Source organism: Acinetobacter haemolyticus CIP 64.3 = MTCC 9819, assembly GCF_000369065.1.
GTDB classification, from domain to species: Bacteria; Pseudomonadota; Gammaproteobacteria; order Pseudomonadales; family Moraxellaceae; genus Acinetobacter; species Acinetobacter haemolyticus.
The window spans coordinates 198,934-314,276 of the sequence record NZ_KB849802.1; the positions used below are offsets into that span (position 1 = coordinate 198,934).

Below are 115,343 nucleotides of genomic sequence, written 5' to 3' on the forward strand. Positions count from 1 at the left end.
TACTCAGCTAATTTCTCTGCTACTTTTGCAATTTCAGACTTAAATTGTGGCTTGATGTCTGATTTGTTTGTATCAAAGAATACACGAAGTTCCATGTTAAGATCTTCAATTAACTCTTGTGGTTGTGGCGCAACTGGTGTTGGTTCAACTGGAGCAACTTCTACTACTGGAGTAGCTGGCTTCAAGTGACCACCAAGAACAACGTTTAAACCAGCAAGTGCTGTGTAGTTCCAGAACTTTTCATCAAAATGATATGTACCACGAGCTTCGGTACGAAGAGATAAAGCATCATTTAAGCGCCAGAATACACCACCACCTGCATTTGCTAATGTACCTTCCTGCTTACCGCCGTATATATCATCACCTTCATATTTGTAATGACCAGCACCCGCCAATACATATGGCTTGATTTTGCTGTCATAATTTTTAGTGATCAAATCAGAAGTAGCGTAGAAGTTACCAGCAATATTACGCCCCTTATAGTCGTTACTTGTACTTGTGTCACCTTTGATTTGGCTATATTCAACTTCAGCACCTAACCAAGGTGTTACTTCAACACCAATAGCTGCACCAACGAATAAATCATCTTTAAGCTCTGGACTTGGGGTCAATTGACCTTTATCACCACGGTTATTATGTTCAGTATCAAACATTGTATAACCAAGCATTAATGGAGTGATTGTTACGCCTGCATTAGCAGCAGCGAAAGGAGCAGCAACAAGCATAGCAAGTGCAATACGACTCAATTTCATGAATATCTTCCTAAAAACAAAATGTTTGCCCTGTAAACTTTAATAGTTTTGAATACAAGAAATAGCTTTATTAAATCTTTTTCAGCCACTCAATTTATGTTGAATCTTACAAAATACCTGATTCATTTTACAAGTATTCAATCAACAATTTTCTGAAAGGTCTATTTCTCGTTGCAAAAGCTACCAAACTCTAATTCGACAATCGTTATTAAAGCTGCGAGAGTTTATCACTTTTTAATCAAAAACTTAACAAAATCCCGAAATACCATCAATAGAACTAAATAATTCACACGATTTATTCAATATAAACACATAATTATTCTAATCATTCACTTTTATTGTAATCAGATCAATTTGAGACAAATGTAATTGAGATAAAAAAAGCGACTCATATTGAGTCGCTTTTTTCAGATCATTTCAATAACTTGAAATTATTGACCTGGTTGTACTAAAACAGTACGGCTACCAGAAATCGCAGCGAATACGCGACGGTTCATAGCACGACCTTCTTTAGTTTTGTTGTCAGCAATCGGTTGATCCCAAGCGAAACCTTGAGTAGACAAACGAGATGCATCAACATTGTATTCGTTTACAAGCGCTGATTTAACAGAGTTTGCACGAGCTAAAGATAAACGTTCGTTCAATGCACGTGGACCAGTGTTATCAGTGTGACCTTCGATACGAGCAGTCGCATTCGGGTACTCAGCTAATTTCTCTGCTACTTTTGCAATTTCAGACTTGTACTGTGGCTTGATGTCTGATTTGTTTGTATCAAAGAATACACGAAGTTCCATGTTAAGGTCTTCAGTTAACTCTTGTGGCTGTGGCGCAACTGGTGTTGGTTCAACTGGAGCAACTTCTACTACTGGAGCAGCTGGCTTCAAGTGACCACCAAGAACAACGTTTAAACCAGCAAGTGCTGTGTAGTTCCAGAAGTCTTCGTCGATATTATAAGTACCACGAGCTTCAGTACGAAGAGATAAAGCATCGTTTAAGCGCCAGAAAGCACCGATACCAGCATTACCTAGAGTACCTTCTTCTTTCAAACCACGACCAGTACGACCTAACTGAACATCAGTAGCGTCAGTGAACGAGTATTTGTAATGACCAGCACCTAACAATACATAAGGCTTGATTTTGCTGTCATAGTTTTTAGTGATCAAATCAGAAGTAACATAGAAGTTACCGTTGATTTGTTGTTGCTTATATTCAGAGTTAGCAGCAAGGCTGTCAACATCACCTTTAACTTGGTTATATTCAACTTCGAAACCTAACCAAGGTGTTAATTCAACACCAATAGCAGCACCAACGAATAAATCGTCTTGTAGTTCGCCACCGTTAGTTAAGTGCTTATCACCATTGTTGTGTTTAGTGTCTTGGAATGTGTAACCAAGCAATAATGGAGTGATTGTTACGCCCGCGTTAGCAGCAGCTAAAGGAGCAGCAACAAGCATAGCAAGTGCAATACGACTCAATTTCATGGATATCCTCCAGAGATAACAATTGTTTGTTGTTCAAGCTTAGCCTATGATTTTTGGCCACTGCGAACAGGGTCTGCCCTACAGTATTTTTTTTAAGCTATTCACTTCACTTTGAATCATACAAACACTTGATGAAATTTCCAAGTGCTTGATAACTTTAACCTCGCAAATTATTGACAAATTTTCTTACAATTTCCGTTGTAGTTCAGTAAATTTTAATTCGGCGTAAAAGAATGAATAGCTTATTGTACACTTTCTTCGATTTTAGCAGCATTTGATGAAGGAAGTAATCATTAGTTTGTCTAGATATTAAACTTAATTTAATAAATATGATCTTTACTTAACACTTTGTTAATAAAAAAATTACAGAAACATTATATAGGTAAAAAAATGTTTAAGAATTTAGGATTCACAATCAGTGAATTGATCACTTGTGTCGCGATTTTGGCAATTTTAGTTACTTTTGGTATCCCTCATTTAAGGGAGCTTATAATCTCAAATGAAGCAAAACAACTCAAAAGAACACTCACAATTCACATACAAAAATCCAAATCTGACGCACAAATCTATCAAAAAAATGTGACTCTGTGCGCAAGTCATGATTTACAAACTTGTGGGAATAACTGGAATCAAGGCATCATCAGTTTCATCGATACAAATAACAATCGACAACGCGATCCTTCGGAAACGTTATTGTATGCCCTGCCATTAAATTACAAACATGGCACATTAGAGTGGAGAGGTACCCTACGAATTAATTCAGTCACATTTCAGGGCAATACTGGTTTACCTCGGGGTTCTAATGGCAGTTTTTTCTATTGCTCAAACTCTCCGCAGTACCATACACGGATAAAATTAAGCCAAATGGGACATCTTACCCCCGAACGCTTAACAAGTTGCTAAGAACTGTTCAGTCTAGCTTAAGCGATGTAAAACACTTTCTTCACTGTTTTTTTTTACTATACTGCATAGGTTTTGAACATTTCTCTGCAAATTATAAGTCTGGAGACACATAATGACTGACATCGTAATTGTCAACGGCGCTCGTACAGCAATGGGCGGCTTCCAAGGCGCATTATCTAGCGCTACAGCACCTGAATTAGGTGCAATCACGATTAAAGAAGCAATTGCTCGCTCAGGTTTACAACCAACTGACGTAGAAGAAGTTATCATGGGTTGCGTATTACCTGCTGGCCTAAAACAAGGCCCTGCGCGTCAAGCAATGCGCAAAGCAGGTTTACCAGACTCAACAGGTGCGGTCACCATCAATAAACTATGCGGTTCAGGCATGAAAGCCGTCATGCAGGCGACTGACATGATCAAAGCAGGCAGCGCAGAAATTGTGGTTGCAGGTGGCATGGAGTCGATGACTAACGCTCCTTATATATTACCAAAAGCACGTGCTGGTTATCGGATGGGCCATGGTGAAATCAAAGATCACATGTTCTTTGACGGTTTAGAAGATGCAGAAACTGGTCGTTTAATGGGTTCATTTGCACAAGATATGGCAAATACGCGTGGCTATACCCGTGAACAAATGGATGATTTTGCGATCCGCTCATTACAACGTGCCCAAAAAGCCATTACTGAAGGTTATTTTAAAGATGAAATTGTTCCTGTAACTGTTTCAACTCGCAAAGGTGATGTTGTTGTCGATCAAGATGAACAACCTTTGAATGCTAAAATTGATAAAATTCCAAGCCTAAAACCAGCATTTGCAAAAGATGGGACAATTACCGCTGCCAATGCCAGTTCGATTTCAGATGGCGCTTCTGCACTTGTACTCACTTCAAGTGATGTTGCAGCTCAACGAGGCTTACAACCTTTAGCAAAAATCGTTGCAACAGCATCTAACTCACAACACCCTTCAGAATTTACCATTGCACCAGTTGGCGCAATTGAAAAAGTGTTGAAAAAATCGGGCTGGGATGCACAAGACGTAGATTTATGGGAAATCAACGAAGCTTTTGCAATGGTAACCATGTGTCCAATTGACGACTTCAAACTTGATGCTGAAAAAGTAAATATTAATGGTGGTGCATGTGCCCTCGGTCACCCAGTGGGCTCTACAGGTTCACGTATCATTCTTACATTAATCCATGCACTTAAACGTACAGGTGGTAAAAAAGGCGTTGCAGCGCTGTGTATTGGTGGTGGTGAAGCAACCGCAGTTGCTGTTGAATTGATTTAAACCTCAAATCTACAGCTAAGAATCCTGCTTTTTGCAGGATTCTTTTTTAGAATTACAAAAAATAATGCACCATTCGTTAAAAATATCGATAATTTATATTGTGTAAAAAAAGAACAAGGACCTTCTCATGCAATTAAATCATTATTTAAATTTTCAAGGACAAGCTGAACAAGCATTCAACTTTTACAAATCTGTATTTGGTGGTGAGTTTTCAATGTTAAGTCGTTATGGAGACTTACCTCCAGAAGAAGGCGTAACATTTACAGAAGCGGAGAACAATTATGTGCTTCACGTTTCTTTGCCAATTAATGAATCTACAATACTCATGGCATCGGATGTGAATGATCAATTTTGCGCTCCAAATAGTGTGTTTACCCAAGGCAACAATCATTATATTTCGATTAATTTAGATGCAAGTGAAATAGATGAAGCCAAACGTTTATTTGATGCGCTTTCACACAATGGGCAAATAGAGATGCCATTAGAACAAACATTTTGGGGTGCGCTGTACGGGGCATTTACCGATCAGTTTGGTATTAAATGGATGATCAACTGCCAACTTGCACCAGAAGCATAAAAAAGCTGAACATTTAAATGTTCAGCTTTTTTTCAGACAGGACTTAAGCCCCTGTCTGATAACTTGCTTGTGGTACAGCAGTAGAAGCCTGATAAGGATTGGTAAAATCTTGAAGCCCTGCCGCAGCTTCATGGATATCTTTCCCTTCTTTCACCACAAAAGTATCAAAGCCAGAACGTTTTAAATAATTTAAAACATCTTTGAAGATATCACCCACGGCACGTAATTCACCTTGATAACCTTGGCGACGTAACAGCGCAGCAAATGAATACCCACGACCATCATTAAATCCAGCAAACTCAATGAAAATCGCATCCAAGTCATTTAATGGAAACGCATGCGTTTCAGGTGAATCATTCACAGTGATATACAGCGCTTTTTTACCTTGTATATTTGCTAATTGATCTAATTGAGCAGTTGTAACAACAACATCACCGTGTGGAATCACACCATCTTCAGCAATGACTTGATAGGTATTATCAGCAATTGTACCGTCTTTAAAAAGCACTTGTAGCGAAGTATTAAGCATAAGCTCGCTCCTTAAATGGTTGAATACCAACACGGCGATATGTGTCAATGAAACGCTCACCTTCTGTACGTAGATCGAGGTAAGTATTCAAAATTTCTTCAATAACATCGGGCACTGCGTCCGCCGCAAAAGATGGTCCTAAAATGTCACCAATTGAAGCGTCATGATCTGCATTACCGCCCAATGTGATTTGATAGAACTCAGCACCTTTTTTATCTACACCGAGAATACCAATATTTCCGACATGGTGATGACCACATGCATTCATACAACCCGAGATATTTAAATCTAGCTCACCTAAGTTATAGATGGTATCCAAGTCCTCAAAACGACGTGTGATCGCCTCTGAAATTGGAATAGATTTGGCATTTGCCAATGAGCAGAAATCTCCGCCAGGACAGCAAATAATATCCGTGATAAAACCGATATGTGCACGAGCCATATCGTTTTGTTCAAGTGTTTGCCACAACTCAAACAAATCTTTTTGAGGCACATCCACTAACGAAATATTCTGTTCGTGTGTGGTGCGGAATTCGCCAAAGGTATATTTATCAGCTAAGTCTGCAATTAAGTTCATTTCCTCTGACGTCATATCGCCCGGTGCAATACCCGCACGCTTCAAGGAAATCGTCACGATACGATAGCCCTTGACTTTATGTGCATTGGTATTGACATTGAACCATTGCTTAAATTTAGGATATTCAGCAAATAATGCCGTAAAATCTTGATCTTCTAAATCTTGATAATCAAATGGGGTAAATTCTTCATCTAACTTTTTCAAGATTTCAGGCTGAATCTTCAAAGCTTCACGTGTGTGTTCAAATTCAGCTTCAACCTTTTGTGCGAATACTTCAGGCGTTAATGCTTTTACGAGAATTTTAATACGTGCTTTATATTTGTTATCACGGCGACCATGCAAATTATAAACACGCAAAGTCGCTTCAAGATAAGCAATTAAATCTTCACGCGGTAAGAAATCACGAATGACACTACCAATGATTGGGGTACGACCCAAGCCCCCACCAGCCATGATTTTATAGCCTATTTCACCCGCCTCGTTACGCACGATATACACGCCAATATCATGGAATGCTGTAGCGGCACGGTCTGTTTCAGCCAGTGCAGAAACTGCAATTTTGAATTTACGTGGTAAGAATGCAAATTCTGGATGGAATGTACTCCATTGACGAATCAATTCGCATGTTGGACGTGGATCAGCAATCTCACCCGCAACAACGCCAGCAAACTGATCTGTTGTCGTATTACGAATACAGTTACCAGATGTTTGAACTGCGTGCATTTGAACTGTTGCCAATTCCTCAAGAATATCTGGCACATCTTCCAACGCAGGCCAATTCAACTGGATGTTTTGACGAGTCGATACGTGTGCATATCCACGATCATACTCAGTCGCAATCTCAGCAATTTTTCGAAGTTGTTTTGTATTCATCAAGCCATACGGCACGGCAATACGCAACATAGGTGCGTAACGTTGCACATATAAACCATTTTGCAAACGTAAAGGACGGTACTCGTCTTCAGTCAATTTTCCCGCTAAATAGCGTTCTGTTTGATCACGGAACTGAGCAACACGTTGATTAATCAGTTGTTGATCGAAATCAGTATATAAATACATGGCGTACGGCTAGTAAATTCATGATAAAGGCAGTTAGCATAGCGAGCTTTTTATCATCAATAAAATGCTTTTTTTGCATATTTAATAACGGTTTTATTGATAAGCTTGATGGGGCTCAGTAACAGATGACATCAATAAAAAAGAGAACTTTAAAATTGTATCGTTCTCCTCTCTACCTAACCAAAAATATCAATACTTATTGATAATACGCTTATCTAACAACTTTATACGAAGTCACTAGATAATAGTTTAAAAGACGATCTGTTAGTTCTTCTTCTCTCCAAAAAAGATTTAGGTGGAAACTTTCACTTAAGAAGTTTTTCATTCATCTGCTTTTTGCAACTTACTTCAACAAAATTCATTGTCTCCGAATCCAGTTCATATTGTTTTTCTTCAAAATAATTTCCATCAAGATCAATTTTATTTGTACAAATCTTCCGAGTGCTTAATGAAAAATCATCTTGGATTACAAAATCTTGTTTACACTCTCCATGATATGGAACATCTAAAATATTTCTAAAGTCAATCTCCTCCATTTCGGAATCATAGCCAATTGATTCTGAAAAATTAAATCGATGAGTACCTACATAGTACCCCCTATCGATACTCTTATGCATTCCATCTTCTATATACACCTTAAGTAAGGTCATCGTTTGTGCCAAGCCATCCCCTTCCATATCCATATTTTGTAACAACAACATATATACATAATGTTGGCTAACAGGAAAATAACCTATAACCCTTGCAAAAGAATGTGACTTTGGAGCTAAATGTTCGTTATTATCAATAAAAAATTTTAAATTATCTAAATCATACCAACCGTTCTTAAGCTTAGATAAGCTTGAGAAGTCCTGACTTGAAATTGGTAATTTTAAACAAGGTATATTTTCGAGATCTTTTTTATCTTCAGAAAAATTTATTTTACATACATCTTTCGTTTGATTAAATACTTCACTTCCACTACAACCATGTATAAAAACAAAGCTAACCATCACCAAAATAAATTTTAACATTTCATATATCCTCTATTTTTGGAGAAAAGCCCTGTAAATGAACATGATGATGATGATTTATAACAGAACTCGAATATGGAAGCATTTGACCATTTTTAATAGAAACAGGTCTTGATAAAAATTGTTTATATCCAAACCTATGTAGCGTTTCAATGAATCTAACATTAGTATCCCAATCAAAATTATTATACGTGGTATGCACTGTTGCAACCATATGGCTATTATTTGTCCCCAAATATCTAAAATCACCGTTAATACCATTAATATGAGTTTTACTCTCTACACCTGAGCTACCATCTTTTGTACTAAATCCTGAACCATGATATTCACCATATCCTATACTACACATTGCACCTAGTATACTTGCTAGAGATAACCCACTTAAATAATATCTACCCTCATTACTAACTATAACCCAAGAGTAACCAATATTATTTTTACGATATGAACTATGTAATCTCTGATCAATCAGATATGTCTTACCTGCTATTACCCTATTACCTGTCAATTTACCATTTTTATAAACCAACTCATATTTCTTACCGACAATAAATCTGGACTTACCCAAATTATGAGCATTGCCTTGCTGATCATAATAAATAAACTCTGCATATCCTGTAGCAGCTTTATTCTCTCTTTTAATTTTTCCATTATGATAAATATGATAACGAGTTGTATCACTGGTTACAGGTGCTTGACGACTCACTATGGTGATTGGTCGACCGCCATTCTGAGTATAGCCATTATTTTGTCGTGCTTGATTATTTTTATCAGCTTCAGTTTTAGCTTTTTTTCTTTCCTCCTCAGCTTCTTTTTCTTTCTTCTCAGCAGCTTCTTTTTGCTGTTGTTGTAATTTCGCTGTTTCTGCTTCTTGTTGTCGTTTCCGTTGCTCGTCCGCTGTTTCATTTAGTTTTGATGCTTTTACTGCACTTGCATTCACAATAAAGCCTTTGATTGCAGCAGATTTTTCAACACGACTTAATACCAAACTTTTACCTTTGACTCCAAAGCCAAAAACAAAGCCTGTGAGCATTTTTACAGTAATAATTCCTGATGCATTTGTTCTTTTCGGAATCTCCCGTCCTCTATAAAAAATACTAAACAATGTATTTGCTACACGTTGACCGTTTTGAGTGACTCTTATGCTAAAGCTATGTACAGGTAACCTTACTTTTAAGGTTTGATTATTGAGTGCTGCATCCACTTTGAAATGATGAATCACTTGTTTATGACCATCTCCTTCCACTGATAGTTCAATATCTTGCCCTTCTTCAGCAATTACTCCTTTTCTAGTCCCCGTACCATCCGCAGTATGTTTTTTTATATTCCCCTTATATGTCAGAAAAAAGGTCATATTAGGAATAGGACGACCAGAATCTCCTTCCACAATCTGAATATTAAATGGGATATCTCTTAATATTCTAGAATGCTCAACTGGTGTGGATGGCATTGTTTGAGATTGTTCACTTCTCAATTCTTGAGGAGTTTTGTTCGTTTGTGGTTTTGGTTGAGGTGTACTTTCTGTTTCTAAAGTTGCAGCGTAACTAGAAATTGGAAAGTCGCTTAAAGTTGCTCTCTGCTTTTCATTGGCTTTCTGTACAATACTATTCGACTCTTTTCCATCTGCTAAAATTTTTATTTCAGTATTTGGATGGCGCACAATCACTGGGAGATTTCCCTGCTCATCACTCTTTAACTTAACTCTTGTTTCACCAGATACATATTTTCCATCATATCGAGAAACAACAATAACCTCTTTATTTGCTAAAGCATTTTTTTCAGCATCCGTCAAACCAATATAAATTTTTCTTTGGCAGCAATTTTCCAAATCAAAATGGTTAAACATCTCGATATATTTACTGATATGTGTGCCATTTCCATCTATTTGCTTTGATCCTTGAAACTTAGGAATTCCTAAAAAAGCTCCGAGCCCTCCGATACCAACTAAATGCATACCAGCTATAGCACCAGATTCTGTTACCTCAACGCCTTGTATTGTTTTCCCAAAATACTCATTGAGATTATTATTCCGAATTTGCCGACATAAGTGGCTAATCCACTCTTTAATTATTTCATATTGAATAGCTGGATTATTCAAAAAGTCTGACTTTGAATTTATTCCTCTTTTACCAGACCACCTACCAACCCAGTTGTGAGAGTCAAATTGACTCTGCCATCTTTTACTTAATTCTGAATTTTTATCAACACCTGCAAGATCTTTATACGATATTCCATAATCCCCTAGATAGTATCCTAAGTCATACAGCGCTTCTTCTCCCCACTGGAATAACCCCATATACCCTGAACCATTTATATTTTTTGCAGCAATTATATTATCAGTATGATTTAAAGGAAGAGATAAATTGGAAGAAGATTCTTTAAAACTTACTGCTTCAATAAACCCTGCCAAATCAGTTTCAAATGTTTTTGTTGCATATTTGAATTTTATTGTTTTTTTCATTTGTAATTCTCATGATTCCAATCATTAATACGATAAATCTCCATACTTACCGATGTATTTTTCTTTAAATAACTATTGAGAGCATGCCTGGATTTCTCATTTTTTCCTATACTTGCACAACTTAAAACAACACCTGGACTAGTTCCTTCCTCCAATGGAGCAACTATTTTTCTAAAGTAAGAAAAAGCATTTTTATTATCATATGCAATCCATATCTCATCTCTATCTTCCTTATAATATGCTCGATAAATATTATACTTTTTACTACCATACAAGACTTGTTTACAGTTACCGGTAGACATCCATTGACCATTTTTCCGTTTTAAATTTAATTGATCCAGTAATTTTAGGCGATTCTGAGTAGCACTATTCTGGCCAAACTCCCAAACATGTTCACACTCAACGTCTCCTAAAACCTGAATTTCCTCAACAGGCTCATTCCAATATTTCAAACATTGTTTAGCACTCTCGGCATATAAGCTCACACTTTGGAATAAAACCAGTGAACCTATCAATACTTGCGCTATTCTCATTTCTTATTCCCCACATCCAAAATGCTTAAAATCATGTTCTAAATCTGACTCATCCGTTATCTCTACTTGAGAGTATTCAGAATCGTCATGGTGGTGCTCATCACCGCCACAACATGCTTCTTCCGAAGACCCACCATCAGTTCTAGTTTCCTCCACTAACAAAAGCTTATCGGCACTTTCTTTATTTTTTCCTAACAGAACAACTTCAATTTGATCTGGGTTATCACTAAAAACTCGCTCAGTCCTTGCGTCTTCATCCAAAACACCAACATATTCAGTTTTTTTGGCTCGATTAATTACTTTGTACAGAAAACCCTCTTGTAATAATTCAGGTGACACCAAACCACTAAAATCAAAACGTCGACTGTAAACACCATTCTTCGGTAAGCTCGGTAACTCTGCATTGACGGTTGCACCACTTTCAAATACATGCTGCCCTGCTTTCACTTTAAAGTATCCACCCGTATTTATAAAAACCCCTTCTTTATTTATCTTGAGTTGTGAACCACCAGCTTTTAGGTCAATCTCAACAGGACTAGTGATCTCTATTTTTTCTTCGGTCGATATAATCTTTATGACACGACGGGCAATTGCTTCGATCATGTCATCTTGTGCTTGTAATTCAACTTTTCCTTTTGCAGCAAAGGCTTTAAGTCCTTTCGTGGCAGCAAATAAACTCACTTTATCTTGCGCATGACCAATAATATTTTTCTGAGCACTCAAATTAATCGAACCGCTAGCACTTTCCGCGATGTCTTGTGAGGCTTGAAGAATAATATTTTCAGGTGTGGTCAATGCAATCCCATTCGGTGATGCTAGGAGCATTAAAGCTTGTCGAAATATTTTTCCTTGTTCTTGTTGTTTGGCATCACTGCTACTTTCTAAGTTTTGTGTATATCCTTCCATGAAACCTTGTAAGGAATTCAGCGCTTGTAAGGGACTGACATTGAGTTGATTACCTTTTTTGAAAGTGCCACAGGTACTCATCAAATCAAAATCTTTGATATCTACGTTTGCCAGCACTTGTCCAACTTCTTGAAGGCTCTCAAATGGATTCTGTTTAATTTTATCTTTTAAACTTGCCAGTTGCCCTTTAACAATATCTGCCCCGTGTGCTTCAACATTTTCGATGAAATCTTTTAAGTTATTGATTGCATCTTTGCTATCGGCAAAGAATTGATTAAATTCATCAATAATTGTTTTTGTGTCTCCACCAAAGCCACTGATATCCTTAATAAAACCTCCACAGTCTTTCAAGGCATGTAATGGATCGTCTTTCAATTCATTCTTAAACAGATTTACGGTCTTATTCAGTGCTTGAGTTTTGCTATTAAGCTCTAACGACTGAATAAATTTAGGCAGTCGCTGGATGACATTTAATGCATCCGCTTGCTGTTTTTCAGCAATATGACTGAGCATTTTCATGCTTTCATAGCCTTGATTGAGTAAAGACTGCGCTTGTGCTGCTTCTAAGTGATCTGCAATCGCTTGCTCTTGCGCATAGGTACTGATCAGCATGCCTTTGCCTGCTCGGACAGCGCCCCAAGCATCCGTTCTCAACTCAAAACCTTCTCCACGTCCAGCACTATGTTCTTGGACTTTGGGATGACTTAAATGACCTAAATTTAATTGTGTTGCTGCATGACTACTTTGTAATTGCGTGCTGATTTGTCCCGACGTATCGTCAAATCGTAGTTGGTTAAATCCTTGCCCACCAATCTCCTGACTACGAATACCACTCAGTCGTCTGGTATCAGGTAATTGTCCTTTAATATCAAAGCGGGTCGGTGAACGCTGTGCTTCATGGATACGCCCCATCACAAACGGACGATCAATATTACCGTCAAAGAAGTCAATCACCACGATTTCACCGATTCGTGGTAGGAACCGTGCACCATAGCCCTCGCCCGCCCAAGGTGTCAGGACATCAATCCATGCAGAGTCGCTATCATTATTATTAGAGCCAGCACCTCCATCATGCTGATGATCTTCACTCCTTGTGAACAGAAATCGGACTTTAATCCGCCCCCATTCATCGACATAAATGCTCTCACCTTCAGGTCCGACCACTCTTGCTCGTTGAGGATATGCAATCGGACGATGCCTGATCGGGTCATATTCAGGGACAATTGGAACATGGTAACGCTGTAAGGTAAGTTGGTTGGCTTGGCGTTCATTGTTGTTATTAAAATCTCTAACCTGCCATTGGCTATTTTGTAAGAGTTGTCTAACTTGTAAATTTAGCTCTTTGGGTAGATTGTTATGATGATAAAAATGCTTTGCTGTAATTAAAAAATTTCGGTCTTGGGCAGTATGTAAATCAATCTCAGGATGTTCTCTCAGTTCAAACCAATAACCGACATAGGCATCACGAACCGTTGTATGCGCAATAAAGTGTTTAGCGGCAGCATTATAGTATTGATTACGGTGCTCATTTAGACGTTCAATTTGTTGACTACCTGATGCTGTGACACCATCATCACCTTTTAAATCCTGAATCCATGCAGGTGTAAAATGCCAAGCATCCTCCAATCCTAGACTGAGATTGTCATGATGTTCACTATGAGAATGTGTACTTTGAACGCTGCCCGCGCCATCTTCTTGATCCAATGCATCAGCTTGCCATCTTTGAATATGTACCGTTGTGGGTTGTAATCTCCGTTGAGCAACCAAACTGGTCATACTGTCATATTGTTCTGCTGCACTGCTCCGATGATACCGAATGTTTCGACGTTCGAGTGCCTGATATTGTTGATTATCATCAATCAGACGTAATTTTTGTGCTTGGATTGGCGCAGTATTGTGAGGAACAATATGCTGTGCTTCATCGATCAAACTATTTATAGATTCTGAAGCCAGTAATCTCTGAATAAAATCAGCGTCTAGCTCATTGTGTTGCATCGTAAAAGGACGTATATCATAGTCTTTACTTAGCCCACTCAGATCTAATGTCAAACTTGCAGCAAATAATGGGCTACGTGTTTGCCATTCCTTGAATAAGGTTTGAATAATTTCAACCACGGATTGATTCATAAATACGCGGCTATTACGACGCTTTGTCCAAAGCGCTGTGGCATCTTGTAGCGTCAGTCGATAAAGACTTAAAGCACCATCACTTTGTCCCTGTGCTGCGGCAGTGATGATTCCTGTTGTGCGGGTCAAGTGCCCTGTATCTGTGATCTGATCTACAGCAACTTGGCACCCTATAAACGCTTTTAATGGAATAGCGGCATTCGTTGACAGACAGATCAGCTCAGCCGTTAACCCCTGATTCAGTTGATGATTTCCATCAATCGATTGCAAAAATACTTGCGCATTGAGCATCGGATGTGAAAATTGAACTTGTATTGCACGTTTTTGCGCATTTAACCCCAGTTTTTCAAGTACATGGAATATATTTAAAAGCATTTTCTTATCGTATTCCTTTTTTATTAGGTCGAAATTTTATACAAGCCAGATCGATCTGTCTATTTTTGTTTAAAAGTGACGTATTTCATCACTAAATCAATCAAAAAAAATGCCCACCGAAGTGAGCATTTTGAATCTAAAAGGAATTAATCTGGTAAAGCATATGCAACTAAATAATCACCCATTTTGGTGCCAAAAGAACCATGTCCTCCAGCCATAATGACCACATATTGTTTGCCATTGATTTCATAGGTCATTGGTGTTGCCTGTCCACCTGCTGGCAGACGCGCTTCCCACAATTTATCACCATTCGACACATTAAATGCTCGAATATAATTGTCTTGTGTTGCAGCAACAAACATTACATTACCAGCCGTTGATATCGGTCCACCTAAGCCTGGCACACCAATTTTCACAGGTGGTAATTGGAACAGATTTGGTAAACTGTCACGAATCGTACCAATACGTTTTTTCCATACAACATCGTGAGTTTTCAAATCCACACCAGCAACAAAGCCCCACGCAGGTTGTTTACATGGCAAACCAAATGGTGACAAGAATGGACTGATATCAACCCCATAAGGCGTACCATACATTGGTTGCATGCCGTGCTCAGTACCCGCACCACGCGCAACAGCTTGACGATTTGGATCTGCTGGAATCAAACGACTTACAAAAGGTAATCCAATTGGATTCATCACAGCGACTTGACGATCAGCATTCACTGACATCCCGCCCCATTCGAACACACCCAAGTTACCAGGGAAAACTAAAGTTCCATTCTCAGAAGGCGGTGTGTAAATGCCATCGTAATTGAGACGTTTGAATTGCACACGGCACATTAACTGATCCAACATGGTGGCACCCCACATGTCTTTATCGGTTAATTTATCTTTTGGTGCTAAATTGAAATCAGAAAATGGTTGTGTTGGTGAATAAAACTCACCCTTGGTCTGTGGTCCCCATTTTACTGTTTGTGGAACTGGCTTTTCTGTAATCGGTACAACAGTCTCACCTGTTCTCCGATCCAACACAAATACGTTACCTGTTTTTGTTAGTACATAAATCGCAGGAACCGTCTGACCAGATTTATCTTGAATATCAGCTAAAGATGGTTGTGATGGTACATCCATATCCCACAAATCATGGTGTGTGGTTTGGAAATGCCAAACAAGCTTACCTGTGGTTGCATTGATGGCAAGCATTGAGTTTGCGTAACGCTCTTTCAACTCGGTACGATCACCGCCCCAGATATCAGGTGTACCCACACCAGTTGGGACATAAACAATATCAAGTTTCGCATCATAAGCAAGTGGTGCCCATGCATTTGGAGAGTTATGAACGAATGTTCCACCTTCACCCGGTAAAGCATTTGGATCTTCAGCACCTGTATCAAATGCCCATAGCAATTTACCAGTATTCACATCATAGCCACGAATCACACCTGATGGCTCTTGGCTCGAATGGTTATCTGTTACTGAACCTGCAATGACTACAGTCGTCCCAGTCACAATACCAGGAGAAGTCGGATTGTAGCCGCCCGGATAAGCATATGGCATGAATTCTTGTAAATTCACCTCGCCATTTTCACCAAAATCTGAACATGCTTTGCCCGTATCTGCATTTACAGCAACTAAACGACCATCATTGACAGGAACAAAGACTTTTCTTGGACACTCGGTTGAACTCGACTTTTTAGCCTGTAAACTGGTTGCAAACTTAGTCGTATTATCCGCATCGTAGTACATCACACCACGGCAGGTTAAGTGTTGGAAAGTTTTATCCGATTTCAGCTTTGGATCAAAACGCCACTTTTCTTCACCTGTTGCAGGATCAATTGCTATTAAATGCTGATGTGGAGTACACATAAACAGATTATTGCCAATTTTAATTGGAGTCACCTGATTCGTTGTTTCACCTGAATCGTGCTCAGTTCTAAAGTCACCGGTACGGAAAGTCCAAGCCACTTTCAGACCTTTAACGTTTTTATCATTGATCTGTGTGAGTGGTGAATAACGCTCACCGCCCTGACTGCGACCATATGCAGGCCAATCTTCAGGTGCGATCCCCTCTAATGCTTTCGCTTGCTCAGGCTGTGGCGTTTCAATAACGCCATTAATTTCTTGTGGATCATTAAATATCGAATACACCATCACCACAATCGCAATAGCCAAAGTCGATGACAAAGCCACTTTACTTGAGGTTAAGTTATCTATACCACGTGTAACCGCTGGTACTAACAACCACAAGCCTAAAACACCTAACACATCAAGGCGTGGTGCAAGTGCCCAGAAGTCTGTACCCACTTCCCAAACACCCCAAATTACACTCCCTAGCATTAGAGCCGCATAGACCCATAATGGACCAGAAGCACGTTTATAAAGTTGAACTGCGACAATAAGTAACAGCACACCTGCAATTATATAATAAAAAGACCCGCCTATTGCTGCGAGCCAGATACCGCCAACGAGCAAGAACAATGCAATGAGGGCAATGATAATTACCGTCAATGTTCTAAGCCCAGATTTTGAAGCAGATTGATTCATACGATCACCCTTGCATCTTTAGTATTTTAGATACGATGAAGCAAATCACTTCACCTCATCGTCAAATTCAAATCACAATGAAAACTTGCAGATGTAATCCATTGAAATGAACTAAATCTGCAAAATTATTCAAATCAAAAATTAGAAGACTGTTTGGAACTTAATTCCACCAACCCAAGTTTTGTCACCATTTTTAAGTGCACCGACGTGATGTACGTATTGGATATTTGGACGAATCGTCAACCAATTCGTAGCGTGAATGCTGTAATACAACTCAGTGTTATATTCTTCATCCAATAAACTATTATTTTTATCATTGGCATGAATACGCGCTACACCAAGCGCCAACTCATCTTGTGGGCGCTGATCCAATAGACCTTTATAAATCAAACCAATATTTTGCATATCTTTGACTGCATTGGTTTTTGAGTCATGAACCGTCACATTCACAAAGCCAGTCAAACCACGATCAGACTGACCGTCGTGACTAGTCAATTGTTGCTTTGCAGTAAACCAACCACCTTGTTTATGTGAGGTTTTCGCTGGGTTGGCAATTTCCACAGCATCGGCGGTACTGTAGTAATAGCCAAAACGATATTCGCCAGAAAGTGACTGTGCACCGAGTTTCGGTGTCCAAACCAATTCTGTTGGAATAATGGCACCATGTGATCCATCAGTACTTAGATTGAAGCCTTTGCCACGTTGCAAATTTTCAGGGTTATATTCATACGCTCCAATCTGCGCATACAAGTCAGGTTGCAAATTGTATTTGACGCGCAATGCCCACTGACTGACTGGCCAGTTGTACCATTGATCACCGACCCAGTTGCCCACTTGTGAACCGCATAATGCTAAATTTTGAAAATCACAGTCAAAACTATTAAAGTCAGCACCTTCGCCAAATCGACCAACTTTAATATCTAGTGCTTGATCCAAAAATTTCTTTTTGACCCAAAGCTCTGTTAAACGCCATGTTTGCCCCCGCCCCCAAACTTCTTGTACCGAACTTAAATGTCCTTGTAGACCATCTGCCGTTTGAGAAAGAGATTGGCCATCACGATAAGTTAAAGTGATTTGAGCCTCTGTATCTTGCCAACCTAAAATTTTATTTAGATCAAAGTGAGTACCTAATGCCAGTTGACCTGTGTATTCATTTCCACGACTAGAATACTGTTTAGAATCTAAAACCCCTGCAAATTCGCCTGTGTAATTCGCAGAAAAGTTATAACCCTGTTCTTGTAACGCTGTGCGTTGACCGTTCCAATCACCAAACAACCATTGACCATTTGGATCAAATGCGGGAGATGCTGCTTGAGTATGGTGTGTGAAAAGACTCAATGATAGAACGGATAAACAAGAAACAATCATAGATTTAGAGATTGTCATGTTTACGTAACCTTTTATGTTATTGTGTATAAAAGGTTACTCTTATTTTTAAATTACAATTTATTCAAAATGTTAACGATCTGTACAATATTTTAACATTCAGTGATCATATGCGCATATTTTCTACCATTTCCCTTCTCCCAAAGCTTGCCCTATAAAGGTATATACCATTTGTGATCGAGAAAACTTAATCGGACAAGCTAACTGAGGTTCTGTTTGAGATGCATTTTCCGATAATGGTACATCAACGACCCACCCCCGTTGCTGTGCCATTGGTGAAACTAATGCTTCGTCTAAACTGATCACTGGCTCCACACAAATATCTAAACTCTGGAATACATGTTGCCATTCGGCAAAGTCTTGGGTTTTAAATTTATCTTGTAAAGCCTGTTTGACTGCTTGGCGATCGTCTGGATTAAAAGAAGCACCTTTTGCCAAAAGTATCGGTAAATCTAGAGCAGTAGCTAATCCAGTCATAAATTGTGGCTCTAAGCTCCCCACTGAAAAATAACGACCATCTTTTGTTTCATAATAGTCATAAAAACTCGCACCATTGAGCATGCCTTGTTCAGGACCTTGTGGCGTTTGTCCTGCCAAGCTCGCTGAAGCAGCCATACTATTTAAACTCGCCACACAATCGGTCATCGAAATATCAATATATTGCCCGATACCACTACGTTGACGTTCAATCACTGCTGCGAGAATACCAATCACTGCATGTAATGAACCACCAGCAACATCTGCGATCTGAATTCCAAGTGGTGGAGGTCCACCATCTTGACGCCCACAATGACCCGAAACACCAGCAAGCGCTAAATAATTAATATCATGCCCCGCACGATCTTTATAGCTTCCTGTTTGACCATACCCCGTAATAGAACAGTAAATTAAACGGGGATTGATTTCTGCTAAGGTTTCATAATCCAAACCCAGACGGCGCATCACATCAGGACGAAATTGTTCCAACACAATATCAAAATCCGAGATTTTATTTTTAATGAGCTCAATACTCGCTGGATTTTTAAGATCCAATGCAATCGACTGCTTATTTCGATTCAGATAACTATGTGCAGTGGCCTGACCGTTCGCATAAGGTGGCATAATCCTTACTAAGTCTGGACGAGTCGGTGATTCAATATGGATAACTTCTGCACCCATGTCTGCAAGATACATACTTGCGAATGGACCAGGTAACAAAGTAGAAAAATCTAGAACTTTCAATCCTTTTAATGCAGATGGCATGATAATTTTTACTCATTTTGTTTAAATTTTCTTTTATACTAGGTAGGGATAAACATAAAAACAATGTCATGTTCAGCCATTTACCTTGATAGTTTCGGCAATTTAACATGTACGCATTGAGCAATTATTTTTTCTTGTCAATTGCCCAATTTGATATTTTAGACGGTTATTTAGGTCAATTATCGTGAATAGTAAAGAAACTGAAGGATTCAATATGAGCCGTGATACGATCAGCATCCACTTCGTGAATGCGGCTTTAACAGGTGTGAAACGCCTAGGCATGGACGTTGAAACATTACTTTCACATGTCGGTATAGAAGCAGAATTATTGCGGCAACCTAAAGCTCGAATCTCCCCAGAGCAATATACTCGCTTTGTTAAAATGTTATGGATGGTGACCCAAGACGAACATGTCGGTTTTGATATCCAACCTCGTCGCTTAGGTACATTCGCAATCATGTGCCAATTGATTATTCATTCAAAAACACTCGGTCAGGCACTTGAGCTTTCATCACAATTCTACAAACTGTTTGGTGACGAATGGTCTGTAAGTTTAGAGCGTGACAAACATGAAGCGCGCTTAGTTCCTCACATCCCAAAATCACTCGATCCAGATCATTTTATTACTGAAAGTATGCTGATGATTTGGCATGGTCTTGCATCTTGGTTGATTGAACGTCGTTTGCCCTTAGAACGCGTACATTTTGGTTATGAGCGCCCAAGCCATGCCGATGAATATGATGCATTGTTCTTTGCACCTGTCATGCAGTTCGATGCACCGCGTACAGAGATTACGTTTGCGGCAGATTATCTTGATTTACCAATTCGCCAAGATGAAAATACTTTAGAAGAGTTCTTAAAAGCAGCGCCAGCGCAGCTTCTAGTGAAATTCAAAAATACCAACTCGCTCACTTCTCGTATCCGCGATGTATTGAAGAGTCAAATTGGTGAAGAAATGCCGACACTCAATGATGTAGCGTCGATGTTGTATTTATCCCCTCAAACCTTACGTCGTCGTTTAGCTGCCGAAGGTAAGAGCTATCAAGGTGTCAAAGATGCTCTGCGTCGTGATGCTGCAATTCACTTATTGTTAACACCGAATCTCACACTTGAAGATGTGGCTCAACAAGTGGGCTTCAGTGAAACCAGCACCTTCCACCGCGCCTTTAAAAAATGGACAGGTGTTACCCCTGGTTTATATCGTCAGTTGCATGGGCATCATTCATAAAAATCAGTACATGGATCGTTTAAGAATATTTAGGCGATCCATTCATTGAATTAAGAAATTCTGCTGCTTCTCTTGGAGAAGTCAGATGAATAAATCGAATATGCTGGTATTTTGGATCCTGCATCATCGTCAAATATCTTTGTTTATTTTGTGGATATTTCTGAAACATCCAAAGAAAAATTGATTTTTTTGAGAACATCATCCTCCAACTTTCTCTATTATTCGAGTTTTTCCATAGTGGCTTCCTACTGAGAGCACGCCATACAGTTCGTTTGGTTAAACGATATAAATTTACAGAAAATGCATAATCGAGCCAAATAACAGTATCAACCTCAGACCAAATCATTTCGATACTGCGCGTATACAGGTTATCAATCACCCTAACCAGTTGAAGCATCATCCATTGCTATTTTAAGTTTCATAAATAAGGCCTCGTTTGAAGATTCCTGCCAATCATCTAACCAAAGCAAATCATCCAATTCTATATATTGTAGTTGTCGTTTGTATGCCAACTTGCGAGCAAGTGTAGACTTACCCGAGCCTGTTGTACAAATGATATTAATAAATTTCATTAAGATAATTTTGTTGAATTATGACCGTATATTTTACTAAATATTTCATCTTTTCAACAGTCAACTGAATTGGCGAAAAACATCAAACTTGCCAATGTTTATCATCATTGCACTGACACTTAAATTGAGTACACTCGAAGCACAATGATTTTAATTTAAGGCAATACAAGGAACAGCTATGAGCGAGGCCTATATTATTGATGCCATTCGCACACCACGCGGAAAAGGAAAAAAAGACGGCTCATTACATGAAGTAAAACCAATTACTTTACTCACAACATTATTGAATGAATTACAACAACGCCATCAACTCGACACATCTAAAGTCGATGATATCGTTCTCGGTTGTGTGACACCAATTGGTGATCAAGGTGGGGATATTGCCAAAACTGCTGCGATTGCTGCAGGTTGGAATGATGATGTCGCAGGCGTACAAATCAACCGTTTCTGTGCTTCTGGTTTAGAAGCGGTGAACTTGGCAGCACAAAAAGTTCGTTCAGGTTGGGAAGATGTTGTGGTTGCTGGCGGTGTGGAGTCAATGTCACGCATTCCAATGGGTTCAGATGGTGGTCCATGGGCGCTTGATCCTGAAACCAATTTGAAATCGTCTTTTGTTCCACAAGGTGTAGGCGCAGACTTGATTGCAACTTTAGATGGTTATAGCCGTGCAGATGTAGATGCATTTGCGGTCGGTTCGCAACAAAAGGCTGCTGCCGCTCAGGCAAATGGTTATTTCGATAAATCAGTTGTGCCTGTGAAAGATCATGCAGGTGTAACAATCTTAGAAAAAGACGAATTTATCAAAGGAAATACCACAGTTGAAGGTTTAGCAAAACTGAATGCTAGCTTTGAAATGATGGGTCAAATGGGCTTCGATGCTGTTGCTTTACAGAAGTATCCTGAAGCTCAAAAAATTAATCACGTTCATCATGCAGGTAACTCATCAGGTATCGTAGATGGTGCTGCGGTGGTGTTATTGGCTTCTGAAAAAGCAGTCAAAGTGCAAGGTTTAAAACCTCGTGCCAAGGTGCTTGCAACTGCATTAGTCGGTACAGATCCAACCATTATGCTGACTGGTCCTGCCCCTGCCGCACGTAAAGCATTAGAAAAAGCAGGCTTGAGCATCGACGATATTGATTTATTTGAAGTGAATGAAGCTTTTGCAGCGGTGGTGATGCGTTTTATTACAGAACTGAAAGTTCCTGCTGAGAAAGTCAACGTCAATGGTGGTGCGATTGCGATGGGACATCCATTGGGTGCAACGGGTGCCATGATTCTAGGAACTTTGCTAGATGAATTAGAGCGTCAAGGTAAAAAACGTGGTCTAGCAACATTATGTGTCGGTGGTGGTATGGGTATCGCTACCATTATCGAGTTGGTGTAAGGAGAGCAACATGAGCGCTATTAAATACGAAAAAAACGCTGACAATATTGTAATTCTTACGCTTGACTCATCTGGTCAATCTGCAAACACCATGAATGCAGAGTTCCGTGATGCTTTAGATGAGGTCAGTCAAAAACTCAAAGCTGAAACTGATCTGAAAGGTATTATTTTCCGTTCTGCTAAGAAAACTTTCTTTGCTGGTGGTGACTTAGATGAGCTGATTCAGGTACAACCTGAACACGCCACTGAATTTTTCAAGATGATTGAAAAACTCAAAGGTGACTTACGCACGATCGAAACTTTAGGTGTGCCTGTTGTTGCTGCGTTAAACGGTACTGCCCTTGGCGGTGGCTGGGAAATCGCTTTAGGTTGTCACTACCGTATTGCCATCAATGATCCAAAAACCAAATTTGGTTTACCTGAAGTAACTTTAGGTTTACTTCCAGGTGGTGGTGGTATCGTCCGTATGGTGCGCCTACTTGGTTTACAAAATGCGTTCCCGTTCTTGATGGAAGGTAAGCAATTTGGTGTCGATAAAGCAAAATCATTAGGTCTCGTACATGACACGGCTGAGAATGAACAAGAGCTGTTAGAAAAAGCGATTGCTTGGGTGAAAGCCAATCCGCCTTCTACAAAAGCTGCACAGCAACCATTTGATGTGAAAGGCTACAAAATCCCTGGTGGCGATCCTAAAACGCCTGCGGTTGCGCAAGTGCTTGCAATTGCCCCTGCTATGTTACGAGACAAAACCAAAGGCTGTTATCCAGCTCCAGAAGCGATCATGGCGGCTGCAGTTGAAGGTGCACAAGTCGATGTCGATACCGCACTTCGTATTGAATCACGTTACTTTACACAACTGACTATCGGTCAAGTGTCGAAGAACATGATCGGTACGTTTTGGCATGGTCTAAATGCAATTAAATCAGGTGCGAGTCGTCCTGCTGAAGTTGCTAAATGGCAAGCGAAGAAAGTCGGTGTTTTAGGTGCAGGTATGATGGGTGCAGGGATTGCTTACTCAACCGCAATCAAAGGCATTCCTGTCGTACTCAAAGATGTGTCTGTAGAAAATGCAGAGAAAGGCAAAGCTTACTCGCAAAAGTTACTTGATAAACGTGTTTCACAAGGTCGTATGACAGCAGAAAAACGTGATCAAGTGTTAGCGCTTATTACTGCTACCGCTGATGCAGCTGATCTACAAGGCTGTGATTTAATCATTGAAGCAGTATTTGAGAATCAAGAACTCAAAGCCAAGGTGACTCAAGAAGCTGAACAGTATTTAGCTGAAGGTGGAATCTTTGCATCGAACACGTCTACCTTACCAATCACAGGTTTAGCAACCGCAAGCAAAGATGCCAAAAACTTTATTGGCTTACATTTCTTTAGCCCTGTAGACAAAATGCAATTGGTCGAAATCATCAAAGGTAAAGAAACTTCAGCTGAAACATTAGCGAAAGCCTATGACTTTGTTCAACAAATTGCTAAAACACCAATCGTAGTGAATGATAGTCGTGGTTTCTTTACCAGCCGTGTCTTTGGTACCTTTATTCAAGAAGGTATGCGTCTACTTGCTGAGGGCGTACATCCAGCGAAAATCGAAATGGCAGCACTCAAAGCTGGTATGCCTGTTGGTCCTCTTGCGATTCAGGATGAAGTTTCTTTAACTCTGACTGAGCATGTAGCAAGCGAAACGCGTAAAGCATTGCAAGCTGAAGGGAAAGACTTACCGAAAACGCCTGTAGATGAAGTGGTTCACACCATGATTCACGAGCTGAATCGTAAAGGTAAAGCTGCTGGTGCAGGCTTCTATGAATATCCAGAAAATGGCAAAAAACATTTGTGGGATGGACTCAGCCGCTGGACAAAAGAAAATGATATTTCTGAACAAGATATGATTGATCGTTTCTTGTTTGTTCAAGCACTGGATACCTTACGCTGCTATGAGGAAGGTGTTCTAGAGTCAGTGATTGATGCCAATGTCGGTTCAATTTTCGGAATCGGTTTTGCACCTTGGACTGGCGGTGCGATTCAATTCTTAAATCAAAACGGGATTGAAAAATCATTACAACGTTCAGAAGAATTGGCTACTCAATATGGTGAACGTTTCACTCCACCGCAACTGCTGAAAGACAAAGCGCAAAAGAAGGAAATTATTCAATAATTCATTTCTTTTTATAAGCTTAAAGCTCATGTCAGTATTGATTACCGATATGAGCTTTTTACTATTCGACAAAATCACTGCAAAACTTCTGCCTAATTCATCACAAATTGTGCTATAAATCTCCCTAATTCTGCTTTCTTTTTTGTCCTTTGGAAATTTGTCTTATGTCTGAGAAATTATGCCCAGAAACTTCACCTTGGGGGTGGAAAGCGCTGATCATCACGATCATTCTAAGCTTTATTTTTATGGTGATTTTTTACTTAGCCATCACCAATGAACCTGATTATATGCCAAGCCAAAAGCAAACTAGCAGCCAACAACATGCTTTTAAAACAGCACCTGCAATGTCGCCAGAAGCATTAGAGGCAGCTAAAAGCAATACAGCAACAGCAACTACAGCTGCCCAAGCAGAATCTCATCAACACTAAAGTGCTATTGTCGAACATGATAAATCCGTGTTAAACAGGGGTTTATCATGGTATTCGAGATTTTCAATGCTTCAACAAAATCGTCAGGCACTGGTCGTTGAAGGTGGTGGAATGCGCGGCGCATTTACCAGCGGTGTCTTAGATGCATTTTTACAGCAACAATTTAATCCTTTTGATCTCTGTGTTGGTGTCTCCTCAGGCTCAACTAATGTTGCAAATTACTTAGCTGCTCAACAGGGTCGAACACTACAAATTTATTTAGATCATTCTCTTCGTTCAGAATTCATTCATTATGGACGCTTTTTTAAAGGCGGTGATTTACTTGATCTAAAATGGATGTGGGATGTGGTTGAGAAAGAAAATCCACTCAATCAAACCCAACTATTTGCCAATCATCCTGAATTTTATATGGTGCTTACTCACGCTATTTCTGGTGAGGCGACTTATATCAAAGCATCTAGAGATAATATTTTGGATGGCTTAAGGGCATCGAGTTCGATTCCTGTATTGACACGTCAAGCGGTTGAAGTGTTTGGTGAACCTTATTTCGATGGTGGCGTTGCTGATGCCCTTCCAGTCCATTGGGCAGCACAACAAAATCATGTTTCTAAACTCATGGTATTACGTACTCGCCCTAAAAAATACTATAAAGCGAGTAATAGAGGCGATCAGTTCCTCGCGAAATATTTGTTTAAACAACAACACGGTTTTGCACGTAGTCTTTTAACACGAACCCAACGCTATAATGATTCAGTTCAGTTTGTTCGAACACCATCAGGACAAAAAATCTTGGAAGTATGCCCCCCAGATTTAAAAAATATGGCAGGTCGACTCACCAAGAACAAATCTAAAATCCGCTATAGCTATGATGTTGGTATCGAAACTGGCCTAAAGGCGATAGAAGATTGGCACAAGCTATAACTTCGAAATCAATGTAATACCTTTTAATGTAATGGCGAGATGACGCTGCTTTCAGCCGCTCGCCAAATTGAACAACTCAATAACATATCTCTCCCTATTGAAGCACATAGAAGAACTCCATATAGATACTTGGCAAGCGAGCTAAAAAAGGCGCAAAATTACGTTTTCTTTATTTTTTGGATTTTTTCATGAGCAATCAACCATCTCCACAAAAAGACTCAAATGAAACAGTATTGGGATGGAAATTTGTCATTATTGTTGGGGTACTCAGCACCATTTTTTTAAGTTTTTTCTATTTAGCGATGACCCAAGAACCTGATTATATGCCTGGCGCGCAACGTAAAGCACAGCAACAGCAAGAGCTTTCTCAAGAAGTTGCTCCTGCAAGCTCCGAAGTGGCTGCACAACCTAAACAATAGTCAGATCGATAAATGCCAATCTTATAGGTTATACCTTTCCTGTGATCGGCATGATCATTTCAATATGTGGAATGCCACACTCATCATATTCATCGCCTTGTGCCACGAAACCTAATTTTTCATAAAATGAAGTAGCGTGCGTTTGTGCAGAAAGCTGTAAAAATGGACGGTTTTGGGATTTAGCATAAGCAATCATTTCCAACATGATCAATTGTCCAATGCCCTGACCTCGATATTCCTGCAATACGGCAACACGCCCTAAATGATGATCAGGTAACAATCGAGCGGTGGCAATCGCTTGATCTTGTGCATAGACGACAAAATGTTCCGACACTTGGTCTTGATCGTCCCATTCATCTTGCTCAGGAATGTTTTGCTCATTGATAAACACAAACTCACGAATGCGCTTGGCATCCTGCTGTAGTTGCAATTGATCCCATTGACCATGTTTCACAACAAAACGATTCATCTCTTGTCCCATTAACACTTACAACCTACATTTTCGATAGGCATTTGATCCTGCAATAACAACTCTAAACTTTGCTTTTGAATGCCATACATCGTTTTTAATGCTTGTATTTGCTGCAAAATTTTAGCATCAGGCTGCTGAATATCTTTGCGCTTGGTCGCCAAAATCATTTTGTTCTTACTGGTATGTTCTAATGAGACAAACTCGAAGACTTTAGTTTCATAGCCATAGGCCTTTAGCAATAAAGCCCGCAAAGTATCTGTGAGCATTTCAGCCTGCTGCCCAGCATGAATACCGAATTGCAGCATCGGTTGTAACACTTCTGGACTCTTGAGTTGCGGTCTTAATTCTTTATGACAGCATGGGGCGCACATGATCATCGAGGCATTGAGACGAATCCCAGTATGAATCGCAAAATCAGTTGCAATATCACAGGCATGCAGGGCAATCATGACATCCAACTTTTCAGGTTGATAGCTCCGCACATCCCCTTCGAAAAAATCAAGATGATTAAACCCGACGTCATCTGCAACTTTCTGGCAAAACTCAACTAAATTCGAGCGTAATTCCACACCTGTAATCAGGGGCGTTTTTTGTTGGGCTTGTAAATAGTCATATAAAGCAAAGGTTAAATAGCCTTTACCAGAACCAAAGTCAACGATATTCAGTTCTTGTTGAGAAGCATCAATTTGAGCATAAGCATTGGAAAATATCTCAATGAATTTATTGATCTGTTTCCACTTTCGCGCCATGCTTGGAATGACTTGCCCTTTTTCATCTGTGATACCTAGATGTTTTAGGAATGGGCTTTGCTGCTCTACATAACGATGCTTTTCTCGATTATGCTGACGTTGCTCTATTTCCATCGACAAGGGTTGTCTTTTTTGCACATTGAGCATTGCTTTCTTTTTATTTTTCTTGAGTTGGGCTTCTTGATCAAGCGCGAATAAATTAGCCTGTTTAGATTGTGCCAATAGTTCAGCAATTTTCTCAATCCCTTCATTCATCGAATAGTTTTTAGTAATGTCTTGGGTTTTATGATGATATAAACAAGATAAAGTGGCTTGCCCCTGCAACTCAATAATCCGAAATGTCATTTTTTCTAAATCTGTCATTTCGCCTTTGTACTGACTCAAAATCAGACGATCAAAGCTTTTATTTTCAATCGATTGCTGGATATCCAAGAAAAATTGTTGTTCTTGTTCAAAAGAAAATTTCGGCGCAAACATAATGAAAACCTGACAAATAGAAACTAAATTCTAAAGCGTCTTACTTTAAAAGGGAAATTGCATTACGATACAGTTGTATTTTTATGCAAAGCTTATTGCGATGAACATGAACTCAATATTGAATTATGATCCAAAAGAAGAACGACTCAATGCATATAGTCATGGTATCGGTGCAATATTAGCTTTAATTGCCTCGGTATTTTTAATTATTAAAGGGAGCTATCTTCCCTTGGGCCAATGGATCAGTCTATGGGTCTATGGCTTTAGTTTAGTATTGCTACTCAGCAGTTCAATGCTTTATCACTTCGCACAAGATGAAACCAGACGATATTGGTATAAGAAACTAGATCATACCGCGATTTACTATCTGATCGCGGGCACCTATACCCCCTTTCTCAGTATTGCCATTCCAACAGCCAAGGCGCACTATCTTCTAATTGCGCTTTGGGTGATTGCATTTATTGGCACCCTATTTAAATTGGTGTTTATTCATCGCTTTCAAAAACTGTCATTAGTAGCTTATCTGGTGATGGGTTGGTTAGCTGTATTATTGATGGATGACATGCAACGTTATTTATCCAAAGATGCTCTACAACTGCTGATTGCAGGTGGATTGGCTTATACCATCGGTACATTGTTTTATGCCTTAAAAAAGGTAAGATATACCCACGCAATATGGCATATCTTTGTGCTACTAGGAGCAGGTTTACATTTTCTAGCGATCTATTGGTATGTGCTGTAAGCAAGCATTTTGCTGGCATTCATTACATTCAATTCCGAAGTAAGCCCCGCATTTTATAAGGAACATCTAAGGCGAACACTTCGTATTTTGTCTTAGATCATTAGAATTAAGGTCATCTATGTCGTCAAACTCTATGGCTGCCACTGGTGAGGTGGCAAGCAATTCAAAAACACGTGTACTGTTTGCAAGTCTCGTTGGTACCACAATTGAGTTTTTTGACTTTTATATTTATGCCACTGCCGCAGTCATTATTTTTCCACATCTGTTCTTTCCAGCAAGTAGTGGAAGCGCAGCCTTACTCCAGTCATTAGCCACCTTTGCAATCGCATTTATTGCCCGCCCCGTCGGCGCTGCACTTTTTGGTCATTTAGGCGATCGGATCGGACGTAAAGCCACCTTGGTTGCAGCACTATTGACCATGGGTGTTTCAACTGTCTGTATTGGCTTGTTGCCTACTTATGCTCAAATCGGCATTGCTGCTCCCCTATTATTAGCCTTATGTCGTTTGGGACAAGGACTGGGCTTAGGCGGTGAATGGAGTGGTGCGGTGTTACTCGCGACTGAGAATGCGCCAGAAGGTAAACGCGCATGGTATGGCATGTTCCCTCAATTAGGGGCACCTATTGGATTTATCCTTGCAACAGGTTCATTCCTCTTGCTTGGTGCATTCATGACGGAACAAGCATTTATGACTTGGGGATGGCGTATTCCTTTTATCGCGAGTGCTGTTTTAGTTTTAGTCGGTCTATACATTCGCTTGAAATTACATGAAACACCAGCTTTTCAAAAAGTTCTGGATAAACAAAAAGAAGTAAATGTTCCATTTAAAGAAGTCATGACCAAGCACTTGTCTAAATTGATTCTTGGAACGATTGCTGCAATTTGTACATTTGTGGTGTTCTATCTCACCACTGTTTTTGCACTGACTTGGGGAACTACACAGCTTGGCTATACCCGTACTGAATTTTTGCAATTACAGCTTATAGCGACTTTATGTTTTGCTGGCTTTATTCCTTTATCAGCGATTTTAGCGGAGAAAATCGGTCGTCGAACCACGTCGATTGCTGTCTGTATTTTAGCTGCATTGTTTGGTTTAGTCTTCGCAAGCTTGCTTGATTCTGGTAGTCCTGTATTGGTGTTTTTATTCTTGTGTATCGGGTTATCGATTATGGGACTGACTTATGGTCCGATTGGCACAATCTTGTCTGAACTGTTCCCAACGTCTGTACGTTACACGGGTTCGGCACTGACCTTTAATCTAGCAGGCATCTTTGGTGCCTCTTTTGCACCCTACATTGCCACTAAACTTGCTGAAAACTTTGGTTTACAAGCAGTCGGTTATTATCTCAGTGCCGCGGCATTATTATCTCTGATAGCTTTTTTATTGATCCGAGAAACTAAAAATATCGATGTAAATAACCAAATCTAATCACACATAAAACATCAGGTGAGCATCAAGCGATGCTCGCCTGAGTGACCTTTTATCGTACAATTAAAGACCTTTCCAACTTGTATCTATAACCATACTCGTCCAAATATATTTTGTGCTAAACTAACCGCCTCCCATTTTTAGACTATTGTGCTTATGTACGCAGTGATTATCATTGCCGTATTTTTGGTTAGTTTCTTATATACTTATTTTCGTGGTAAAGAACGATTAAAAATATCTCGGCAACTATTTGACCATTCTACATTTTTAGCGCCTGTAAACATGTTTATGACTGGTTTTTCTAAACTCCCAAACCAGCCATTTTTTGATGTGGCGCAATTCCCTGAACTCAAACCATTACAAGATAATTGGGAGGTGATTCGGGAAGAAGCCATTCAACTACAAAATCAAATCAAAGCATCCGAAAAAAATAATGATGCAGGCTTTAATACTTTTTTTAAGCGTGGCTGGAAACGTTTTTATTTGAAATGGTATCAAGATAGCCATCCATCAGCACAACAACTTTGCCCAAAGACTGTAGCATTACTTGAAAGTATTCCATCGGTTAAAGCAGCAATGTTTACTGAGTTGCCATCTGGAAGTTACTTGGGTAAACACCGTGATCCTTATGCAGGTTCGGTACGTTATCACTTGGGTTTAGTCACCCCCAATAGTGATGACTGTTTTATCGAAGTTGATCAAGAGCGTTATAGCTGGAGAGATGGTGAAGCAACCGTTTTTGATGAAACCTATGTACATTGGGCACATAATCAAACGGATCAAACTCGTATCATCTTATTCTGTGATATTGAGCGCCCAATGAAATGGGGCTGGGCGCAAAAATTCAATCATTGGTTTGGTCGTAATGTGATGTCAGCAGCCAGTTCACCCAACGATGATCAGGATAAAACAGGATTTATTAACCGTATCTTCAAATATGGTTATGCTATTCACCACTATGGTCGTGGCTTGAAAGCGCGTAATCGCCCACTCTACTATGCTTTGAAATGGTTAATGTTTGCGATCATTATTGGTTTGGTCTTACTGCCAAGTTTTTTATAAGATAAGCACGCAATAAAAAAGAGATGCGAATGCATCTCTTTTTTTGCATAACAATCAATTAATTGCTTGTTGCTGCTTGAGCACTAGCTGTTTGCGGTGCTTGGGCATTGGCTGTTTGTGCAGCAGCTGCATTTGCAGCTTGTACAGCTGCTTCACCAATTAAAGCAATCTTGGCTTTTTCTTGGCTTTTTTCAGACAAGGCAGGATTTGATGCCACAATACGATTAATATTTGCTGAGTTTGCTGGTGCAATCGCAGCAGTTTGCAAGACGATTGGACGGTTGCCCGTATCACCTAAGGTATAGCGAATCCCAGTACGAGGACTAATCACTGTCGTCACATCGTGCTTTACTTGTGCCTGAGCAGAAGTCTCACCTTTTGCAGCCTGTACTTTTTCCACTGTTGTGGTTTGAGGCGCATCTTTTGCAAATGCAAAACTTGATACTGCTGCACTTGCCAAAATTAAAAGTTGTAATGGTTTTTTCATTGTCTTCCCGCTTTTAATATCAATTCAATCAAGAACTGTAAGTTCGATAATCAAACTACAAAGCTTGACTCGACTCAAGTAGTTTATCGTAAAAAAAGCAGAGCCTATGCTCTGCTTTTTAATGAAGGCAACTCCAAATTAGAGTTTACCGTGACATTGTTTGTATTTTAAACCAGAGCCACATGGACAAGGTGCATTACGACTTTCAGGTACTGGGAATGCTGTATTGTTTGCCAGTTCTGTTTCTTCAGAAGCAGTCACTTCACCCGTTAAACCATCGACCTCATCATGCTCAAAAGAAAGACGCATCGATTCAGCTTGGCGTTGCTGCTGTGCTTCCATTTCTGCTAGCTCTTCAGCTGTTGGAACATGTACACGAGATAAATCAGTTACCACATCCGACTTAATCACACCCAACATATTCACAAACAAATTAAAGGCTTCTTTCTTATATTCTTGTTCAGGATTTTTCTGTGCATAACCACGTAAATGAATCCCTTGACGCAAATAATCCATCGCTGCCAAATGATCTTTCCAATGGCGATCCAGTGAATTTAGCATAAAGTGGCGTTCTAACATCACTGCAGATTCAGCGCCCATTTGTTCACGGCGTTGACGATAGCGGTTTACAACCTCATCTGAAATACGAGAAATCAAACCTTCTTCGTCTAAACGGCGATCTTGGTTTAACCATTGCTGTACAGGTAATTCAATGCCGAGATCCACTTTTAAAGCATTCTCTAAACCTTCGATATCCCACTGATCATGAACTGACTCTGGTGGAATAAAGTTAGCAATCACCCCTTTAATAACTTCACGATGCATTTCTTCGATGTAATCTTGCAAAGTACTTTCAGCGAGAACTTCATCGCGTTGTGAGTAAATAATCTTACGCTGTTCGTTGTTAACATCGTCGTACTTCAATAAGTTTTTACGAATATCAAAGTTACGCGCTTCAACTTTACGTTGTGCATTTTCAATCGAGCGACTCACCATCTTATGTTCAATGGCTTCATTTTCTTGCAAGCCCATTGCGCGCATCATGGCAACAACACGATCACCTGCGAAAATACGCATCAAATCATCTTCAAGCGACAAATAGAAGCGAGAAACACCAGGGTCACCCTGACGACCTGCACGACCACGCAACTGGTTATCAATACGACGTGATTCGTGGCGTTCAGAACCAATGATATGTAGACCACCAGATGCTAATACATCTTCATGGTCTTTTTCCCATTGTGCTTGCAAGCGTGCTTCATCTTCAGATGTTGGATTTTCAATTTTAGCCAGCTTAGCCTTCCAGTTACCACCAAGCAAAATATCTGTACCACGACCTGCCATATTGGTTGCAATGGTTACCGCATTTGGGCTACCCGCTTGCGCAATAATATCTGCCTCACGCTCATGCTGCTTCGCATTAAGCACTTCGTGATGAATACCTGCTTGTAGTAATTTTGAAGACAGGATCTCGCTTGCTTCAATCGTTGCAGTACCAATCAGAATAGGTGCTACACCCTTTTGACGAATATTGGTAATTTCTTCAATAATGGCATTGTATTTACCATTGCGATTTAAATAGATTAAATCATTATGGTCGATACGCACCATTGGTCTATGCGTTGGAATGATCACCACATCCAAACCATAAATTTCTTTCATTTCCGCTGCTTCAGTATCAGCAGTACCTGTCATGCCTGAAAGCTTTTTATACAGACGGAAATAGTTCTGGAATGTCGTCGTTGCAAGCGTTTGGTTTTCTGGTTGAATTTCCATGTTTTCTTTGGCTTCAACCGCTTGGTGCAAACCTTCTGACCAACGGCGACCTGGCATGGTACGACCAGTACTTTCATCCACAATAATCACTTCTTCTTTTTGTGTTTGTGGATTGATGCCAATGATGTAGTGCACGTTCTTTTGATAAAGATAATGTGCACGAATCGCTGCCGTTACATGATGAACTAAATTCAGATTTGTTGCAGAGTAGAGACTTTCACCTTCCGCTAACAAACCCATCTGAATCAATTCTTGTTCAACAGTTTCATAGCCAATTTCAGTCATTTCAACTGAACGTTGCTTTTCATCAACCCAGAAGTGTCCTCCATCCGCAACTTTCTCTTCCTTCTGAGGTTTTAATTTTGGAGGAATACTATTGATTAGCTGATATAAATGAGAGGAATCTTCACTCTGTCCTGAAATAATCAATGGTGTACGTGCTTCATCGATCAAGATTGAGTCAACTTCATCAATGATCGCATAGCTCAGACCACGCTGCTTTTTCTCTTGTAAAGAAAAAACCATGTTGTCACGGAGATAGTCAAAACCAAATTCGTTATTGGTACCGTAAGTAATGTCTGCAATATAAGCTTGCGCTTTCTCATCAGGCATTTGCATAGAGTAAATTACACCAATACTCAAACCTAAAAATTCGAATAATGGACGGTTTAACTCCGCATCACGTTGTGCCAAGTAGTCATTCACGGTAATGACGTGAACGCCTTGACCACTCAACGCATTGAGATAACAGGCCAAGGTACCCATCAAGGTTTTACCTTCACCTGTACGCATTTCAGCAATTTTACCTTCATGCAAGGTAATCCCACCGATTAACTGCACATCATAATGACGCATACCCATGACACGTTTAGCAGCCTCTCGACAGACCGCAAAAGCTTCAGGCAGTAATTTATCTAGACTTTCACCGTTTTGGAAACGTTGTTTGAATTCTGGAGTTTTTGCAGAGAGGTCTGCATCGTTAAGAGTAGATATCGTCGGTTCAAGCGCATTGATTTGTTCAACAATTTTACGCATGCGTTTGAGCTCACGCTCATTTTTAGTACCGAAGATACCTCCGATCAGACTTGCCAACATGAATAAACTCTCTAATCCTGTTTGTTATAAGGTTTGGAAATATCAACAAACCTTAGGTCGGTTAATTTTTTCTTAGCTGTTATTATGGAGTCAGAAATAAGAACTACAAGTGCTTTACGTTCAAACAGCAAAAAAAACTGCAAAATGATTCTGACATCATGCAACCAAAGATCGTTAATGTAGCAAATTTACCTTTCCGTTACATCGATTTAAATGTGAATTTCTGATGATTTTTATACCATAGCGCCTACATTCATATATTAAAAAATGATAATAAAATGAAAAAACAATAATTTTGTTTATAAGCAAAATACTGCATATTGGGTTATCGCATTATTAAATAACATAGAGTTAAGGAGTAGTCATGACATTACGTTTAGGTGATATCGCGCCAAATTTTCAACAAGCATCAAGTGAAGGCACGATTGATTTTTACGAATTTTTAGAGGATGGCTGGGCAGTTTTATTTTCACATCCAGCTGATTTTACTCCTGTCTGCACCACCGAACTGGGTTTTACAGCAAAACTCAAAGATGAATTTAATAAGCGTGGTGTTAAAGCAATTGCTCTTTCAGTCGATGACGTAGACTCACACCAGCGTTGGATTGAAGATATTAATGAGACACAAAATACGACAGTGAATTTTCCAATCATTGCAGATAAAGACCGTAAAGTATCCGAGCTCTATGGCTTTATCCATCCCAATGCCAGCGAAACCTTAACCGTTCGCTCGTTGGTAATTATTGATCCAAATAGAAAAGTTCGTCTAATCATTACCTACCCAGCCTCTACAGGACGAAACTTTCACGAAGTATTACGTGTCATAGACTCGCTGCAATTGACAGATCATCATAAGGTCGCAACGCCAGCCAATTGGCAACAAGGTGAAGATGTGGTGATTATCCCTTCGCTTAAAGATGAAGAAGAAATCAAACAACGGTTCCCTAAAGGTTATAAGGCGGTGAAACCTTATTTAAGATTGACTGCTCAACCAGAATAATAAAAAACAGCAAAGATTTATGATGCAACCAGCCCTTTAACTCACTTGTTAAAAGGGCTTTTTTTGTCTATCCATGATTGATAATAAGCATGGACTACAACAACCTATTTTTCTAGATATTCTTCTCTACCGCTTTTTATCGTTACAATTTCTCGCTCAACTTCTATTTATTATTCAGTTACTTTGTGCACACAACTTTTCCATATCCAATCATGACCTTTACAATGAAAAAATTATTGATCAGCACCATTCTCATTAGTACGCTCAGCATGAATGGTTGTATGAAATATCCCGGCCTAAGTGATGAACAACGCCCAAACAATTGGGGTACGTTGATTTCTAACACACATAATTTCTATCAAATTAGTCAAGATGTCTATCGAAGTGAGCAACCTGACGCTGAGCTGATTGCCAGTTTAAAACAACATCAAATCCACACTGTGATCAATCTCAGAGCACGTAATAAAGATGCGAATGTGTTTAAAGATCAAGATTTTAATCTGGTACATATCCCCATCTATACGTGGGCAATCAATCGTGATGATCTCTTAACCGCAATGCGAGCAATCCAAACTGCAAAACAACAAAATCAGAAGGTTTTAGTTCATTGTTATCATGGCTCTGATCGTACGGGAGCAACCATAGCGATGTATCGAATTATTTTTGAGAATTGGTCAATTGAAGATGCCGTCAAAGAAATGAAGCAAGGGGGCTATGGCTACCATGTCATCTGGAAAAACATTGAACATTTATTCACTACAGACAATGTAAAATGGATTCAACAACAATTGTCGAATCCATCATAACTTAGAAAAAACAGGGGCGAAAAGCCCCAGTTTTATTTTAGCGCTGATCAAGTGGAACCCAATCAATCACCCATGCTGATTTCATATTTAAACTTTCATCCGCTGCGATCTTTTTACGGGCTGCATCAGCAGTTTCTCTATCTTTAGATGGACCAACCATGATGCGTATTCCTTTCGAGGTCGGACTGGTCGTGACTTTATAACCTTTAGCTCTCAGTTTGGATACCACGGCATCTGCATTGGCCTGATTTGCAGCCAAGGCCACTTGAACCATCCAATTTTTATCGCCATTTTCCATGAGTTCACGTGCTTTTTCTGCTTCAGCTTTTTTCTTTGCTTCTTCTTCAGCCTTTCGCTTGTCTTCCGCAGCCTTCTTCTCAGCATCAGCTTTACGTTTCTCTTCAGCAGCTTTCTTTTCTGCCTCAGCCTTACGTTTATCTTCTGCTGCTTTCTTCTCTGCTTCAGCCTTACGTTTATCTTCAGCAGCCTTTTTCTCTGCTTCGGCTTTACGCTTATCTTCCGCTGCCTTCTTCTCAGCTTCAGCCTTACGTTTCTCTTCGGCAGCTTTTTGGTCTGTCTCTGCTTTACGCTTATCTTCAGCAGCTTTTTTCTCTGCCTCAGCCTTGCGCTTCTCTTCTAATTTACGTTTTTCTTCAGCCAATCGCTGAGCTTTCGCAGCATCATCCTCAATTAATTCAGGCGGTATATTGTCTGAGCTTTGTTGTGCTGCCATACGTCTTGCATTAATTGCCGCGTACTCTTCTGCGGCTTTACGCGCAGCTGCTGCCTCGGCTTCTTGTTGCATTTTCAAAAATTCGGCAGCGCGAGCTTCCTGTTCCGCAACCGCTTTTTCACGAGCATGTCGCTGTTCTTCGAGTAGACGTTTTTCTGTTTCAACATCGATTGCCAAAGGTTGCAACGATACCATTTCGCTATCTTGTGCTGGTTGTGCCAACTTAGGCTTAGATTCTGTTTGAGCAGTTTGTTGTGCAGTTCTTGCTTGAGCTTTATCTTGCTCTATTTCATCATTACCTTTAAGAAGTAATGCTGCCAATAAAACACCACCTCCAAGTAGAACAACGCCACCCATCCAGCGTTGTTTGTTATTCATTGACATTGTTCTAAATACTCCCAGACCGCTTCCAAGGTATGAAACGAACCACAGACTAAAATCAGCTGATTGTTATTACATTTCTTCAGCGTAGTTTCAAATGCTTGTTGGATACTGCCAAACTCACATACCTGTTGACCTTGCAATGCATCTTGTAACTGTTGCATTGGCGCGGCTCTAGGCACATCTAAAGTAGCAATAAACCAATTTTTTACTGTTGTTTTTAGTAAATTCGTGACCGATAAGATGTCTTTATCTGCCAACATTGAAAATACTGCAACAACTTCTGTGTACTGTTTATTGTATTTTAGAAAATTTCGCAACTGCTTCAATAAAAATTCAACGCCATGTGCATTATGCCCAGCATCAAAAACAACCGTTTGACCTTGAATCTGACGGATCTCAAATCGTCCTTGCAACGCTGCTCGCTGAATACCCGTAGCAATTGAATCTTGAGAAATGGTAATCCCGCTCGCCAATATCGCTGCCACGGCGGTAGAGATATTTTCAAGTGCCAACTGACCGTTTGGAAGTTTTAACGTTGTTCCTGAAGAGGCAAATGACCATGTCTCACCATCTTCATTTGGCTGATAAAAATAATCTCGATTTAATACATACAGCTGAGCTTGTGTTTCAGAAGCTTTATCTTGAATCGCTTGTGGAAGCTGTTGATGCCCCGCAAAAATAACGGGAATATTAGGACGAATAATGCCCGCTTTCTCGAAAGCAATTTTTTCAATGGTATCGCCTAACCAATCGGTATGATCCAGCCCAATATTGGTAATCACTGCAATATCTGGATCAATGACATTCACCACATCTAGACGGCCACCAAGACCAACCTCAAGTACCCAGACATCACACTGTTGATGCTTAAAGATCACAAAAGCAGCTAAAGTCGTTGCTTCAAAGAAAGATAGACTTAAACCACAATCACGACGTGCTTGATCCACAGCAACAAAAGCATCAACCAAGCTTTGATCATCAACCTCAATACCCGCTAATTTTACTCGCTCATTAAAACGATAAATATGGGGTGATTGATACAAACCAACTTTATAACCTTGTGCATTTAAAATTGCAGCCAAAGTGGTCGTCGTTGAACCTTTGCCATTGGTACCAGCAACTGTAAATACCTTTGCGTTAGGTCGCATTACTCCTAATTTTTCAGCAACAGGAATAACGCGCTCTAAACCTAAATCAATGCCTGTAACATGAACATGGCTCCAATAATCGAGCCATGTTGTTAACGTATCCGTAGAGCGTGGAGCGTGTGGTTTCAAGGTAGATTCATCAGCTTTGCAACAAGTCGATATACAGTATCACGTAATGCGTGACGATGAACAATTTGATCGACTACACCATGATCAAGCAAATACTCAGCGCGCTGGAACGGCTCTTCTAACTTTTCACGCACGGTCTGTTCGATCACACGCTTACCAGCAAAACCAATCATGGCTTTTGGTTCAGCAATATGAACATCGCCTAGCATTGCCAATGATGCAGTGACACCACCATAAACAGGGTGAGTCAATACCACTAGATAAGGAACACGTGCCTCTTTCATTTTTTGAATCGCAGCTGCGGTACGCGCCATTTGCATTAAAGACAACATACCTTCTTGCATACGCGCACCACCAGATGCAGCAAAACAAATCATTGGTTGATGTAATTCAATTGCTCGTTCAGCCGCTTGTACAAAACGATCACCCACGACCGTACCCATTGAACCGCCCATAAAGTCGAAATCAAAGGCGCATGCGATTAAATCTAGTCCTTTGAGTGAACCTTGCATCACTACAAGCGCTTCCGTCTCACCTGTTTTATCTTGCGCTTCACGCATACGATCAGGATAAGCTTTACTATCCACAAATTTTAACGGGTCTTTAGCACTGAATTCTTGACCGAGTTCTGCGTCCACTTGGTCAAAAAACCAATTCAAGCGATCACGTGCACGCATACGTAAATGCTCATCGCATTGCGGACAGACATAGGCATTAAATGACATAGCTGTACGTGTCACCAAAGCATGACATTCTGGACATTCAATCGTAGGCTCAGTAAAAGTCGCCTTGAAGATCTGCTGCTCATTTGCAACCTGAATACCTGGAACTTGACGCTCAGTCCAAGGCGTTGACGGGTTTAGAACCGTCCCTGCTGTTAATTCTTGACTCATACTAACTCATCGAGCGCAGCCCGAAGCTCCTTCACTTTATTCACCGTCTGTTGCACAGCCTCATCAGCTGGCAATGTCGCAAAAGATTTAACGAAAGCACTTCCTACAATCACCGCATCAGCGACTTGACCCATTGCTTTTGCAGACGCTGCATCACTAATACCAAAACCAACTCCCACAGGAACATTGGTTTTGGTTTTAATTTTCGCAATACGTGCTGCAGCTTCAGAAGTATCTAATGTCGCTGCACCAGTCACACCTTTGAGGGAGACGTAATACACAAAGCCACTTGCTTGATCAACCACATGTTGAATACGGTGATCTGTTGAAGTTGGTGCAAGCAAGAAAATTTGATCCATCTCATTTTGTTTTAAGACTTCACCAAATTGCTTTGATTCTTCTGGGGGTAAATCCACCAAAAGAACACCATCTACACCGCAGGCTTTCGCATAGGCAACAAACTTTTCATAACCAATCACTTCAACAGGATTTAAATAACCCATCAAAACGACTGGTGTTGTCTGATCTTGCTCACGAAAGGCTTTCACCATATCCAATGCATCAAGTGTATTGGTTCCACCAGCCAAAGCGCGCTCAGCAGCCAAAGCAATCACAGGACCATCAGCCATAGGATCGGAGAATGGTAGACCAAGCTCAATCACATCAATACCGGCTTCAACCATTTGATGAAGCAATGGAACAGTTACCTGTGGATGCGGATCACCTGCCATAACATAAGAAACAAGCGCTTTACGTTGCTGAGATTTAAGCTGTTCAAAACGAGTGGCAAGACGTGACATAGGATTATGCTTTCCTTGATTTATATTGGGGCCTGCTTGACATTTTACAGATGCACTTTGCAGCCCCCTAAGTTGAGGAGTTGTTTGTAGTTAGACAAAAACACTGCATTGTAACGCTATTTTTTGCTCATTGAACAGAGTTTGACGTGATTGCAGTGCTGATTGTCATCACTAACAACAGCCCCTACACATTTATCTATATTTTCGTTATTTTCTCAATGATCAAAGCTTCCTAATTTCAAGCCAATCTTTCTACATTTTAGAAATGAGCCAAGCTCCTTTATACTATGTCCACTTTTTAAATTTTCTTTTGATTTTATGTCTGCCCACACTCAGGAAAAAGTACAAAGCAATGCACTTGCTTTGCTACCGCTATTGGTATTTTTGATCATCTTTCTCGGGAGTGGTATCTATCATTCAATCATCGGGACTGAATTTGCCTTTTATCAAATTAAAGCACCGATTGCAGCCATACCCGCAATCATCTTAGCTTTACTGCTCTACAAGCAAAAACTTAATACAGCTATTGAGGAGTTTCTCCAAGGCGCAAGTCATCCCAATCTGATTCTGATGTTCATGGTATTTATGTTGGCAGGCGCATTTGCCAGTGTCTCAGGGGCTATCGGGAGTGTCGATGCAACGGTTCAACTTGGACTTTCATTGATTTCAGCACAATTTGTGTTGCCTATGCTGTTCATCATCGCTGCCTTTATCGCAACCGCCATGGGAACCTCAATGGGGACCATTGCTGCATGTGCACCTATTGCCTTTGGCTTTTCCCAAGCAACGGACATTACGCCCCTCTATGCAATTGGTGCAGTGGTTGGTGGTGCCATGTTTGGAGACAACTTATCGATGATCTCCGACACGACCATTGCCGCTACACGCAGTCAAAACGTTGAATTAAGAGATAAGTTTAAGGTCAATGTTTGGATTGCATTACCTGCCGCAATTATAACTTTAATTGTTTATTTTTCTCTCAGTCACCAGTCTGAGGCTATACAGACCAAACCTTATGATATTTGGTTAATATTACCTTATTTGACAGTTTTCTTTCTGGCCTTTACCCGATTGCATGTACTGGCTGTGCTGATGATTGGCGTGGTGTTGTCAGGCATAATGGGCTTACTCAATAAACCTGATTTCCATTTACTGCAACTCAATGACTCGATCTACAACGGCTTCGTCGGAATGTTTGAAGTTGCATTGTTGTCCATGCTATTGGGAGGCTTATCGGCATTAATGCAAAAAGCTGGCGGATTACAATGGTTGATCCAGCGCATTTATGCCATTACACGTTTATTTAAATTTGGAACCCAACGTGCAGGCGAATTTGGAATCAGCTTTTTGGTAATATTTTCAAATTTATTTGTTGCCAATAATACCGTGGCGATTATTTTATCAGGTGATATGGCGCGTGAAGTTGCGAAAGAATATGGGATTGATCCTAAACGTAGTGCTGCCCTGCTCGATATTTTTTCCTGTGTAACTCAAGGGATCATTCCTTATGGCGCACAATTATTATTGGCTTGTTCAATTGCCAAGATCTCGCCAATTGAACTGATTGGGCATATTTACTACTGTTGGGTATTAGCGATTTTTGCAATTCTCGCAATTGTCTTTCATTACCCGCGCTTAAAAACATCGTAAAATTCATATGAGACTCTTTAGGGCTTAAGACTAAAGAGTCTTTAAAAACTGTTTCGGAGTAACACCGGTCCAACGCTTAAATGCTCGTCCAAATGCACTTTGGTCTGCGTAATTTAAACGCTCTGCAATCTCAGAAAATGACTTGCCTTGCTGCAAATAAAGCTTACTTTGCTCCAACCGATATTGATCTAAAATATCTTGAAAATTCAAATGATATGCTTTGAGCTGGCGTTGTAAGGTCCGTTCAGAACAATGCAAATGTTTTGCCACATAACTCGATAAAACTTCTTCTTGTTGTAATAATCCTTGCTCAATAAAGCTTTGTATTTTTTGTCTCAACTGCTGCTGTTGAATCTCGAAAGAAGTGACATGATTTAACGATTGCTGCGCCTGCGTTGATAGCACTTGATTCAATTGCTGATCAGCAGCGATACTTTTCGCTTTCAAAATCTGATTTGAAAAACGTATTGCATATTGCCCTGATTGAACTTGGATTGGACAGCCGTAAAATTTCTCAAAATGAAACAAAGCAGTATGTGGTGTATAGCCAAATTGAATCATTTGTGGTGGATGTAAAGTATCTTGAACAATGGATTGCGCTATCTTAAAAAGCAATGCCAAATTCAGCTCATACATTTCACGATAATCTGGATATGAAGCACTCCAAACAATTTGAATGTAGTCAGAAAACTGCTGGACATTGAGTTGCTCTAAATTGGTCTGCTTAAAAATCAGAGAATAATAGCGCTGTAAAAGTTGTAATGCTTGTTGTAAGTCCAAACTGGTTGATGCTAGATATCCCATTAAGCCCAGATCTTGCAAATTGGCACGCTCTGCTAGAACTAAGGTAATTGGGCGTGAGAAATAGGGTTGAGCCGCCTGTAATAATTGAGCATAACGTTCGACATCAAAATCTTGTTGGTCAGGATTTTCAAGGCACGAATAGAAGTCTTGCCAAAGTTCAGGCACAGCAACTTTGGACAAATCAATATGTTCCTGTTGTAAAACACGATTTAACAATCGCAAATACCCAATGATAATTTTAACTGACATATGTCAATCTCACCCTGATCTGTCGTTATTTGTATAAAACTTGGCTGAAACTGTCAAAACTTTTCGTCGGACTTTTCCCATACTGAATCTATGAAAAAGGCAAGGAATCGTACAAATGAATGCACATGTTTCCTATCAGGTTGATCCAGTCGTTAGAACAAAATTAGATTTCCATCTAGACCAAGCTCCTCGCTTTTGGTTTGGTGGCGATCCATTTCGTACCCGTATGTTTGATGCATTGAGCCTCACTTTTCCAGATGGTGAGCGCTATTTTATTGAATGTGTTCGTCTATTCCGTGACAAGATTACAGATCCAAACTTACAAGAACGTGTCGCTGATTTTATCCGTCAAGAAGCTCAACACGGTATCGCTCATGACAAAATGAATCAGATCATGAAACAACAAGGTATGCCTGTTGAGCAGTTCACTGATCGTTTAAAGAAAATTTTTAAGTTTGAATTAAAGTATCGCTCCCCTCAATACAACATCGCCATGACTGCCGCTGCAGAGCATTTAACTGCACTGATGGCAGAAACGTTCTATAGCAAAAAAGAAACTTTGGCAGAGGCGGATCCTTTCGTAAGAGCACTTTTTGCTTGGCATGCGATTGAAGAAATGGAACATCGAGATGTTGCTTTTGATGTGATGCGTGAAGTTGGTGAAGTGCCTGAAGCAACTCGTCGTTTTGCTTTAGTATTTACCACTGTACTCATGTTTGGTTTTACACTCTATCGTACTGATGTAATGTTGAAAAAAGATGGTTTTAATCTAAGGCAACGTATTGATTTAGCGCGTAAAGGTTTGCCATGGTTCTTTGGTCGTAACGGCATTTTAACGGCAAAAAGAGCACAATATAGCGATTGGTTTAAAAAAGACTTCCATCCAAATCAACACCCTGTGATTCGTCAATACGATGTCTGGATTGATACTTTGGCTAAGACCAATGATCCAATTGCTGCGGGTGAAGCTTTTTGGCAAGCAGGCCTTTAATTTATCCTTTATCGAAAAATCCCCTTTAAGTTAGGGGATTTTTATTTCTTTTTACCACTTCGCATAATGCTGTTCTAACAAGCCATATTGCTGATCCAACTGCACCAATTCAATTTGTTCACGTTCTATCGTACCACTGACTTTGGCTTGCCATTGATTAAACTGACTGCCGATTAAACGTAGATTAATATTTTCAAAACGACACCAACCTGTTTCGATGACTAAGTTTAAACAGCCACCCAAAGAACGAATCGACCACGTTTTTTCATTCTGCTGTTCAAATAAAACATCTGTGAGTGGATATAAACGTCCATCCACCCATAACGCATTTTCATTGCCAAAACTTTCATTGACACCTGATGCAAGATTAAGCCCAATCCGACGCCCTTGAGCATCACGAAATTGACAGGACAACCAAAACCAAGCCGTTTCTGGTCGTAAAAAACCGCAAGTATCATCTAAAGCAGCCAGACTTTGGGCATCGAACTCTATCCGTTGCTGATCAGGACTAATAAAAAATCCCTCGACCGCCAGCGTTGTTTGCTTTTGGGTGTACGTCCAACCATTAATGCCTGTCGGACTACATAAACTCAGTGCATCTGTTCCAGCACAAAAAATACGCGCTTTCAGTTGTATCTCGCCATATTTCGTGACTTGAATATAGCGCACACCATTGGCATGTTGCATGTCAAACTGATAAGACGATTTTTTAAAATGACTTTGGCTAAATAGTGGTTGTTCATCAAGTTGTGTATTGATCGCCAAAGGTTGAATTGCATTCCACTCGATGACTTTGCCCGATAGATGGTCGTAAACATAGAAAAAACCATGGCCAGCCCACGATAAATCAACGATCGCAATTCCAATACTAAAATGCGCATGTTGCAAACCACAGAATTTGAATTTTTTATACTTAAGGTGCTTACGCCACCCTTTCAGCACCTGACCATAAGGTGTTTTATAAATATAGTCGTCGATATTAATTCGTGATGGTACTTGATCGAAACGCCCATAACGCGGCTGACCATTGGCTTGTATCAAATCCATTTTTCGTTCCTTGATTTTGCAGCTTCGTGTTGCTTAATCACATCCAAGCCAATAATAGACGGTAAATTGTACAATTGACTATCATTTTTGCATCAATATTAATTCCTTGGATGTAACCCCCAAATCGATGTACTACCTACGCACAGCCATCATCGCTCACTATTTCATCAAAGGTTCATACTGATCTTTTATCTTTAAAAACAATCTTATACCACTTGATCAAAAAATCATGAAAACACGTACTATTTTTAAGGTAAATGCATTGTGCGTCATGTTATTGGCACTCACTGCTTGTAATGACAATGATGATAAACAGTCACCCAAAGTTGAACGTAAAAATCAAACGATTAACGTGCTTGCTTTCAACGACTTCCATGGAAATTTAGAGCCACCGAAGCGGTTTATTGAAGCTGAAGATCCACATGATCATAGTCAAACAGTACGCATTCCCGTTGGTGGTGTCAGTTATTTTGCCGATGCAATTAAGAAACTTCGTGCCCAATATCCAAATAATGCGGTCGTTTCTGCTGGCGATTTGATTAGTGCCTCACCATTAATTTCATCACTATTTTTAGATGAACCTACCATTGAAGCAATGAATGATATTCAAATTGATTTCAATGCCGTTGGAAACCATGAGTTTGATCGTGGGACAGATGAACTTCGCCGCTTACAAAATGGTGGTTGCCAACAGTACACCACCACAAAACCTTGTCAAATTAATCCAAACTTCTCAGGAGCAAAGTTTGAATTTTTGGCAGCCAATGTTTCGATGAAAGCTGATCCCCAAAAGACGTTGTTCCCAGCTTATAAAGTCAAAACGTATGGCGGTATTCCAGTCGCCTTCATTGGTTTAACACTCGAAGCGACGCCAAGTATTGTTTCTGCGGCAGGTATTACCGATGTAAATTTCCATGACGAAGCAGATACCGTCAATGCGTTGATTCCAGAATTAAAAAAACAAGGTATTGAAGCAATTGTGATGGTGGTACACGAAGGAGTGGCTCCAAGTACCAAGTTTAATCAAAAAACATGTGAAGGTCTGAGTGGGCCACTGATCGACGTGCTTGAACGTCTCGATCCAGCCGTAGATGTCGTTGTTTCTGGTCACACCCATCAATCCTATATATGTGATTATGCAACCAAAAATCCAGCCAAACCTTTTCTACTCACCTCAGCAGGTCAATACGGCACGATCATTACCAATATCCAACTTGAACTCGATGGAAAAACTGGTGATGTCATCAAAAAAGATGCTTCTCAAGTTCCTGTACAAAGTGAAAGCTATACCTCTGGTACAACGACAGTCAACCTCACAGATCTTTATCAAAAATTTAGCAAAACACCGAGCATTGAAGCAATTTTAGATAAATATCGCCCTGCGGTAGCGACCATTTCTGCACGTGTGGTCGGCTCAGCAACCAGTGTAATTGATCGCAATCGTACTGAGAGCGGCGAAACTGCGTTGGGTAATTTGATTGCAGATGCGCAACAAGCAGCAGCGCTTGCAGCCAGCAACCAAGGATCAGATTTTACCTTGATGAATCCGGGCGGCGTCCGCGCAGATCTATTGATAAATAGCAATAATCAAATCACCTTTGGGGATGTGTTCAGTGTCCAACCCTTTGGAAATTCGTTGGTCACACTCAGCTTAACAGGCAAACAAATCCGTGAACTATTAGAACAACAATGGTCTGGGGCAAATGCAGGCACTCCTCGAATACTACAACCATCGAAAGAATTGAGTTATTCCTATAAACAAGATGCTTCAGTATCACCTCGTGCTAGCAATATTATGATTGCTGGACAAGCATTGGTCGATACCCAGACTTATCGCGTTACTGTGAACAGCTTTATTGCCGATGGTGGTGATAACTTCACGGTTTTAAAACAGGGTAAAAATCCTATTGGGGGAGGTCAAGATATTGACGTGTTAGAGCGTTATATCAGCCAGAACTCTCCACTGACCGCACCAAAGACAGATCGAATCAAACTAATCCCATAGCTCTACAAAAAATAGGGAGGCAAATGCCTCCCTATTTTTTCAGTGAGATTTACATCTCAACCATTTCAACACCATCAATACGTGCAACCGTCATCAAGTCTTTATCACCACGGCCTGAAACCGTTGCAATAATGATCTGATCCTTTGACATGGTTGGCGCAAGTTTGGTGACATAAGCCATCGCATGTGAGCTTTCTAGCGCAGGAATAATCCCTTCAATCTTAGTCAAATCACGGAAACCTTGTAAGGCCTCATCATCATTAATTGGCACATATTCCACACGGTTCATATCTTTGAGGAAACTATGCTCAGGACCTACGCCTGGATAATCCAGACCCGCAGAAATACTGTGTGTTTCAATGATCTGACCTTGCGCATCTGACATCAAATAAGTACGGTTACCATGTAAAACACCCACATGACCAGCATTCAATGGCGCAGAGTGTTTACCCGTTTCAATGCCATAACCTGCGGCTTCAACACCATACATTTTCACATCTTGATCATTCAAGAATGGATAGAACAAGCCCATCGCATTTGAACCACCACCCACACAAGCGACCAAAGCATCAGGTAAACGCCCTGCTTGCTCTTGGATTTGACGGCGCGCTTCACGACCAATAATCGACTGGAAATCACGTACAAGTTGCGGATATGGATGTGGCCCTGCAACCGTTCCAATCACATAATAGGTGCTATCAACATTGGTTACCCAGTCACGCATCGCTTCATTCATGGCATCTTTCAATGTTTTTGAACCACTTTGCACTGGAACTACGGTCGCACCCAACAAACGCATACGGTATACATTCATGGCTTGACGTTTTACGTCTTCAGCGCCCATATACACCACACATTCCATGCCCAACCGTGCGGCGATTGTAGCTGTCGCCACACCGTGTTGACCTGCACCTGTTTCCGCGATGATACGCTTCTTGCCTGACAACTTTGCCAATAACGCTTGACCAATGGTGTTGTTCACTTTGTGCGAACCTGTATGATTCAGGTCTTCACGTTTCAGGTAAATTTGCGCACCACCGAGGTGCTGGGACCATCGCTCAGCATAATAAAGAGGACTAGGACGACCAACATAAAACGCAAGATCACGATCAAACTCTGCTAGAAACTGAGCATCATTTTTCATACGACCATAAAGACTTTCTAAGTCTTCAAGTGCAGCCATAAGCGTTTCTGACACAAAACGCCCACCATGAATACCAAAATGCCCTTGAGCATCTGGAAACTGGGTGTAGTCAATCGCCTGATTTTGTTGACTAAGGTTTTGCTGATCCACGTTGGACTCCTTGCATAAATTTTTCAATGAGTTGTTGGTCTTTTATACCTTTTGCGGACTCGACGCCTCCGCTGACATCTACAGCAAAAGCCGCTGTAGTATCAATAGCTTCACTCACATTTTCAGGGGTTAAGCCCCCTGCCAAGATTAGTGGAATTTCAATTTGAGGGAATTTATTCCAATCAAAGCAATGACCAGTGCCACCTTTTAATTCAGGATGCCATGCATCCAAGAGAACAGCACTAGCTCCGACAGCTTGATAACGTTGAATTTCGGTCAAAATATCTAAATCAGGTTTAACCTGAATCGCTTTGTACCAACGACGTTTACATTGCTGAGCAATCTGTTGGCACTGTTCAGGAGTTTCATCTCCATGCAGTTGTAATACATCCAAAGGAACTGAATCAAGCACTGTTTGTATTTCTTCTACGCTTGCATTTACAAATAAACCAACCAACTGAACATAAGCGGGTACTGCATTTGCCAATACCTTTGCTTGTTCAATACTGACATGACGAGGGCTTGGCGGAAAAAATACAAAACCGATTGCATCCGCCCCTGCTTGTACTACAGCTTGAACATCTTGTAGTCGAGTAATACCACAAATTTTGGCGCGAGTTCGCAGTTGATGTTGGCGCATGCTCTGTCCAATTTTAATTTGAATATTTTAAAACTTTCGCATTGTAAAGCAATTTGACCCAGTTGGGGGAAAGTTGATTTCGAAATGCAATTGTTTAAAAAACGTTAACACTTTATACTTTGCGTAATCTTGCAACAAGTCTAAAGCAAATTCTTTTGCTTATAGGGAAGTTGGTGGAATTCCAACACTGCCCTCGCAACGGTAACACCGTATTATTAATCTTAGCTAAACGCCAAATCACTGCATCTGAATGATGTGGGAAGATGATTAATAGCATCATTCTTGTGATGATATAGTGAAGTCCGGAGACCTGCTTGTTGTTTATTTCCACATTATCATTCACGACGGGTGAATGTCTGGAGTACGCATGTCTACTGTCTTTCAACCAACTCGCCTCGTTGGTGCTATCGCTATTGCGATGGGGTTTTCTTCACCTGCTTTTGCTCAAGAGCAATCAACAAATAAAACTGCAACGTTAGATACAATTGTTGTAACTGCTTCTCGTAGTGAACAAAAAATTAGCGAAGTTCCAGCGCGCATCAATATTATTGAACCGAAGATTCTTGAGCAATCTCCTATTGCTTCTTTACCGCAATTATTACAAACAGATGCTTCGATCAATATGGTACAAAGCGGTGGCTATGGGCAATATACGGAAATTTTCTTACGCGGCACTAAAACAAATCAAACCCTATTATTAAGAGATGGGGTCCGTCTTAACTCAAATACATCTGGCGCAGCATCATTACCATTTATCGATACGACTGATATTAAACAAATTGAAGTGTTAAAAGGTCCAGCATCTGTTCTATATGGTGCAGATGCGATAGGTGGTGTAATTCAGTTGATCTCAAAAACTCCAGAAAAAAACTCAGCATTTGTTACTGGTGAAATTGGCGAGAACAAAACGTATAAATCAGTCATTGGTGCAGATCTTGCTGAAAATGGTTTTTATGCTCAAATTCGTGGGCAACGCTTAGAAACTGATGGCACTCCAGTGACTGATGCAAAAGACAATAAAAAAGCGAGCTTTGATCAAAAAGGCTATAGTGCAAAATTTGGTGTTGAAAAAGAGCAATTTGCAGCGTCTGTCGACTATAGTGAAAACGAAGGCTATAGTGACTATGACAACTATGGCAACTTAGTTTCTCAAGACTTCAAAAATGAAGTGATTAACATAAAAGGTCGTGTAAATATTCTTGATAATGTAGCTATTCACGCTCGCTTATCTCAGTTCAAAGATGATTTGAACCAAAATAACTCACCAGACTACGTTTACAGCACTACACAAGAAGCTGAACTTTATACGAAATTGCAAATGACCCCTACTCAAAATATTTTAGTGGGTTCAACATACAAAGATATTAAAGGTGATGTGTACTCAAAAAATCTTTGGGGTGGAGAAGACGTTAAATACAAAGAATCTGTAGATACCGTCGGTTATTTTCTCCAGCATCAATATCAACAAAATGGTATAGAAACTCAAGTTGGTGTTCGTGTTGAAGATAACGAAAAGTTTGGCTCACATACCGTAGGTCAAGGTGCGATCAGATACCAAATATTACCACTTACAAGTGTTTATGCGAATATTGGTTCTGCATTCCGTGCTCCAACCACAAATGATTTATATGCAATGTCTTGGGGTGCTAATCCTGACCTAAAACCAGAAGAAAGTTTTTCTTATGAAATTGGTGTGGATCAAAAACTAAACTACGGTATTGATTTAGGTTTATCTGTTTACCGTAATAAAGTTGATAATTTAATTAGCCTCCAAGCAGGTAAGCTAATCAATGTTAACAAGGCAACGTTCACAGGTGGCGAAGCGTCATTTAAATGGCAACAGGATGAATTGTTTTTAAATACAACATATGCCTACGTTCAAGCCAAAGATGACGAAACAAATAAAGAGTTAAATCGCCGCCCGAAACAAAGTTTGACTTTAACCACTGGTTGGGATGATGGAATCTACGGTATTTCAGCATCTATCGTTGCTAAATCTAAATCTAAAGATTTTGCAGACTGGCCTTCCACAACCCCAACCACAACACCAGGTTATGTTACGACTAACGTAAATGCATATTGGCAGCCGACACAAATGATAAAAATCTTTACTAATATCGAAAATATCGGTGATGTAAACTACAAAACTGCTTATAACGGCAATGGTGTGTATTACATCAATGGCGGCCGTCAAGCTTCAGCAGGAGTCACCTTCCGTTATTAATCGTGCGCTAAAATAATAAAAACATTTTCTTCACTCCAGTTTCGGGGTAATGTTCTGACCGACATTATCCCCTTTTTATTTTCAGGATCAGAGAAACAAAACTATGGGACATCGTTTAAGTAAAATCTATACACGTACAGGTGACTCAGGTACCACAGGTCTGGGAGATGGTTCCCGCGTTGCAAAAGATGATTTACGCATTGCTGCGCTCGGTGATGTCGATGAACTCAATGCAACTATTGGTGTACTTCGCGCACAAATCAGTGCCAGCCAAATTGAAAATAAAGCGCATTGGGATAAAAGTTTAAGCTTGATTCAACATTGGTTATTTGATTTAGGCGGTGAAGTCTGCATTCCAAACTATCATTTACTTCAACCCGTATGTATCGATTTTCTGGAACAAGAAATTGATCACATGAATGAGTCTTTACCGATGTTAAAAGACTTCATTTTACCATCAGGAAGTTTGGCATGTAGCTATGCACATCAAGCCCGTGCAGTATGTCGTCGTGCTGAACGTGCTTTATTGTCGGTACACAATCGTGACCAAAATATCCAAGCCACAGCCTTACAATTACTGAATCGTTTATCCGACTGGTTGTTTGTTGCCTCACGTGCCTTGCAACGTGCCGAAGGTGGTAACGAAGTGCTGTGGCAAAAAAACATTAATGACAGTATCGATCCAGCATAACTATTTCCAAGGTGAATAAAGATGCGAATTATTGGTCATCGTGGTGCGCGTGGTGAAGCGCCTGAAAATACCTTAGGTGGATTCCGCTATCTGCATGGGCTTGGCATTCGTGCAGTCGAGTTTGACGTTCGTCAGCTTAAAGATGACCAACTCATCGTAATTCATGATGATGATTTTGTTCGTACTGCCGGTCGCTTACAACATGTAGAAAGTTGTAATCTGCTAGAAGCCCAACAATTTGATCATCGCCATCAGTGGCAAGACTGGAAAACTGAGGAATTTACGCCGAGTTTAAAGCAGGTTATGGATTGTTTAATCGACTTTGAGCATATCGAAGTTGAAGTAAAATCAGTCGTTGATGAGGCTGCGGCTGAACGGCTGATTATAAAACTACAGCAAGAACTACAAGGTTTTGAAAAAACAGCAACCATTACCAGCTTTGATATAAAAATTTTAGATGCATTACAACAACATCAAAGTCTTTTTAAACGAGGACTCTTGGTCGAAGTTCCAATCGGTGAATATGCAATCGAACTTGCACATCAATATCAATGTCATCAAATCGGTTGGAAAGATCAGCTCGCAACAGATGAAATCATTCAACTCACCCAACAAGCACGATTAGATATTAGTGTTTGGACAGTAAATGATGTTGAACGTGCAATTCATTTACAACAACTTGATATTCAAGGTTTGATTACGGATACTCCCCAAACAATGTTGCAGCATTTTTCACAATAAAATGGTGGAGACCACTCCACCATTTTTTATCATTTCTTACGTTGTGCTTGTATTAAGCGTTGCCCTCTAGCATCCAATAGATAGAGGTTGGTTCCATCATATTGAAAACGCTCGACTCGCTGAATCGCATCCATCAACTCTGCTTCTTGTGCCAAAGACTTATTACAACTGTAATGCCCTGCTCTCACATCGAAATCAAGTTTACGTTGAGCAAAATCATAGCTATAACGCCCATAAATATTATTACATCCAGTATGCCCAGATACACTTTTGCTCACAGAGTTTAAAGTAAAACTTGGATATTGGTTAAAGAATAACGCCCGCTTGTTTTGGATGGTGGTAATTTGCCAGTCTACATCTTGAACTCCATCACTACTCTTACGAACCTGCATCGGTGGAAGTGTATGTGACGGTTTAGGTTGTAAAGTATTTTTTTGCACTTTTGAAGGTTGGCTCTGGCAAGCAGCCACCATCAAAACACTAGAAAATATTAAAGTTTTGTGAACAAATGCCTTTATAGAGAAAATAGGATTTTTCACGATAATTTGCTCAGACATTGATTTATTTCACCTTTTAATAAATTAGCCTGTTCGGCAAACGAATTCTGTTACTGTTCTTTCGATACAACTGTAGAATAATACTAGTGCTTATTGATTTGAGCATGCTAATATCAGGACTAAAATAGCAATATATCGTAAAGATTGGTCTTGCTATCTCGTTTAGTTTTATTATCTTGTGCAAACAAGGTTGTTAGGAGCGCTGCCGGATATGAATTCCGCCCCACTCAAAAAAGCACCCATTAACTGGACTGCTAGCATTACCTTAATTGGAACCCCAATTCTTGCTGCTATTTTAATTCCTTTATACGCTTATTATTATGATTTTAGTGTAAGCGCATGGGTAAGTTTATTCTTCCTCTTAGCATTGAGTAGTTTAGGCATCACAGCGGGTTACCATCGCTTATGGGCACATCGTGCTTATGAAGCATCTTTACCCTTAAAAATTCTATTGATGATTGGTGGAACTTTTGCCGTTCAAAACAGTATTCTGTTCTGGGCTTCTGGACACCGTACCCATCACCGTCATGTCGATGATGTAGATCAAGACCCATACTCGATCAAACGTGGTTTTTGGTATGCACATTTAGGTTGGATGATCCGCGATCATTCACCGTCTCAACCTGATTTCAAAAACTCACCAGATTTGCTCAATGACAAACTTGTGATGTTCCAACACAAGTACTATGTCCCGATGGTCATTGCGGTTCATGTTGGTTTATTGGGTGGTATTGGCTGGGCTGTTGGTGATATTTGGGGCGTAGTTCTACTAGGTGGTCTGCTGCGCTTGATTATCAGTCATCATGTTACCTTCTTTATTAACTCCCTCTGTCATATGTGGGGCAAACGTCCTTATACTGATGAAAATACGGCACGAGACAACTTCGTCTTAGCGATTTTCACTTGGGGTGAGGGTTATCACAATTACCATCATATTTTCCAATACGACTATCGCAATGGTGTGAAATGGTGGCAATATGACCCAACAAAATGGTTAATTTGGACCAGCTCTAAATTAGGTCTAGCTAAAAATTTACGTCGTATTCCGAGCTTTAATATTCAAAAAGCTGAGTTAGCGATGAAATTTAAATATGCTGAACAAGACTTGGCCATTTATGGACATGATGTAAACACAGATATCGTGCAAATGAAGCAACGTATTGCTCAAGAATACGAAGCATTTACCCATACATTAAATGATTGGGCAAAGCTTAAAGAGCAAGAGCTACAAGCTAAGAAAGCAGCGATGGCAGAAAAGATTCATCAAATCGACCATAAATTAAAAGTTGATTTCCAATTACTTGAGCATCGTCTTGCTCATCATCGTGAGTGCTTAGAAACTTTAATGCGTAATATCAAAAAAGCACCTGTTTCTGAGTAAACATAAATGATAAAAAATGGTCTCTTTAAAGAGGCCATTTTTTATATCTATCAGGTGCAAATCCGCCCCTGCTTCTCATCGCTGCTGAGCTGAAAATTTGCTATAGTCATTCTTCGCTCATACTTTTGATGCTTCTCTTATGCAGTTTAATCCACGCTACTCTTCTCTCGATACAAAGCTTTTTCATCAACAGCAACCAAGCCCATTACGCGGTGCTAAAGCAGGTCATTTCAATGAAGCCTTAGCCGATGAATTACAATGGAGTGCAGAGGATAAAGCCAACTGGGTTGAGATTTGTAGTGGACAAAAAACCTTTGCTGAGTTTCCTCCTTTAGCTATGGTTTATGCAGGGCATCAATTCGGACAGTGGGCAGGTCAATTGGGTGATGGGCGAGGATTGCTGATCGGACAAATCCTAGATCAGCATGGACAAACCATAGACCTTCATCTAAAAGGAGCAGGCTCTACGCCCTACTCTCGTATGGGTGATGGAAGAGCTGTATTACGTTCCGTGATTCGTGAATATCTTGCTGGACATGCGTTAAATGCACTTGGTGTCGCATCGAGTCATGCTGTAGGCTTCACCACCTCATCCCAAGGCGTACAACGTGAAACCTTAGAACTCGGTGCAATGCTATTGCGTACATCTGACTGCCATATTCGTTTCGGTCATTTCGAGTGGATTAACCAATACGCACCAGCACTTTTAGCTAATTTCACGCAGAAGTGTATCGAATGGCACTATCCAGAATGCTTAGATGCAGATAATCCAATTCTTGCTTTTGCCCAGAAAGTGATTGAGCATACCGCTATCATGATCGCAAAATGGCAACTGGTTGGTTTTGCGCATGGGGTGATGAATACCGATAATTTAAATATTACAGGTTCAACTTTGGATTTTGGTCCTTATGGATTTATGGAACGCTTCCGTCCAAACTGGATCAATAACCATTCAGACTATCAAGGTCGATACACCTATCAAAATCAGCCAAGCATTGGCCATTGGAATCTTTGGACTTGGTTAAATAATCTAATTCCTCTCGCAACATCTGAAAATAAAGAACAGTTCAAACTGGATTTAGCAAAATGTCTGGAACAATTTGAGCCTATTTTCTTGGAGCATTACGGCCAAGGTTTATGTCAAAAGATGGGATTGCCTCATTTCCACAAAGATAGTCTGGATTGTAGTTTTGCATTCTTGAGAATTCTTCAAACAGAACAACTCGACTACACTCAAAGTTTTATTCGCTTACAAAATCAGGAATATAAAATACTACGCGATGATTGTTTGGATTTACGTCAATTTGATGCCTTCCTCCAACAATATCAAGAGATACGTAAACATCAGGATATCGACGCATTAGATCACGCTATGCAACAAGCAAATCCACACTATGTATTACGCAATCATATGGCGCAAAAAGCCATCGAGCTTGCAGAGCGTGGAGATTTTAGCGAAGTTGATCGTTTGTTTAAGCTACTGAATCTACCTTATAGCAAACAACCTGATCTAGAAACGGCTGAAGATATTGCTCCTTTGCCGAGTGACGTCCCTGAGATTTCTGTGAGTTGTTCGTCCTAAAGGATCAATATACAAAAGGAATAAAAACAATGAAACCTTGGATAGCGATATGTGCCAGTATCATTATTTTGCTGATTGGGATAGGGCTATATGTTTACAGAGCCTATATTCCAAGCACAATGATGCCGACAGGCTCTGTCATGCCACAATCATTATCCGACGAGGAAATCATATACATTAGAGACAACACCCCGATTACCAAGATTGAAGTGTTTAAGCATCAACGGATCTTACAACTCAAGCATCACAACGAGATTATTCGTGAGTATCCAATGCGCTTAGGGTTTAATCCTTTGGGTCATAAACAATTCGAGGGGGATGGAAAAACACCTGAAGGGACATATAGCATCGACTGGCGCAATCCCAATAGTGCCTATTATAAATCGTTGCATATTTCCTATCCAAATGAACATGATACAGCTTATGCAAAACAACAAGGACGATCTGCAGGTGGAGATATTATGATTCATGGTAGTGTGCCAAAGGAATATCTTAATTTACCAACCAGTATGACTTATTTTCCTCAGGGAGATTGGACACTTGGTTGTATTGCGGTTAGAAATATTGATATGGATGAAATCTGGCAATTGGTGGATAACAATACTCAAATCGTAATCCACCCATAATGCTCTAAATGCCCCCAAATAACTGTAGATATAAGCAGCACAAAGCTCAGAAAAATATCCACATTTTCTGTGGATAAACTTGTGGTTATCCACAGGATAAGACCATTAGAATAAATGAGCACTATTTAGATACTCAAAACAAATTAAGATAGTTATCCATCCTCTCTTTTAGGAAATGAGTAGCTATGACAAAATAAGCAAAATATAAATGAGATCTTAAAAATGTATCGGACAATATTAATAAAAACAATTTTTGCGTGTGTCTTTTTAAGTTTTAGTTGTTCTTCATTCGCCGCCCCATTGTCAATCTCAAATGAAGATACCCAAGTAATTTCGAGATCCGCTCTAGGCGCTTGGGTACTAAAACAAGACTTAAAACAACCTCGCATGAACTGTGCGATTCGATTTATACCCTTACAGGATTCAGAGACTAGTTTTTCCATTTTCGGGCCAACCAAACAATCGTCGAGTGCGACCATTTTGTTTCAAGGAAAAAATATCCCAACAGCCCGCTCCCCTCAAGATGCACGTGTTGAACTGGTACAAAAAAAATTAGCCTCAACGCCACTTAAAGCTCAAATTTTACCGAGTCAAAATACAGGAATACTTGCAGTCAGTACCGGAGACATTCATCAAACCCTAAAATCCATGCGTGATGCTGAACACGATCTACAATTGCGCCTCAATCATGCAACCATTTTCAGCTTAGATTATGACGGTCTTGCTCTAGCGCGTAATGCCATGCTGGATTGTATTGCAGGTAAAACAGTCAAAACCAAAACATTGAAACAGGCTACAGCTGAAATTCGACCATTGGGTAACTCAACTATTACTGGACAAGCTTTTTACAAAGGTGCAATTCTTGCGAAAAAGCAATACCCGCCAAAAGGAAGTCAAGCAGTTGGATTAATCTGGATGACAGATGAGTTTAAAGCATGGTACGAACAAATTAAGCGCAACCAAAAGATTCCTGAGCAAATTCCTGAGAACATTCTTAAACATTTTATGTCTACACGTATTTTAGATGATCAAGGACATTTTAAATTCACTAATCTACCCGCAGGTGAATACATCCTCGTTGCAAATTTTTCTTATGAAAAAAGTGTTAGCCGTACTGAAGTTGTAGGAAGAACCGATGTCTATGTAGGCAATCAACATATTGGTTCAAATGATCAGATTGCTCACTGGAGCTATGTGATTAAAGAAGGTACTTCCTTTGAAAAACCCGTAACCATTCCAAAAGATGGTGATAGTGTAAATATAATTTTAGACAAATCCCAAATCATGTGTTTCTTGGTTTGTTTCTAAGTTTATATGTTGATTAAGCTTGCCTTATTAAGACTCTAAGGCAAGCTTTTAGATTATTCAGGATATTCAAAACGATAACCTACACCATACACCGCTTGAATCCATTCATGGCGATTGCCTGTGTCCGCCGCTTCTGAGATCTTACGACGCAGGTTTTTTATATGACTATCAATCACGCGATCTGCCACATCAAAACTGTCAGGATTAATATGATCTAATAATTGTGCACGCGAATAGACCTGCCCTAAGTGCTCTAAGAATAACTCAAGTAAACGAAACTCTGTTGGTGTCAAAGTCAGTGCTTTTTGTTGGTACCAAATACGTTGCTGAGCCTTATCGATACGGAATAAATCATTTTGCTCTGGTTCGGCCTTACGCTCTAAACGACGGAGTACCGCTTGTACTCTCGCAACTAATTCTTTTGGGCTAAATGGCTTACAGATATAGTCGTCAGCACCCATGTTCAAACCCAAAACACGATCAATTTCTTCAGTTCGTGCGGTTACCATAATAATCGGTAAATCTGACTGCTCGCGCACTTTACGGCAAATAGTCAAACCATCCATACGTGGCACCATGAGATCCAAGATCATCAAACTTGGTTTGCGTTGCTGAAATTGGGTATAAGCATCTTGACCATCATGAAACATGCTCACTTCAAAACCAGCAGCTTCTAAATAGTCACGAACGAGCTGAGCCAGTTCAACCTCATCTTCCACCAACATTATATGTTTCATGATTTTCATCCTATTTTACGATCCTCAAACCGAGGACTACGACGTTATTTAATTTGTTTTGGGAACGTGAGTACACAGCGTAATCCACCTAATGGGGAATGCTCGAACGTCAGTGCACCACCTAATGCTTGTGCGAGTTTAGTCGAGAGTGCCAAGCCTAAACCTGTACCGCCTGTACTGCGTGTACGTGAATCATCAACCCGATAGAATCGCTCACCAAGACGTGCCAATTGCTCATCACTCACCCCCAAAGGACTATCATCCACATACAATATCCATTGTTGTTGATCTTGTTGAGTGTGAATCTGTATTTTTCCGCCTTTTTCGGTATAACGCACACAGTTTCCTAATAAATTCACGATAATCTGTTTAAAACGATCACGATCTAAGGACAACAATGCCCCCTCACCTAATAATTCAACTTCGAGCTGATGTTGCTCAAAAGTCGATTTAAAATTTTCCACTTCTTGTAGTACGACATCCCAAGGATTGACTTCAGCAAAATAACATTTCAGTTGTTGTGCTTCCGCCTGCGCTAAATCTGCTAGGTCCTGAGTTAGTTTCTTTAAACTGGATACTTGACGCATCATTGCCTCAAGATGTTCTGGTGTCGCTTTTCGAATTCCATCCTGCATCGCTTCAATCTGTGCTTGCAATACGGCCAATGGTGTTTTTAACTCATGTGAAGTATCAGCCACCCACTGACGGCGAGATTGTTCATGTTGATGCAGAATATCAGCCAAATGGTTCAACTGATTTGATAAATCCCCTAACTCATCATTTCGTTTAATCATCACCTGATGCTGATAATTACCTCTGGTCAACTCTAAAGTTGCCTTAAGCAAGCGCTGAATTGGCTTTTTAAAATAGGTTGCCATTAACAATGCAGCCACCAGACTCGATAATACAGTCAGCACATAAACCAAAAATAAATAACGCTTTTGGTTACTAAAGAAATTGATACTAGAAGCATCATCCTGATCTAAAACAGGTTTCAGACCGAGATAACCCACTACCTTTTCATCTACAATGATAGGACGATACGACAACTGATCCGATGATGGTTCACCCACAATGAATTGTTGATTTTCATTGTATAACGATAGACGAGAGCTTAATCCTAAACGATCAGGTATTGATACAAAACGCTTTTTCGTTTGCGTATTTACATTAGCACTGTTGGTTTTGTTTTCTTGTTCGTCCTCCGAGCCTTCTTTTTTCAAACGAAATTGGCTTGGACTGAGTGGAAAACGCAACCCCTCAAAAGGTTGATATTCTGATGGTAAATTCTGTTTTAAAACCTGTAATTCTTCTTCATTAAAGATCTGACGACTTCTGATCTCGGCATTATTTTGCGTCAACGTTGGTGAAAGGTTTAACAATGTGTGTTCATTAAAATAACGTTGTTGTAAAGCAATATCATATTGTCTACGCAACCACCACTGTGAAAGACGATCATAATCATCAGGTGCGGCGGTTCCTTCAATTTGTAAAATTTGTGCCTGAATCGCATTGCCCCAGTCATGATATATTCTATAAACGTTACCAAGATTGGCAATCAAACGATCCAACTTCTGCATTTCCACGTCAGCAACATAACGTGCAAAGTTTTTTTGCATCGTCCAATGCAACACGCCTAAGCTAATCGTTGCGATCAGCAAGGTCGTGAGTAACACTGTGAGAAATAAGCGCAAAGCGATCGGAACACGACGAACATTCAAAATTTAAGTCTCAATATTGTTCTACTTATGAATTGTACCCAACATGCTTCAAAAAAACTCTCCATTGTTTCTTCATCTTTATTATCTAATCTTTATCCATCAAATCACAATCAATGATATAGGATATAGCGATGAACAAAACTAGACTCGTTATGATGACGGCACTACTTGGTTCTGCGATGGGTTTAGCAGCTTGCCAATCAACAACAGCACAAAAACCGTCAATAGAAGCAGAGCAGCGTCATGCTCACCAAAAACGTGAACTTACACCAGAACAACGTGCTGAGTGGCAAGCCAAACGTGAACAACGCTTAGAACATCGTGAACAAATGCGAGCGAAACACAAAGCGGAACGAGCAAAAGTAGAACAAGCTTGCCAAGGGAAAAAAATTGGTGAGCGTGTCAATGTTCAGTTGAATAATCGTCTAATCGAAGGAACATGTGAAGTACGCTTTACGCCTGATAAATCACAATTTAAACGACAAAGTAATGCAACAACTTAATTCAAATCACCGTTGATACAGGCGCATTGAAGCGCCTTTTTTAGTGGTGGAATTTAGTATAAAAATCACATTTTTACTGCTTTACACAGCTGCTTACGATTTTAGCGATCGAATTTGAGTAAAAACCTCAAAAAACACATACAATCTCAGTGCTTAAACAGGCTACATAACAATCTTTGACTTAGCAGTCACTAAGAAATGACCTGTAATAGCTTGTACCGAACTATAACTTGCTGCACGATTAGCGGTACAAAATGGTGCCATTAATTGGGCACATTTATCATTGACTAAGATTATAACTCTGGTTTAACCAGTATTGAGGAAAATGCTATGCCACAATACAAAGCACCCTTACGTGATATGCAGTTCGTATTGCACGAATTATTAAATGCTGAAGCACATTACGCAAAACTGCCTGCATTTCAGGGCACCGTAAGCCGTGAATTGGTTGATCAATATTTAGAAGCAGCGGCAGATTTCTGTGAGAATGAACTTTCTCCTATCAACCAATCAGGCGACCGTGAAGGTTGTACTTGGAATGACGGTGTTGTCACTACGCCTACTGGTTTTAAAGAAGCGTATCAAAAATATATCGAACTTGGCTTCCCATCTTTATCTGCTGATGAAGAATTCGGTGGTCAAGCGTTACCAAACTCTTTAGGGATTGCCATCTCTGAAATGGTCGGTACAGCGAACTGGTCTTGGGGTATGTACCCAGGTCTTTCTCATGGTGCTGTTCGTACAATTGAACACCATGGTTCTGATGAACAAAAAGCGACGTATATGCCAAACCTTGTATCAGGTGTTTGGACAGGTACAATGTGCTTAACTGAATCTCATGCAGGTTCAGACTTAGGTATTATTCGTACCAAAGCAGAACCAAATGATGATGGTAGCTATGCAATTTCTGGCGAGAAAATCTTTATCTCTGCTGGTGAACATGACATGGCTGACAACATCGTTCACATCGTTCTTGCACGTTTACCTGGAGCACCTAAAGGCACTAAAGGTATTTCGCTGTTCATCGTACCGAAATTCCTTGTAAATGCTGATGGTTCAGTTGGCGAGCGTAACGCTGTACGTTGTGCTTCAATCGAACACAAAATGGGTATCCATGGTAACGCAACTTGTGTGATCAACTTTGATAAAGCAAAAGGTTACTTGATCGGACCAGAAAACCGCGGCCTAAACTGCATGTTCACATTCATGAACACTGCACGTATTGGTACAGCCGTTCAAGGTCTTGCTGCATCTGAAGGTTCTTTCCAAGGTGCTTTAGCATATGCGAAAGATCGTTTAGCAATGCGTGCACTTTCAGGTCCTAAAGCGCCTGAAAAAGAAGCAGATCCAATTATTGTTCACCCTGCTGTTCGTAATATGCTTTTAACTCAAAAAGCATTTGCTGAAGGTGGTCGTGCACTTGTTTACTTATTGGCTCAGTATGCAGATATCGTTGAAAAAGGCGAAACTGAAGAAGAGCGTAAATTTGCTGACAACATCTTGTCTCTGTTAACACCAATCGCTAAAGCATTCTTAACTGAAACTGGTTCTGAATCTGCAAAACATGGTGTTCAGGTATTTGGTGGTCACGGATTTATTTCTGAATACGGTATGGAGCAAATTGTACGTGATACACGTATTGCTTGCATATACGAAGGAACAACTGAAATTCAAGCACTTGATCTTTTAGGTCGTAAAGTATTGCAAACTCAAGGTGCAATGTTGAAAGACTTCACCAAGATCATCCATAAATTTGTTGAAGCAAACAAAGACAATGCTGCAATGCAAGAATTCCTTGCACCATTGGCTGCTGCAAACAAAGAATGGGGCGATATCACCATGCAAATCGGTATGCGTGCAATGCAAAACCCTGATGAAGTTGGTGCAGCTGCGGTTGACTACATGTACTTCTCTGGTTATGTCACACTTGCTTACCTATGGGCACGTATGGCACTTGTTGCTCAGGAGAAACTGGCTGAAGGCTCAACTGATGTTGACTTCTACAATGCGAAAGTAGCGACTGCTCGCTTCTACTTCAAGAAGATCCTGCCACGTGTTCGCTCGCATGTAGATGTACTTTCAACTGGTGTTGCGCCATTGTTTGAACTTGATGCGGAACACTTCGCGTTCTAATCATAGATTAGAGTGAGATGCAACGTTCATCACAAAAAAAGGACTGGTCAGTTTTGACCGTCCTTTTTTTGTTTAATCAATGCTAAATTTAGATTATTCATTTATTTGTTCGTTTTATTTGATCACTTTGCACATGACCTGTGCGTAGAAGGGAACGATTATGCCAATTTACAATGCTCCTTTAGCAGACATGAAATTCATCTTAAATGATGTATTTAACGCAGAACAATTTTGGCAAGCTAATGAGAATCTTGCTCATGTAGATGCGGCAACCGCTGAAGCAATTTTAGAAGAAATGGCTAAATTTGCGCAGAATGTAACTCATCCTCTTAACCGTACAGGTGATGAAGAAGGCGCGCGTTGGGAAAATGGTGATGTATTTACACCTGCTGGTTTTAAAGAAGCTTTCCGTCAATACGCTGAAGGCGGTTGGATCGGCTTAGGTGCGGATGAAGAATGGGGCGGTCAGGCAATGCCTAAAATGCTGACTGTACTTTCTGATGAAATGTTATTTGCAACCAACCCATCATTCATGCTCTACCCGCTTCTTTCTGTGGGTGCTGGTATGGCATTAAATAGCTATGCATCACAAGAGCAAAAAGAAACTTATTTACCTAAAATCTACTCTGGTGAATGGTCAGGTACCATGTGCTTAACTGAGCCACATGCAGGCACAGATTTAGGGATTATCAAAACTAAAGCTGAGCGCAACGAAGACGGTACTTATAATATTACTGGTACAAAAATCTTCATCACTGGCGGTGACAACGACCTAGCTGAAAACATCATTCACTTGGTACTTGCAAAAACCCCTGATGCGCCAGCTGGCTCTCGCGGTATTTCTTTATTCATCGTACCGAAGTACCTTGTAAATGAAGATGGTTCTTTAGGTGAACGCAATCCAGTAGGTCCTGGTTCAATCGAACACAAAATGGGCATCAAAGCCTCTGCAACTTGTGTCATGAACTTTGATGGTGCAAAAGGCTACCTCGTTGGTAAAGAAAACGAAGGTCTTGCAGCGATGTTCGTGATGATGAACTATGAACGTTTATCGATGGGTATCCAAGGTCTTGGTGCTTCTGAATTTGCTTACCAAAATGCAGCACAGTATGCAACTGATCGTCTACAAGGTCGCAGCGCTGCTGGGGTTCAATCACCAAACAAACCGGCTGACAGCATCTTAGTTCACGGTGATGTACGTCGTATGTTGCTCAATGTTCGTGCCAACAATGAAGCATCTCGTGCATTTGCAGTTTACGTAGGTCAACAACTCGACATCACTAAATTCTCAACTGATCCAGAAGCAGTGAAAAAAGCTAATGACCGCGTTGCGTTGTTAACCCCAATTGCAAAAGCGTACCTCACAGATACTGCATTCCAAGCAACCTTAGATGCACAAATGGTATTTGGTGGTCACGGTTATATCCGTGAATGGGGCATGGAACAATGTATTCGTGATCTTCGTATTGCTCAAATCTACGAAGGCACCAACGGTGTTCAGTCTCAGGATTTAATTGGTCGTAAAGTGATTAAAAATGGCGGTGCATTTATCGCTGAATACATCACTGAAATCCGTGACTTTGCCAATACATTAGACGCAGATTTGAACTTCATCAAAGATGCAACTTTAGATGCGGCGACAGAAATTGAAGCAGTCACTCAGTTTATCATTGAACAAGCTGCGGAAAATGTAGAGTTCCCGAACTCAGCTGCGGTTGATTATTTACATGCGGTTGGCTTACTCAGCTTTGCCTATATGTTCGCAAAAATCGCTGCTGCTGCGAAAGACAAGTCTGGTGATTTCTACCAAAGCAAGCTTGCTTTAGCTCAATATTTCGTAACACGTATTTTACCTGAACTAGAATCACGTATTAAGAAAGTTGAAGCTGGTTCTGACTTAATCATGAGCTTTAGTGAAGATTACTTCACGAATCAAGCCTAATTAAAGCAAACTAAAAACGCCTGAAAATTCAGGCGTTTTTTTTATCAAATTTTATAAAACAGCATAGAAATTGCATAACAGACTTATCATCGCGCTGAGAGTCACTATTGCAATGCCTACTCAAAAAGATAAAAAACTGGAAAATTTACAACGCTTGTCTGATCGTTTTGGTCATTATGCGGTTGAGGCTTTTCATTATATTGCCTTGTTCATCATTGGCTGCATGATCGCATGGTCAGCCGTGCATACTGTGATTGAGATGCTCACCGTCAAACAATATGCAAGCATCGATGACATTCTTCTACTATTTATTTATCTTGAACTGGGGGCAATGGTTGGCATTTACTTCAAAACCAATCATATGCCTGTCCGCTTTTTAATTTATATTGCCATTACCGCTCTGACTCGCTTATTGATTGCCGACATTCAGCACCATCATAAGGCATCCATGGATCTTGTGATTATTACTGGTTCGATTCTAATCCTAGCTTTTGCAATTCTCGTAGTTCGTTTTGCATCATGGCACTACCCATCAGTACTTCGCGGTAAAGATCAAGAACATACTGTGTCCGCCAATAAAATCCCGAAACCCCAAGATGACGAATTAGCATAAAAAAAGCAGGCCACAGCCTGCTTGAATTTTGTCTCTAGTTTATGCGACACGATACACGCGGTATTTAGAATCAACTAAGATATAACGACCTTGTATCTTCATCCATTGATAACCACGTGGTGGCTGATACAAACGATGTTGACGATAATTAGAGATCACATAACGGCTATTCCGGAACTGAGAAGGTACACGTTCACCACGTTTAAATGTAATACGTTGTCCATAATGATTCCCACGATCCGCATTTGACCAATGTGGTGGCTTACGTTGGTCTTTACGATGGTCATAACGGTCGTAACGATGGTCATAACGATCTCTATGATCATGTTTCCATTGGTTTGACGGCTCTGCCACAGCACATGCAGACATACCTAGCATTATTGTTGAAACTAGTAGTGCTAATGTCTTTTTCATTCTTTGATCTGAAGTCAGATTAAAAGAAACTCTGGGAGAAACCATGAACAAAAGCTTGGACATTGCAAAACTTTGTAATCATTTCCAAGAAATTATGGAGACTGATTGAAGCTGTCCATTATTGGTACACTGAGCATATCAACGGATAATTTCAATGGTGTAATTATCATCCGTCACCAAAAAGTAACGACCATCGACCACAACCCAATGGCGGCCTCGTGGTGGTTCACGTAATGAATAATATCCCCAATCCCGCACCACATAACGTTCATTTCTAAACTCAGCAGGTAATGCATTTCCAACAACAAAGGATTCACGGCGATAGCGATATTCTGTTTGTGTATCAGGATAATATTCTATTCGTACTCGAGGTTGTGGATAGCGCGGATATGGATGGCTATTTTGATAAGGTTGATAGTAATAGCCTTTAGGTGGAGCAGTTGGCGTATAGCGCTGATTAGAAAATGCAAAAGGATCTTGCGCAGGTTGCTGATAAGAAGGTGTAGTTTGATGATAAGACCGACGTTCTACACCACTATAACCACCCCATGCATTATCAGCATAAGTCATCGCTGAAAAGCAGCTCAGCAAACCGATCATACCATGTCGATAATATTTTGATTGCAGCATTGCCCGATCCTCATAAGGACTATCATTACAATATTTTAGAACAAAAAATCTACAGAGACTGTTACATTGTTTGCCATTTCAATTTGATTTAGGATGAAATAAGGAGACACTTTTTAGCTGACTTTTAGAATGTGCTAGAATCTACTTTTGAGTTTTGAGTCAATAGCTGTGTCGGAAATGAACTTTGATCGTCTCTATCAATTTTTTTGTAAAGTTCCTAGCGTTCAAGAATCACGTATTGTTGCGCATGGCTCAGATGGTCAACATGCATGGTGGTTTAAATTCAATATCGATGTAGAACATCCACTCGCATGGCAAACCGTTCAGGAACTCGGACATGTATTGAACTATTTATCGACCAATGAACGTTTACCTACACAGTTTTTCCCAGTTTCTCCCCCACCGTATATGAATGGCGAGCCAAAAGACTTTTTGGCTTGGGTAATTCAATGCAATCATCCTGAGTTTAATCCAGACGTGATTTGTGATTGGTTAGAAGCACGTTTACCCAATCCAGTTGATGATGAAAGTCAGTGGAAAATTCAAACAGACCTAAGCGAATTAGAGCAACTTGCAGATAAAGATTTGGATCAGTTGATCCCGCCGAGTGCCTAAAGAAATATCACCCCCTCTTATCAAAAGAGGGGTTATAAGCATTAAAAAGTCGATAAACCTGACCACTCCATAAAGCGATACAACCAGTATTTTCCTTTCGATTCATCCGCATACTTTACATAATCAACCGTGATTTGACGTGCATTCTGATTCTCCCACGAAGAATCAAAATACTGCTGAGCATCTTTAAACACTGGCGCTTGTGTAGAACCAAGCACTCGCATATTGGTTTCTAGATTATAATTTTTTAGATTACGTGCGGTTAAGTTAGCAGAACCCAAAATCAACTCGGCATGTTGTTTATCGTATTTTAATAACATTTTACTATGACACTGCTCGCCACGGGTATCACACCAACGTATTGGAATGCCTGCAGCATTCAATTCAGAAGCGACTTGTCGATTAGGTATGCCATTCTTCTGACGTCCGAAAGCATCTTTATTGGGATCAAGAATAATCCTAATCTTTGCGCCCCGTTGTTGTGCCTGTTTCAACGCATTGATAATTTTTCTTTCAGACAGATAAAACATTGCAACATCTAAATATTCATCTTTCTCAGTACCTTCAATCATTTTCAGAACAGCTGTGTAAATTGCTTTTTCAGTCAGTACTTGAACTTGAGGGAGACTTTGATCTTCAATTAGGCCGCCCATAATCACGATCGGGCTTCCCCCTTGTGACATCTGTGCAACCGTTTGCTCTGTTTGCAGCATATCTATTGCTGTTGCGCCTTCTACGACCAATGCAACATTACTATGTCGAGAACTACCATCATGTGGATTTGCCGAAGTGACCAAGCTTTTCCAACCTGAATCTGTATCCACAACCAAGGTTTTACGATGATTGGCCTTAAAATTAAACAGCGATAAATAACTACGCAAAGTTATTTTTTGCTCACCGAATGGATTGTTTAACCATCCTCGATTTGGGTTATTCCCTAAGTCCTGACAACAGATATACCAAAATCCAGACCACAATGGATTTGAAGCACGTAAAGGCTTCAAGTCTGTTTCAATGACTTGAATACCTGCTTGGCGTAATTGAGCATAATGTGTTGGAGCAATCCCACCATAAACCGAGTTAATTGGATCCGTGATCAGCACCACCTGTATTTGTGGGTTTTCTTGACGTTTGGCCACCAACGCATCTGTTAATTGTTGCATTAATGGGCGCTGCTGGACTTTTGACTTTCCGACTTCCTGATTAAAAAGAAACATATCCAGCACAATGGTGGTTTTAGCCTCGTTAATCAGTTGCAACATTTCATCAAAAATGTGTTGATCAACCTGTTGCTGTCCCTGCGTATCTAGATAGGTTTGATCCGCTAAAAATTTCACATTGGCATGGCGAAGTGGTCCAGTAAAATCCAATCCTTTCGGAAGTGGTTTTACTGTGTGGTAAATTGCAGAAGCAAGATACCCAATCACCAAAATACTTAATATGACTGCCATGTAACGTCGACCTGACCAGTTTAATTTTTGATGGATTCGTTGGAAGATACGCATATAAACAGAAAAAGCCCTAGCCTAATGGATTAAGGCTAGAGCTTATACTTTGATTTTTCAATAAGATTTAAGTGAAAAATTAGAAGTTAAAATTTACACCGACTGTAAAATTACGACCAACTTGTGGAATCGTTGATAAGAATGACGCATGTTGATAAACCTTTTCATCTAACACGTTGTTCGCATTCAAGAATACGCGATAGTCAGCCGCTTTACTGTATTGACCAGAGTAAGCTACACCGAGATTAACCATATTGTAGCTTTGCGTATCGGTTTCATATGCAGCAATCTTATCCTGTTGGAATACATGATAATACTCTGCAGAACCACTAAATCCGTCGCCAAAGTTAGCCTTGACTTTAGTACCTAAACGACCGGCTGGTACACGAGGCGCGTTCTCATTGTCAATCTTGCCACGAACGTAATCACCAAATACGCTCACTTTATAGATTGGTGAAACTTGATAGCCAGCCTCAGCTTCAGCACCATAGAAACGAGCTTTATCTTGGGTGTACTCAACTAATCGGAAGTCTTCATAACGATCTAATGTCTGTGCAAAGATATAATCATCGAACCAGTTATGATAAACGTGAACATGGTAATCAAATGTATTGTCGTCATAATGGAAACCTAGTTCTACATTATTTGACTTCTCTTTCTTCAACTGATCATTGCCCAATTCATAGGTATTGGTCGCAAAATGCTTACCATTTGCATATAACTCTTGTGCAAGCGGTAAACGCTGTTGATGTGATGTCACAAATGAAAGTTTATAGTTTGGAGCAAACTCCCAATTCGCTGCGCCTGATACTGAAAACGCTGAACCATCAAAATCTTTCTTGCTTGAATCTTCAATATCAATTTTTTGTTGTTCTGCACGCGCTGCCAGCTCAACATGAACATCATTGAATTGCGCATGCTCTAAAGCAAATACACTCCATTTCTTGGTGGTATTCGGTGCCAAGAAAGCTTCTTGACCAGTTAAAGTCAACTTCTGTTGGCTGTACTGAGTTCCAATTACTCCTTCCCATGCCCCAAGTGGATTATGAACCAGCTCAAAACGTCCGTCATAACCCTTATTTTTGAATCGAGTCGTGATGGTATCCTCTTCGATTTCATCATGGCGATAATCAGTGTAGCTCGCTTGAGCACGCATCTTTTTAAAGCCTGCGAATGGATCATCTAATTCTGTACGGAAATCATAACGTTCAGATTTTAGATCAATCCAAGGCCCACCATGTGCATGATCATGATCGTGGTCGTGGTCGTGGTCGTGGTCGTGGTCGTGGTCGTGGTCATCATGCCCATGACCATGTTCACCACAATGCAAATGCGGGCGACTTGTTAAGTGTGCGCTACAGCTTTCGTATTCATGGCTATGTCCAGGTAAACCATATTTATCTTGACGGTTGCTATATGAAATCCCTGTAAAACCACGATCATAAATCCAAGATAATCCTACATTTACCGTTTGTCCTTCAGCAAAAGTATTATCTACACGACGCTCTTTTTCACCCTCATGGAAATAGTTCGGTGCAATATAATCATTAGCTTCTCGCTTTAAACCTTCAACACGTAATGCAAATTGATCTCCCAATCCTACAGTTACGCCAGCACTTGCTAATTTTTCGTCACTGCCTGTGTTGTAACGTAGCCCTACATTACCTTCATAGCCTTTTTCTGGCATTTTTGTTGGGAGTTTACTGTCATTTACATTGACCAAACCACCCACAGTACCCGCACCAAATAATAAGGTAGATGGTCCACGAATTACTTCTACTTGCGTTGCAAGCGCAGGATCAACCGTTACGACGTGGTCAGGCGACAATGTAGAAACATCGATATTTTCTGAAGAGTTTTGAAGCACCTTAACACGTGCACCATCTTGCCCACGGATTACAGGTCGGCTAGAACCCGCACCAAATTGATTGGAATAAATGCCAACTTCACTGGCAAGTGCATCCCCAATCGTAACAGCACCTTCAGTCAAAGTTTTTTGGTCAACCACTGTATCTGCAACCGCAAAGTCTTGTGAAGTTTGCTCAAGTGGATGTGCTTTGATTCTTATCGTTTCTAGCGTTTGGACTTTTTGATTTTCTGCTGCGAGTGCCGATACAGATGCAGCAGCAAGTATAGATAAGGTTAAAATATTTTTTGAAAATGACATACCGTGTCTCGGATCAGCTCAAATATTAGTTGTTATACTATAACATTTCATTTATTTTGCAATAAAAAACATAGCTGAAAAAAACATTTGCTACACTGTGGCTCCATGATTTTATAAAACTTGTTTTATAACAATATGCCTTTTACCTTGTCTCACGCTGTTCTTGCACCTCCCTTATCCAAACTCAGCAAAGGTCATTTACCAATCGCAGCCTTGGCGATCGGCTGTATGGCACCAGATTTATATCGGTTGTTTACATCCGAAAGCATTGTTCTTACCCATCAATGGGCCGGGGTTTTATTTCCAAATCTACCCATTGGACTATTCTTTAGTTTACTTTGGTATTTACTTTATCGTCCCGTCCTCTATCGACTATTTGCAATTCGAGATGATTTAAATATTCATTCATTTGACAGTTTTATTGCTTTTAGCTTGATGAGTTGCTTTGCGATTATCATTGGAACAGCAACGCATTTGATTTGGGATGGACTAACGCATCTCGACTTTCGCACCTTTGCATTTAAAACTGTACTTGCTCAGCAAATCTCGTTGTTCGGCTTTACTTATCCATTGCATTTTATCTTACAAATTGGTTCATCTATTGTCGCCCTCCCTTTTATTTTTTGGATGTGTTGGCATTACTATCAAAGTCACAAGCAAAACAGCTTGGTTCCACAAAAAATTAAAACTTTCGTGGTTGTCAGTTTAATTATTTCAGTCCTTGGCGGACTATTATCCATTTGGGATTATAGCCGTCATATTGCGTCTGAAATCTGGTTAAGTGAACCTTATTTTTTTATTGGAAAATCGATCAATGAATTTACACAGACTGGTCTCATCTTGTTTACGGTTGCATGTCTCCTGTTATTATTTTTAGATCGTAAAGCTTATAAGGCTTAGTTTTCTCTCAAAGCATCTGTTTACATATATTAAGACTTGAGACAAGACGCTCAACAAGGCATAATCTCCCCTTCATTGGTGCTGCGCTGTTTACGCATTCACCTTCTAGCCAATATAGTTTGGATATATAATTCAATATGATGCGCACTCATTACTGTGGCTCTCTTACTGAAGCCCAAATCGATCAAACAGTTACTCTATGTGGATGGGTCCACCGTCGCCGTGACCATGGTGGTGTAATTTTCCTTGATATGCGTGACCGTGATGGCCTCGTACAAGTGGTTATCGACCCAGATACCCCAGAAGCATTTGAAACTGCTGATAAAGCGCGTTCTGAATTCGTTTTAAAAATTACAGGTCGTGTTCGCCGTCGTTATGCTGGTACTGAAAATGCCAACATGGTCAGTGGTCAAATCGAGGTTTTAGGTAAAGAAATCGAAGTACTCGCTGCTTCTGAAACGCCTCCATTCCCATTGAATGATGAAAACACCAATATTTCTGAAGAAATTCGTTTGAAGTATCGTTTCTTGGACATTCGTCGTCCAGAAATGCTAGAACGTTTACGCTTCCGTTCTAAAGTTACAAACTTAATTCGTAACTATTTCGAAGATCATGGTTTCTTAGACGTTGAAACACCAATTTTGACGCGTGCAACCCCTGAAGGTGCACGTGACTATTTGGTTCCAAGCCGTGTTTCAAATGGTAGCTTTTACGCACTTCCACAATCACCACAGTTGTTCAAACAATTGTTGATGGTTGGCGGTATTGACCGTTATTACCAAATTGCTAAATGTTTCCGTGACGAAGATTTACGTGCGGATCGCCAGCCTGAATTTACCCAAATTGACGTTGAAACATCGTTCATGAGTGACGATGACATCATGGATTTAATGGAAGGCTTAACGGTTAAAATGTTCGATGAATTATTGAATGTAAAATTCGATAAATTTGAACGTATGACCTATGCGGACGCAATGCGTGACTATGCATCTGACAAACCGGATATGCGTATTCCATTGAAATTGGTTGACGTTGCAGACTTAATGCAAGACGTTGAGTTCAAAGTATTCGCTGGCCCTGCGAAAGATCCTAAAGGTCGTATTGTTGCGTTACGCGTTCCAGGTGCTGGTTCGCTACCACGTAGTGCGATTGACGAATACACCAAATTCGTCGGTATCTACGGTGCAAAAGGCTTGGCTTATATTAAAGTTAACGAGCTTGAAAAAGGCATCGAAGGTCTACAATCACCAATCGTTAAGTTCATCGAGCCAATCGTACTTGATCTATTAAAACGTGTTGGTGCTGAGAACGGCGACATCGTATTCTTTGGTGCAGATAAAGCCAAAGTCGTAAACGATGCAATGGGTGCACTTCGTGTCAAAATCGGTCATGACCTCAATCTTGCAACAAAAGAATGGGCACCGCTTTGGGTTGTTGACTTCCCAATGTTTGAAGAAACTGATGATGGCAAATGGACATCTGTGCATCACCCATTCACACTGCCTAAATCAAGTGTTGAAGAAGTGAAGAACAATCCAGGTGAAGCACTTTCTGTTGCATATGACATGGTATTGAACGGTACTGAAATCGGTGGTGGTTCACTTCGTATCTATACCTTAGAAATGCAAAAAGCGATTTTTGAAGCTTTAGGTATTGGCGAAGAAGAAGCAGAAGAGAAATTCAGCTTCCTACTCAATGCATTGCGTTACGGCGCACCTCCGCACGGTGGTTTAGCATTTGGTCTTGATCGCTTGATCATGTTGATGACAGGTGCATCTTCTATTCGTGATGTAATTGCATTCCCAAAAACCAAGACAGCAGAATGTCCATTGACGCAAGCACCAGCACCAGTTGAAGCAAACCAATTGCGTGACCTAGGTATTCGTTTACGCGAACAAGCAAAAAAAGAAGCTTAATCATTTAAGTGAGATAAAGGCGCTGTTTACAGCGCCTTTGTTGTAAATTGAGATTGATTCTCTTTAATGGCATAATAAGCCAGTTTTCTATTGAAGGTATCTGCCCATGGCTATGCGTCCAGATGTTCGTCGACATACCATTGTTATTATTGTGTTTTCACTCGCGCAATGGTTCCTTATGCGTTACATCTTGTCGAATGAACTCTTCAATATGACCACTTATCAACGCATCTTATATTTTTGTGTCAGTAGCTTAGCCGGCGCCTTACTGATCTTTGCAGCACTGATTTATATGGTGCTCAAAGGAAATGCTGATAAGCAAGATTAATTCACATGTCCTTTTATCGTACCTTGCTTCGAGTTTTACCTTTACCATTTTTACGTAGTATTGCAAAAGTGGCGGCATACTTTATCAATCAAAATCCAAACAAAAGTATGTTATGGAAAACTCGAATCAATTTAGCTCTCGCCTATCCAGAGCTAACGATCGATCAAAAAGAAAAAATGGCTCGGGAAAGCGTCACCAAGCAATGTCTCAGCTATATCGAATCTGGAAAATGCTGGGCAATGCCGCCAGAGTGGAGTATCCAGCAAATTCATACTGTGCATAATTTAGAAGTCTTAACCGATGCACTCAACGATCCTAAAGGTGCTTTAATCATTACACCACATCTTGGAACTTGGGAAATGATGAATGCTTGGGTACACCAATACGGTATCCCCACCATCATGTACAAACCAATGAAAGATAGTGGCTTTAATAGCTTTGCTCTCCATGCTCGTCAGCGACTCAATGCAACATTGGTTCCAACTGATGCCAATGGTGTAAAGGCTTTATTTAAAAACCTTAAACAAGGCGGGTTTAGCGTGATCCTGCCCGATCATGTACCTCAACCTTCAGGTGGTGTTGTGGTTCCTTTCTTCGGCATTCCCTGCCTTACGAGCACATTAGCAAGTAAAATGGCACAAAAAACCCAATGTCGTTTAGTAGGTTTAAGCTGTTTTCGTCGCGAAGATGATGAAGGTTTTGATGTCTACTGTGACGATCTTAACGATCCTCAACTCTATGATCGAAATATTGAAGTCGCAACGACAGCATTGAATAAAGCAGTTGAACAGATGATCAACCGCTTTCCTACAGAGTACATGTGGGGATATAAAAGGTTTAGGGGCGAGAATGCTTCAGATGAATTATATAAAAAATAATCTTATCTTTTCAAAGTGATTATTTAAACTTAACTTTTGTGAGCCTTTTTCCTTTCAACACTAAAACAAACTCTTTCAACAATTTAATTATTTGCGCCGAGAGTCTCAGTCTCTCTCGTTGTATTTTTTGAACAAAGTTAAGCTTAGGCTTAATTTGATATTCGTACTCTCCTTTGCGAATGTTCCTATCTTTTTCTAAAAAACTTGGGAAGTTAACATGCTGCCCCAAAAGATGATCTTGAATACAAAGTGCTGGTAGCATTTGGAAAATCTGATTAGGGAACTTTGTCATATAGTCTTTAAAAACAATATGATCAACTGGAATCAACTGTTCATAAGTTGCTAATAAATTGAGTAAATCACGAGCTGCTTGCTGCGATAGAATATAGCCACCACACCCCATATGTACGGTCTTTAATAAAGATAATTTACGCTTTGAAGGCAAACTTCTAAAAGAAGACTCCACCCCCACTTTAGGATAAAAAGCTTCCAACTTAATAATTGAGCAGCCCTCAGGAATCCAATCACTTTTAGTTAAGAAAATAGTAGCTTCTTCTCCTAAATGAATATCGTCTTCAAAAATTGCGATATGACTCAAATTTTCATCGATTGCCTTTTGCCATAATGCAGCATGACTTAATAGACAAGCCACTTCACTTTTAGCAAGATCTGTTTTTGTTATATCAAGTCCTAAAGCATTTGCAATCTGCTCCATCGTGGCAGGCGTGACAGCATCAAAGAAACAAAAATCTATCGCCTGTTTCTGAAAAATCGATAAAATATGATCGCGACGCTGATCCGCATAAGTAAGGCTGATCACATAATTCTTCATAGTATAATCTTCACTAGCAACAACGTGCCACAATGCATTAAGATATTAAAATCTAAGTATTATTCATATTCTATCTTGTAAATACAACAACAAAGTAAAACACATTTGTACCAATATCGAAATCCTGCGTTGATTTGTTCATCAATACACATCAATGCTAGTCATGTTGAAAAGATAGACTTACAATGTTAGTTTTTAATTTATCATGCAGTTCTTTTAGATGTTATCTTCTACTTACTGCATTGATTTTATAAATAATGAAGTGATTGCAGATATGAACAATGAAGTAATTAAAGTATTTGTGGGTTGTGATCCCAACAACTGTGATTTAGAACAAATGATGGTTTTAGATTACAGCATTCGAAAACACACCCAACACCCTGTTGAAATTGTTTGGATGCAATTAAGCCATGACCCTAAAAGTCCATGGTACAGTAATCAAGAAACTCGAGAAGGTTGGCATACAGAAAAATGGGCAACTCCATTCTCAGGTTTCCGTTGGGCAATCCCTGAGTCATGCAACTTTCAAGGTCGTGCCATCTATATGGATGCGGATGTCGTTGTTTTATGTGACATTGCTGAGCTATGGTCACATCCACTGAGTAATGATGCGATCGTGATCGCAAAGGGTGGAAAGAGTACTGCTCGTTTATGCACCTGTGTATGGGACTGTGAAAAAGCTAAACAACATTTGCCTACATTAAAAGAACTACAAGCAGATCCTGAGGGACATAAAAAACTGATGCAGCTCATCAAAGAAAAGCCTGAACTTGTTCAACCTTATCAAGATTCATACAACAATATTGATGGTGAAGGTCTTCCAATTGAGCAAATTAAAATTTTGCATTACTCTGATATGGGTACACAGTTTAGTCATAAATATGCCTTACCGCGCCTTGAAGCATCTGGGCAAAAGCATTGGTTTGATGGGAAAATCATGCCGCACCCACGTGAAGACCTTGTCGCATTATTTGATCAATACTACCAAGAGGCTCTTGAAAATGGGTATCGCCCTGAAAACTATACGATCACTTCTTTCGGTAATTTTTCAAAAGCAACACAGATCAACTATCATGGCAACAAAGTAACCCGTCCAGATACAGAGGCGAACTGGTTTAATCGCTCAGTTCAATCGCTTAAGTCTGTATTTAAAGGAAAAAAGAAATTTTCTTTAGATGATTAATGCTTTCGCAGCTACAATAACACTACTTCTTTTAAACAATATACGATGGGGGAGGTAGTGTTAAAATATTCAATACAGATTCACTCTCCCACAATCGCGCTAATAATAAAAAATATCATATAATTAAGAGATTAATTTTAGTCTATCCTCCATCCTATGGTGGTAAACTTATACCTGAGTAAACTCGATGCAACAGATTTTCAATCGTATTACACAAAATATTTTCAAGTTCCTTTATAAGTCTTTCCATTCCAAAGCATATAAACATAATCGCCGCTATTGGCCATACTACAAGACTGTTCGCAATAGCGAAGGCGACTTAGAGCAATTATTTTTTAATAAAAAATTAATTGCCGATCATACAAAACCATTTAAAAGTCAAAAAAATACCTGTGTATTGGTTGCAACTGGGCCTTCTGTCAAAGATATAGATCAACGTTTTCTGACCAATCCTGACTATGACTATATTGGTGTGAATGGTGCTATTTCACTAGATCACATTCACTTTAAATATTACGTAATTATTGATTTTAATTTTACGACTAAGCGTTTCGATCTAATATTAAAAGTTCTTAACAGTGATTGTATATTTTTCACAACGCCTCGTTGTTTAGACATCATTTTAAAAAGAATTGACCCAAGTCAAATTAAGTGCGAAATCAAAATCATCGAGACTATTTTCCAAGATAAAACTGTTGAACCATTCATGGGTAAAAAGCACAAACTAGATTTAGAAAAACCTTATTTTCACTTATATGGCGAATTTGGCTTTTCAACGAATATATTCAATGCAGTATTTGATTATTTAACTGTACCATATGTGGCATTACAAGTCGCATATGCAATTGGTTTTAAAGAAATTTATATCGCTGGATTAGATATGAATAATTTTTCTCAGCCACGTTTTTATGAGAGTATAGAAAACAAACAGCCAACAATGTTAGATCAATACCTACATTTAATTTTTCCCGCTTTTGATGCTGCGGCTGAATTCTTTATAGAGCACCAAGTTCAGGTTTATAATCTTTCCCCCACAAGTGCCATAGAATCTTTTAAAAAAATCAATACAATCTAATTATCCAGTCATTATGAAATAAATCATACAATTACTCTTTTTTTAGAAAACTTATTGCATGAGCATCAATACTTTTAGGAATGATATTAATGGATTAAGAGCTTATGCTGTAATTTTAGTTGTACTTTTCCATTTCCAAATATTTGGGTTTTCGGCTGGTTATCTTGGCGTTGATATTTTTTTCGTCATTTCAGGTTATCTGATGACAAAAATTATCATTGAAAAACTGTATAAGCAGCAGCTTTCTTTTACAGATTTTTATCTCGCTCGAATTGTACGAATATTTCCAGCACTTTTATTCCTTATTGTATTTCTTACCATACTGGGTTGGTTTATTTTTATTCCAGAAGACTTTAAGAATTTTGCTAAAGATGCACGATACAGTCTGACTTTTCTATCAAACGATCTTTATTATCGCCAAGCTGGTGATTATTTTGCTGCCGATACACATGATAAATCCCTACTTCACACTTGGTCTCTTTCGGTTGAATGGCAGTTTTATCTTTTATTTCCACTCTTGCTCTTTATTTATGCAAAATTTGATAAAAAATTAAAATATATTGGTATTTTTTTAAGTCTTATACTTATTGCTTCCCTATCATTTTCAACATTAATGACAGCTAAAGATACCATGTATGGGTTCTTTAAGCTGACAACGCGTACGTGGGAACTAGTTGCTGGAGGTTTGGTATATTACTACTTTAATAATAAACAACTCACTGCCCCACTACAAAAACTCAGTGAAGGTTTGGGTTTTACCTTTATTCTTCTTAGTCTAGTTTTATACGATCAGAATACACCTTGGCCAAGCTTTTTAGCCTTATTACCAGTGATGGGTACAATGCTCATCTTAATTGCTAATCGTCAAAATTCAATTTTCACTCAAGCAAAATTCATCCAAAACATTGGTAGTGCATCGTATTCTATTTATTTATGGCACTGGCCTGTATTTTTCTTATTGAATTATTTTTTTATTAAATTAAATTTTATTAGCTTAAGTCTCTCCCTCGGACTCTCTTTACTCTTGGGGTGGTTAAGTTATAAATACATCGAAGGTAGTCGAAAATCCCTACAAAAGCTCAAAAAAGGGCATATATATTTATTGTTTATTTCCACCCTACTCTTACTTTATCCAATCTATAAACATATAGAAGAAAATGGTCTTGCAAGTCGAGAAAAATCTAACACTCCCTCTAATCTAGACAAAATGCAAATGCCAAGTGTTGAAAATGGGTGGTGTTTTTATAATATTAAAGATAACCATAATCTCAAAGTAGGCTCACAAGGATTTGAATGCTCAATTGCTTCAGAACAGAAAAATGCAAAATCGGCACTGTTATTTGGAGATTCATTTGCAGGTCACAATAGCCCGTTTTGGGATCAGATTGGAAAGAAGTTGAACTTAAATATACAAGCCATTACGACAAACTGTGATGTGTGCTTAAAAAACAGGAGGGTTTAACTTGGTAAACTATACATACTCATTAGGAGTTTACCATGAGCAAGAAACAGAAGACTTACACCGCAGAATTTAAAGCTGAAGCCATAAAAGCCATTGAAGAGAACCAAGGTAATGTATCGGAATCCGCTAGACAACTTGGCATTTCAATGCAAACCCTTTCGAACTGGAATAACAAAGCAAAGGCTGGAACTTTAGCAGGCACAAAACAGTATTCGCCCGATCTAAACGCCTTACTCGAAGAAAATAAGAAGCTTAAACAACAGCTCAAAACAGCTGAAATGGAACGTGAATTTTTAAAAAAGGCAGCAGCGTACTTTGCCAAAGAAAGTCAGTGAGGTACGCCTATATGAAATCGCAAAGCCACTTATTTCCGATTATTTTAATGGCTCGATTACTTCGTGTATCCGTTTCTCGCTTTTATGATTGGCTAAAGCGAGGCATGAGTAAAAGATCAATTCAGCGAAATCAGCAGACAATTTTGGTCAAAATAGCCCATGAAGAAACCAAACAAAGCTATGGCTATGTTCGATTAACCAAGCATTTACAAGCGCAAAGTATCAAAATAAGTATGTATGCTGTGCGCCAAATAAAAAAATCAAATCAGTTGTATTGTAAGCGCCATAAGCGTTTCAAAAGAACCACGGACAGTGATCACAACCGTTCTATTTATGACAATTTACTCAAGCAACAGTTTTCAATGACGAAGCCTAATCTTGCGTGGTCGAGTGACATTACCTACATTTGGACGGCTGAGGGCTGGTTGTACTTGGCAGCTGTCAAAGATCTTTACACGAAACAGGTTGTTGGCTATAGCTTAAATGAGCGCATGACAGCCAAGCTTGTTTGTGATGCATTGAATATGGCTATTCGCAATCAGAAACCTGCTAAAGATCTCATTGTACATTCAGACAGAGGCAGCCAATATTGCAGTAATGAATATCGAAACTTACTTGAGAAATTTGATTTTCAGGGTTCAATGAGCAAAAAAGGCGACTGCTTCGATAATGCACCGATAGAGAGTTTCTGGGGCATACTCAAAAATGAACTAGTCCATCATCGCAACTACAAAACAAGGGAAGAAGCCAAAGCGGATATTACAAAATATATAGAGTTATTTTATAATCAGCGAAGAATTCAAAAAGGCTTGGATTTTAAGACACCAAATCAAATGGCAGAAGACTTTTATCGGTTAGCTGCCTAGAATCTCCCAAGTGAAAGTCTCCTGCTAATTCAGCACACATCACTGGTGTTATCCAAGTCTTAATAAAGAGTTTACAGGGAACAAACAATCTACAGCGTATCAACAGTGCTTATTAAATCGTGAGTATTTATCTAAACATATAGATCAATACGATGTGTTGATATTCGCAGGCCGTTGGTCTGACATCGTACAGCAAAACCAGCAAAATGGTTTTTCTGAATTACTTAAGGTCGCTGAAAAACATCATAAAAAGGTCATCGTAATGTCTGAACCTTATGCTTTTAATAAAAACATCAGCCTACTTTTTAAAAGAGCCATGTGGTTGCATCGAGATCTGAACTTACAAAGTTATATGAATAACCCGAAAGCCACTGAACAAAAACGAGCAACAAAAATCATTAACGAGATCGTAAGCAAGCACCCAAATACAATATTTCTCACCCAACAAGAACTATTTAGATCAGATCAAATGGCTACAGATACAATCCCATATTCTCTGGATGGTAGACATATCTCGATCATAGGCTCACTTGCTTCTGCCGAATACTTCGAGCAACAAGCAAAATACGAGACCTTAAAACAATTTATTTGGGAGTAGCCCTTATAAAACTAAATTAAATATCTATTAAAGACCCTTCAAAATACATCCCTTTATTATAGAACTGGCATAAATAGTTACGCTCTTTCCCTGCCAGTTTTATCAATTTAGGATGTTCATCGGCTGGATAATTAATCGCCATGTTAATTAATATTTTTTCTTTAACCCATCTGTTTTTGACTTGGTAATAGAATGCATTTTCATCACAATCAATCAAGCTAATACTCGGAAAATTTTTTCTCATAATCTTTTGGCAAGCAACATATGCCACCAAATATTCTAAATTACTGATCTGTTGAAAAATGTCCTTTGTATTTGATTCAGTTGCCTTAATATTCTGAATATACTTTTTAGGTGTTTGTTGAATTGCTAAATATAATTCTTCATACCATTGTTTAAAGAAAATATTATGACCCACGCTTGCTAATAACCAATTTTCTAACACAGGGAAATTCAAATTAGTAGTATTTTTACGACGGTAATAAGCAAAATTCGCGGTCTTTTTTTCAACCATAAGCTCCGAAATCCAGTCGAGACGGTCATATAGGATGATACTTGCATCCAGCCAAATCCCTCCATGATGGTACATTAGATCAAATCTAAGTAAATCAGCTTTTTGCTGGGCCGTTGCATCTTTAAGTTGGCTAAAATCAATATGACTATATTGATTAACATTCTCTGGATTAAGTACAAAAACCTCATATTCAGGATTCTTCTCACGCATCCGATCAATGCATTTCTCAACAAACTCAGGAATATCGTTTTCCCAATACATCCATAACTTTTTTGGTAAAACTATAGTTTCCTCTGTTTGATTAAATGTGAGTAACCCAGCATAGTTATCAATTTTTTTGTTTTTATGCCTAATTTTATACGAATACATCAAATGAAATTTCACTAGATAAAACAATTTATTAAAGATTTTCATTTAAATACTCAGCTATAAAATGAATACATTAAAGGACTTTTTACTCGCATAATTACAGCGTTTAAGAGAGTAAATTCCTAATCGCATAAAAACGGTCACGCCACATTCTTTTCTGCTTCTTAAAACCATGTGAAGCACTTCTATTTTCCAGTGCTTTACGTTGAATACCCTGTGTTGCCACAGTGCCTAAAATATCACTATCAATCCCAGCAGGCTGAACAAAAGGCTGCCACACCCCCAATCCTTTGCCATTTTTACTTAACCAGCTTTGAAAAAAGATATCGACTGGCACTTGCATGGTTTTACCAAGCTCAACAAATGCCTCAGCACCTGCTCTTGACCATACTAATCCTACACCACGGATCGGAAAGTAATAAGCATGCCAGATTGTATAACCATCAATCTGAACGATGTCTTTTGCCAATTTCTTCTTTTTTGCAGCAAGATTCACCACATACCATTCGAGTTCTTTATGCTGATCAAGATAGCTGATTAATGAATTAAGCTTTTGTTTAAAGTTTGGTAATACTTGAATATCATCTTCAAGGACAACAAGATAATCCGCATCCGTTTCTAAAAATTTTTTAGCACAACCATAATGGCTGAGATAGCACCCCAACTCAGAACTAATTAAACTACGACCTAATATTTTTTGGGCTGCTGCATCATCATAATTTTCAAATTCGGATAATGCTTTACCACGCCCATCATAAGCAGGGAAACGAGAAAATGCCCAACCCGCTTGTTGCAACTGAGCTGTCGCATTTGCTAAACGCTGATCACTACCCTCTAGATTTATGAGATAAGTAACAACTTTCATCCGATCTTCCTTTGCTTATCCTGCTATCGTCGCTTGGATCTGACTAGGCAAAACATCTTTAAATTTATGAATAAGTGCATGGCGTATATGCTGTTCATCATTCTGTTGCAGTTGGTCCAAACTTTGGATACAACCAAATTTAATATCAGGATTTGATAGAGCCTGAGTAAACGACTCTAAATCACGATGATCTTTTAAATAAGCGATTTCAACATCATCGTTGAGAATTGCTTGGTCATTTTTAATCGCTAGGTGATTAGATAAACCTACAGGTAATATCTGATCGATATTCCTAAATTTAAAGCTAATTTGCTTCTGTAATTGTTGCATATTTTTTTCAAAATAATTGCATAGAAGTATCCGACTCAAGATATGCGGACGATGGTGAATCTCAAAATATTGAGACATGCCAACACAATCTGCACTTAACATTTGCGCCATTGTATATGAGGGTTGTGCCAGTTTTCCAAATTTATTTTGCACAAACTTTCTAACAATATATTTGATTTTTTTTACTAGATTACTTTCCCAATGCCCATACATCACCATTTGACTATCAATTAAAAAGTCTTGTAGATCAGAGGGTTGATTAAAGAAGAAATCATCATTTAAATAAATAAAATAATCTGAAATACTCGGTATATTCCAAAGCATCGTTTCAATACTTAAAGAATTAAACGTCGGCAATGCAAATTCGTATCCTCTAAACAACTCCGTGTGGTCGACCACTCTAATCTTGCCTTTCTCACAGAGATTCTGCTGCTCAAACTGATCCAGCCATTGTGGTGTTTGTTGATCAGTGACTACATAAATTTTCCCGCAATACGGTACAAATTTGAGTATGGAGGCAATACAGAAATAAATTTCATCATTACTCGCAAAACGCGTTGCATCTAAAGCATTTGACGGTGCAGTTTGATTTATAAATTGTTGACGCTTGTTTTTTAACTTAGGATCATTTCCATCCACCCAAGCAATTACGATATCAATAGGTTGTATTGTATCTTTCATAAATCAAACTCTTGTAATGATACCGTCTTGCTTACTGCCAAGACTCTTTGATCCAATCAGAAGGCAATACATAGCGATACCACTTACCACCACCACCAGAAACTGCATCAGGTGGGTTAATCTCACCATGGAAAATAATAATTTTTGCACCTTTCGGCTTGATTGGCGGTTGGAAATACGCAAATGGTACTTTTCTTAAACAGTGGTATTTGTAACTCTTACACCAATCTTTATCCCAATAACTCAACTTGCCCTCTTTGTGTACAAACCAAGAGAGATATTCTTGTTCATTGCGGAATTTTTGACGAATTTCATCAAAGTTTTCACGGAAATACGGCAAAATTCCAGAAAATTCGCCGAGTTTAAAGCGATACACGGAACTATTTCCCGTCACACGCCATGGACGTTTCCAATCGTGGATAATTAAAAACTCACCTGGTGCCTGAAAAAAACCATCGATGTTGTCGACAATCACCACGTCTAAATCAAGAAAAAGCGCATTGCCTTTTAAACCATACAGATCAGGTTCAAAAGTAGATAATTTATTCCAGCCACGCTCTGGTGCACCTTCAGGTAAATCTAAAGATGGAATCGGAAAACATTGGACATTAGGGTCAATACCTTCAGTACGATCCGTCAAACATACCATTTTAAATGGCAATGTAAGATGGCGCTTCACCATGTTATACAAACGATTGACGTATTCAGCACCGTATTTGGTTCCCCACTTCATACACAAAATAATATTTTCTTCGTGTGTTTCTGAATTTTGTTGAATATCGACCATTTGATAACCTTGAATGCCTGAAATCGTATTATTGCTTGGCACATCCAAATCGCAAGCTTTAAATAATATGCACCGAATATCAACTATCTTAGCATAGGCATGATTAAATTGATTATTATAAATTCGTCAAACAACAAGTATCACCCTAGGTTTGTTTTTAAACTAATTCACCCCAAACAAATCACGTGTATAGATTTTTTCCATCACATCCCCAAACATTGGCACCATTCTGTTCACAATGATCAAATCCGATTGGTTTTTAAACTTTTGCAAACTAAACTCAATCGGATGACCTAAATATTCCTTCACATCCAGCGTCGGTTCATAAATCACGATTTTGATCCCATGATCAGCTAGACCTTGAAGTACATCATGCACCGCAGACTCTCTAAAATTATCTGAATCAGCTTTCATGGTTAATCGATAAATCCCAACACATGCAACATTTCGGCTTAAAATATCTTCAATAATCGCTTGTTTGCGTGTTTGGTTAGATCGAATAATTGCTGAGATCAGTTCTTGTGGTGTTTCGTGATAATTGGCGAGCAACTGTTTGGTGTCTTTCGGTAAACAATAACCACCATACCCAAAAGACGGATTGTTGTAATGATCGCCAATTCGCTGATCCAACCCGACACCTTTAATAATATCTAGCGCGCTTAATTTATTTTTTATGCAATAGGTGTCCAACTCATTAAAGAAAGCAACGCGCATTGCCAAATAGGTGTTAGAAAATAATTTAATTGCTTCAGCTTCTGTGGACTCTACGCACAGCAATACTGCATCTTTTTTAATCGTTGCTTTTAGATACAGCTTGGCAATTTTCTCCGCACGCTTCGATTTCTCACCAACAATAATACGAGCAGGGTATAGATTATCTTGCAAAGCTTGCCCTTCCCGTAAAAACTCAGGAGAGAAAATCAGATTTTTTAATTTGAGTCTTTTCGAGATTTCTTGGGTATAACCGACAGGAACTGTTGATTTGATTAACATCAACGCTTTGGGATTGACAGCCTGCACATCATTAATCACGGCTTCGATACTTGAGGTATCGAAATAATTCGTTTCAGGATTATAGTTGGTGGGTGTTGCGATGATAATCAACTTAGCATCTTGATAAGCCAAAGTCTTATCGCAAGTCGCCTCAACATGAGATTCGGATAAATAATTTTGAATACAGGTATCACTGATCGGAGATACTTTCTGATTGATTTGCTTCACTCGAGCCTTATCAATATCTAAGATCATCACATCGTGTTGTTTGGAAAATAATAAGGCATTCGATAAGCCCACATACCCAGCACCAACCACTGTAATTTTCATTGTTACTCTATTTTTTAATTTTGCTTATAGATCAAGCTAATTGAGTTAAATGAAAGATTGATGATCGTTTGGTTGCAATTTATTGACAGTTTTAGCATAAAAAAAGCGAAGCCTAAGCTTCGCTTTAATCATGGATTAAGCTTATTTGATATAAGTTAACCAATGTGCATACTTGTCGTTACGACCTTGTACGGCATCAAAGAAAGTCTTTTGAATTTCAGTGGTGATCGGACCACGTGAACCACAACCGATTTGACGGTCATCATATTCACGAATTGGTGTGACTTCAGCAGCAGTACCCGTAAAGAAAGCTTCATCTGCGATATAGAATTCATCACGCGTGATACGGCGTTCAACGATTTCATAACCCAAGTCTTTCGCAATGGTCATCACGGTTTGACGAGTAATCCCTTCTAATGCGCCACCAGCCAAATCTGGTGTATGTAACACACCATCTTTGATCAAGAATACATTCTCACCCGCGCCTTGGCATACAAAGCCCTGAGGATCAAGCAACATTGCTTCGTCATAACCTGCACGTGCCACTTCTTGATGTGCCAAGATGGAAACAGTGTAGTTACCACATGCTTTTGCTTTACACATGGTCACGTTTGGATGATGGTGCGTAAATGAAGAGGTTTTTACACGAATACCTTGCGCCATTGCTTCTTCACCAAGATATGCACCCCAACCCCATGCCGCAACCGCAGCATGAATTGTATTTTCAGTTGCAGCAATACCCAACTTCTCAGAACCAATCCAAATAAGCGGACGTAAATAGCAAGATGCCAATTTATTTTCGCGCACAACATCAATTTGTGCTTGTTCTAATGTCGCTTGATCAAATGGCACATTCATTTGATAAATTTTTGCTGAATTTAATAAACGCTTAGTGTGATCTTGCAAACGGAAGATGGCTGTTCCATTTGGTGTTTCATAAGCACGAACACCTTCAAAGACACCCATACTATAATGCAGTGTATGTGTTAAGACGTGAATTTTTGCATCACGCCAATCAACTAATTTTCCATCTTGCCAAATAAAACCATCACGATCAGCCAAACTCATCGCACATACTCCATTTTTTTCTACACAATTATTCACTTTCCAATGCTATTGCAGTTGGATCAACTAATCTTTGCCATAACTTGCAAACGATCTCACGGGTATCGTGCCAATCCGCAGCATTGACTTGCATAGATTGATTTGCAAGCGCTAGACGGTGACTCTCAGCTCGTTCACGGAGATAAGCGTGGATTAATGCTGTGGCATCTTCACTGGATAAGCAGCCTGCTTTAGCAGCATCTTCTAGAATTCTTACATTATCGGAATAATGGGCGAGATCTGGATTCGTCCCACTCCATGCAAGTACCGCATACTGTGCCATAAATTCAATGTCAACGATACCACCTGAGTCCTGTTTTAAATGAAAAATCCCATGTTTTTTTTGCTCAGAAGATGAACCCAAATGATCTTTCATTTTTTGACGCATTTTGATCACTTCTTCACGTACCATATTTTCATCACGGACTTGGGTTAGGATCTGACAACGTACCTTTTCGAACCGCTGACACAAAGCCTTCTCACCAGCGATAGAGCGCGCACGAACTAATGCTTGATGCTCCCACAACCATGCGCTTTTCTGCTGATATTGCTCAAAAGCCTTGAGGCTTGTCACCAACATTCCTGCTTCACCTGAAGGTCGCAAACGCGTATCAATTTCGTAAACACGACCATCCAAAGTTTGTGTGGTCATCAAAGACATGAACTTCTGTGCAACACGAATTGCAAACTCAGCGCCACTAATTGACTTACGCCCATCCGTTTCACTTTGCTCTTCAAAGGTATGAATAAACACTAAATCAAGATCAGAACCATAACCAAGTTCAATGCCACCTAATTTCCCATAACCGATCACAGCAAAGCCTTTGGCATCTAAACTACAACGTTTACCTGTATTGCTGAGTGGATAACCATGACGCTGTGCGACTGCTTCATAAGCTAAATTCAATGTGGCCTGTACACTAACTTCTGCAATATCAGTTAAGGCATCAGATACTTTCATTAGCGGACTTTCTGCCAATACATCACTGGCAGCAACCGTTAAGACATTACTCTTTTTAAAGAGTCGTAACACTCGCATCTGATCTTCAACTTGATCAATTTCAATGCGCAATAACTGTTGGCGTAACGAATCTTCTAAATCTTGGCGTTGTGGCAAGCCAAAATCCATCGATAAGAACTCATCTAATAACACCGGATATTGCGCCAGTTCCTCGCAAATCCACGGACTCACGGTTGCCATTTTTACGAGTCGCTGCAAAGCTCCACGACTTTCCATCAACATCACTAAATACACAGTGCGGCGTAACACCGACTCCACCAATGGCATTAAACGCAATAATGCCACTTGTGGCCGATCTGACTGTAAAATTGCTTCTATCAAATGTGGCCAGAACTTCTTTAATCGTTCTAGCGCACTGGCTGGAATCTTGCGTAATGCTTGTCCATGCCAAAAATTCTGAATCAAATTTTGCGCATCAGTATCTAGCACTGCATTCAATTGCTGTTCCAATTGGATAAAATCATCAATCGGCGCAGAGAATTCTTTTTCCTGAATCAATTGTTTAAACTGAACTTTAACTTTGTCTCGTTTCTGATTGAGCTCAGCTAAAAAAGCAGACCAATCAGCAAAGCCCAACGTATCCAGCATCCGCTGTCTCAGATCTGGCTCTGTTGGTAAGGACTGTGTTTGTTGATCGTTCAGGGCCTGAATGGCATGCTCAACCCGTCTTAAAAATAAATAAGCATCTTCTAAATCAATAACCGCTTGCGCATCCAGCAACTCAGCTTGTCCAAGATGCTGTAAGTTCACCAAACATTGACGATCTTGTAACTCACGTCTCGAACCGCCATAAATCAACTGAAAAACTTGAACAATAAACTCGATTTCGCGAATCCCACCTGCACCCAACTTGATATCATCTTCAATATTGCGGCGCATGACTTCACGTTCGATCATGGCTTTCATTTCACGCATTGCAGCAAATGCGGAATAATCCACATAGCGGCGAAATACAAATGGACGTGACATTTCCATCAGATCATCGCCAGCTTGTCCCCCTGTGATGACCCGTGCCTTAATCCATGCATAACGTTCCCACTCTCGTCCGTGCTGGCTTAAATATTTCTCTAAACCACTGTGACTAATGGCTAATGCCGAGCCATCCCCCCATGGACGCAAGCGCATATCGACACGAAAAACAAAGCCATCAGCAGTAATATGATCCAGCAAATAAATCAGTTTCTGTCCCCACAGAATACAGAATTGCTGCACATCGATACATTTTCGGCCATTGCTTTCACCTTGTTCGTCAAAAGCAAAAATCAAATCAATGTCACTGGATAAATTCAGCTCTTGTGCGCCTAATTTCCCCATACCAATCACAATCAAATCTTGAAACTGACCTGAATATCCAATCTGCTTACCATGTTTGGCAATCAAAGGAGGCAATGCAAATGCCTTTGCCGCACAAATACTAGCATCTGCAAAGTCTGATAACTCTCGAGTTAATGTCACAACATCTGTAAGTTGATTGGCATCCTGCCAAATCCAGCGGAACATCAATCTAGCACGTAAGGTACGTAAGGCTTTCATCCAAGCCTGTTCATCACTTATATCTGCAACAGCATGTTGAACCTTGTCAAAAATATTTTCCGTCGAAAGTGAACGAAGAAATTGATCTTCTGCATAATCTTGTTCTAATTGTAATGTGTATAAATTTAAAACTTGTTCTGCATATTGACTTGCGACTAAGGTTTTTTTTAGCTGTTCCACATTCATATAAAAAAAGCTCAACTGATGCCATCGTAATAAGATCTATAACACCATTGTAGTTATATCAGTTACTGACCAAGGATTAAAATCTGTTTAGACTAATTTTTCCTGACTTTTATTTTGCTCAACGCACAAATCTACATGTTCACGCGCAACAGGCAATACCACCTTAAACAAAGTCCCTTCTCCTTCTTTTGAACTGGCACTGATCTTCCCGTGATTCATTTCAACAAAACGCTTACACAACGCCAACCCCAGCCCCGCACCTTTCTCACCTGCAGTGCCTTTTAAACTGATGGTTATACGTGGTTGAAACAAATCTTTGAGCTGATCAGGGGTCATACCTAAACCCGTATCTTTAATATAGATCTCAACAACGTCACCACGTGCCTTTGCTTTAATATAAACTTTGCCTGAACCATCCACATCGGTGAACTTCAGCGCATTTGAAACAAGATTTTGGATGACAGAAGTAATCATATTCATATCAGCATAAACTTTGAGGTTTTCATCGACCTCATTCACCAATTCAATATGCTTTTTCAAAGCCAAAGTTTTTAAAATATCAGTCACAATATTGGTTATTTGACGTAACTTAAAATTAATTGGGTGATAAACAAAACGCCCACCTTCAGCCATCGCCCAATTGAGTAGACTTTCTAATAAGTTATATGTTGATTGCGAGGTATCATGCAGATAATCAGCAATATTTTGAATACTCGACTCATCTAAGGTTTCACGTTCTTTCGCCAGAATCTCTGAGAACCCCAACAATCCATGAAATGGTGCTCTTAAATCATGCGAGATAATCGAGAAAAACTTAGTTTTACTAACATTGAGCGCAGCTTCTTGCTCATAAAGTTCCTTTAATTCATCATGATTAAATTTCAACTCAAGCTGCTGCATAAAGTTACGACAATGTGCTTGCAATAATTCTGTTTGTAGTTTTGAGAAGGCCTGCGCCTCTTCATCAAATAGGATCACATATCCCAAGGATGTCTGATCTGGATGTCTTAAATGCAACGCAACAGCACGTTGGACTTTCTTCTTGAAAACATTGAGAAAAGCCATCAAACTTGGGTAGCGTGGATGATCACAATCAATCAGATCATTATTGACAAATAAGGTATTTAAACTTTTTGCAATTTTTGTAGAATCAATTGCTTGAAGCTTTTCTGGGCAACGATGCCACAAATAGGGTTCTTGGTGGAATGCGAGCAATGCGGTACTTGCCTGCATCAATTTACGATTAAATTGCAGGAATTGTTCAATCAAGTTTTGCTCTGAGTTAAGACCCAAAGAAAGTGAAATTTTACAAGCGCTTAGCTTATCGGCTTGCTGTAATTCTAATAATTGAATAGCCATGCCCGCCTCTCGAATATTATCATTATTTGGTTATTTACGTTTTATTAAAAAAAAATGTGAAAACCATCACTTAGTATTAACAAACTTTAACATAAAAGGCAATTGCTGCTTCCGACAATTTCGCAACAAAACGTGAAATTTCAACAATAATTTATTTCATTATTATAAAAATAGTAATTTTTGAACAATTTTTATAAAAAAACCTAAAAAAACGATAAATTGCTCTAAAATTCAGCAACTGTTAAATCTGCATGATTGACAAGTGATTTAAACAAGGTATTATACGCAACACAAAGCATCGCACTCTTCCCGAGGTGGTGAAATTGGTAGACGCGGCGGACTCAAAATCCGCTGTCAGAGATGACGTGTCGGTTCGAGTCCGACCCTCGGGACCAAAATTTCAAAACCCCAAACTAGCACTAAAAGTTTGGGGTTTTTTCATATGTGGTAAAGAAAAATATGCAACTCTCCGACTTCTCTTTTGATCTCCCAGATGAACTTATCGCTCGCTACCCATTAGAAAGCCGCAGCGCGTCACGCCTACTCCATATCGATGCTCAAGGTCAGTATCACGACCATGCTTTCACCGATATTCTCGATCTACTTGAAGAAGGTGATTTACTGGTACTCAATGACACGAAGGTCATGAAAGCCCGCTTAAAAGGCAAACGTGCTACAGGTGGAGCAATCGAGATTTTGGTTGAACGAATGCTCGACACGCATACAGCACATTGCCATATCAAATCAAGTAACTCACCGAAAGCAGGTGCTGAACTCTATGTGGGTAAAGATGCAGTACCAGTAACTGTACAAGGTCGTCATGAAAACCTGTTTGTGGTTGAGTTTTCACAACCGATTTTATCTGTACTGGATCAATATGGTCAGTTACCAATTCCACCATATTTCAATCGTGAAGCCGAAGAGATTGATACCGAACGTTATCAAACCGTTTTTCACAATCCTGAAAAAATTGCCAGCGTTGCTGCCCCTACAGCAAGTCTACACTTTGACCAAGATTTATTAGAAAAATTGGCAACAAAAGGCATTCAAAAAACTTTTGTCACTTTACATGTCGGTGCAGGGACATTTATGCCTGTTCGCACAACGGATATTACCAATCACATTATGCATAGTGAATGGTGTGATGTACCGCAAGCGACGATTGACCTGATTTTGGAAACCAAAGCACGTGGTAATAAAGTTATTGCAGTAGGCACTACGGCGACCCGTGCGCTGGAAAGTGCAGCACAAGCAAATGATGGCAAAATCGCAGCATGGACAGGCGACACTCAGATTTTCATTTATCCAGGTTATCAGTTCTGTATCGTGGATCGTTTGATTACCAACTTCCATTTACCTGAATCGACCTTATTGATGCTGGTTTCAGCGTTGTCGAATCGAGATAACATATTGGCTGCGTATAAACATGCCGTGGAGCAACGCTATCGCTTCTTTAGTTATGGCGATGCTATGTTGATTGATAAACTTGCTTAAATATATCTCCATAGGCTAAATCATGGTTTAGCCTATTTTTATCCAATAAAACCAACTCAAATAAAAAAGCCAATAGATTTTACATCTGCACTTCTTAGTTTCTGAAATTTAAAGCATAATCCACTCATCATCGACCTATTATAATGAACTGATCCTTTCCATGCCGATCGATACTGTACAACAAGCGCTTCATATAAGACGTAAAAAAAATGCTCAGGTTTTCCGTAATATCGCTCGGCTTTGGGATATTGGGAACAAATCAACCAATGATCAAGAGTTACTCGACAAGCTACATCCGTGGGGTGAAGCACATGATCTACATTTTTTTAATGTACTCCCCTTGCTTCTCACCGTCTTTAGTGTCTGTTGCTTAGTGTTTGGCTACTTTATTCATCCGCATATTCAGTTCATTTGGAGCTTTTTAGCTGCATTTTTGACAGGATTTTTAGCCTATCTACTCTATGAGCCGAAACAACCTTTAATTCAGGTGACCGAGTTTCTCGAACAACGCATGATGACGCTACGTTATCAGTTAAATTTCCAGCAACTCCCAACCTATCTCCCAATCCAAGCACAACCCAGCTTGGTCATCAGTCGACTACGACAACTCTTTCCATTGTTTTATCGTGGTACTGAATCTAACCAAATTACCCAATATGCATCTACGACGTGGCATGATGGAACAACTGAGCATCAAGTTCTCATCTTTCAATATCACTATGTCAGTGAAATGCCGATCCTCCAAGATAAATCGAGTGATAAAAAAATCGTCAAGGAAATTCACAAAGATTTGTGGGGGGCTTTTATATTTCAAATGCCCAACCTAGGTATCGCTGTCAGCAATCAACGCTCTCGTTTTTTTGAACCTTATGGTAGTGTTTGGGAAAGTAGTGATATTTCGGTGAATCGCAATCTAAAAATTTTTGGCCGTAGTCAACATGAATTGGCTAAAAGCATTAGTCCAAGTATGACCCTAAAATTACATGATTTTTTTCAACACTTTAAAGGTGATTTAATTTATCATCATCAAGAGCAAATACTTTGCTATGTTGGGGAACAAAACCTATTACAAACAACCAGTAAGCGCGATCAAATCAATGATATTCCTGCACTACGTGGACATCTACGCACCATGACCATGCCTCAATATCAAAGGTTTCAAGAATTGATGCTTAACTTAATTCGATAAAATTTCCCTCAACGGCTCATACATAGCATAAGTCGAAAGGGACAAGATAAAGGGGTATGGCGATGACAGGCTTAATTATTTTCTTAGGCATTTTCGTTGTCTTAATTGTGTGGGGAATTCATATCCGCAATACGATTGTGCGATATTTCAATGCCACCAAACGTGCGTGGGCAGAAGTTGCCAATTTCGAACGCCAGAAAGTCAAAACCTTAGAGGCTTTAGAAGATACGCTCAGTAAATACACTGTGTTTGAAAAATCAACTCTAGAGCAAGTGACGGCTTTACGTCAGCAAATCATGAATTTGAATGTGAATGACACCGATATTGCTAAATTGCAGCAGATTGAAAAATTAAATACCGATTTGATGCGTAGTCTAAATGTCGTTGTAGAAAACTATCCAGAACTAAAAGCTGACACGCTGTACAGCAAAATGATGGATGATATTCAAGAACAAAATGAAAATGTCGGTGCAGCAATCACCATATTTAACCGTAATGTCGAGTTATTTAATAATCACATTCAGATTTTTCCAAACAACTTAGTCAATACCATGACCTTAGCAAAGAAAGCGATTCGTCCTTTCCGCGATCAAGTAATTGACCGTAATTTTGACTACAAACCAAATTTTTAACGCTAGCTACATTTAGTAGTAGAACTACACGCCATAATCAAGGAAAATACCCGCTTTTGATCAGCGAACTGTTTTTTCGCCTTGATGGATAGTGTCATGAAATTTGAGAAATTAGGTCAGTCGGGACGCGCCCGTCGTGGTCGACTTACCTTAGAACATGGTGTTGTTGAAACACCTGTATTTATGCCTGTCGGTACCTATGGTACGGTAAAAGGCATGTTGCCTCGTGATATTGAAGAAATTCAGGCACAGATTATTTTAGGTAACACCTTCCATTTATATTTACGTCCAGGCTTAGAAGTCATCAAAGAGCACGGTGGCCTGCATGAGTTTATCCAATGGGATAAGCCGATATTGACTGACTCTGGTGGCTTCCAAGTGTTCAGCTTGGGTGCAATGCGTAAGATCAAAGAAGAAGGTGTGACTTTCCGCTCACCGATCGACGGTTCAAAAGTATTTTTATCTCCAGAAATTTCGATGGAGATTCAACATGTGCTTAATTCAGACATCGTGATGATCTTTGATGAGTGCACACCTTACCCTGCTACTCATGAAGAAGCACAAAAATCATTGCAACTTTCATTGCGCTGGGCAAAACGTTGTAAAACGCACCATCACGATGAGCTCAAGAATAAAAATGCATTATTCGGCATTATTCAAGGTGGGATGTACGAAGACCTGCGTGATGAATCACTCAAAGGTTTACTAGAAGTCGGTTTCGATGGTTATGCCATTGGTGGTTTATCGGTAGGTGAACCTAAAGAAGAAATGATCAAAGTATTGGATTATCTTCCAAATAAAATGCCCGAAGACAAACCACGTTATCTAATGGGTGTAGGAAAACCAGAAGATATCGTTGAAGCTGTACGTCGTGGTGTCGACATGTTTGACTGTGTCATGCCAACACGAAACGCACGTAATGGTCACTATTTTGTCACCGATGGGCTGGTAAGAATTCGTAACAGTAAATATCGTCATGATAAAGGGCCTTTAGACCCACATTGTGATTGTTACACTTGTAAAAACTTTACTCGTGCCTATTTATATCATTTAGAGAAGTGCGGTGAAATGCTGGCATCTATGTTGGGCACAATCCATAACTTACGCTACTACCAGCGCTTAACCCAAGGCATGCGTGATGCCTTGGATAATGGCACTTTTGATGCCTATGTTGAAGATTTTTATGCACGTCGTGGTTTAGATGTGCCACCTTGTCCAAATTAATCTATCAAGATTTGCACGTAACGCCAAGACAAGGTACATTGCAAAACGAATTGGAACTTAATGTCAATTTTTTGACCTTTTAAACTTTAGGAAATTAAAATGAGCTTTTTCATTTCTACAGCCCATGCTGCTGATGCAGCAGCCCAAGGCCCAAGCTTGATGGCAAACTTATTGATGATCGCTGTATTTGTTGCGATCTTCTATTTCTTGATCTGGCGTCCACAAGCAAAACGTGCCAAAGAGCATCGTAGCTTGGTTGAAAGCTTAGGTGTTGGTAGTGAAATCGTATTTGCGGGTGGCTTAATGGGCAAAATTATTCGCTTAGATGGCGACTTTGCAACAGTTGAACTCAGCCGCGGTGTAGAAGTAAAAATCCAACGTGCAAGTGTTATTTCAGTCTTACCTGAAGGCACACTCAATAACCTTTAATCATTAAGATAGTCGTGCCTAAGCACGACTTTTTCATTTAAGAAGAAAGCGAATGCGTTACCCTGCATGGAAATATTTACTGATCCTCGTTGTCTTTGTGATCAGTACGTTATATGCACTTCCAAGCCTGTATCCTGATGAACCTGCTGTCCAGATTTCGGGCGCCAAAGCAGGTACTCAAATTGATCAGAGCGTAGTGCAAAGAGCTGAGCAGATTTTAAAAACGGCCAATATTAGCAGTCATGATGGTAGTTTCTCCAATAATGCAGCTTTACTCCGTTTAAGCTCATCTGAAGAACAGCTCAAAGCAAAAGCCATCCTCAGTCGTGATCTAGGCGATGACTATGTGATTGCACTCAACCTTGCACCAACCACTCCTATTTGGTTGCAAAAGATTGGGGCGAAACCGATGAAACTCGGTTTGGACTTACGTGGCGGTGTACACTTCTTGCTCGAAGTTGATATGGATAAGGCAATTAGTCAGCGCATGGAAACATCCGCAACTGATTTACGCCGTCAGTTTCGTGACAACAAAATTAAGTTCAATAACCTCGCTTTAAACAATAATACAATTACCATCCAATTTGCCAGCAATGCAGATCGTGATGCAGCGGCTGATTTCTTACGTCGTAATGGTAATGAGTTTAATCAGCAATCCATTGCCACAGCGACTGGTGCAACATTAAGATTGAATTATACTGATGCTCGTCGTCAGGAAATCCAATCCTACGCTGTCAACCAAAACTTAACGACTCTTCGCAACCGTATCAATGAATTAGGGGTGGCTGAAGCCTTGGTTCAAACTCAAGGTAGCAACCGTATTGTGGTTGAGTTACCGGGTATCCAAGATACAGCTGAAGCAAAACGTGTCCTCGGTCGTACAGCCAACCTAGAGTTCCGTTTGGTTGCAGATAGTAACGATCAATATATCGATCCTTATACACGTAAATACAATGGACAACCTGTGCCACCAGGAACAGAAGTTTTTGCTTTTGAATCTCTAGACAGTGGCCGTGACTTATTGCTTAACCGCAATCGTATTTTAACGGGTGAACGTGTACAAAATGCGAGCTCTGGTTTTAGCCAAGATACAGGTGGTGCTGAGGTAAATATTACCTTGGACAGTGCGGGTGGCAAGCTCATGGCAGATGGCACACGTAACGCAGTTGGAAAACGTATGGCGGTCTTGTTTATCGAAAATAAACAACGTATTAGCTACGTCACTGATCCTGAAACAGGGGCACAAACCGAAGTTCGTACACCTTATACTGAATCAGTTGTCATCAATGCAGCAACGATTCAAGCGGTGTTGGGTTCACAGTTCCGTATTACAGGTCTAGATTCACCTCAAGAAGCTGCTGAACTTGCACTGATGTTGCGTGCGGGAGCGCTTGCTGCGCCAATGTATTTCGTTGAAGAGCGTGTCGTCGGACCGAGTCTAGGTAAGGAAAATATTGAGAAAGGGGTAAATTCAACCATTATTGGCTTTATCTTAGTGGCGATTTGGATGGTGGTGTTCTTCCGCCTGTTCGGTTTAATTGCAAACTTTGCCCTGATTTTCAACCTTGCGATGATTTTAACGGTCATGTCATGGTTAGGTGCTTCCCTTACCTTGCCGGGTATTGCGGGGATCGTCATTACCATTGGTATGGCAGTCGATGCGAACGTATTGATCTGCGAACGTATTCGAGAGGAAATGCGATGGGGTGCATCACCGAAACAAGCCATTGTTGCAGGTTATGATCGCGCTTATAACACCATTTTTGACTCGAACTTAACCACATTCTTGGTTGCCTTTATCCTATTTGCAATTGGTACAGGCCCAATCAAAGGCTTTGCGGTTACATTGATGATCGGTATTGTCTGCTCAATGTTTACTGCAATTACAGTCACACGTGCAATCGTACAGCTCATTTATGGCAAACGCCGTAATTTGACCAAGTTGAGTATTTAAGGAGATTGATATGACAGATCTGACTCAACGAGACTCAAAACAATACGGTCGTCCAGATGATTTAAAAATTATCCCATTTATGAAGATCGCCAAACCAGCTGCGATCATTTCGATTTTACTCACCATTGCCAGTATTTTCTTTATTGCGACCAAGGGACTCAATCTTGGCTTAGATTTTACAGGTGGTGTTTCTGCTGAGTTGAACTATCAAAATCCAGTTCAACCCTCTCAAGTTACACAAGCACTGAGCCAAGCAGGATTTAAAGATCCAGTAGTTCAGACTTTGGGGAGTACAACAGATCTGATTGTACGTATGCCTGTACAGGATGATCTTGAAGTTGAAGACCTCAGCAATAGTATTACCAAAGCAGTACAGTTACCAAATAACACTGTCAATGTACATAAAGTAGATGCTGTTGGTGGTGCGGTTGGAAATGAACTCTATGTTCGTTCTGCGGGAGCAGTTGCACTGGCACTGATCTTGATGCTGATTTATGTCACGATTCGCTTTGAGTTTAAGCTTGCAATGGGTGCGGTGATGTCATTGTTCCATGATATCGTGATTGTTCTCGGGATGTTTGCTCTCTTTCAGTGGCCATTTGACTTAACTGTTTTAGCTGCACTACTTGCGATTATCGGCTTCTCATTAAACGATAATATCGTGGTATCGGATCGTATTCGTGAAAATTTCCGTAAGATCCGAGGCGCAAGTTCTAGAGAGATCATTGATATTGCATTGACGGAAACTTTACGTCGTACCATTCACACCTCTGCAACACTCTTACTGGTTGTAGTTGCGATGTTTATTTTGGGTGGTGATGGATTACATTGGTTCTCAGCAGCAATGATTGTTGGTGTCTTTGTTGGTACCTATTCATCGATTTACATTGGTACAGCCTATGCCTTATGGCGTGGTCTTAGCCGTCAAGACTTTATCGTGCAAGTCAAACCTGAATTTGAAGATGATCAGATTCCTTAAATCTCGGCTTCTCTAGATTTAAACCAAATGCCAGTGTAACCACTGGCATTTTTTTATTCACATCAGTGCTGAATGATTTGAAGCTGTGGAAACTGGAACGTAAGCGTCCGCTGAACCCCATGCCTATTTTTTAATTTGAGTTGGATTTCCAGCGATGTGGCAGTAATTCTTCTATTTGGGTCGCTTTATGCGTCGGCAGCCTTTTCAGCACATCACTTAAATAGGCATACGGATCCAAGCCATTCAGCTTTGCTGACTGGATTAAAGTCATGATATTCGCCGCTCGCTGGCCGCTGCGCAGCGAGCCAGCAAACAGCCAGTTCTTGCGCCCTAAGGCCCAAGGTCGCATTTGATTGTCGGGTAGTCAGACGCAGTTACCTACGTCCAACCCCCTAAGAACCGTGCATGCGAGTTTCCCAGCACACGGCTCAAGCCTCTGCTAAGGCGCCATTCGGCACCCGGTTATACATCGTTGACATTGGCAAACTGAACACTCCTCGGACAATACAGATGGTAAATCTCAAGATTAGCAACTGCATCCGTTCCACCATGACTTAGCTTCACAATATGACGGCTGTGCCATGGTGTATCTTTGGTGACTGGTTTAAGACAGGCGCAGCAGCGACCACCTTGTTTTAGCCACACCCGATACAGCTTGGCTCGCCCCTTTGCGGAGACCAGCATTCTTTTACCCCATCGGGATTCGAAGTACTCATCCCATGCGGGGTCATGAGGGTTAGCAGCAGCCTTGATCTTGATATGTCGCACAATTGGCGTGTCCGAGGCAGACACTAATGTGTATTGTCGCTTCCGACCATCGGCGGACTGTTCATCACATGAGAACACCCATCGACGCGCTCCTTGTACTTTGAAATACCGATCTTTGACCCATCGGAGTGTCTTGCGAGGGTGGCGACGTACAGCCCATCGCCAGAGCATTTCCCACACTGCGTTGTCTACCTGGTTGAAAACCTTCTTGGCAACGACATGACTGTGATAGTTGGCCCAACCCCTTAGAATCGGGTTGAGCAAACCGATCAAAGTGGCCTGTCGTGTCGCTTTGTTTGCATTGATTAATGCTCGCAGCTTGTCAAGATGAGCGCTGATGTTTGCCTTTGACGGCTTGATCAGTAGCTTGCCGTTGTACTTACGTACGTTCCAGCCAAGAAAATCGAACCCGTTCCCTATGTGCGTGATTTTGGTCTTTTCCTGAGAGAGCACGAGACCGCGCTGCGCCAGAAATTCAACCACGGCAGGACGAACTTCATTTTCGAGCCACTCTTTAGAATACCCCGTGATGATGAAATCATCCGCATACCGTACCAGTTGCAGCTTTTTGCCTGTCCATTTGGCGTTAGAGAACCTCTTCGCCAGCATCGTTTCCAGTCCGTCCAAGGTCATGTTGGCCAGCACCGGGGAGATAATACCTCCTTGCGGTGTTCCGGAAAGACTGGGAAACAGCTTGGTTTGGTAGACGTAACCGGCTTTGAGCCATTTCCGTAGAATCACCTTGTCCATTGGGAGGTTGGCGATCATCCAGTCATGGCTGATATTGTCGAAACAGCCTTGAATGTCACCCTCTAGCACCCACTCCGCACTTACTTTTCTTGACAGCACACCAAAGCACTGTGCTGCAGCATCCGCGGTTGAGCGTTGCGGTCTGAACCCATAAGAGTTCCGATCAGCGATGGTCTCCGCGATGGGTTCCAAAGCCAGCAGATGGAGCGCCTGCATGGCCCGGCATTTCATCGTGGGTATCCCAAGAGGTCTCATCTTGCCATTTTTCTTCGGAATAAGGACTCTCCGAAGCGGAAGGGGCGTGTAACCTCGCCTCTTCAACGACATCATCGCACCGGTCTTGGCCTTGGGTGTATTCCAAGTCACCTTGTCGACCCCAGCCGTGTTTTTGCCTTTGTTTTCAGACACTCGTTTGACGGCCAATGCTTTGCCACTAAACGAGTGAGTCAGCAGCCATTGCAAAGCTTTCGCCTTGTTATGCCTGCCGTCTTGTACCGCCTTCACAATACGCGCTTGCAGCCCTCTGACATGACGCTGTACAGCAATCCAATCGATGCTGTCCCACGATGTGCTGGAAGGTGCACACGCTGATACTGCTGCATTCATTTGCTCTCCCTCCATTAAAAGGGTTCTACACACTCTCTTGTGATGAGAGACCATAAGGACGTCAGCCCGCTTTCGCGTGGGGTAATGTTTCAACCTCTATCCAACCCATTACAGACTGGCATTCGCTTTTTCCTCGTTCCTTCGCCCGCATCACCATGGGCAGTTTTTGCAAACTGCTTTCCCAATGGGAGTAATACGGGATTTCCACGTTCCGCTTACTGAAGTACATCGGCTTAGGTGCCTGCTATCGACCGGGAGGCGTATGGGTCACGAATGCGTAGTCGAAAGACGCAATTCCCACCTCCATTACCGTTTTGGTTCGAGCGTATCAGCCATTTCCGCTCGTTCAACTTAACGATCGTTACGCAGATTCACATGTGTTCACCATACCGATTATCTAGCCCTTGTCCGGCTATGGCTGCCAGAAGGGTACGCCTCTCACGATTGATACCCCGCACCTTGCGGTGCCTCGTTACATTGTCGAAGGCGCTCTTTATTCAGCCTTCTAGATTCACCCGGTGACACGGGTGGTTCCCGCAGGGGGGAACAACTTCATTAAGCGACTTCGTGTCGCACCTCTACCCAATTGTTGCATATCGGTAGATTGCCATCATCCAGATAGCGGCTTAAGGCTGGCCAACGCTTCAGAGTGTAATTGATAGCCTTGGCGGTAGGAGAACTCGATGGCACTGTCAGATGATGTTGGTTGAGCCATTCATATAGTTGTTGCATCACTGGTTGACTATGCTGTTGTCGGTATTCGCGGCGGTCTTCCGCTGTACCATCGGTCTTTTTCCTGAGTTCTGCTTCTATCGCATACAGTTTCTGAATCAGCACTAAGGCCTGTTCAGCAACCTGACTTTTCCCAGTTACATGCAGTTCATGGAATTTACGACGTGCATGGGCCATGCACCCCACCTCAATCACCTGGCCTGATTTAAAACGTGCTTTATAACCACTGTAATCATCACAGACTAGATAGCCCTGCCAGCCTTTCAAGAACTCTTCAGCATGCTGGCCTGAACGACTATCCTGAAAGTCATAGATCACCGCCTGAACTGGATTATACTGTGTGGTGGCATAGGCCCAGACATAACCTTTCTTCGGTTTTTTATTATTCTCACCCATCCGCATGATGGTGACCGGTGTTTCATCTGCATGCAGCACCCGCTGTTGCAGCACCACCTCTTTTAAGGCATTGGCCAGAGGTTCCAGTTCTACACCGCAGCGACCTATCCAGTCAGATAAAGTTGATCTAGACAGTTCGATTCCCGCCCGCTGATAGATCAGACGTTGACGGTACAGCGGCAAATGATCGGCATACTTCGATACCAGCACATGGCTGAGCAATTCAGGTGAAGCAATGCCTTTATCAATCACATAGGCGGGCATCGCTTGCTGAGTTAGAGTGTCACACTGATCACAGACCCATTTACCACGCACATGCTGTTCCTTATAGAACTGTGCCGGTCTGAAATGCAGTTTTTCACTGACATCTTCGCCGATACGACGGAGTTGGCAGCCACAAGCACATTGGGTTGATGCAGGTTCATGCTCAATACGGATGGTGTGTAGATGATCTGGCAGTGGTCGACGTTTAGGTTTATTGGTTTTGGCTTTCTGTGTCGCTGCATTGGTTTTATCTGCATTTAGCCGTTCCAGTTCTAGATCAACCGCGGCAATATCTTCTTCAACCGCTTCATCCCACAGATGGATTTGTTTTGCCGTTAAGTGTTCATTCTTTTGGGCGAATTTGTGCTTTTTAAACAGCGCCAGTTCATGCTCGTATTTTTGATTGAGAATAGAAAGATGTTGAACTTTAGAATCTAATTGCTGATTGGTGACTTCAAGATGTTGAACTCTGGCATCTAATTGCTGGTTTGATTGTGCTAGAGACTGATGCTGCATCGCCAACTGTCTGGTGAATTCCAGCAGTTGTTCATGGGTCAGTTGGCTTAAGTCAGGCAGCGTATTCATGACCACAGTATGCCTGAGGTCATGAAGAGAATGAAATAGAACGTTTGGAGGATGGCAGAATGGTCGAGCTTGGTTTAGAGCATATTCACCACTTGCTGCAATCCAATTCTCTGCCAGGGCAAACCTTGGATTAATGCCTGTAACTGTTCCGGGCTGAGGGCCACGGTTTCACCTTGGTGAACTTGGTGAACTTGAGCCCAGTGAAATTTACCCTGTTCCAAACGCCGGGCACACAGCCAGATGCCCAGTCCATCATGTACCAACACTTTCATACGATGACCACGTTTATTACAGAACAGGTAGGCGCAATGCGGTTTGATGTAGCCAAAGGCTCTCACCACCTGAGCCATGACAGTATCCATTCCTGCTCGCATATCCATGGGCTGGGTAGAGAGCCAAATTTCATTGATACGGATCATGTTGCCAGTGCCTTGAGTAATTCTGCCAAGGCAGGTATTTCTGATGTCTGCCATTTCAAGCCAATTTCTGCTTTTGAGTGGGGTAAAGTAATTTGAACTTTTAACATGTCAGTAGGAGTAGGATCTAATGGTGCAGAGCAAGATAAGGCAATAAATGCAGGTTTATTCGGTAGTGGTGAGCGATCACTCCCTGGCTTAGCATCAATTAAGCGAATCCATTTGGATACAAGATTTGTATTCAATCCATGTTGCAAAGCGACTGAAGCAATTGAAACGTCCGGTGCTTTACAAGCCTGAACGATCTGCTGTTTAAATTCAGCACTGTATGTTCTTCGTTTTTTCGCAAGAGATGCGATGGATGTCTGATTATTTGTAGTCATAAATTTAAGTCCCCACTTGTTTCTAAGTGGGGACTAAATTAAGGCTTATAGGATGAATTCAGAAGGTGTGTTCAGCGGACGCTTACACTGGAACCCACGGCATGACTGCTCACTTCGCCATGCCACAGTTATCACAATACGATTTAAGATAAAATTTTGATAGGCAAATGTTCCGATCAAAGGGTGGGTACACACTCCCCCAGTCTGTTCAGGATGAACCTGTGTATTTAAACTATTTAAATTTAAACGAATCCCCAAGCCCGAAGCTTTTAATATTGCTTCCTTCGTCGTCCACACCTTAAACCAATATTCTTTGTTCTGCTCTTGTTGCCAGATTTGATATTCATCAGGATGAAAAGCATGTTGTGCGAAAGCATCAAATCGAACTTTTCGATCTAACTCTTCTACATCAACGCCTATATCTTGCACACGTTTACTCACTGCTAAAGCATAATAATGTCGACTATGTGAGTGGTTGAAATGTAAAGCGTGAGAGCTTAAAAAAGGCTTACCATGTTCATGTTTAGCAAAGCTGAGCGCTTCAATACCAATCTGCAAGTGCTCAGCCAAAAGCTGGTCACGGTAAGCTCTTATTTGCTGTTGTTTATAAAAATTAAAGCTGCTTAAATCAGCAAAATCTGTTTTATTTTTTTTCAGCAGTTGCGCCAATGCCTGTAGATGTATTTCGATTTTACGTATGGTCATTGGTCCCTCCTTATAAAAAAGCCCAAAGCGAACTTTGGGCTAATCTAGATCTATTTATATTAACGCTTAAATTTCTTTTCAGCCTTTTTGAATTTCTGAACATAACGGCGTTTACGTGCCGCAACGCGCTCATCCACCTGAGATTTACGACCTTCAAATGGATTTTCAGACGTTTTAAAATCAATCTTAACGGGTGTTCCTTCAAGCTTATAGACTTTACGGAATACATTTTCGAGATAACGGCGATAGTCTGCTGGTGTCTTATCGACCTTATTACCATGAATAACGATCGTCGGCGGGTTTTGCCCCCCCATATGCGCATAACGCATTTTAATACGTCGACCACTAATCATTGGCGGCTGATGTGCTTCTGTTGCATCATTTAGAATTTGAGTGAGTTTTGCTGGTGAAACTTTCAAATTCGATGATTCATAAGCGCGGTGGATGGATGGATATAACTCACCCACCCCAGTGCCATGTAATGCCGAAATTAAATGAATTTTCGCCCATGGAATAAAATCAAAGCGACGCTCAACATCTAGTTTACATTGCTTACGATCATACTCGGTCATGTTGTCCCACTTGTTGATCGCAATCACCATCGCACGACCTGCTTCAAGTGCATAACCGATCAAATGTAGATCTTGCTCAACAATACCTTCACGAGCATCCACAACGATTACGACCACATTGGCATCTTTCATCGCTTGTAGTGTTTTAACAATTGAGAATTTCTCAATCATTTCATCCACTTTACCTTTACGACGTACACCTGCCGTATCAATCAAAGTATATTGGCGGCCATCACGTTCAAATGGGATATAAATCGAGTCTCGGGTTGTCCCTGGTTGGTCGAAAGCCACCACACGTTCTTCACCCAATAAACGGTTAACGAGTGTTGACTTACCCACGTTTGGACGACCAATAATCGCTAAACGCAAACCCGTGTTTTTATTATGCTCTTCAGGATTTTCATCTTCAGGTACTTCTGCAAGTACATCTTCTAACATTTGCTGTACGCCACGACCATGACTTGCAGCTACTTGCAATGGCTCACCCATACCGAGCTTATAAAACTCGACTAAAGCAGCTTCAGCATGGACGCCATCCACTTTGTTAGCAACTAAATAAACTTTCTTACCTAATGTGCGTAGTTCTCGTGCAATTTGTTCATCTGATGCCAATAGGCCAGCACGCGCATCTACCACGAAAACGATGATATCCGCTTCATGTATCGCGGTTTTTGACTGCTCCGCCATGTAAGAGTCAATACCACCTTCATTTTCACCGATACCACCGGTATCGACGACGATAAATGATTTATTTTGATATACCGCATCTCCGTATTTGCGGTCACGAGTTAAACCAGCGAAGTCAGCAACCAAAGCATCACGACTTTTAGTGATTTGGTTAAATAGCGTTGATTTTCCGACGTTTGGACGACCAATGAGCGCAATAACGGGTTTCATAAATTACCTTAATCTGAGTTAGATTTTTAAAATCATCATAATGGTGTCTTGCTGATTTATCACCCAATACTTGGATAAGCTTTCAGTTAGACTGACTTTCTTTTTACCCAAACAAGCACTTAAAGCTTCGTAAAGGCAAAGACAGTTATCCATACTACAAGACTCAATTCGCATACAATATTCGCAGCAGAGCTACTCGTCTTACACCCAGACAAAGCAGTGCTTTGTGTATCTTCGCTCAGGTTGCGGATGCCCCTAACGAGTATCATATTCGGATTGAAAAATTTATGTTGAAATTTAAATTCTATAAAAAATGCAGGGCATGGTATTTTGCCATGCCCTATTTTCTAATTTTACCACAAGCTTGGATAAAATTAACGATTCTGCCAAATGCTTAATGCACCTTTTTGAGTGGAAACGTAAAGCTGATCATTAATCACACGTAATTTACGAACATCTCCACGTGTTTTAGCACGACCAACCAAACGTCCTGTGGCAGGTTCTATCAAATGTAAAACACCATCCAAATCACCAACTACAAGGTTTTGTCCAAGCATAACTGGATTACTAAGCTTACGATTTAACAAGCTTTCGTTCTGCCAAACAAGCTCACCTGTCGCGAGATCATAAGCATTTAACTTGCCATCTACAGTTGAAACAAAGACCTTATCTTCAGCAACTTCAGGGCGGTTAGTACTGCTTGCATCTTCACTCCAAACCACGCGTTGGGTTGCTATATCAGTAACAGTAACTTGTCCTTGGAAACTTGTAGTCACCAAGTACTGCCCTGCGACAACAGGATCACCATTAATATCATTCAAACGTTGAATATCAGAGCGTCCCTCACTGATTGCAACTCGACGTTGAAATCTTGGGATACCACTGATCACATCAATTGCATAAATATATGCATTTGCTGAAGCGATCAGGACAGTACGATCATCTAAACGAACTGGTGCGGCTTGACCACGTAAACTGAATTGTACATTTGGCAACTTATACGCCCAAACTTGCTGCCCTGTAGCAACATCATGAGCAAATACAGTTCCATCATTTGCCAAACTAATCACACGACCAGACTGAATCGAAGAAGGTGTTAAAATTGCACCCGACAATTGTGCAGTCCATTTCTGCTCACCTGTTGCTTGGTCAAGTGCAAATAACTGACCTTTACGGTTACCAATAACCACAACACCTTCACCAGCTTCAACACCAGCGGTCAGCTCTTGTTTGGTAATTTTACTTTTCCAAAGTCTTTCTTTGCCTTGGTAAGCAGACACCTGACCATCTGGATCAGGAGCAAAAATCACACCATTATCCGTGTCCAACTGCAATCGAATAGCATCTGCAGCACTGGTCGATGAAACACTTTGCGAGAACACAAGGTTTAAACTTTGCTCTTGGGTAATTTTCGGTAATGGGTTCGGCTTTACAGGCTTTACCTTATTACTCGAACAACCTACAAATAAAGCTGAAGCAATGGCGATTGCCAATGGTAGTTTTAGTTTATTCTGCATTAAGACTCATCCACATTGGTATCTAAGATCGGGCGCTCAACTTCAGGATCATCCACTAAAACGCCAACACTTTCGAGTTTAATTTGTAAAAGCTGACGCTCTAACTTACGCTCGACCACATTATCCCATGCACTTTGATAGGCCTTACGTGCAGCTTCTGTCTCTTGCTTTGCAACATAAATGTCGCCACGTAGCTCATCAGCAGTCGCTTTGAACGTTGGTTCAGTCACTTTATCTAAGGTTTTCAAAGCTTCATCATATTTTTTCTGCGCCAGTTGCGCATCTGCTAAACGTAATTTAACAATTTGCACCAACCCGGTATCTTTGATCGTCGAGTTTTCAACTTTCTTCAGCGCCTTTTCAGCTGCTGCATAGTCATCTTTGTCATAAGCTAGTTTTGCCAATAACAATTGAACCTGAATCGCATGCACAGAATTGGCATCTTCTTTGACAATCTTATCCGCCGCCTCAGAAATCGTCTCAAAAGCATTAGGTTGACCAGCAAGTGCTTGAGCCTCATCGATCAACTTTTGCACTTTAGCCGTCTGATTCTGAGCTTCAGCTTGAGTTTTCTTCTGCCAATATTCCCATCCGAAAAAGGCAATCAAGGCAATGAGAATCCCGCTAATAATTGCAGAACCATATTTTTTAGCAAACGACTTCAAACTGTCGAGTTGTTCATCATCACTTAAACTCATGTGATTGTCCTTTTCCTAAATGTTTTATTGTTTAAATTTTTCGATAAAAAATGGCGCCAACTCAGCCAAAGAAACCTGAGACTGTTCAGCCGTTGCAAGTTCTTTCACCAGAAGCTGCTGTGAATCCCACTCTCGCTCACCCAAAATCACAGCATAAACAGCACCCGATTGATCCGCCTTCTTCATTTGGCTTTTCATGCTACCTTGAGAACCAGTTTTGAGGCGAATCGTGCTATTCGCAGCTTCTAACTGGTCACGGATTTGCTCAGCCAATACCAATGCTTTAGCTTGATATGCTGGCTCTGCCAATAGAAACACTTCACAATCACGCGTATCTTTGTTCTGCGCTACTTGCTCAAGTAATAGCAGCAAACGCTCCATCCCCATCGCGAAACCAACCGCAGGTACGGATTGATCTGGCTTACCTTTTAACTGACCAACCAAACCATCATAACGACCGCCTGCACATACTGTTCCTTGAGAGCCCAACATGGTGGTCGTCCACTCAAATACCGTTTTGTTGTAGTAATCTAAACCACGTACTAACTTTTGGTTAATCACAAACTCAACGCCAGCATCAGTTAAATATTGCTGTAGTTGTTGGAAATGATTGAGCGAATCTTCTTTTAAGAAATCATGCAATTTAGGTGCATTTTCTAAAATCTTTTGTGTTGATTCGATTTTAGAATCCAAAATGCGCAAAGGATTAGTGGTTAATCGACGTTGTGAGTCTTCATCTAACTGATCTTTATGTTGATTCAGAAACTCAACCAATGCAGCACGATACTCAGCGCGCTCATCCGTTTCACCTAAAGTGTTTAATTCTAAACGCACATTTTCCGCCATTCCCATACGTTTCCACAAACGTGCTGTCATGAGAATAATTTCAGCATCAATATCAGGCGTTGCAACACCAAAAGTTTCTACACCGAATTGATGAAATTGACGATAACGCCCTTTTTGCGGTTTTTCATAACGGAACATGGGGCCCACATACCATACACGCGGTGCAGCACCACGAAGTAAGTTGTGTTCTAACATTGCACGTACACAACCCGCTGTCCCTTCTGGACGTAAGGTCAATGACTCTGGTGGTGTTCCCTTATCGAAAAAGGTATACATTTCCTTTTCGACAATATCAGTCGCATCGCCAATAGCACGTTTGAATAAACCTGTTTGCTCAACGATAGGCAAACGGATTTGCTGATAACCATAAGCATCCATTAAAGATGCCAATTGTTGTTCTAGACTTCTCCAAGCCGCAGTTTGCGTTGGAAGGATGTCATTAAAACCTTTGATAGCGACGATTGAACTCATGATGAACTACGAATAATTTCTTTAGATTTGGCTTCTTCAAGCTCTTGAACACGTTGACGAACCATTGTTTCAATTTCATCAACCAACTGATTGGTGTCAATTAAATGACTTTTTTCACCATTTCGATAGACCAGCGAACGCGGTGATGCGCCTACAATTCCGATATCAGCTTCTTTAGCTTCACCAGGACCGTTCACTTTACATCCGATAACCGATACATCCATCGGAGTACGAATATCCTCTAAACGCTCTTCCAAAGCTTGCATCACTTGGATCACATTAAACTCTTGGCGTGAACAGCTTGGGCAAGCAATAAAGTTAATGCCATTCGAACGTAAGCCCAATGATTTTAAAATATCGAAACCGATTTTAATCTCATCTTCAGGCTCAGCAGCCAAGGAAATACGCATGGTATCACCAATGCCTTCCATCAACAGCCCACCAAGCGCAATCGCTGATTTCACAGTACCGGTACGGTAGATCCCTGCTTCAGTTACACCGAGATGCAATGGGTTATCAATCTGTTGTGACAACAAACGATAAGCATCCATGGTTAAAAACACATTTGATGCTTTTACGCTCACTTTAAACTCGTGGAAATTTAAGCGATCTAGAATATCAATATGGCGCATCGCAGACTCAAGCAACGCCTGCCCAGTTGGTTCGCCATATTTGATTTGCAGGTCTTTTTCCAAAGAGCCGCCATTTACACCAATACGAATCGAAATCCCATGATGCTTTGCCGCTGCAACCACCTCACGTACTTTTTGATCCGAACCAATGTTTCCTGGATTGATACGTAAGCAATCAGCGCCATAATCAGCGACCGCTAACGCAATACGATGATCAAAATGAATATCAGCAACTAAAGGCACAGAAACACGTTTACGAATAGCACCAAATGCTTCTGCTGCCTCCATCGATGGCACAGAAACACGCATGATATCCGCACCTGCATCTGCACAGCGCTGGATTTGTGCAACCGTTGCATCGACATCACAGGTTTCAGTATTGGTCATGCTCTGCACACTAATGGGAGCATCACCACCGACATACACCGACCCCACACGGATTTTTCGTGTTGGACGACGCTTAATTGGGTTCACGATCATCGTATAGCTACCTATTTAGCATTAGCGAGATAAACGGAATTCAGCTTTACCATTCACTGTATAAGGACGCAATGAAATCTGTTCTTGATTCAAACTTAATGTTACGGCAGTCGCATCATCTAAGCGAATTTGAAATGGTGATTCGCCACTCAAATTTAATGTTGACGCTTGGCGACCTGTCGCAAGGACTTTACCTGTTGCATCAACAATATTAATGGATGTCGGACGGCTAAAGTTCAATACTAACTGATCTCCCGATGCCACAGATGTGTTTGCCATCGGTAAAATTTCAATATCTGAATTGGTAATCTTAGGAATATCGACATCATCTTTACTGCTACTCGATGACCAGTTTTGTACAGCCATAACAGCCAACCAACCCAGCAATAAAACAACAGCCAAAATCACCAGACGTTTTAACCATTTACGATTACGTACGCTTTTTGAACCCGCCAATTTACCCATGGTTTTAATTGGTGAGTTATTCAAGGCATGGCTTGCTTTAAGCCCCGTATCATTGGCATATATTTCATCAAAACGTTGAATAATCGCGCTCGCATCAGCATTTAAGCATTTCGCATATGCTCGATAATAGCCCTTGATAAACGTCGCCTCTGGCAAAGCGGTATATTCATCCTGCTCTAATGCTGTCAACGTTTTGACCGGCATATTCAATACGCTTGCAATTTCTTCAAGTTCTTTCTTTTGTGCAATACGAATTTGACGCAAATACTCACCAGGTCGTTGAATATTTCCCAATGTTGACGATGGCGAGGTTGAGCCAGTTGGCTGATGTGAATTTGGATTTATTTCCATACGGCCTCAGTACTGTACTGTAATTGCAAATAACGTTGATATTCTGGACTATCAGGAAATAAAGCGCGTAATTGGTTGACTAACACTTGCATTCCTAACTGATCCGCATTCGCTCGAGCAATGCGTATCCCGATCCAAAGTGCTCTAGCACCTTGGTTGCGCTGTCCCACGCTACGAACATATTGTTCATATAACTGGGATGCATCTCTATTGTTTTGTTGCAAATAGAAAATTTCCGACAACTCTAACATTGAAATGGTTGCATTTCGATTTGCTTGCAGCGCCTGTTTGAATGATTTTTCAGCATTCGTCACATCGCCCAATAATAAATAGATTCGCCCTAGGTTTTCCAGTGATTGAAATCGTTGATCATAACCTAAGGTTGCACCAGCACGCGTGAACTGCTCAATTGCTTCATTATAACGCTGCATCTGATATAAGTATGTACCGTAATTATTACGCGCTTGAGCATTGTCTGGCTCAGATGAAATCGCTCGCTTAAAATAAGCATCTGCTTTTTCCATATTGAGCTTACTTCCCTCTTGTTGCAGCAAAATACCCATCATCATATTGGCATTTGCATCACGGGAATTAAGTTTCAATGCTTGGTCAAGTGAACGTTTTGCAGAGTCCAAATCACGCGTACGAATATATTCCGCAGCCAATTGGGTGCGAACCTGAACAGCTTTCTCTGGATCTTTCGTAGATGGTGTCGATTGGCAAGCTGTCAAGCCACCTGCCATAAGTACAACTGTTATCGCTATGGTCGTTTTTAGTCGAGTTGTATTCAACGCATTGTCCCCAAGTTTTATCCTTGTGTGCGCAAAATTTCTTGTCGCTGCGCCACTTTCTTTTTCCATTGTTCAGCACGACGAGTCCGGTCAGCAACTTGCCCTACCAATTGACCACACGCCGCATCAATATCATCACCACGTGTCTGACGAATCGTACACACAAATCCTGCATCAGACAAAGTTTTTTGGAATGCAATAATACGATTTCTGCTTGAACGACCATATGGCGCATGCGGAAAAGGGTTAAATGGAATCAGATTGATTTTACTTGGTAAATTTTTTAACAATTTAAGTAGCTGTTGCGCATGCTCTGGCTGGTCATTGACCCCATCTAACATCACATATTCAATGGTGACATGACGGCGCGCACTTTCATTGCCATCTTTTGCTAAATAACGCTGACATGCAGCGATCAATTGTTGTAATGGATATTTTTTATTAATCGGTACCAATTCATTACGCAGCTCATCATTCGGTGCATGTAATGAAATTGCCAATGCCACATCAATATCTTGCGCCAATTGGTCAATCTTTGGCACTACACCAGAGGTGGATAAGGTTACACGACGTTTTGACATGCCATAAGCAAAGTCATCCAACATCAACTGCATTGAACTCAATACCGCATCATAATTGAGTAATGGTTCACCCATCCCCATCATCACAACATTGGTCACCGTGCGTTCGCGCTCAGCAACAGGCACCTCTTCCATATAGGAATAGTTTGCCATCCAAAGCTGACCAATAATTTCCGCTGGTGTCAAATCACGCTGAAAACCTTGTTTGCCTGTTGAACAGAACGAACAATCCAGTGCACAACCAACTTGTGACGAGATACATAAGGTTTTACGTGCGCCCGTTTTATCTTCGGCAGGAATCAAGACGGTTTCAACCAAAGAACCTTCGCCATCGCCAACACGGAACACCCACTTACGGGTACCATCTTTTGAGTAATTGCGATGTACCACTTCAGGTGCTTTGATTTCACAAATTTTTTCTAATTTTTCACGTAACTTACCTGAGATATTGGTCATCTCAGCAAAATCAGTAACAAAATATTGATGAATCCATTTCATCACCTGACCAGCGCGAAACTTTTTTTCGCCCAAGTCTTCGAAGAACTTTTCTAATTCTGCACGTGACATGCCCAGTAAATTGACTTTATTGTCAGCAGCATGAACCACAGGCATAGAAACAGACTGTTGTTTTTCATCTAAATTTTCGGATGAAACGACCACTGCAGAACTCATGAACATTTACCTAAACAATATCAGCGCTAAATATGCTGTGTATTCTTTACACAACACAATTTATAAAAAATAAAAAACCAGATAAGTAGTATACCACTTATCTGGCTTGAATACTTTGGATTAACGAGTGCGTGGGCAGATCTCGTTATCAGCAAAGAAGTAAGCGATTTCACGCTCAGCAGAAGCAACTGAGTCAGAACCGTGAGCAGCATTTTCATCGATGCTTACAGCAAAATCAGCACGGATCGTACCAGGTGCAGCTTCTTTAGGGTTTGTCGCACCTAAGATTTCACGGTGAGCAAGAACTGCATTTTCACCTTCAAGAACTGAAACAACAACTGGACCAGAAGTCATGAAAGCAACTAAATCACCAAAGAAACCACGTTCTTTGTGCTCAGCATAGAAACCCTCAGCATCTGATTGAGAAAGGTGTTTCATTTTAGTTGCAACGATTTTTAAACCCGCTTTTTCAAAACGAGCAAAGATATCGCCGATGTGGTTTTTAGAAACTGCATCTGGTTTAACAATAGATAAAGTACGTTCAATCGCCATGATTGGCTCCCATTATGGTCTAAACATTAAAAAATTTGCCGCATTATACC

At 40.4% G+C, this 115,343-nt stretch carries 96 protein-coding genes, 1 tRNA gene, 4 pseudogenes and 1 riboswitch (1 of these 102 running past the window's edge); of the genes and pseudogenes, 46 read left to right on the forward strand and 55 right to left on the reverse strand.

The window, feature by feature from the left end; translation table 11 throughout:
- A protein-coding gene (omp38, locus tag F927_RS07615; protein ID WP_005083234.1) for an outer membrane protein Omp38 crosses the window boundary here: on the reverse strand, positions 1 to 752 show its 5' portion. The gene continues 277 nt to the left of window position 1, outside the view; the window shows 752 of its 1,029 coding nt (coding positions 1–752); it begins with the start codon at positions 750 to 752; its stop codon lies off the left edge, out of view.
- Positions 753 to 1,183: 431 nt separating this feature from the next.
- Positions 1,184 to 2,233, reverse strand: a complete 1,050-nt coding sequence (omp38, locus tag F927_RS07620; RefSeq protein ID WP_005083235.1) for an outer membrane protein Omp38 — start codon at positions 2,231 to 2,233, stop codon at positions 1,184 to 1,186.
- A 390-nt stretch (positions 2,234 to 2,623) separates the two neighbouring features.
- On the opposite strand from omp38 (F927_RS07620), the gene F927_RS07625 reads away from it, so the two are divergent.
- The 3 genes from F927_RS07625 to F927_RS07635 all read left to right on the forward strand — a co-directional run bounded on the left by F927_RS07625 (position 2,624) and on the right by F927_RS07635 (position 5,001).
- Entirely contained in the window at positions 2,624 to 3,136 is a 513-nt protein-coding gene (locus F927_RS07625) for a GspH/FimT family pseudopilin (RefSeq protein WP_005083237.1), read from the forward strand.
- A 112-nt stretch (positions 3,137 to 3,248) separates the two neighbouring features.
- Entirely contained in the window at positions 3,249 to 4,424 is a 1,176-nt protein-coding gene (locus F927_RS07630; protein ID WP_005083239.1) for a thiolase family protein, read from the forward strand.
- Between the two features lie 127 nt (positions 4,425 to 4,551).
- Positions 4,552 to 5,001 (forward strand): VOC family protein, encoded by a 450-nt coding sequence (locus F927_RS07635; protein WP_005083241.1) that lies wholly within the window; start codon positions 4,552 to 4,554, stop codon positions 4,999 to 5,001.
- Between the two features lie 43 nt (positions 5,002 to 5,044).
- Here the strand turns inward: F927_RS07635 and F927_RS07640 are convergent, their stop codons facing one another.
- From F927_RS07640 to F927_RS07680, 9 genes are all read right to left on the reverse strand, one after another.
- Positions 5,045 to 5,530, reverse strand: coding sequence for a DUF934 domain-containing protein (locus F927_RS07640; RefSeq protein WP_005083242.1), 486 nt, complete (start codon positions 5,528 to 5,530; stop codon positions 5,045 to 5,047).
- Positions 5,523 to 7,166: a nitrite/sulfite reductase gene (locus F927_RS07645; RefSeq protein ID WP_005083244.1), complete on the reverse strand. Its 1,644-nt coding sequence runs from the start codon at positions 7,164 to 7,166 to the stop codon at positions 5,523 to 5,525. Before F927_RS07645 ends, F927_RS07640 begins: the two co-directional genes overlap by 8 nt.
- A 305-nt stretch (positions 7,167 to 7,471) precedes the next feature.
- On the reverse strand, positions 7,472 to 8,179 hold the full coding sequence (locus F927_RS07650) for a hypothetical protein (protein ID WP_005083247.1): 708 nt from the start codon (positions 8,177 to 8,179) through the stop codon (positions 7,472 to 7,474).
- A 1-nt stretch (position 8,180) separates the two neighbouring features.
- Positions 8,181 to 10,640: a hypothetical protein gene (locus F927_RS07655; protein WP_005083250.1), complete on the reverse strand. Its 2,460-nt coding sequence runs from the start codon at positions 10,638 to 10,640 to the stop codon at positions 8,181 to 8,183.
- Positions 10,637 to 11,173: a hypothetical protein gene (locus tag F927_RS07660; protein WP_005083252.1), complete on the reverse strand. Its 537-nt coding sequence runs from the start codon at positions 11,171 to 11,173 to the stop codon at positions 10,637 to 10,639. The genes F927_RS07655 and F927_RS07660 overlap by 4 nt, the downstream gene beginning before the upstream one ends.
- Before the next feature lie 3 nt (positions 11,174 to 11,176).
- Complete coding sequence (locus tag F927_RS07665; RefSeq protein WP_005083254.1) at positions 11,177 to 14,581, reverse strand: type VI secretion system Vgr family protein; 3,405 nt, start codon at positions 14,579 to 14,581, stop codon at positions 11,177 to 11,179.
- A gap of 146 nt (positions 14,582 to 14,727) precedes the next feature.
- Entirely contained in the window at positions 14,728 to 17,127 is a 2,400-nt protein-coding gene (locus F927_RS07670) for a glucose/quinate/shikimate family membrane-bound PQQ-dependent dehydrogenase (protein ID WP_005083256.1), read from the reverse strand.
- 141 nt (positions 17,128 to 17,268) lie between these two features.
- Positions 17,269 to 18,513, reverse strand: a complete 1,245-nt coding sequence (locus F927_RS07675) for a carbohydrate porin (RefSeq protein ID WP_005083258.1) — start codon at positions 18,511 to 18,513, stop codon at positions 17,269 to 17,271.
- A gap of 123 nt (positions 18,514 to 18,636) precedes the next feature.
- Positions 18,637 to 19,755 (reverse strand): CaiB/BaiF CoA transferase family protein, encoded by a 1,119-nt coding sequence (locus F927_RS07680; RefSeq protein ID WP_005083260.1) that lies wholly within the window; start codon positions 19,753 to 19,755, stop codon positions 18,637 to 18,639.
- A gap of 214 nt (positions 19,756 to 19,969) precedes the next feature.
- Here F927_RS07680 and F927_RS07685 point away from each other — a divergent pair, with 214 nt between their 5' ends.
- On the forward strand, positions 19,970 to 20,983 hold the full coding sequence (locus F927_RS07685) for an AraC family transcriptional regulator (protein ID WP_005083262.1): 1,014 nt from the start codon (positions 19,970 to 19,972) through the stop codon (positions 20,981 to 20,983).
- 19 nt (positions 20,984 to 21,002) lie between these two features.
- Here F927_RS07685 and F927_RS17355 read toward each other — a convergent pair.
- Positions 21,003 to 21,555, reverse strand: a pseudogene (locus F927_RS17355) (adenylate kinase).
- A gap of 178 nt (positions 21,556 to 21,733) precedes the next feature.
- Here F927_RS17355 and F927_RS07695 point away from each other — a divergent pair.
- The 5 genes from F927_RS07695 (at position 21,734) to F927_RS07715 (ending at position 26,865) form a co-directional block, all read left to right on the forward strand.
- Positions 21,734 to 22,939, forward strand: coding sequence for an acetyl-CoA C-acetyltransferase (locus F927_RS07695; protein WP_005083269.1), 1,206 nt, complete (start codon positions 21,734 to 21,736; stop codon positions 22,937 to 22,939).
- Positions 22,940 to 22,949: 10 nt separating this feature from the next.
- Entirely contained in the window at positions 22,950 to 25,097 is a 2,148-nt protein-coding gene (locus F927_RS07700) for a 3-hydroxyacyl-CoA dehydrogenase NAD-binding domain-containing protein (RefSeq protein ID WP_005083270.1), read from the forward strand.
- A 164-nt stretch (positions 25,098 to 25,261) separates the two neighbouring features.
- The gene (locus tag F927_RS07705) at positions 25,262 to 25,525 is read left to right on the forward strand and encodes a hypothetical protein (protein WP_004640698.1); all 264 of its coding nucleotides are present in this window, start codon (positions 25,262 to 25,264) and stop codon (positions 25,523 to 25,525) included.
- A 66-nt stretch (positions 25,526 to 25,591) separates the two neighbouring features.
- The gene (locus tag F927_RS07710; protein WP_004640699.1) at positions 25,592 to 26,446 is read left to right on the forward strand and encodes a patatin-like phospholipase family protein; all 855 of its coding nucleotides are present in this window, start codon (positions 25,592 to 25,594) and stop codon (positions 26,444 to 26,446) included.
- A 188-nt stretch (positions 26,447 to 26,634) separates the two neighbouring features.
- The gene (locus F927_RS07715) at positions 26,635 to 26,865 is read left to right on the forward strand and encodes a hypothetical protein (RefSeq protein WP_004640700.1); all 231 of its coding nucleotides are present in this window, start codon (positions 26,635 to 26,637) and stop codon (positions 26,863 to 26,865) included.
- 28 nt (positions 26,866 to 26,893) lie between these two features.
- Here the strand turns inward: F927_RS07715 and F927_RS07720 are convergent, their stop codons facing one another.
- Together F927_RS07720 and F927_RS07725 are read right to left on the reverse strand one after the other, a co-directional pair.
- The gene (locus F927_RS07720; protein ID WP_005083272.1) at positions 26,894 to 27,334 is read right to left on the reverse strand and encodes a GNAT family N-acetyltransferase; all 441 of its coding nucleotides are present in this window, start codon (positions 27,332 to 27,334) and stop codon (positions 26,894 to 26,896) included.
- 11 nt (positions 27,335 to 27,345) lie between these two features.
- Entirely contained in the window at positions 27,346 to 28,563 is a 1,218-nt protein-coding gene (locus F927_RS07725; RefSeq protein WP_005083275.1) for a class I SAM-dependent methyltransferase, read from the reverse strand.
- Between the two features lie 100 nt (positions 28,564 to 28,663).
- Here F927_RS07725 and trhA point away from each other — a divergent pair, with 100 nt between their 5' ends.
- The 3 genes from trhA (at position 28,664) to lpxO (ending at position 31,796) form a co-directional block, all read left to right on the forward strand.
- Positions 28,664 to 29,305 (forward strand): PAQR family membrane homeostasis protein TrhA, encoded by a 642-nt coding sequence (gene trhA, locus F927_RS07730; protein WP_020846197.1) that lies wholly within the window; start codon positions 28,664 to 28,666, stop codon positions 29,303 to 29,305.
- Positions 29,306 to 29,423: 118 nt separating this feature from the next.
- Entirely contained in the window at positions 29,424 to 30,734 is a 1,311-nt protein-coding gene (locus tag F927_RS07735; protein ID WP_005083279.1) for an MFS transporter, read from the forward strand.
- Between the two features lie 156 nt (positions 30,735 to 30,890).
- A complete protein-coding gene (gene lpxO, locus F927_RS07740) occupies positions 30,891 to 31,796 on the forward strand; it encodes a lipid A hydroxylase LpxO (RefSeq protein WP_004640707.1) in 906 nt (301 codons plus the stop codon).
- 58 nt (positions 31,797 to 31,854) lie between these two features.
- Here the strand turns inward: lpxO and F927_RS07745 are convergent, their stop codons facing one another.
- Together F927_RS07745 and secA are read right to left on the reverse strand one after the other, a co-directional pair.
- Positions 31,855 to 32,283: a hypothetical protein gene (locus F927_RS07745; protein WP_005083282.1), complete on the reverse strand. Its 429-nt coding sequence runs from the start codon at positions 32,281 to 32,283 to the stop codon at positions 31,855 to 31,857.
- Between the two features lie 138 nt (positions 32,284 to 32,421).
- Entirely contained in the window at positions 32,422 to 35,154 is a 2,733-nt protein-coding gene (gene secA / locus F927_RS07750) for a preprotein translocase subunit SecA (protein ID WP_004640711.1), read from the reverse strand.
- A gap of 364 nt (positions 35,155 to 35,518) precedes the next feature.
- Between secA and F927_RS07755 the strand changes: the two genes are divergently transcribed.
- Positions 35,519 to 36,154 carry a peroxiredoxin gene (locus F927_RS07755; RefSeq protein ID WP_005083284.1) on the forward strand — a complete coding sequence of 212 codons (636 nt, stop codon included), beginning with the start codon at positions 35,519 to 35,521 and terminating at the stop codon, positions 36,152 to 36,154.
- Between the two features lie 224 nt (positions 36,155 to 36,378).
- Positions 36,379 to 36,960, forward strand: coding sequence for a dual specificity protein phosphatase family protein (locus tag F927_RS07760; protein ID WP_017394632.1), 582 nt, complete (start codon positions 36,379 to 36,381; stop codon positions 36,958 to 36,960).
- Between the two features lie 37 nt (positions 36,961 to 36,997).
- Here F927_RS07760 and F927_RS07765 read toward each other — a convergent pair whose 3' ends face one another.
- From F927_RS07765 to trpA, 4 genes are read right to left on the reverse strand one after another with little or no spacing between them, the layout of a single operon-like run.
- A complete protein-coding gene (locus F927_RS07765) occupies positions 36,998 to 38,077 on the reverse strand; it encodes an SPOR domain-containing protein (protein ID WP_004640720.1) in 1,080 nt (359 codons plus the stop codon).
- A complete protein-coding gene (folC, locus tag F927_RS07770; protein ID WP_005083287.1) occupies positions 38,068 to 39,354 on the reverse strand; it encodes a bifunctional tetrahydrofolate synthase/dihydrofolate synthase in 1,287 nt (428 codons plus the stop codon). The genes F927_RS07765 and folC overlap by 10 nt, the downstream gene beginning before the upstream one ends.
- Positions 39,351 to 40,247 carry an acetyl-CoA carboxylase, carboxyltransferase subunit beta gene (gene accD / locus F927_RS07775; RefSeq protein ID WP_004640724.1) on the reverse strand — a complete coding sequence of 299 codons (897 nt, stop codon included), beginning with the start codon at positions 40,245 to 40,247 and terminating at the stop codon, positions 39,351 to 39,353. The genes folC and accD overlap by 4 nt, the downstream gene beginning before the upstream one ends.
- Positions 40,244 to 41,047 (reverse strand): tryptophan synthase subunit alpha, encoded by an 804-nt coding sequence (gene trpA / locus F927_RS07780; protein ID WP_005083289.1) that lies wholly within the window; start codon positions 41,045 to 41,047, stop codon positions 40,244 to 40,246. The genes accD and trpA overlap by 4 nt, the downstream gene beginning before the upstream one ends.
- Before the next feature lie 318 nt (positions 41,048 to 41,365).
- Between trpA and F927_RS07785 the strand changes: the two genes are divergently transcribed.
- Positions 41,366 to 42,697, forward strand: a complete 1,332-nt coding sequence (locus F927_RS07785) for a Na+/H+ antiporter NhaC family protein (RefSeq protein ID WP_005083290.1) — start codon at positions 41,366 to 41,368, stop codon at positions 42,695 to 42,697.
- A 30-nt stretch (positions 42,698 to 42,727) separates the two neighbouring features.
- On the opposite strand, the gene F927_RS07790 is transcribed toward F927_RS07785, so the two are convergent.
- On the reverse strand, positions 42,728 to 43,750 hold the full coding sequence (locus tag F927_RS07790) for an AraC family transcriptional regulator (protein ID WP_005083292.1): 1,023 nt from the start codon (positions 43,748 to 43,750) through the stop codon (positions 42,728 to 42,730).
- Positions 43,751 to 43,865: 115 nt separating this feature from the next.
- On the opposite strand from F927_RS07790, the gene F927_RS07795 reads away from it, so the two are divergent.
- Complete coding sequence (locus tag F927_RS07795) at positions 43,866 to 44,741, forward strand: metal-dependent hydrolase (protein WP_005083294.1); 876 nt, start codon at positions 43,866 to 43,868, stop codon at positions 44,739 to 44,741.
- Positions 44,742 to 44,792: 51 nt separating this feature from the next.
- Here F927_RS07795 and F927_RS07800 read toward each other — a convergent pair whose 3' ends face one another.
- Positions 44,793 to 45,788, reverse strand: a complete 996-nt coding sequence (locus F927_RS07800; protein WP_004640730.1) for a DUF2804 domain-containing protein — start codon at positions 45,786 to 45,788, stop codon at positions 44,793 to 44,795.
- A gap of 229 nt (positions 45,789 to 46,017) precedes the next feature.
- On the opposite strand from F927_RS07800, the gene F927_RS07805 reads away from it, so the two are divergent.
- A complete protein-coding gene (locus F927_RS07805; protein WP_005083297.1) occupies positions 46,018 to 47,793 on the forward strand; it encodes a bifunctional metallophosphatase/5'-nucleotidase in 1,776 nt (591 codons plus the stop codon).
- 49 nt (positions 47,794 to 47,842) lie between these two features.
- Here F927_RS07805 and trpB read toward each other — a convergent pair whose 3' ends face one another.
- Positions 47,843 to 49,087 (reverse strand): tryptophan synthase subunit beta, encoded by a 1,245-nt coding sequence (gene trpB, locus F927_RS07810; RefSeq protein ID WP_004640735.1) that lies wholly within the window; start codon positions 49,085 to 49,087, stop codon positions 47,843 to 47,845.
- Positions 49,068 to 49,727: a phosphoribosylanthranilate isomerase gene (locus tag F927_RS07815; protein ID WP_005083299.1), complete on the reverse strand. Its 660-nt coding sequence runs from the start codon at positions 49,725 to 49,727 to the stop codon at positions 49,068 to 49,070. Before F927_RS07815 ends, trpB begins: the two co-directional genes overlap by 20 nt.
- Positions 49,728 to 49,846: 119 nt before the next feature.
- A riboswitch (cobalamin riboswitch) is annotated at positions 49,847 to 50,059 on the forward strand.
- Between the two features lie 35 nt (positions 50,060 to 50,094).
- On the opposite strand from F927_RS07815, the gene F927_RS07820 reads away from it, so the two are divergent.
- The 3 genes from F927_RS07820 to F927_RS07830 all read left to right on the forward strand — a co-directional run bounded on the left by F927_RS07820 (position 50,095) and on the right by F927_RS07830 (position 53,383).
- Positions 50,095 to 51,951 carry a TonB-dependent receptor plug domain-containing protein gene (locus tag F927_RS07820; protein WP_005083301.1) on the forward strand — a complete coding sequence of 619 codons (1,857 nt, stop codon included), beginning with the start codon at positions 50,095 to 50,097 and terminating at the stop codon, positions 51,949 to 51,951.
- A 103-nt stretch (positions 51,952 to 52,054) separates the two neighbouring features.
- The gene (locus tag F927_RS07825; protein ID WP_005083303.1) at positions 52,055 to 52,642 is read left to right on the forward strand and encodes a cob(I)yrinic acid a,c-diamide adenosyltransferase; all 588 of its coding nucleotides are present in this window, start codon (positions 52,055 to 52,057) and stop codon (positions 52,640 to 52,642) included.
- A gap of 21 nt (positions 52,643 to 52,663) precedes the next feature.
- Positions 52,664 to 53,383: a glycerophosphodiester phosphodiesterase gene (locus F927_RS07830; protein WP_005083305.1), complete on the forward strand. Its 720-nt coding sequence runs from the start codon at positions 52,664 to 52,666 to the stop codon at positions 53,381 to 53,383.
- A 29-nt stretch (positions 53,384 to 53,412) separates the two neighbouring features.
- On the opposite strand, the gene F927_RS07835 is transcribed toward F927_RS07830, so the two are convergent.
- Positions 53,413 to 53,940, reverse strand: a complete 528-nt coding sequence (locus F927_RS07835; protein ID WP_005083308.1) for an META domain-containing protein — start codon at positions 53,938 to 53,940, stop codon at positions 53,413 to 53,415.
- A 211-nt stretch (positions 53,941 to 54,151) separates the two neighbouring features.
- Between F927_RS07835 and F927_RS07840 the strand changes: the two genes are divergently transcribed.
- The 4 genes from F927_RS07840 (at position 54,152) to F927_RS07855 (ending at position 58,837) form a co-directional block, all read left to right on the forward strand.
- A complete protein-coding gene (locus F927_RS07840) occupies positions 54,152 to 55,321 on the forward strand; it encodes an acyl-CoA desaturase (RefSeq protein ID WP_004640744.1) in 1,170 nt (389 codons plus the stop codon).
- A gap of 139 nt (positions 55,322 to 55,460) precedes the next feature.
- The gene (locus tag F927_RS07845; protein WP_005083310.1) at positions 55,461 to 56,903 is read left to right on the forward strand and encodes a protein adenylyltransferase SelO; all 1,443 of its coding nucleotides are present in this window, start codon (positions 55,461 to 55,463) and stop codon (positions 56,901 to 56,903) included.
- A gap of 29 nt (positions 56,904 to 56,932) precedes the next feature.
- Positions 56,933 to 57,529, forward strand: a complete 597-nt coding sequence (locus F927_RS07850; protein ID WP_005083312.1) for a L,D-transpeptidase family protein — start codon at positions 56,933 to 56,935, stop codon at positions 57,527 to 57,529.
- Between the two features lie 222 nt (positions 57,530 to 57,751).
- On the forward strand, positions 57,752 to 58,837 hold the full coding sequence (locus F927_RS07855) for a peptidase associated/transthyretin-like domain-containing protein (protein ID WP_005083314.1): 1,086 nt from the start codon (positions 57,752 to 57,754) through the stop codon (positions 58,835 to 58,837).
- A 53-nt stretch (positions 58,838 to 58,890) separates the two neighbouring features.
- Here F927_RS07855 and F927_RS07860 read toward each other — a convergent pair whose 3' ends face one another.
- Both F927_RS07860 and baeS read right to left on the reverse strand, forming a co-directional pair.
- Positions 58,891 to 59,574, reverse strand: a complete 684-nt coding sequence (locus F927_RS07860; protein ID WP_005083316.1) for a response regulator — start codon at positions 59,572 to 59,574, stop codon at positions 58,891 to 58,893.
- A gap of 44 nt (positions 59,575 to 59,618) precedes the next feature.
- The gene (baeS, locus tag F927_RS07865) at positions 59,619 to 61,295 is read right to left on the reverse strand and encodes a sensor histidine kinase efflux regulator BaeS (protein ID WP_005083318.1); all 1,677 of its coding nucleotides are present in this window, start codon (positions 61,293 to 61,295) and stop codon (positions 59,619 to 59,621) included.
- Positions 61,296 to 61,426: 131 nt separating this feature from the next.
- On the opposite strand from baeS, the gene F927_RS07870 reads away from it, so the two are divergent.
- The 4 genes from F927_RS07870 (at position 61,427) to F927_RS07885 (ending at position 66,486) form a co-directional block, all read left to right on the forward strand.
- Positions 61,427 to 61,798 carry a hypothetical protein gene (locus F927_RS07870; protein ID WP_005083320.1) on the forward strand — a complete coding sequence of 124 codons (372 nt, stop codon included), beginning with the start codon at positions 61,427 to 61,429 and terminating at the stop codon, positions 61,796 to 61,798.
- A gap of 330 nt (positions 61,799 to 62,128) precedes the next feature.
- Complete coding sequence (locus F927_RS07875) at positions 62,129 to 63,931, forward strand: acyl-CoA dehydrogenase C-terminal domain-containing protein (protein WP_005083322.1); 1,803 nt, start codon at positions 62,129 to 62,131, stop codon at positions 63,929 to 63,931.
- Between the two features lie 160 nt (positions 63,932 to 64,091).
- Entirely contained in the window at positions 64,092 to 65,873 is a 1,782-nt protein-coding gene (locus F927_RS07880) for an acyl-CoA dehydrogenase C-terminal domain-containing protein (RefSeq protein ID WP_005083323.1), read from the forward strand.
- A gap of 112 nt (positions 65,874 to 65,985) precedes the next feature.
- Positions 65,986 to 66,486, forward strand: a complete 501-nt coding sequence (locus F927_RS07885) for a phosphate-starvation-inducible protein PsiE (protein ID WP_004640761.1) — start codon at positions 65,986 to 65,988, stop codon at positions 66,484 to 66,486.
- 39 nt (positions 66,487 to 66,525) lie between these two features.
- Here F927_RS07885 and F927_RS07890 read toward each other — a convergent pair whose 3' ends face one another.
- Together F927_RS07890 and F927_RS07895 are read right to left on the reverse strand one after the other, a co-directional pair.
- Positions 66,526 to 66,900 (reverse strand): RcnB family protein, encoded by a 375-nt coding sequence (locus tag F927_RS07890; protein ID WP_005089172.1) that lies wholly within the window; start codon positions 66,898 to 66,900, stop codon positions 66,526 to 66,528.
- Positions 66,901 to 67,038: 138 nt separating this feature from the next.
- On the reverse strand, positions 67,039 to 67,530 hold the full coding sequence (locus F927_RS07895; protein WP_005083327.1) for an RcnB family protein: 492 nt from the start codon (positions 67,528 to 67,530) through the stop codon (positions 67,039 to 67,041).
- 168 nt (positions 67,531 to 67,698) lie between these two features.
- On the opposite strand from F927_RS07895, the gene F927_RS07900 reads away from it, so the two are divergent.
- A complete protein-coding gene (locus F927_RS07900; RefSeq protein WP_020846199.1) occupies positions 67,699 to 68,145 on the forward strand; it encodes a hypothetical protein in 447 nt (148 codons plus the stop codon).
- Positions 68,146 to 68,186: 41 nt separating this feature from the next.
- On the opposite strand, the gene F927_RS07905 is transcribed toward F927_RS07900, so the two are convergent.
- The gene (locus tag F927_RS07905) at positions 68,187 to 69,650 is read right to left on the reverse strand and encodes a phospholipase D family protein (protein ID WP_017394638.1); all 1,464 of its coding nucleotides are present in this window, start codon (positions 69,648 to 69,650) and stop codon (positions 68,187 to 68,189) included.
- 79 nt (positions 69,651 to 69,729) lie between these two features.
- Positions 69,730 to 71,817, reverse strand: a complete 2,088-nt coding sequence (gene znuD / locus F927_RS07910) for a zinc piracy TonB-dependent receptor ZnuD (protein WP_005083332.1) — start codon at positions 71,815 to 71,817, stop codon at positions 69,730 to 69,732.
- Between the two features lie 135 nt (positions 71,818 to 71,952).
- Between znuD and F927_RS07915 the strand changes: the two genes are divergently transcribed.
- The 4 genes from F927_RS07915 (at position 71,953) to F927_RS07930 (ending at position 75,839) form a co-directional block, all read left to right on the forward strand.
- Positions 71,953 to 72,717: a DUF4184 family protein gene (locus F927_RS07915; RefSeq protein ID WP_005083335.1), complete on the forward strand. Its 765-nt coding sequence runs from the start codon at positions 71,953 to 71,955 to the stop codon at positions 72,715 to 72,717.
- A gap of 137 nt (positions 72,718 to 72,854) precedes the next feature.
- A complete protein-coding gene (gene aspS, locus F927_RS07920; protein WP_004640772.1) occupies positions 72,855 to 74,633 on the forward strand; it encodes an aspartate--tRNA ligase in 1,779 nt (592 codons plus the stop codon).
- Positions 74,634 to 74,739: 106 nt separating this feature from the next.
- The gene (locus F927_RS07925; RefSeq protein WP_004640773.1) at positions 74,740 to 74,961 is read left to right on the forward strand and encodes a hypothetical protein; all 222 of its coding nucleotides are present in this window, start codon (positions 74,740 to 74,742) and stop codon (positions 74,959 to 74,961) included.
- Between the two features lie 5 nt (positions 74,962 to 74,966).
- On the forward strand, positions 74,967 to 75,839 hold the full coding sequence (locus F927_RS07930) for a lysophospholipid acyltransferase family protein (protein ID WP_005083339.1): 873 nt from the start codon (positions 74,967 to 74,969) through the stop codon (positions 75,837 to 75,839).
- A 19-nt stretch (positions 75,840 to 75,858) separates the two neighbouring features.
- On the opposite strand, the gene F927_RS07935 is transcribed toward F927_RS07930, so the two are convergent.
- Complete coding sequence (locus tag F927_RS07935) at positions 75,859 to 76,671, reverse strand: glycosyltransferase family 25 protein (RefSeq protein WP_004640775.1); 813 nt, start codon at positions 76,669 to 76,671, stop codon at positions 75,859 to 75,861.
- A gap of 220 nt (positions 76,672 to 76,891) precedes the next feature.
- On the opposite strand from F927_RS07935, the gene F927_RS07940 reads away from it, so the two are divergent.
- The 5 genes and pseudogenes from F927_RS07940 to F927_RS07965 form a co-directional block, all read left to right on the forward strand.
- Positions 76,892 to 77,854 (forward strand): glycosyltransferase family protein, encoded by a 963-nt coding sequence (locus F927_RS07940; protein WP_005083340.1) that lies wholly within the window; start codon positions 76,892 to 76,894, stop codon positions 77,852 to 77,854.
- A gap of 187 nt (positions 77,855 to 78,041) precedes the next feature.
- Positions 78,042 to 78,929, forward strand: coding sequence for a hypothetical protein (locus F927_RS07945; RefSeq protein ID WP_004675546.1), 888 nt, complete (start codon positions 78,042 to 78,044; stop codon positions 78,927 to 78,929).
- 58 nt (positions 78,930 to 78,987) lie between these two features.
- Positions 78,988 to 80,391 carry an acyltransferase family protein gene (locus F927_RS07950; protein ID WP_005083343.1) on the forward strand — a complete coding sequence of 468 codons (1,404 nt, stop codon included), beginning with the start codon at positions 78,988 to 78,990 and terminating at the stop codon, positions 80,389 to 80,391.
- Between the two features lie 35 nt (positions 80,392 to 80,426).
- Positions 80,427 to 81,592, forward strand: a protein-coding gene (locus tag F927_RS07960; RefSeq protein ID WP_100223926.1) for an IS3 family transposase whose coding sequence is annotated in 2 segments (ribosomal slippage) — positions 80,427 to 80,685 and positions 80,685 to 81,592 — 1,167 coding nt in all. Because the reading frame shifts where the segments join, the coding sequence is not laid out codon by codon here.
- A 94-nt stretch (positions 81,593 to 81,686) separates the two neighbouring features.
- Positions 81,687 to 82,190 (forward strand): annotated as a pseudogene (locus tag F927_RS07965) (SGNH hydrolase domain-containing protein); the annotation flags it as partial.
- A gap of 16 nt (positions 82,191 to 82,206) precedes the next feature.
- Here the strand turns inward: F927_RS07965 and F927_RS07970 are convergent.
- From F927_RS07970 to F927_RS08005, 8 genes are all read right to left on the reverse strand, one after another.
- Positions 82,207 to 83,118, reverse strand: a complete 912-nt coding sequence (locus F927_RS07970) for a capsular polysaccharide synthesis protein (protein ID WP_005083348.1) — start codon at positions 83,116 to 83,118, stop codon at positions 82,207 to 82,209.
- 61 nt (positions 83,119 to 83,179) lie between these two features.
- Positions 83,180 to 83,938 carry a glycosyltransferase family 25 protein gene (locus F927_RS07975; protein WP_005083352.1) on the reverse strand — a complete coding sequence of 253 codons (759 nt, stop codon included), beginning with the start codon at positions 83,936 to 83,938 and terminating at the stop codon, positions 83,180 to 83,182.
- A 15-nt stretch (positions 83,939 to 83,953) separates the two neighbouring features.
- Positions 83,954 to 84,949 (reverse strand): Stealth CR1 domain-containing protein, encoded by a 996-nt coding sequence (locus F927_RS07980; protein ID WP_004675536.1) that lies wholly within the window; start codon positions 84,947 to 84,949, stop codon positions 83,954 to 83,956.
- Positions 84,950 to 84,980: 31 nt separating this feature from the next.
- Positions 84,981 to 85,736 carry a hypothetical protein gene (locus F927_RS07985; protein WP_005083354.1) on the reverse strand — a complete coding sequence of 252 codons (756 nt, stop codon included), beginning with the start codon at positions 85,734 to 85,736 and terminating at the stop codon, positions 84,981 to 84,983.
- A gap of 162 nt (positions 85,737 to 85,898) precedes the next feature.
- Entirely contained in the window at positions 85,899 to 87,059 is a 1,161-nt protein-coding gene (locus tag F927_RS07990; RefSeq protein ID WP_005083356.1) for a nucleotide sugar dehydrogenase, read from the reverse strand.
- 141 nt (positions 87,060 to 87,200) lie between these two features.
- The gene (locus tag F927_RS07995) at positions 87,201 to 88,127 is read right to left on the reverse strand and encodes a branched-chain amino acid transaminase (protein ID WP_005083358.1); all 927 of its coding nucleotides are present in this window, start codon (positions 88,125 to 88,127) and stop codon (positions 87,201 to 87,203) included.
- Between the two features lie 28 nt (positions 88,128 to 88,155).
- Positions 88,156 to 90,903 carry a bifunctional [glutamate--ammonia ligase]-adenylyl-L-tyrosine phosphorylase/[glutamate--ammonia-ligase] adenylyltransferase gene (gene glnE, locus F927_RS08000; protein ID WP_005083360.1) on the reverse strand — a complete coding sequence of 916 codons (2,748 nt, stop codon included), beginning with the start codon at positions 90,901 to 90,903 and terminating at the stop codon, positions 88,156 to 88,158.
- A gap of 87 nt (positions 90,904 to 90,990) precedes the next feature.
- Complete coding sequence (locus F927_RS08005; RefSeq protein WP_004640791.1) at positions 90,991 to 92,262, reverse strand: sensor histidine kinase; 1,272 nt, start codon at positions 92,260 to 92,262, stop codon at positions 90,991 to 90,993.
- 308 nt (positions 92,263 to 92,570) lie between these two features.
- Between F927_RS08005 and F927_RS08010 the strand changes: the two genes are divergently transcribed.
- The 8 genes from F927_RS08010 (at position 92,571) to secF (ending at position 100,163) form a co-directional block, all read left to right on the forward strand.
- Positions 92,571 to 92,657, forward strand: a tRNA-Leu gene (locus F927_RS08010).
- 64 nt (positions 92,658 to 92,721) lie between these two features.
- Positions 92,722 to 93,756: a tRNA preQ1(34) S-adenosylmethionine ribosyltransferase-isomerase QueA gene (gene queA, locus F927_RS08015; protein ID WP_005083363.1), complete on the forward strand. Its 1,035-nt coding sequence runs from the start codon at positions 92,722 to 92,724 to the stop codon at positions 93,754 to 93,756.
- A 160-nt stretch (positions 93,757 to 93,916) separates the two neighbouring features.
- Complete coding sequence (locus F927_RS08020) at positions 93,917 to 94,945, forward strand: hypothetical protein (RefSeq protein WP_005083366.1); 1,029 nt, start codon at positions 93,917 to 93,919, stop codon at positions 94,943 to 94,945.
- Between the two features lie 62 nt (positions 94,946 to 95,007).
- A complete protein-coding gene (locus tag F927_RS08025; RefSeq protein WP_005083367.1) occupies positions 95,008 to 95,577 on the forward strand; it encodes a LemA family protein in 570 nt (189 codons plus the stop codon).
- Positions 95,578 to 95,673: 96 nt separating this feature from the next.
- Positions 95,674 to 96,801: a tRNA guanosine(34) transglycosylase Tgt gene (gene tgt / locus F927_RS08030; protein WP_005083369.1), complete on the forward strand. Its 1,128-nt coding sequence runs from the start codon at positions 95,674 to 95,676 to the stop codon at positions 96,799 to 96,801.
- Between the two features lie 99 nt (positions 96,802 to 96,900).
- Positions 96,901 to 97,230 (forward strand): preprotein translocase subunit YajC, encoded by a 330-nt coding sequence (yajC, locus tag F927_RS08035; protein ID WP_004640804.1) that lies wholly within the window; start codon positions 96,901 to 96,903, stop codon positions 97,228 to 97,230.
- 52 nt (positions 97,231 to 97,282) lie between these two features.
- Positions 97,283 to 99,184 carry a protein translocase subunit SecD gene (gene secD, locus F927_RS08040; protein WP_005083371.1) on the forward strand — a complete coding sequence of 634 codons (1,902 nt, stop codon included), beginning with the start codon at positions 97,283 to 97,285 and terminating at the stop codon, positions 99,182 to 99,184.
- A 10-nt stretch (positions 99,185 to 99,194) separates the two neighbouring features.
- Positions 99,195 to 100,163: a protein translocase subunit SecF gene (gene secF / locus F927_RS08045; protein ID WP_005083373.1), complete on the forward strand. Its 969-nt coding sequence runs from the start codon at positions 99,195 to 99,197 to the stop codon at positions 100,161 to 100,163.
- A 130-nt stretch (positions 100,164 to 100,293) separates the two neighbouring features.
- On the opposite strand, the pseudogene F927_RS08050 reads toward secF, so the two are convergent.
- The 15 genes and pseudogenes from F927_RS08050 to ndk form a co-directional block, all read right to left on the reverse strand.
- Positions 100,294 to 100,521 (reverse strand): annotated as a pseudogene (locus F927_RS08050) (transposase domain-containing protein); the annotation flags it as partial.
- A 104-nt stretch (positions 100,522 to 100,625) separates the two neighbouring features.
- Positions 100,626 to 102,287 (reverse strand): group II intron reverse transcriptase/maturase, encoded by a 1,662-nt coding sequence (gene ltrA / locus F927_RS08055; protein WP_005080778.1) that lies wholly within the window; start codon positions 102,285 to 102,287, stop codon positions 100,626 to 100,628.
- 576 nt (positions 102,288 to 102,863) lie between these two features.
- Positions 102,864 to 104,264: pseudogene (gene tnpC, locus F927_RS08060) on the reverse strand (IS66 family transposase); the annotation flags it as partial.
- A gap of 74 nt (positions 104,265 to 104,338) precedes the next feature.
- Positions 104,339 to 104,683, reverse strand: a complete 345-nt coding sequence (gene tnpB / locus F927_RS08065; protein WP_005080771.1) for an IS66 family insertion sequence element accessory protein TnpB — start codon at positions 104,681 to 104,683, stop codon at positions 104,339 to 104,341.
- On the reverse strand, positions 104,680 to 105,063 hold the full coding sequence (gene tnpA, locus F927_RS08070) for an IS66-like element accessory protein TnpA (protein WP_005083376.1): 384 nt from the start codon (positions 105,061 to 105,063) through the stop codon (positions 104,680 to 104,682). Before tnpA ends, tnpB begins: the two co-directional genes overlap by 4 nt.
- A 45-nt stretch (positions 105,064 to 105,108) precedes the next feature.
- A complete protein-coding gene (locus F927_RS08075) occupies positions 105,109 to 105,768 on the reverse strand; it encodes a 4'-phosphopantetheinyl transferase family protein (protein ID WP_005083378.1) in 660 nt (219 codons plus the stop codon).
- Between the two features lie 59 nt (positions 105,769 to 105,827).
- Positions 105,828 to 107,237: a ribosome biogenesis GTPase Der gene (gene der, locus F927_RS08080; RefSeq protein ID WP_004640809.1), complete on the reverse strand. Its 1,410-nt coding sequence runs from the start codon at positions 107,235 to 107,237 to the stop codon at positions 105,828 to 105,830.
- Positions 107,238 to 107,611: 374 nt separating this feature from the next.
- Positions 107,612 to 108,754 (reverse strand): outer membrane protein assembly factor BamB, encoded by a 1,143-nt coding sequence (gene bamB, locus F927_RS08085; RefSeq protein WP_005083381.1) that lies wholly within the window; start codon positions 108,752 to 108,754, stop codon positions 107,612 to 107,614.
- Positions 108,754 to 109,452 carry a YfgM family protein gene (locus F927_RS08090; RefSeq protein WP_004640812.1) on the reverse strand — a complete coding sequence of 233 codons (699 nt, stop codon included), beginning with the start codon at positions 109,450 to 109,452 and terminating at the stop codon, positions 108,754 to 108,756. Before F927_RS08090 ends, bamB begins: the two co-directional genes overlap by 1 nt.
- 24 nt (positions 109,453 to 109,476) lie before the next feature.
- Complete coding sequence (hisS, locus tag F927_RS08095) at positions 109,477 to 110,769, reverse strand: histidine--tRNA ligase (protein WP_004640814.1); 1,293 nt, start codon at positions 110,767 to 110,769, stop codon at positions 109,477 to 109,479.
- Positions 110,766 to 111,881: a flavodoxin-dependent (E)-4-hydroxy-3-methylbut-2-enyl-diphosphate synthase gene (gene ispG / locus F927_RS08100; protein WP_005083384.1), complete on the reverse strand. Its 1,116-nt coding sequence runs from the start codon at positions 111,879 to 111,881 to the stop codon at positions 110,766 to 110,768. The genes hisS and ispG overlap by 4 nt, the downstream gene beginning before the upstream one ends.
- A gap of 21 nt (positions 111,882 to 111,902) precedes the next feature.
- Positions 111,903 to 112,697 carry a helix-turn-helix domain-containing protein gene (locus F927_RS08105; protein ID WP_004640817.1) on the reverse strand — a complete coding sequence of 265 codons (795 nt, stop codon included), beginning with the start codon at positions 112,695 to 112,697 and terminating at the stop codon, positions 111,903 to 111,905.
- Entirely contained in the window at positions 112,688 to 113,488 is an 801-nt protein-coding gene (pilW, locus tag F927_RS08110; RefSeq protein WP_026056343.1) for a type IV pilus biogenesis/stability protein PilW, read from the reverse strand. Before pilW ends, F927_RS08105 begins: the two co-directional genes overlap by 10 nt.
- A 17-nt stretch (positions 113,489 to 113,505) precedes the next feature.
- Positions 113,506 to 114,741, reverse strand: a complete 1,236-nt coding sequence (gene rlmN, locus F927_RS08115) for a dual-specificity RNA methyltransferase RlmN (protein WP_005083389.1) — start codon at positions 114,739 to 114,741, stop codon at positions 113,506 to 113,508.
- A 120-nt stretch (positions 114,742 to 114,861) separates the two neighbouring features.
- Entirely contained in the window at positions 114,862 to 115,293 is a 432-nt protein-coding gene (gene ndk / locus F927_RS08120) for a nucleoside-diphosphate kinase (protein ID WP_004640823.1), read from the reverse strand.
- Positions 115,294 to 115,343 lie beyond the last annotated feature (50 nt).

Excerpts from the sequence above, each read along its gene's own strand:
- omp38 (WP_005083235.1), bottom strand. The coding sequence starts at position 2,233 with ATGAAATTGAGTCGTATTGCACTTGCTATGCTTGTTGCTGCTCCTTTA.
- F927_RS07625 (WP_005083237.1), top strand. The coding sequence starts at position 2,624 with ATGTTTAAGAATTTAGGATTCACAATCAGTGAATTGATCACTTGTGTC.
- F927_RS07630 (WP_005083239.1), top strand. The coding sequence starts at position 3,249 with ATGACTGACATCGTAATTGTCAACGGCGCTCGTACAGCAATGGGCGGC.
- F927_RS07635 (WP_005083241.1), top strand. The coding sequence starts at position 4,552 with ATGCAATTAAATCATTATTTAAATTTTCAAGGACAAGCTGAACAAGCA.
- F927_RS07640 (WP_005083242.1), bottom strand. The coding sequence starts at position 5,530 with ATGCTTAATACTTCGCTACAAGTGCTTTTTAAAGACGGTACAATTGCT.
- F927_RS07645 (WP_005083244.1), bottom strand. The coding sequence starts at position 7,166 with ATGTATTTATATACTGATTTCGATCAACAACTGATTAATCAACGTGTT.
- F927_RS07650 (WP_005083247.1), bottom strand. The coding sequence starts at position 8,179 with ATGTTAAAATTTATTTTGGTGATGGTTAGCTTTGTTTTTATACATGGT.
- F927_RS07655 (WP_005083250.1), bottom strand. The coding sequence starts at position 10,640 with ATGAAAAAAACAATAAAATTCAAATATGCAACAAAAACATTTGAAACT.
- F927_RS07660 (WP_005083252.1), bottom strand. The coding sequence starts at position 11,173 with ATGAGAATAGCGCAAGTATTGATAGGTTCACTGGTTTTATTCCAAAGT.
- F927_RS07665 (WP_005083254.1), bottom strand. The coding sequence starts at position 14,581 with ATGCTTTTAAATATATTCCATGTACTTGAAAAACTGGGGTTAAATGCG.
- F927_RS07670 (WP_005083256.1), bottom strand. The coding sequence starts at position 17,127 with ATGAATCAATCTGCTTCAAAATCTGGGCTTAGAACATTGACGGTAATT.
- F927_RS07675 (WP_005083258.1), bottom strand. The coding sequence starts at position 18,513 with ATGACAATCTCTAAATCTATGATTGTTTCTTGTTTATCCGTTCTATCA.
- F927_RS07680 (WP_005083260.1), bottom strand. The coding sequence starts at position 19,755 with ATGCCATCTGCATTAAAAGGATTGAAAGTTCTAGATTTTTCTACTTTG.
- F927_RS07685 (WP_005083262.1), top strand. The coding sequence starts at position 19,970 with ATGAGCCGTGATACGATCAGCATCCACTTCGTGAATGCGGCTTTAACA.
- F927_RS07695 (WP_005083269.1), top strand. The coding sequence starts at position 21,734 with ATGAGCGAGGCCTATATTATTGATGCCATTCGCACACCACGCGGAAAA.
- F927_RS07700 (WP_005083270.1), top strand. The coding sequence starts at position 22,950 with ATGAGCGCTATTAAATACGAAAAAAACGCTGACAATATTGTAATTCTT.
- F927_RS07705 (WP_004640698.1), top strand. The coding sequence starts at position 25,262 with ATGTCTGAGAAATTATGCCCAGAAACTTCACCTTGGGGGTGGAAAGCG.
- F927_RS07710 (WP_004640699.1), top strand. The coding sequence starts at position 25,592 with ATGCTTCAACAAAATCGTCAGGCACTGGTCGTTGAAGGTGGTGGAATG.
- F927_RS07715 (WP_004640700.1), top strand. The coding sequence starts at position 26,635 with ATGAGCAATCAACCATCTCCACAAAAAGACTCAAATGAAACAGTATTG.
- F927_RS07720 (WP_005083272.1), bottom strand. The coding sequence starts at position 27,334 with ATGAATCGTTTTGTTGTGAAACATGGTCAATGGGATCAATTGCAACTA.
- F927_RS07725 (WP_005083275.1), bottom strand. The coding sequence starts at position 28,563 with ATGTTTGCGCCGAAATTTTCTTTTGAACAAGAACAACAATTTTTCTTG.
- trhA (WP_020846197.1), top strand. The coding sequence starts at position 28,664 with ATGAACATGAACTCAATATTGAATTATGATCCAAAAGAAGAACGACTC.
- F927_RS07735 (WP_005083279.1), top strand. The coding sequence starts at position 29,424 with ATGTCGTCAAACTCTATGGCTGCCACTGGTGAGGTGGCAAGCAATTCA.
- lpxO (WP_004640707.1), top strand. The coding sequence starts at position 30,891 with ATGTACGCAGTGATTATCATTGCCGTATTTTTGGTTAGTTTCTTATAT.
- F927_RS07745 (WP_005083282.1), bottom strand. The coding sequence starts at position 32,283 with ATGAAAAAACCATTACAACTTTTAATTTTGGCAAGTGCAGCAGTATCA.
- secA (WP_004640711.1), bottom strand. The coding sequence starts at position 35,154 with ATGTTGGCAAGTCTGATCGGAGGTATCTTCGGTACTAAAAATGAGCGT.
- F927_RS07755 (WP_005083284.1), top strand. The coding sequence starts at position 35,519 with ATGACATTACGTTTAGGTGATATCGCGCCAAATTTTCAACAAGCATCA.
- F927_RS07760 (WP_017394632.1), top strand. The coding sequence starts at position 36,379 with ATGAAAAAATTATTGATCAGCACCATTCTCATTAGTACGCTCAGCATG.
- F927_RS07765 (WP_004640720.1), bottom strand. The coding sequence starts at position 38,077 with ATGTCAATGAATAACAAACAACGCTGGATGGGTGGCGTTGTTCTACTT.
- accD (WP_004640724.1), bottom strand. The coding sequence starts at position 40,247 with ATGAGTCAAGAATTAACAGCAGGGACGGTTCTAAACCCGTCAACGCCT.
- trpA (WP_005083289.1), bottom strand. The coding sequence starts at position 41,047 with ATGTCACGTCTTGCCACTCGTTTTGAACAGCTTAAATCTCAGCAACGT.
- F927_RS07785 (WP_005083290.1), top strand. The coding sequence starts at position 41,366 with ATGTCTGCCCACACTCAGGAAAAAGTACAAAGCAATGCACTTGCTTTG.
- F927_RS07790 (WP_005083292.1), bottom strand. The coding sequence starts at position 43,750 with ATGTCAGTTAAAATTATCATTGGGTATTTGCGATTGTTAAATCGTGTT.
- F927_RS07795 (WP_005083294.1), top strand. The coding sequence starts at position 43,866 with ATGAATGCACATGTTTCCTATCAGGTTGATCCAGTCGTTAGAACAAAA.
- F927_RS07800 (WP_004640730.1), bottom strand. The coding sequence starts at position 45,788 with ATGGATTTGATACAAGCCAATGGTCAGCCGCGTTATGGGCGTTTCGAT.
- F927_RS07805 (WP_005083297.1), top strand. The coding sequence starts at position 46,018 with ATGAAAACACGTACTATTTTTAAGGTAAATGCATTGTGCGTCATGTTA.
- F927_RS07815 (WP_005083299.1), bottom strand. The coding sequence starts at position 49,727 with ATGCGCCAACATCAACTGCGAACTCGCGCCAAAATTTGTGGTATTACT.
- F927_RS07820 (WP_005083301.1), top strand. The coding sequence starts at position 50,095 with ATGTCTACTGTCTTTCAACCAACTCGCCTCGTTGGTGCTATCGCTATT.
- F927_RS07825 (WP_005083303.1), top strand. The coding sequence starts at position 52,055 with ATGGGACATCGTTTAAGTAAAATCTATACACGTACAGGTGACTCAGGT.
- F927_RS07830 (WP_005083305.1), top strand. The coding sequence starts at position 52,664 with ATGCGAATTATTGGTCATCGTGGTGCGCGTGGTGAAGCGCCTGAAAAT.
- F927_RS07835 (WP_005083308.1), bottom strand. The coding sequence starts at position 53,940 with ATGTCTGAGCAAATTATCGTGAAAAATCCTATTTTCTCTATAAAGGCA.
- F927_RS07840 (WP_004640744.1), top strand. The coding sequence starts at position 54,152 with ATGAATTCCGCCCCACTCAAAAAAGCACCCATTAACTGGACTGCTAGC.
- F927_RS07845 (WP_005083310.1), top strand. The coding sequence starts at position 55,461 with ATGCAGTTTAATCCACGCTACTCTTCTCTCGATACAAAGCTTTTTCAT.
- F927_RS07850 (WP_005083312.1), top strand. The coding sequence starts at position 56,933 with ATGAAACCTTGGATAGCGATATGTGCCAGTATCATTATTTTGCTGATT.
- F927_RS07855 (WP_005083314.1), top strand. The coding sequence starts at position 57,752 with ATGTATCGGACAATATTAATAAAAACAATTTTTGCGTGTGTCTTTTTA.
- F927_RS07860 (WP_005083316.1), bottom strand. The coding sequence starts at position 59,574 with ATGAAACATATAATGTTGGTGGAAGATGAGGTTGAACTGGCTCAGCTC.
- F927_RS07870 (WP_005083320.1), top strand. The coding sequence starts at position 61,427 with ATGAACAAAACTAGACTCGTTATGATGACGGCACTACTTGGTTCTGCG.
- F927_RS07875 (WP_005083322.1), top strand. The coding sequence starts at position 62,129 with ATGCCACAATACAAAGCACCCTTACGTGATATGCAGTTCGTATTGCAC.
- F927_RS07880 (WP_005083323.1), top strand. The coding sequence starts at position 64,092 with ATGCCAATTTACAATGCTCCTTTAGCAGACATGAAATTCATCTTAAAT.
- F927_RS07885 (WP_004640761.1), top strand. The coding sequence starts at position 65,986 with ATGCCTACTCAAAAAGATAAAAAACTGGAAAATTTACAACGCTTGTCT.
- F927_RS07890 (WP_005089172.1), bottom strand. The coding sequence starts at position 66,900 with ATGAAAAAGACATTAGCACTACTAGTTTCAACAATAATGCTAGGTATG.
- F927_RS07895 (WP_005083327.1), bottom strand. The coding sequence starts at position 67,530 with ATGCTGCAATCAAAATATTATCGACATGGTATGATCGGTTTGCTGAGC.
- F927_RS07905 (WP_017394638.1), bottom strand. The coding sequence starts at position 69,650 with ATGCGTATCTTCCAACGAATCCATCAAAAATTAAACTGGTCAGGTCGA.
- znuD (WP_005083332.1), bottom strand. The coding sequence starts at position 71,817 with ATGTCATTTTCAAAAAATATTTTAACCTTATCTATACTTGCTGCTGCA.
- F927_RS07915 (WP_005083335.1), top strand. The coding sequence starts at position 71,953 with ATGCCTTTTACCTTGTCTCACGCTGTTCTTGCACCTCCCTTATCCAAA.
- aspS (WP_004640772.1), top strand. The coding sequence starts at position 72,855 with ATGATGCGCACTCATTACTGTGGCTCTCTTACTGAAGCCCAAATCGAT.
- F927_RS07925 (WP_004640773.1), top strand. The coding sequence starts at position 74,740 with ATGGCTATGCGTCCAGATGTTCGTCGACATACCATTGTTATTATTGTG.
- F927_RS07930 (WP_005083339.1), top strand. The coding sequence starts at position 74,967 with ATGTCCTTTTATCGTACCTTGCTTCGAGTTTTACCTTTACCATTTTTA.
- F927_RS07935 (WP_004640775.1), bottom strand. The coding sequence starts at position 76,671 with ATGAAGAATTATGTGATCAGCCTTACTTATGCGGATCAGCGTCGCGAT.
- F927_RS07940 (WP_005083340.1), top strand. The coding sequence starts at position 76,892 with ATGTTATCTTCTACTTACTGCATTGATTTTATAAATAATGAAGTGATT.
- F927_RS07945 (WP_004675546.1), top strand. The coding sequence starts at position 78,042 with ATGCAACAGATTTTCAATCGTATTACACAAAATATTTTCAAGTTCCTT.
- F927_RS07950 (WP_005083343.1), top strand. The coding sequence starts at position 78,988 with ATGAGCATCAATACTTTTAGGAATGATATTAATGGATTAAGAGCTTAT.
- F927_RS07970 (WP_005083348.1), bottom strand. The coding sequence starts at position 83,118 with ATGAAAATCTTTAATAAATTGTTTTATCTAGTGAAATTTCATTTGATG.
- F927_RS07975 (WP_005083352.1), bottom strand. The coding sequence starts at position 83,938 with ATGAAAGTTGTTACTTATCTCATAAATCTAGAGGGTAGTGATCAGCGT.
- F927_RS07980 (WP_004675536.1), bottom strand. The coding sequence starts at position 84,949 with ATGAAAGATACAATACAACCTATTGATATCGTAATTGCTTGGGTGGAT.
- F927_RS07985 (WP_005083354.1), bottom strand. The coding sequence starts at position 85,736 with ATGGTCGATATTCAACAAAATTCAGAAACACACGAAGAAAATATTATT.
- F927_RS07990 (WP_005083356.1), bottom strand. The coding sequence starts at position 87,059 with ATGAAAATTACAGTGGTTGGTGCTGGGTATGTGGGCTTATCGAATGCC.
- F927_RS07995 (WP_005083358.1), bottom strand. The coding sequence starts at position 88,127 with ATGAGTTTGGCTGATCGTGATGGTTTTATTTGGCAAGATGGAAAATTA.
- glnE (WP_005083360.1), bottom strand. The coding sequence starts at position 90,903 with ATGAATGTGGAACAGCTAAAAAAAACCTTAGTCGCAAGTCAATATGCA.
- F927_RS08005 (WP_004640791.1), bottom strand. The coding sequence starts at position 92,262 with ATGGCTATTCAATTATTAGAATTACAGCAAGCCGATAAGCTAAGCGCT.
- queA (WP_005083363.1), top strand. The coding sequence starts at position 92,722 with ATGCAACTCTCCGACTTCTCTTTTGATCTCCCAGATGAACTTATCGCT.
- F927_RS08020 (WP_005083366.1), top strand. The coding sequence starts at position 93,917 with ATGCCGATCGATACTGTACAACAAGCGCTTCATATAAGACGTAAAAAA.
- F927_RS08025 (WP_005083367.1), top strand. The coding sequence starts at position 95,008 with ATGACAGGCTTAATTATTTTCTTAGGCATTTTCGTTGTCTTAATTGTG.
- tgt (WP_005083369.1), top strand. The coding sequence starts at position 95,674 with ATGAAATTTGAGAAATTAGGTCAGTCGGGACGCGCCCGTCGTGGTCGA.
- yajC (WP_004640804.1), top strand. The coding sequence starts at position 96,901 with ATGAGCTTTTTCATTTCTACAGCCCATGCTGCTGATGCAGCAGCCCAA.
- secD (WP_005083371.1), top strand. The coding sequence starts at position 97,283 with ATGCGTTACCCTGCATGGAAATATTTACTGATCCTCGTTGTCTTTGTG.
- secF (WP_005083373.1), top strand. The coding sequence starts at position 99,195 with ATGACAGATCTGACTCAACGAGACTCAAAACAATACGGTCGTCCAGAT.
- ltrA (WP_005080778.1), bottom strand. The coding sequence starts at position 102,287 with ATGAATGCAGCAGTATCAGCGTGTGCACCTTCCAGCACATCGTGGGAC.
- tnpB (WP_005080771.1), bottom strand. The coding sequence starts at position 104,683 with ATGATCCGTATCAATGAAATTTGGCTCTCTACCCAGCCCATGGATATG.
- tnpA (WP_005083376.1), bottom strand. The coding sequence starts at position 105,063 with ATGACTACAAATAATCAGACATCCATCGCATCTCTTGCGAAAAAACGA.
- F927_RS08075 (WP_005083378.1), bottom strand. The coding sequence starts at position 105,768 with ATGACCATACGTAAAATCGAAATACATCTACAGGCATTGGCGCAACTG.
- der (WP_004640809.1), bottom strand. The coding sequence starts at position 107,237 with ATGAAACCCGTTATTGCGCTCATTGGTCGTCCAAACGTCGGAAAATCA.
- bamB (WP_005083381.1), bottom strand. The coding sequence starts at position 108,754 with ATGCAGAATAAACTAAAACTACCATTGGCAATCGCCATTGCTTCAGCT.
- F927_RS08090 (WP_004640812.1), bottom strand. The coding sequence starts at position 109,452 with ATGAGTTTAAGTGATGATGAACAACTCGACAGTTTGAAGTCGTTTGCT.
- hisS (WP_004640814.1), bottom strand. The coding sequence starts at position 110,769 with ATGAGTTCAATCGTCGCTATCAAAGGTTTTAATGACATCCTTCCAACG.
- ispG (WP_005083384.1), bottom strand. The coding sequence starts at position 111,881 with ATGATCGTGAACCCAATTAAGCGTCGTCCAACACGAAAAATCCGTGTG.
- F927_RS08105 (WP_004640817.1), bottom strand. The coding sequence starts at position 112,697 with ATGGAAATAAATCCAAATTCACATCAGCCAACTGGCTCAACCTCGCCA.
- rlmN (WP_005083389.1), bottom strand. The coding sequence starts at position 114,741 with ATGAGTTCTGCAGTGGTCGTTTCATCCGAAAATTTAGATGAAAAACAA.
- ndk (WP_004640823.1), bottom strand. The coding sequence starts at position 115,293 with ATGGCGATTGAACGTACTTTATCTATTGTTAAACCAGATGCAGTTTCT.